Raw genomic sequence first — 112,850 nt, forward strand, 5'->3', positions numbered from 1 at the left:
ATACCGAGTTCGCCCGGCGCCCAGACCATGTGGCGCACAGCGTCTTTCGATCGGATGCGAATGGTTCCGGCGCACGCGCCCGAGGGTTCGACAGCGCTGCCGTCCCAGAATTCGAAGCGCACCGGCGAATGGGGCCCCAGCGCGGCCCGCGCCAGGGGTTCGAGCACGGTCGCAACCGTTGTCTTGTCGCCCATATGACCACTATGGCCCGCGCTACCCGCCGAGGGCGGGAACGACTGGCCTCGAGTCAGCGGTTCATCGCAGCATCTCCCGTGCGTACAGGGCGTACACGGCCGCGGCCTGGTGCATCGCCCGCGGTCTCGATGATCGTGGTCAGGTTCTTCAGCTCGACCTCGAGGTCCTCCTCGGGGTTGAACCGGCTGTCGATGGTGAACCAGGTCGTGCCGGGGACCACGTTGAAGTTCGAGCCGCCGCCGGACAGCCCGCCCACGACGACCATCGATCCGCGCGCGTCGTTGCCGTCCATCGCGAAGGCGGTGTGCCGGTCCAGCATGGTGCGGACGTACTTCTCCAGCGGCGCCGCGATCCGCACCATGTGCTGGAACGAGTTGATACCGAAGTCCGCCTGCCCGACATGGGCTTCCCGCCCGTGCACGGTGACCCGCAGGCTCACCGCACCGCGCGCGGCGTGCCAGATCTTGCCCGCGCTCGGCTCGGCGGTGAGCATCGCGACCGCGGCCGGATCGATCAGACTGTGCTGCCGCAGGAAACCGGACCCGGCGACGCTGCCGGTCTCCTCGTCGCAGACGAGGTGCGCAACGATCTTGCCGTCGCCGAGCAGGCCGAGCTCCGCGGCGGCCGCGGCGCCGTACAGCATGCTGACAATGCCGCCCTTCATGTCGGAGGTGCCGCGCCCGATGATCCGCCCGTCCGTTCGCACGGCGGTGAACTGCGCGCGGTCCTGGACCGGGACCACATCGAAATGCCCATGGAAATACAGGGTTTTGGCGCCGGTGCCGACCGTCGCCCGCACGATGCACGGGTTCTCCTGCGCCTGCACCGCTGGTACGTCGATGATCTCGCCGGCGAGCCCTAACCGAGCCATCGCGTCGGTCAGCGCACGGGCACAGCCGCGCAGGGCGCGACCCGGCGGGTTCTCCGTCTCGTGGGCGACGAGGGTGGTCAGCAGTTCGGCCATCTCGTCGGCGCGCGGCGCGAGCCAGGCCTGCACCTGCGCGGTGTAGTCGATCGTCACGAGTTCGAGTGTCGCCGACGACGGCTGATCGCCTCGCCCGAACAGCGCAGGTTCGCTTGGTGTTTCGGCCTGGGCCGAATCATGGTGACCGCGCCACCTGCTCGTTCCTAGGCTGCTGAACAGCGACAACGAGGAGTTCGAGATGGTGAAAGACGTAGCGGTGCCGGGTGCGGGTGGTGTCGCGCTGGCGGTGGCACGGATGACCGACAGCGTGCTGGCCGAGTGGCAACGCGGACGGCAGTGGTGGCAATCGAGATCGGCGCGCCGGGACGAGCCGGTAGCGAAGGAGTCGCTGCTCCCGCCGAACGCCGAGGAGCTTTTGGTGCGGCTGGATCCGCTCGTCGCGGTACGGTGGCGGGGTTCCTGGTGATCGGAGGTGCCGTGGTGCGGTATCGGGTGGACATGGTGCGCAGCGCGGGAGCGGGCGCGGCCTGCGACGGCTCGGCCGGATGGCGGCGAGGTAGCCGCGAATGAAACGGATCATCTGCACGCCGGACGATCTGATGCGGGTGCGCATCGGCGCCCCGCTCGGCGCCATCGCGGAGACAATGCTGGCCAGCCGAGTGGTGCAGCGCCGCAACGTCGCCGGATTCGCGGGCTGGCGCAGCCAGATACGCGGCGCGATCCCGGCCAACTTCGGTGTGCTCACCGATATTCTGCCCGCCGACGATTCGTTTCTCGATCTGATCACGCCCACCCGAGGGGCCCGCACGATGTCCGCGGGAATCGAAGCATTGCACCTGGCCTCGCGCGACGAACTCCGGATGGAAGTGGAGAGCGTGCTCCGCCGCCGCGCGGGGAAGGGGCAACGGCCGCTGCCCTCGTGGACGGCGGAGCTGGCCGACCGAGACGGCACCGCGCGCCGCACTGTCGCCGACGCCGTCGAGGCCTTTCACTCGGTTGCGTTCGCCGGCCGCTGGGCGCACATCCAGTCCTATCTGGAAGTGGCGGCGGAACGGATGGCGCGCACCCTCGCGACCGAGGGCGTCGAGCGGTTGTTCGCCGGACTGCACCCCTACGTGAGCTGGCGCGCGCCCGTGCTCGAAGTGCACAGGACCACCCCCTGCCACGACGAGCATCTCGACGGCCGCGGGCTGATCATCATCCCCTCCATGTTCGCCTGGCCGGAACCGCTCACGCTGTACTCGTTGGTGGACAAGGACGCACCGATGACGGTGATCGTCCCGGTGCTGCGCGACATCGGCGACTTCGCGGCCGTCTGGGGTCCGCGCGCGCCCAACGAGGCGCTGACCGCCCTGCTCGGCCGGACCAGAGCCGCCGCCCTGCAGGTGATCGCGGAAGGGTGCAGTACCACCGAACTCGCTCGCCGACTGGGTGTTTCACCGGCGACGGCCAGCGAACACGCGTCGATCCTGCGCGAAGCCGGGCTCGTCGAGAGCTGGCGGCACCGCAATGCCATGCGCCACGAGGTGACCACCCTCGGCGCCGCCCTGCTCGACGGCGACCTCGCCAGCGCCCGCATCGCGTGATGCGCGACGTCCGAAAACCGCGTGAGTTCGCGCGGCCAGTGATCTAGCGTTCGGTAAATGGAGCAAGTCGTTCGATCCAGCGATCGGAAAGCGGTACTCGCGGCCGCGGTCACCGTGGTGCTGTGGGCCTCGGCCTTCGTGTTCATTCGCGCTGCGGGAGAAGACTTTTCGCCGGGCGCACTGGCTTTGGGCCGGTTGGCGACCGGGGCCGTCGCGCTGGTGCTGATCCTTATCGCCACGGGGGAGGGGATGCCTGCGCGGGCCGCCTGGCGCGGCATTCTGGTGTCCGGGGTGCTCTGGTTCGGGGTGTACATGGTGGCGCTGAACTGGGGTGAGCAGTACGTCGACGCGGGTACCGCGGCGATGGTGATCAATATCGGGCCGGTCATGATCGCGGTGCTGAGCGGACTGGTGCTGCGGGAGGGGTTTCCGGCGCGGCTGATGGCCGGTATCGCGGTGGCTTTCGCGGGCGCGGTGGTGGTCGGGCTGTCGAACTCGGGTGGTGGTAGTGCGGCTGCGCTCGGCGTGGTGCTGTGTATCACCGCCGCGGCGGCGTGGGCGGTGGCGGTGGTCGCGCAGAAACCCGCGCTCGCCCATGCGTCGGCGTTGCAGGTGACCACCGGAGGGTGTGTCATCGGTACGGTCGCTTGCTTGCCGTTCTCGGGTCAGTTGGTCAGTGAGGTTGCCGCTGCGCCGCTTTCCGCGACGTTGAGTGTGGTGTATCTGGGCGTGTTTCCGACCGCTTTGGCGTTCACCACGTGGGCTTACGCGCTGTCGCGCACCACGGCGGGGAAGATGGGCGTGACCACCTATGCGGTGCCGGCCCTGGTGGTACTCATGGCATGGATCGCGCTCGACGAAGTCCCCGGGCCGCTGGCGGTTCTCGGCGGTTTGCTGTGTCTGTCCGGTGTGGCGATCACGCGGTCCCGCGCGGAGAAGCCGGTCGCCTCGGTCGTAGGGGGCGAGTCGGGTGTGCCGGTCGGGCCGGATATGCCGGTCGAGCAGATGGAGCCGGACGAGCCCGGAGACGCGGAAGGCGTTGCGGCACAACCGGTAGCGAACCCGAAGTAGCAGTCCGCCACCGCCTCGCGCGCAAGCCACGGTGCGCTGAATTCACGGTGGCACGCGGCCGTCTGCGGTGACCGACAGGCCGCCTCACCTACGATTGTCGCGGCCGGCAACCCAGTGCCGCAGGCGTTGTCGGCACGTGCACTGTCGGACCGACTGGAAGAGGTTGCCGTGGTAGACGACAGGAAGCCGCGGCCCGATGGCAAGCGCAGGCGGCGATGGGTTCGCAGGTTGCTGCGAGCGACCGTCGCCATGGCGGCGGGGCTGCTGCTGATCGTGGTCGGCGCGAATGTCCGGCTGTGGCTGGTCTCCTCCGGCCACCGGTTCGCCCCTGACGCGGCGCCTACGGCTCCGGTGGTGATCGTGCCGGGTGCGAAGGTCGGCCCGGACGGTGCGCCGATGGCCTACCTGCGCGGGCGGCTCGATGTCGCGATCGAGCTGCTGCAAGCGGGCAAGGTCCGCGAGATCCTGGTGTCCGGTGATGCCGCCGGGACCTCGGGCGACGAAATCGCTTCGATGACACAGTATCTCGTCGACCACGGTGTCGATCCGGCGCTCGTGCGCGCCGACGGCGAGGGCTTGTCGACCCGCGCCACCTGCGAGCGTGCCAAGCGGCTGTTCGGCATCGATCGCGCGATAATCGTCACCCAGTACCGGCATGTGCCACGAGCTGTCGCGCTGTGCCGTGCCGAAGGTATCGACGCCGACGGTGTCACCGCCTACTGCGACTGTCGGCGATTAACGCTGATACGCAACAATATCCGTGAATGGCTGGCCGCTCCCAAAGCGGTCGCCGCATTGATCGGACGCTGACCCGACCGTCGGCAATCGTCTAACAGAAAAGGCCTCTGCACCTTCGATCCTGAAGGTGCAGAGGCCTTTTCGTACTACTGGCCTACTTGTCCGGGTCCGGCGGGAACTGTCCCTGCGCCGTCACGGTGGTGCCGTTCAAGGTGTAGGTCACGACGGTGGGTCCGCCGGACGGGCAGCACAGCGCGTCTTCCGGCTTCACCCAGCGGTACTGCACCGAGACCGTGTTCTTGGTCTTGCCGAGCACCGTGGTGTAGCCGTAGTACTTGGACGTGGCGGTGCCCAGGTACGTGCCGTTGGTGAAGAACAAGACGTGGTAGCCGGGATGGCTACCGTTCCAGTTCACCAGCATCCAGGACAGGACACCGGCGCAGCCCGCCGCGATCGGGTCGTTGCTGGCCTCCAGGATGACCCACGGGTATCCGCCCGCGTTCGGCGCCAGCCGGCCCACCGCATTGCGGGCCAGCTGGGAATTCGAGTCGAAGCACAAGCCGTTGCCACTGCCGTTGGGTGGCTGGTTCGCCGGTGGCGGCGGCGGGGCAGGCGCGGGTTCTTGCCGATCGACCGGCACGCCGGCGGGCGGCGTTTCCTTGGTGGTCTGCGGATTCGGTTGCGCCTGCGGCGGATCGCCGGGCTTACCGGTGTCGCCCGGCTGCTCGGGGGCCGGTGCGTTGCTGGGCCCGGCGGGCGCCGACGGAACCGCCGACGGGATCGGCGTCCTGGTCGCCTGCGGTGCCGAGCTCGTGTCGCAGCCGCTGGCGCCGAGCACGACACTCGCGGCCAGTGCGGCAAAAGCCCATGACTTGACGTTCATTGAACCCCCGGAATCGGTGTGGTCGGGATGGAGTTGTGGCGTTGTCCCCGCAGTCGCTCCGGTTGCCCGAAGCGCGAACGCGGTCCTCCCTCCGCGCGCCTGCGACGACTAACTGGACATCGGGCTACTCCTTAGGCTTGTTACCGAGTTTCCGGCGACCTGGGATACCACAAAGTTGGTGCCCCCACTGTCGGGGGCACCGACGTGACGGCGCGAATTGCCGCCGCTGCCGAGTGTCGGGTTGCTCGGCTGTGCTCGGCTTGTCAAGATGGGCGAACGTCGAGCACCACCGTTGACCTGCGTTTTCCGTCTGACGACACTGCGAAACGAGGGCGTTCATGCGGAAGTCGAGGTTTCCGGTGGTGCTGTCCGGTCTGCTGGTGGCCGGCTCGCTGGTCGCCGCCGCCCTGATGCACGAGCCGCGTGGCGCAGCTCGCGCGAACCCGGTGCCCGAAGGACCGGCGCGCGCGGCGATCGGTCCGTCGCCCGATTTCGATCCCGCGTTCCAGGCGCGCATCGCGCAGGCCGAGGCGTACGCGAAGAGCCGTCCCGGGTTCACCGGCATCGTGGTGCGCGACCGGCGCACCGGCGCGGTGTGGCGCAATGCCGATGCGGCGACGCCGATGTGGGCGTGCTCCACCCCGAAGCTGGCGATGGCGGTGGATCTGCTGCTGCGCGACGACCTCGGCTCGGTCACGCTGACCGCCGAGGACCGCGAGCTGATGCACCGGATGCTGCATGCCAGCGACAACGACGCGGCGACCACGCTGTGGGACCGCTACGGCGGGGAGCAGGTGTTCGCGCCGAGATTCCGTTCATTCGGCATGGCGGGCATAAAGTTCGCGGATCAGCATCCGGACTCCTGGGGGTGGATCCTGGCCACCGCCAACGACCTCGAGCACCTCATCGACTTCGTCCTGGAGAAGCTGCCCGCCCGGCACCGCGACTACCTGGTCGGCGAGCTGCGCTCGGTCGACGGCGGGGATTCGTTGGACACCAACCAGCGGTGGGGCGTCTGGGGCGCGGGCGATAAGGCGTTGCCGGGCAACAAGAACGGCTGGGCCGACGACAACGACGACGGTTCGTGGCTGATGAACTCGGTGGGATTCGTCGGTCCGCGTGAGCGATTCACCGTGGCGATCATGAACAACACCCAGGTGGTCGACGACGGCTACCAGGTCGGCCGGGAAACCGTGACCAGGATCAGCGAGATCCTGTTCAAGGATTACTTCAGCTAGGTCACGGCCGGTACGGCGGCGCGACGCCCCAACCCCAGTGCGGCATAGGCGCTTCCAGCGGTGGCGCGGCGTCGGGCTGGGAATTGGCGTGCGCCAGCCGGGTGCCCCACTCGATGTAGGAGGCGAAGGCGGCGCGGAATTCCGGGTCGTCGGGCAACCCGACCTCGTCGGCGGCGTCCATCAGCAGGTTCACCCAGCGGCGGCGCTGCGGCTCGCTGATCGCCTTGCCGAGGTGTTGCCGGACCATGTGCGCGTAGCCGCCGCGTTCGGTGCTGTAGCTGTCCGGTCCGCCGAAGACCTCGGCCAGCCACATCGCGACGTACTTCGGGTGTCCGGGATCCATGCCGCGGAACAGCGGGCCGACCAGCTCGTCGCGCAGCACTTCCCGATAGAACACCTCGGTGAGTTTCTCGAAAGCCGCGGTGCCGCCGGCCCATTCGTACAGGCTCGGCACCGCGTCCACGGCCGCCGTTGCTTCGCTGGTTGTCTCCGACATCGACGACTCCGCTCGAGAACTCTGCTGCCCACGATCAGGCGAACGTCATCCTAACGGGCACAGTCGATTCGCGTCGGCTTGCCGAGTGCCGCTCAGTTCCACTGGGACTGCGTGTGCGCCCGGCCGGATGATCCGGTGTTCGCCATCGTCTCGAGGTCGTCGAGGAACCGCTCGACGGCGTCCGACTTGATCTGTGGCGACTGGACCTGATCGCGCACGCTGTCGCTGGTGTGCATCAGCACCTGCTGCGAGAAGTCGGCCTTGAGGTCGCGGATCAGCTGCCTGCGCATGAGCTCGATCTGGTCGCGGCCCTGCTTGCGCACCCGTTCCACCTCGGCGGCTGCCGTCTCGCGCATCTTGACGACGATGTCCTCGGCGTCGGCTTGCGCGTCCTCGAGCAGTTGCGCGAGTTCGGCTTTCGCCTCGGCCAGCCCCTCGTCGTAGACCTGCTTGGCCTTGACGAGCCGGTCGGCCGCCTGCTGGTTCTCCTCGATCTGCTTCTGGATCTCGCCCTGCGCCTTGGCCATCATCCGTTTCACCGGTGGCGCAACGTATTTCACGATGACCCAGACGATGACCGCGAAGCCGAACAGCTGGCTGACGAAAACCTGCCATTCGAAATGGATCTGGTAGATGCCCTCGGCAAGGATGTCGCTACTAGGAGTCATGACGACGCCCGTCCTGTCTGCTGGCCTCGGCTCGTGCCTGCCCGCCGATCATCGACGCCGACCACTCGGTTGGCCAGTGACCGCGCGAGTGGTTCGACTGTTTCGCGCAACTCCGCGGCGACCTGATCAGCCTGGGCCCGCAATTGCGCCTCGGCCTCCGCGACAATCGCGTTGGCTTCCTGTTGGGCCTGGCCGCGCATCTCCTCGAGAATTCCCCGGCCCTCGGCACGTGCCTTGCTCCGGATAGCGGCCGCTTCCGACCGCGCTTTCTCCAGTTCCGCTCGATGCTTGGCTTCGGCCTCGGCGAACAATTGCCGCGCCTCTTTGGTCGTCGCCATGGTCTCTGCGGTCCGCTCTTCGCGTTCCTCCAGCACCTTGCGGATCGGCGGAACCACGAAGAACCAGATGACCCCGAGCACGATCAGGAAGATCAGTAACTCGACGAAGAAGGTGCCGTTGGGGATAAGGAAGTTCCCCTCGGCCACCACATCGGTTCTGGGAGACATGCCCGGTTACTTGCCGGGAGTCGCGAATACGAAAAGGGCCATGAAGGCTAGATTGATGAAGTACGCCGCCTCGACCAGACCGACGGTCAGGAAGAAGATGCCGCGCAACCGACCCTCGGCCTCCGGCTGACGGGTGACGCCATTGATCAGCGCCGCGCCCGCGAGGCCGTCACCGATGCCTGCGCCGATGGCACCGCCTGCCATGATGATGCCGCCGCCGATAAGGGCGCCCTGGATGATGGACGCGGTGGTTGGGTCTGCCATTTTCTACTTCCTATTCTCGGATGTGGACTCGATCGGCACTCGCCGATCAGTGGTGTTCGTCTTCCAATGACATCGACTGGCTGAAGTACAGGACAGTCAGCAGCGCGAAGATGAATGCTTGAATGGCGCCGACGAACAAGTCGAACAGCTTCCATACGGCATTGGGGCCCCAGCTGATCCAGAAGGGGAACAGCGTGATCACAGAGAGCATCACGCCGCCGGCGAACATGTTTCCGAACAATCGCAGAGACAGCGACAGTGGCTTGGCGATCTCTTCGATGATGTTGATGAACACCATCGGGCCCCAGCCGGTGTGTCCCTTGAGTATCTGCTTCACGTGCCCGAACGGGCCGCGCCGCGCGATGCCCGCGGACTGGTAGGCGATGAATACGAACAGGGCGAGTGCGTAGACGAAATTGACGTCCGCGGCAGGCGGTGCGAGCAACTCACCGTCGCCGACCTGTACCGGCAGCACCGAAAGCCAATTCGACAGCAGGATATAGACGAACAGGGTGACCGCGAGCGGCAAGGCGAACGGCGCGACCTTCATGCCGATCGCGCTCTCCACCTGATTGCGCATCTGCACCGTGACGGCCTCGAAGAACAGCTGCACGCCGTTCGGCACCCCGGAGGTGATCTTGAGCCGCAGGTAGAAGGCGAGACCGAGGACGATGGCCGCGGCGACCGACGTCGACACGATGGTGTCGACGTTGAAGGCGATGCCGAAGACATGGGCGACCGCGTGATGGCCGACCCGGATCTTCGGCTCCTCGGCGGGCGCCTCTTGGGCGAGCAGCGTGATGCTCGAAGAGACCTGGGCAAACGAAATGGCTGGGATCGTCATGGCGTCTGGCGAAGCCCTTTCAATTCAGGCAGGACGGTGTTGAAGACCAGGGCGACTTGAAAGAGCGCCAAGCCGAAGAAGATACCGACGCCATTGGGTCGCGCGAGGAAAGCCACCAGGAGGGCGACGGCGGTAATGCCGAGCAGTCGTAGCGCCGAAGAACCTACCAAACGCTGCTTGCTCGGTGCCTCGGCACTGGCAATGCGGGTGATCGCCCACAGGGTGAGTTGGGCATTCAACCAACCGACCGCGAGCCCGGCACAGATGAAGGTGCCGAGCAACAGTCGATCGATCAGCCCGGTAATACCGAGGGCCAGCACACCCAGAGCGACTGCGGCAATGGCTGCGCGCCGTATCTGGAGCCTATTCACGTCCACACCGACACCGCCCTCGCCCATACCCCCACCTCATGATGGGGGAAGTGATGAATCGATAGCATACACATCCGAACCTCCCTGCGTGGCAAGGTTTTTGATCTTTATCGACATGATCTTGTCAATGGCCACAGACATCATCTGGTTACTCGCACGAGCCGTTCTTCGCGCACAACTAACACGAGTGCGACGCCATTCCTGAAGTTGCGCAGAGCCTTTTCGAAATGAGCTGACGTGGGAGAAGCCTGCCGTCCACGGACTCAGCTCGCACACGATCGAGGAAGCCGGGGTCTGCGCTCGAGGAGTATAGCCAGTAGATTGGTGAATCGATGGCAACACAGCGACACTCGGCAACGCACTTGCCGATGACGTGTCACGACAGTTTCGGGTTTGTCCGCACTTAAGAGTTTTGCCCGATTTGTCCATTTATTGGATGCTGATTACTTGCTGCCGGACCGCCCAGTTTGCCACCAAGATCGACAAACTCGGGAACTCACCCCATTTCGGGCACGCGCGCGCTGTGACTGTCCCAGACCTGGCCCGCGATGCGTAATCGGCTGCATACCTCGGCCTTCCGTGGGCATTCGCCGTTAAGGGAGAATTCGAGTTACAGAGAGTTGGGCGCGATGAGGCCTGAGTTCGCGGTGCTGGCAAAGGGTTCCGAAGGCGGCGGTGCCGCATTGGATCAGGTCATCGTGTTGACCGGATCGGCGATGCTGGTGGCGGCGGGCCTGTTCTGGGTGGCCTATCTCCATCGCACCCGCCGCATCACCTGGCTCGAGAACGCGGCCGACCGACTTGGCCAACTCGGCAACCGCCCCGGCTGGGTGGCGCTGCCGCTCGCGGTGTTCATCACCACCATCCTGACCGCGCTGCTCGGCTTCATCTGGGATGTGAGCCTGCACATCGGCAAGGGCCGCGACGAAGGGCCACTGGCCAATCCGGCGCACTACTTCATCATGATCGGCCTGTTCTTCCTGTTCATCGCCGGCATGCTGGCAGTGGTTCTGCCGCTCGACGAGAAGCCCGGTCCGGCCGCCATCCGGATCACCCGCACCTGGTACGCACCGGTCGGCGGAGTACTGATGGCCGCGGTCGGGCTCTACGCCCTCATCGGCTTCCCGCTCGACGACATCTGGCACCGGTTGTTCGGCCAGGACGTCACCCTCTGGGGCCCAACGCATCTCATGCTGATCGGTGGCGCCGGACTGTCGCTGGTCGCGGTGCTGCTGCTGGAGTTCGAAGGGCGCCTGGACCGTCCCGATCCGGACCGGTCGGACGGGCGGCTGCTGTGGGTGTTCCGGGTGTTCGCCTTCGGCGGGCTGTTGATCGGGATGTCGGTGTACCAGGTCGAATTCGACTTCGGCGTGGAACAGTTCCGCCTGGTGTTCCAGCCGATGCTGATCGTCGCGGCGAGCACGGTGGCCCTGGTCTCGGCGCGATACACGCTGGGGCGGGGTAGTGCGGTGGTCGCGGTGTTGTTCGCCTTCCTGGTGCGCGGGGTCGTCGCGGTGCTGGTCGGCCCGATCCTCGGTGCGCCGCACAATGTCTTCCCGCTCTACCTCGGGGTCGCGGTGGTGGTGGAGTTGATGGCGCTGCTGCCGTTGATTCGCAAGCCCGTCTGGTGGGGCGCAGTCACCGGGTTGGCCGCCGCGACCGTCGGGCTCTGGCTCGAATCACTGTGGGTGGGAGGGATGTTCGTCGATCCGTGGCCGACGAGCATGTGGCCGGAACTGCTCGCGATGGCCGTCCCGGTCGGGATCGCGGGTGGGGCCCTGGGCGCGTTGCTCGGCATGGTGCTGCGCGGTGAACCGCTGCCACGGCCTTCGGTGCGCCGTGGCCTCGTCGTCGCCGCGGTTTTGATCGCCGCCGCGGCCACCGCGAACGGCCTGCGGGTCCATGTCCCCGAAAAAGCTTCTGCGACAGTGCGATTGCAGGATGCCGCACCCGCGCCGGGTGGCCGGATGGTCACCGCGGACGTCACGCTGACGCCCACGGATCTGGTCGGCGACGATCCGGAGTGGGTGCAGATTCTCGGCTGGCAAGGTGGCACCGGCTCCGACAGCCCGGGCCGCGGCTTGGTGGTCGATCATCTGCAGCGGGTCGAGCCCGGACGCTACGTCAGCACGAAACCCGTTCCGGCCTATGGCAACTGGAAGACCGTGCTGCGCGTGCACGACGGGTCCTTGCTGACCGCGCTGCCGGTGTACATGCCGGAGGACCGCGGCATCGACGCCGCGGGCGTGCCCGCGTCGAACGAGTTCAACCGCCCGTTCGTCGCCGAGATCACGGTGCTACAGCGGGAACGGTCCTTCGACCACCCCTCGTGGCTGCTCGCCGGGGCCTCGCTGATCGTGCTGATCTGCTCGCTGCTGGTCATCTGGGCGCTGGCCTGGGGCGCCGCGCGGATCGTTCTCGCCTATCGCAACGATGTCCGGGCGCAGGGACTGGCCACGGCGGTCCGCCGGTGAGGTACGAAGACGGCGTCGACATCCTCGCCGGTCACTCTGCGCTGCTGGCGATCCCGGCATTCGTGCCCGCGCTGGCGGTGGTCGGGGTGGTCCTCGGGATAGCTGTGCGTGATCGGCGCGCCGAGCGTCGCGAGGCCGGGCAGTCGGCCGACGACGCTGCGGTGCCCGATCCGCCTGAGCGGGAGAAGAATTCATGATTTACCCACGCCGGATCGGCTTAGTCACCGCGTTCCTCGCTGTGTCGGCGATGGTGACCGCGTGTGGCACGGCAACGGTGGACACACCGGCGGCCCGCACGGCGGCGAGCCAGTCGGTCGACGTGCCGCAGGAGGTCACCATCGCGGTCCGTATCGCGGGCGGGTCGGTCACGCCGACGAACGCCAGAACCGAGGCCAGGCAGTACCAGCCGATCGTGCTGACGGTGGACAGCGACGCCGCCGACGAACTGCACGTCCACTCGGAGCCGAGCCAGAGCTTCGCGGTCGAACCGAGAACCGGGCAGGAGTTCCGCTTCATCGTCACCGTGCCGGGACGGGTCGACGTCGAACTCCATCACGCCGGTAAGACGGTGACCACGTTGCTGATCCGGCAGTGACCCGGTCGCTGGCGCACGGGCTCAACGGCGCGGCCGATCTGCCGATTCCGTTGACCTACGCGCTGATCGGCGCCGCGTGGGCGTTGACGTTCTCGTTCGCGATCCTGCTGGTGGCCTGGCGGCGGCCGCGGCTGGAGCCGGATACGCCGGGACTGTTGGTGCCGTCCGCCCTGCGTGCGGTGATCGATTCCCACGCGCTGCGCACCGTGCTCGCGGTGCTCGGTGTCGCCGCCGCAGTCGTGGTCGGGCTGGTGACGGTGTTCGGTTCCGCTTCGCCGCAACGCAATCCGGTGCCGGGCGTGTTCTACATCTACCTCTGGGTCGGCGTGATGCTCGCGTCGCTGGTGCTCGGTCCGGTGTGGAAAGTCGTCTCGCCGATGCGGGCGCTGCACCGGTTCGGGTGCTTCCTGCTGCGGCGTAGCCCGGAGGACGGTGTGCGCCGATACCCCACGTCGTGGGGGTACTGGCCCGCGGTGTTCGGGTTGTTCGCTTTCGTATGGCTCGAACTGGCCTCGCAGGATCCGGGTTCTGTTGCAGCCGTTGGCTGGTGGCTGTTCGGTTATGCGGTGCTCACCCTCACGGGACTGGTGGTGTTCGGGACCGCGTGGGCCGAGCGCGCCGACCCCTTCGAGGTGTACAGCAGCCTGCTGGCGCGGCTGAGTCCGTTCGGCCGCCGCGCTTCGGGCGAACTCGTGCTCCGGTCTCCACTGCAGAATCTCGCGGGCACCCCGGTGCTGCCCGGGGCGGTGGCGCTCGCGGCGACCCTGCTCGGCTCCACCGCCTTCGACAGCCTCTCGGCGATGCCCGGCTGGCGGAACCTGGTCGACTCGCTCGGCGGCGGTTCGGTTCTCGTCGCCACGCTGGTCCGCAGCGTCGGCCTGCTGACCGTCATCCTGATCGTCGGCATCGTCTTCACCGTGGCCGCCCGGGCGACGGGCGGTCTCACCCGTGCCGAGCGCGCGAAGCTGCCCGGCCTGCTGGCCCACAGCATCACGCCGATCATCGCCGGATACATCGTCGCGCACTACCTGACCTTCGTGGTGGAGAAGGGTCAGGCGACGGCGTTGCTGTTCGCCGACCCGTTCCAACGAGGCTGGGACATAGGAGGGTTGGCGCACCGCGAGGTCGAGTACGTGCTGTCCGGCCATCCGACGGTGCTGGCCACCACGAAGGTGCTCGCGGTGCTGACCGGCCACATCCTCGGCGTCGCCGCCGCGCACGACCGGTGCCTGCGGCTGCTGCCACCCGAGCATCGCGCCACCGGTCAGCTCGCGCTGATGCTGACCATGGTCGGCTACACCTTCACCGGTTTGTACCTGCTGTTCGGCGGATGATCAACCGGGGACGTACGGTTCGCCGTCGGCCTTCGGCGGCCGGACCTGTCCCACCGCGCCCGCCACGGCGATCACCGTGAGCAGGTACGGCGTCATCTGCAACACCTCGGTCGGAATGGGCGTCGCCAGCACCTGGAGCTGACCCTGCAGCGCTTTGGTGAAGCCGAAAAACAGTGCCGCACAGGTCGCGCCGATCGGATGCCAGCGGCCCATGATCACCGCGGCCAGCGCGATGAATCCGTTGCCCGCCGTCATCGCCTTGGAGAAGCCGCCGGTCGAGCCGATGGTGAAATACGCGCCGCCGAGCCCGACGATCGCACCGGCCACCAGCACGGCCTCGTAGCGGATGCGCAGCACGTTGATGCCGACGGTGGCGGCGGCGCGCGGATGCTCGCCGACCGACCGGACCCGCAGGCCCCATCGGGTCCGGTAGAGCACCAGGGTCACCACCGCGACCAAGACGACCATGGCGTAGACCAGCGCGGTTTGCTGGAACACCGTCGGGCCGAGGATCGGAATCGAGGACAGCACCGGAATCGCGATGGGCTGCAAGGTGCCCGGGCTGTTGAAGCGGGCCGACCCGTCCGACAGTCCGGTGAGTTGATCGAACAGGAAGCCGGTTATACCGGTCGCGAACACCACCAGCAGCACGCCGAGCACGATCTGGTTGACCAGGTACTTGATCGAGAACACCGCGAGCAGCCAAGCGAGGAACACCCCTGCGATCATCGCCGCGACAGCACCGACGAGGAAGCTGCCGCTGACCGTCGCCACGATGGCCGCCGCACAGGCACCGGCGAGCAGTTGCCCCTCGAGCGCGAGGTTGATGATGCCCGCGCGTTCGCACAGCACTCCGGCCAGCGCACCGAGGATCAGCGGCGTCGACAGCGCGAGGGTGCCTTGGATCTGATTGGTCAGCGGGAACAATTTGCCCGAGGCCGCCCAGCAGATGAACGTCACCACGAACGCGAAACCGAACAGCGCGAACGCCGCACCCGCCCACTTGCCCGTCAGCCCGCGCCACACGTGCGCGACCGCGATCGCCAGCGCGAGCAGCGAGAGCACCAGCGCCGCCGGTTTGGCGGGCACCCGCAGATCGCCGGGCCCGGAACCGTCCGGCGCCGACAGCCGGAAGTCGACATTGCCCGACTTGGTGAACACCGCCAAGGCGACCGCCCCGACGGCGAGCACCAGCAACAGGATGCCGAGCCGCAGCCGCCTGCGGCGATGTTCGGGTGCTTCCAGCACGGGCGCGGCGGGATCGGTGGTGGTGGTCATCAGTTCCACCCTTTCGCCAGCACGACATCCGCGCGTTCGGCGCGGATCCGGAACACCGCGCGCACCAGTGCGGGCGCGGCGACCAGCGCGACGATCACGGCTTGCAGCACGGTCACCAGGGTCAGCGGGGTGCCCGTCGCCGCCTGCATCTCGTTGCCGCCGGAATTCAGCGCGCCGAAAAGCAATGCAGCGAAGACGGTTCCGATCGGGCTGCCGCGCCCGAGCAGGGCGACGGTGATGCCGTCGAAGCCGAACGATCCCGCGATACCGTCGGTCAGCGGCAGGTCGGTGCCGAGTACCTGCTGCGCGCCCGCCAGCCCGGCCAGGCCACCGGCGAGCAGCATGGCCAGCACGTAGGCGCGGCCGATGTCCATGCCCGCGGTGCGCGCGGCGTCCGGGTTGGCGCCGACGGCGCGCAAGCGGAAGCCGAGCGTCGAGCGCGCCAGCAGCCACCAGACCAGGACCGCCGCCAGCAGCGCGATCAGCAAGCCGAGATGCAGCCGGGTGCCGCCGAATTGGGCGAGCTGCGCGTTGTGGTCGACGACGGGGCTGATCGGCTCGTTGCGGCCCGGACGTTGGAACGCCGAGGTGGTGAGCAGCCAGGTCAGCCCGTAGAGCGCCACGTAATTGAACATGATCGTGGTGATGACCTCGTGCGCGCCGGTGCGCGCCTTCAGCAGTCCGATGATCCCGCCCCACACCGCGCCGCCCGCGACGCCGGCGAGCAGCGCGACCAGTACGTGCACCACCGGCGGCAGATGGAGCGCGAAACCGACCCAGCCTGCGCAGAGCGCGCCGGCGATCAGCTGTCCCTGCCCGCCGATATTGAACAGGCCGGTCCGGAAGGCCAGCGTCACCGCGAGCCCGGTGCAGATCAACGGCGTTGCGGCGACGAGGGTTTCGGCGAGCTGCTGACGTCCGCCGAACGCGCCGAGGAACAGCGCCCGGTAGGTGTCGCCGACCGCGTTCGCCGCCTCCGACACGGCATCCATCGGGCGGGCGAAGAAGTACCCGAACGCCGACGTCACGTCGGGGTTGCTGACGATGATCAGCAGCGCGCCGACGACCAGCGCCAGCAGCACCGCGAGCGCGCTGACCACCAGTTCCCGCACCCAGGCCCGGTCCTTCATCGATCCCTCCCCGGTAGCGCACCGGCCATCATCAACCCCAGCTGATCGCGCGGGGTGTCGGGACCGACGATGTCGACGATGCGCCCCTGATACATGACGATGATCCGATCGCACAACGCGTAGATCTCGTCCAGCTCGGTGGAGACGATGAGCACCGCCGTGCCCTGATCCCGTTCCCGGACAATGCGTTTGTGCACGAACTCGATGGAGCCGACATCGAGCCCCCTGGTGGGCTGACCGGCGATCAGCACCTCGAGCGGCCGCGACATCTCCCGGGCGAGCACCACCTTCTGCTGGTTGCCGCCGGACAGCGCGCTCATCGGATCGGCCGCCGACCGGGTACGGATATCGAATTCCTCGATCCGCTTGGCGGCATTGCGTTTCACCGCGCTCAACGACAGCACGCCGTGCCGGGAGAACTCGGGCAGGTCGATCAGATCGAGGACCAGATTCTCCGCGACACTGAACGTGCCGATGAAGCCGTCGTGCGCGCGGTCCTCGGGCACATAGCCCATGCCCGCCTGCAAATGCTGCCGCGGTGTCCGCCCGACCACTTCCCAGCCGCCGACGGTGACCTCGCCGCGCACCGGTGTCCGCAGACCGAGCAGTGCGTTGACCAGTTCCGACTGCCCGTTGCCCACCACCCCGGCGATGCCGACGATTTCGCCACCGTCAACCCGGAACGAGACGTCGTCGACCACCACGGCTCCCGCCATGTCGACGACGGTCAGATCGGTGACGACGAGGGTGGCGCCCACCGGTTTCGCGGGCGTCTTGGCGACCACGAGTTCGACGGAGCGGCCGACCATCAACTCCGCGAGATCGCTCTCCGCGGTGGTCGGTGCGACGGTGTCGATCACCGCGCCGCGCCGGATCACGGTGATCCGGTCGGCGATCCGGGTGACCTCTTTGAGCTTGTGCGAGATGAAGATGATCGAGGTGCCGCTCGCCGCGATCCCGCGCAGCACCTCGATGAGCTCCTCGATCTCCTGCGGGGTGAGCACGGCGGTCGGCTCGTCCAGGATGAGCACTTCGACATCGTTGGCAAGCGCCTTGAGGATCTCCACGCGCTGCTGCTCGCCCACCGAGAGGTCCGCGACCAGCGCGTCGGGGTCGACCGGCAGCCCGTATCGCTGCGACAGCTCGCGCACCCGGCGCCGGGCGGCCTCGCGATCGAGCGCGGCGAAGCCCTTGACCGGCTCGCGGCCGAGGATGATGTTCTCCGCGACGGTGAACACCGGAACCAGCATGAAGTGCTGATGCACCATGCCGATGCCCGCGGCGATCGCGTCGCGCGGGGAGTGGCAGCGGATGGCGCTGCCGTTCAACAGGATCTCACCCTCGTCCGGCTGCAACAGGCCGTAGAGCATGTTCATCAAGGTGCTCTTGCCCGCGCCGTTCTCCCCGAGCAGGCAATGGATTTCCCCCGGCGCGACCGTCAGATCGATGTGGTCGTTCGCGAGGAATGTGCCGAATCGTTTGGTCAGACCGCGTAATTCGAGTCGCATGGCCGGCCGCGTCCTACTTGACCGCGGGCTGCGCCTTGGACGCGAGGGTGATCTTTCCGCTGGCGATATCGGTGGTCAGCGCCTCGATTTCGCTCTTCAGCTCGGCCGGGATGGTGGCGTCGAACTGGTGATACGGCGCCAGGCTGACACCCTTGTTCGACAGCGTGCCGACATAGGGCGTGTTGTCGAACTTGTTGCGATAGGCATCGGTCACCGCCGTCTGCACCGCGACGTCCATCGACTTCTGCACGCTGGTCAGCAGCGAGGAGCAGTACTCGGCGGCGCTGACACAGCCGTCGGTGTCCACCCAGACCGCGTTGACCTTGCCGCCGGAGGAGTGCACGGCCTCGAGCGCGCCGAGACCGGCCGGGCCGGCCACCGGGAGAATGATGTCGGCGCCCTGGCTGATCAGATCGTTGGCCTTGGTCTTGCCGACGTTCTTGTCCTCGAAGGTATTGGTGATCACGCCCTGCTGGGTCGCCGGATCCCAGCCGAGCAGTTGGACCTGCTTGCCCTTGCGCTGGTTGTAGTACGCGACGCCCTCGGCGAAGCCGTCCATGAAGATCGCGACGGTGGGGATGTTGATCCCGCCGAAGGTGCCGACCTTGTTGGTCTTGGTCATCCCCGCGGCCAGGTAGCCGGCCAGGAACGACGGCTGTGCGGCGTTGAAGATCAGGCCGCGCAGGTTGGGCAGCGGCGGATTCTTCTGGGTGTCGGTGTAGGCGTAGTCCACGATCGCGAAGTCGACGTCCGGGTTGTCCTTGGCCGCGGCGTAGGTCACGTCGCCGAGCTTGAAGCCGACGGTGACGATGACGCCGCACTTCTGCCGGACCATGGTGTTGACGTTGGTCGGATAGTCGTTGTCCGACCGGGACTCCAGCTGCGCCTTGCTGATGCCGAGCTCGGCGACGGCGTCGGTGATGCCCTTGTAGGAGGTCTGGTTGAACGACTTGTCGTCGAACCCACCGGAGTCCGACACCATGCACGCTTTGAAGTCCTCGGCCCCCGGCTCACCGGACTTGCCCTGCTCCGACGGCGGCGTACCGCATGCCCCGACGGTCAGCACCAGCACCCCGGCCGCGGTGAGCGTGCGTAGCCACCTGCCCATACTTGCCTCCTGAAACGCCATAGCCCGCAACTCAACTCGGCGGAAGTGCCGCGCGAGTGCAGTGGAGCAGGAGTTTAGGCCGCCGAACCGATCCTGGCTCGGTTTCCGGGCCATTCGCTGACCGGCGGCCGTTGCGCTATGTGCGCGCGGGCACCGAACGCAGCACCAGGACGGTGATCTCACTCGGCGCGAAAACCCGCAGCTGCGGACCCCAGAATCCGGTGCCCCGGCTGGTGTAGAGCTGGGTGTTCGCGCCGTGCCGACTCAGGCCCGCGACCACGGGCTGGTCGAGGCGGACCAGGTAGTGGAACGGCCAGATCTGGCCGCCGTGGGTGTGGCCGGAGATTTGCAGCGCGACGCCCGCGGCCGCGCTGGCGGTGATCTGCTTGGGCTGGTGGGCCAGCAGCACCACCGGCAGCCGCGGGTCCGCACCGGCGAGCGCGGTGGGCAGGTCGGGTCCGTGCCCGGGCAGCGTGACGCCGGTCGGGTCGTCGATGCCTGCGATGACCAGCTCGTCGCCGCCGCGGGTCACCGTCTGGTGCTGGTTGTGCAGCGGTTGCCAGCCGATCGAGGTCATGTGGTCGATCCAGCCCTGCGCGTCGCCGAAGTACTCGTGGTTGCCGGTGATGTAGAACCGGCCCAGCGGGGCGTCGACCTTGCCGAGCGGGTCGACCTGCGGGTGCCGCTTCGCGACCGAGCCGTCCGCGAGATCGCCCGCGTGACAGGCGATATCGGGGCGCTGCGCATTGACGACGTCGACCACCTTTTCCGACCAGCGCAGTCGGTTCAGTGCGGCGAAGTGGGTATCTGTGACGACCACGAGGCGAAGTCCGTCGAAACCCCGCCCGAGTCCGGGAATCCCCACGTCGACGGTGCGTACCCGGGGCACCCTTCGCGCCTCGATGATTCCCCACACGACCAGGGCGGTCGCCGCCGCGAGCACGCCCACCGCGACGATGCGCGAGCGGTCCGGATCGTGCACGCCCGCCAAGGGCAGCACCAATCCCGCGACGTTGCCGATCACCGACCAGCTGAACGCCACCCACGCCACACCGAGCAGCGTGTCGCCGACTATGGACGCGGCATCGGACTGTGCGGGCCCGTGCCCGAGGAACATCGCCGCGGGCAGGCACGCGAAGGCGAGCAGGAAAATCCCCGAGCCGACCCAGAACAGTGGGCCGGTGCCCTCAGTGGGGGCGCCGACCAGGGTCCACCACGGGACCACGAACAAGAGGGCGGGGATCGCCAAGAACAAGGCAACGCGGGGAACGTACTTCAAGAGACCATCCTCGTCGGCGCGGGTTGCTGCGCGCGGTCCCTCGCCCGGCGCGGACAGTATCGACGATAACAGCGCTGCCGTGACAACTCAGCGACGAACCACACCGCACGGTTTGTGCGATGTGGTTCGGGTCGAGTCAGGCCGTATCAGCAGGTTCCGCTGCCGCTGCCTCCGCTCCCGGGTGCGCCTGCGACCAGGCCCGCACCGCCGTTGCCGCCGTTGCCGCAATTACCGAGCGAGCCGGTGCCGGTCTGGGCACCGCCGTTGCCGCCACCGCCGCCTGCCCCGCCGGTCCCGAGAACGCCGCTGCCGCCGTTGCCGCCGCGGGCGCCCGCACCGCCGTTGTTGTTCGCGCCGGAGGCGTCACCGCCGTTGCCCGCTCTGCCGCCTTCGCCGCCGGTGTCGACCGCCACGGCATTACCGCCGAGGCCGCCCGCGCCGCCTGCCGCGCCCGCAGTGCCTGCGCCGCTGCTGTCACCCGAGCCGCCGTTGCCGCCCGCGCCACCTGCCCCGCCGGAGCCGCCGTCGGGTCCACCGAGGCCACCGACGCCGCCGAAGCCGCCGGTACCCAGGACGCCGAGTCCGCCGTTGCCGCCGATCCCGCCTGCGCCACCCGCGCCGCCGCCGAAGCCTGCGCCGCCGTTACCGCCGTTGCCACCTGGACAGTTCGGGGTACCGGCGCTGCCGTTGCCGCCGACGCCGCCGGCCGGCTGCGAGGCCGTGCCGGGAGCGCCGTTGGCGCCGTTCATGGCATTGCAGGCCGCGAAAGCCGGTGGGGCTACAGCGATCATTGCGCCCGTGGTCAGGATGATGCCACCGAAAAGGGCGGCGATACGTGTGCGTGTGTTGCGTGTGGTGGTCATGATAATGCTCCCGTATTACTAATTCGCTGCGGCCGATATCGTGAAATCAGCCATGGTGGCGCGCGTCCTCGATTTTCCGCATCGGTATGAAGCAAGACGAATGCGCAGCGCGTCGCGGCGCATTTCACCGGCTCGCCGTTTATCGGCAAGCCAATTACTTCGCCGGTTTCGTCAGCGGTGTGTGAGACTGGAACTCTGCGGTGGACGTAGTTTTCGCCGTGTTCGGGCTGTCATGTCTAATCCGTTGCTACGGAGGCTGTTACGGACGACCACATCGGGTGGTCACCATCTCGTGCGAACGCCTCTGTGCCGGTAATGAAGCACTGACATCGGCGGATATTCATCCACGCTTTGACTCATCTGCCAGCAGCGGCCATCGAATCCGATATCGGCCGGGCTGGAGCAGCAAATTCAGCCTACGCCTTTTTGGCGGCGATTACTACGGGGGCTGGCGCAGGCAAAGTGGATAATGGATTTTCACATTATGTTTTCGGAAATAAAGGTACGGTTCGGGTGCCGCCGCTGACTCTGTTCGGTTGCTGGATTGTTCAGGCGGGCTGGATAATCGGGTGTCCAGGGGGTGGATGTGGCGTGGCGAGCAAGGTATTTCTTTGTGACAAATAGCGCTCGGCCTGGGGCTCTATCAATGTTGACGTGTCCTGCATTTCGACTCTAGCGTGGCATTCCATGTTTTTTCGCTCGGACGAGGTGTCGATACGATGGAAGTTCGATCCGCTGCGCCGCGTCTGCCCGGATTCGTGCTGGGAGTAGCTATCTCCGTCATCTCGGTGTTGGCGGCACACGCGACGGCCGCCCACGCTGATCCCGATACGCAGGATTTGGACACCCTGTTCGGCGGTCTGGGCTCGCACCAGGTGGTCCAGACCGCCGCCACGGTGGCATGTCCCGGTCCCGGCGCGCTGAGCGGCGAGAACATGGTCGTGCCCCGCCGCTGTCAGGGCACTTTTCCGTTCGGATCCGGATCGCCGGTCGGCGTTCAGTATTACTACCCCGCCGATATCGATCAGGTGGGCAAGGCGCCCGCGATCGTCTTCTCGCCGGGCATTCTCACCGACCCCGGTTTCTACGACGCGATGCTGCGCCAGTGGGCCAGTTACGGTTTCGTCGTCGCGGTGTCCTTCGACTACCTCAATACGCTGTCGGAGATGCAGTTCGTCGGGCTCGCCGGACTGAAGGAACGCGACCTCGATCCGGCCTCACCGCTGGCGGGCCGGATCGACTTCGGTCGAATCGTGCTGGCCGGACAGTCGGCGGGCGGCGGCAGCGCATTGCTCGCCGCGAATATCGCGCCCTGGTTCCATGCCATCGATCCCACCTTCCGGGTGGTCGGATCGCTGGCCATGCAGCCGGGTCCGCTGGCGGCCACCAACTTCGTGCCCACCCCCACCTTGATCATCCAGAACGGCAGGGATTCGGTGGTGCCCGCGGGCTCGTGGGTGGATTGGTATCAGTATCCGGCTCTCGGCGCCGCGCCCGCCTTCGTGGCCACACGCAAAGCGGTGACCCACACCGATGTGGAGAACGCGCTGCTCGCGCTGAACGCCGAGCACAGCCTCGCGGTGGCGGATGTCAACGGCGGCAAGGCTTATGCCGTGGCGGGGCCGATCCTTGCGAAATGGGGAGAACTCGGCTGGGAGCACAGCACCCTCGGCTATCCGACCAGCAATGAATACCAGCTCAGCACCGGAGGTTTCGCTGTGCCGCTGATCGGATACTTCGGCGACACCCCCGGCCGCTGGAGCAAGTTCCAGCACGGCGTGATCTATTGGTCCGCAGGCACCGGCGCGCACCCGGTCTCCGGTGGCATCTATGACAGCTGGAGTCGCGCCGGATTCGAAAGCGGCGCTTACGGATATCCCGTCGGCGACGAGTACCCCACGCCCGACGGCGGCGTCGCGCAGCACTTCCAGCGCGGAACGCTCACGGCCGCAGGCTGATCGGTCAGGGCCGAGTCAGGCGCGCGCCCCACCTGGTCCGCACGGTGGCCCCGGGTGTCAGCCGGACCACGCCGTCGCCGCTGTGAAAAGCATTGGGCGGGCAGGTCATCGGCTCGGCGGCCAGGCCGGTGCGCCGGTGTGCCGGTGCGAGGGTGTCGGCGGTGAACAGTTGCAGCACCGGATAGGAGTCGTCCATCCACAGCTCGGCGACCGCCCCGTCGGTGCCGCGCAACCGGACCCACGCTCGTCCGTCGTCGTCGCGGGCCAGATCGGTGAACGGGTGATCGATGGTCAACGCGCCCAGTGGTTTCGGCGTGCTGAAGTCGAACGGTGTGCCGCGCACGGATTCGGTACCGATCGGCAGCTTGCGGCTGGGGTCGGTGACGATCCGGGTCGCGGCGTCGAAATGCAGGACGGCGGCGTCGATTCCGCCGTCGCCCGGCGAGAGATACGGATGGTGACCGCAGCCGTACGGTGCCGCGGTGGCGCCGAGATTGGTGGCCGTCGTGGTGACCGTCAGCCCGTCGTCGGACAGTGCGTAGCAGATGGCGAGGTCGAGATGGAACGGATAGCCCTTGCAGGGGTGCAACGTGGTGCGCATGGTGACCTCGTCCTCCTGCGCGTCGCAGGCCCGCCACGGCCGCCAGCGCAGCAGCCCGTGGATCGCGGTGTTCGTCGCCGGTTCGGACAGCGCGAGCTGATGGTCGACGCCATCGAAGCGATATCTGCCGTCCGCCAACCGGTTCGGCCACGGAATCAACGCGGCACCGCGACCACCGTCGGCCATCGCCAGCACGTCGTAGGGCTCGAGCACATCGCGCCCGGCCACCCGGAACTCCCGGATGCCGCCGCCGACCTCGACGATCACCGCCCGCTGGTCGCCCCGGCCGATGGCGAACTGCTGTCCCGACGGTGGCGGAGTCATAGGTGAGGACGGTACCGCCACCCGCCCGGCTGTCCTCTACCACCTCCGAGCTAACCCGGGCAGCCAATGAAAGTTGGTACTTTTCAAGGTTTTTGGAGGATGTTACCGTCGCTTCTTCCGAGGTGCAGTTCCTCGGTTACCCACAGGGGAGCTCATGGGCGATATCTTGCAGGCCGATCTCGACGCGCTGCGCGGGCTCGGCAAGGCCCTCACCGGACGTGCGTCGACCATTGCCGGCATCAAAATCGACGCGCAGACAACGATGCCGGATTCGCCGGTGCAGCAGGCGATGGCGGCCGTCGGCCCCGCCGCGCTCGCGGCCTACGGCGCACTGCGGAGCAATATCGAACAGATGGCATCGGTCACCAACTCCGGCGTGAAGGCCTACGGCGACGTCGAACGAGCCTTCGTCGAGCAGTTCCGCAGAATCATGCCGCCGAGCCCCAGTAAGGCGAAGGAATGACGACGACGATCAGCCATGTGCGCGCGTGTGTGCCGTCGACGATGGTCACCTACGGCACCCAATTGGCGTCGCGCACCGGTGATTTCGTGCGCGAGGTCGACGGCATGGGCCGCGACGTGGACGCGGTGGCGAAAGGCTGGAAAGGCGAGGGTGCGGCGGGGGCGTCGGTGCGCGCGCTCGGTGAGAAACTCTCGGCCAACTACATCGATGAGGTGGCGGGCCGGATCGCCCAGTACTTCGCGACCTACGGCCTGCAACTGGATCTCACCAAGACCTCGTTGCTGACGATCGTGGACAACGAGGCGGCCGCCGCGGGCATGAAGGTCGCCGACAACGGTACGGTCACCGCACCGAGATATCCGGGCAGCCCGCTGCTCGCACTCATGATGCAGGCGAAACTCGACAGCCAGGCCATCGGTTTCCAGGTCAGGATCCAGACCTTGCTGAAGAGTTTCGCCGAAGACGAGCAGCAGGCCGCTGGATCCATCAAGAAGGGCGTGGAGGGGTTGCAGGTGCTGACGAAGTCGCCCGGGGCTCCCATGCCCGAGCTGCCCCCGCTGGCCCTGATCCGCTCGTCCGATGGCCGCTACGAGATCGGTCCGCCGAAGATACCGGGCGTGCACCACGACGACACCTTCCTCTACAACACGAAGGAAGGCGGTTTCGGCGACTGGCTGGCCAAGCAGAAATGGCAGGCGAAGCTGGCGGGCGGCGAGGCCTTCAAAGACTTCGACGACGCCACCGCGTTGTACCGCCACTACTGGGACAACAACGGCAAGCCGATGAAGTTCGACTACGCCGAGGGCTACAAGGAGGACAGGTCGATCAAGCAGGCGGTGGACTACGAGATCAGCAGAGCCGCCGCCGCCGCCGACCAGTTCGTGCGCAGTGGAAACAAGAACTTTCAGATGAACGGCAAGCCGATCAGCGTCGGCAAAGACGCGGGGACGAACTACCCGGTGACCGAGAACTGGCAGAAGGCCATCGGCGGCTACCAGCAGTACAGCCATTCGAACGTGCGGGTCGAGGGCAATCGCGTGGTCATGGACGTCACGGTGTCGGCCCAGGACTACTACAACTTCGACAAGGGCAAGCACGACAAGGGCACCGGCGTCAGTGATGCCGAGAACGGGCGCTTCGCCGAGATCGGCTGGGCGAAGCCGTTCGAATCGAGCGGCAGCCTCACCCGGACCGTGTCGTGGGAGGTGGGACAACCGCCGTCGAGTGCGACCGTGGACGGCGGCTCCGACCCGCAACGCAACCCGGGGCGCGAGGATCGCAGCGACAGTCGCTACGACGGCGACGACGGACGGATGCCGGACAACGACCGCGAGACGGGCAGCGCCCGCCCGAAATGACTATGCCCAGAAGAATTTCGGCCGCTGCCGCCCTCGTGGCAGCGGTACTGGCCGTGCTCGGCTGCACCTCGCCGTTTTCCGACTCGGCCCCGCAGGAAAGGGCCGGCCAGGTGTCCGGCACCGTCCGCTCCGACCCCGAAACTCTGATGAAGTACTTTCCGCTCATCGGCCGGCCCGCGTCGGTCTCGTGGATCGACTGGGACAATTCCTCCGGCGCCCCGGGTCCCACGATCTATTGGGTGGACGCGGTAGTGGAACTGGAGCCGGCGACCGCGGCGGAGCTGCGGAGCCGGTATGCGCCCGCCGAGCCCGCCGCCGCTCCGACGCTCAAAGACGTTCTGCAACAAGCGGTTCCGGCTGGTACCTATCTCACCGGGGTCGAATTCGACGCCGCGCTCGGCGGGTCCACCGAATGGGACGGCTCGGCGCGCGGTTATCTGCACCCCGACCGGCCGCTACTGATATTCCAAGCCTCGGCCGGCGGCTGAGCGCACACAGTTTTCGATCGAGTGAGGTTTTTCCGTGCAACCTGCGCACGAAGAGCTGGGCATGAAAGTCCAGCGCGCCCAGTATGAATTGGCCCGGATCCGTGGCGTCGGCAAGGTCGATGGCGTGCGCGTGGAGGTCGATGCCGAGAACCGGCTGCTGTCGCTCAGCGTGCCGAACGCCGAGCGCATCCTCGCCGCCTACGAGGCCGCGGTGGCCGACAAGCAACCGCAGGTCGAGGCGGCGATGCGCGAGCTCACCGAGGATCCTCAGGTGAGTTCCGCCCGAATTTTCGCCGAGGCCAATTCCGCGCGGTTGGAGGCGGAGCGGCGCGGACAGCAGACGCATTCCGGCAACGGGCGATTCGAATCGGGGTGGTGAGTCTGCTGGCTCGGGCACCGCGTATGACATAGTGTCAACGTCGTAGGTCTACGCCCGTGACCTATTGAAGATAGGGAATGAGGCCTACCCGGATGACCGAGCCCCCCGTCAAACGCGGCAATTCTCGATCGGGCAGCCCGCGCAACGGAGGCGCGACCCCTGGTCGGGGCGAAAGCCCGGTCACCAGGGCAGCCGTGCTGGACGCCGCGCTGGCGATCATCGACAGCGATGGTGTGGACGGGCTGTCCATGCGTCGACTGGCCGATGCGGTCGGCCGGGATCCCATGGTGATCTACCGGCATGTACCCAACAAGGCGGCCGTTCTCGACGGTGTCGCGGAACTCCTGTTCGCCCAGCTGACGGTCGACGCCACCGATCCGGACTGGCAGCACCGGTTGCGGGCGGTCGCACGCGACTTCCGCGAACTCGCCCTCGCTCATCCGCGGGCGGTTCCGCTGCTGGTCACCCGGCCGTTGGCGACGCCGCTCGGGTTGCGTCCGCCCTCGGTGGTGCGGCCACTCGAGCACATGCTGGCCCTGTTGACCCGGGCCGGCTTCTCGGGAGCCGACGCGCTGCACATCTATCGCGCACTGTTCGGATTCCTGTACGGGCATGTGCTCAACGAGCTGCAGGAGCTCGTCGAACGGCCCGAGGAAACCGATGAGGTGCTACGACTCGGGCTGCATCGGTTGCCGATCAGCGAATTCCCACTGCTGCGGGAACTCGCGCCGGTGCTGGCCGGCTACGACGGCGCCGCCGAACTCGAACGCGGTCTGGACATCCTGCTCACCGGTCTCACCGCGACGCTGCCCGGCCCCAGCTGAGGACCTGTGCGGCTCAGTGGGCGCGACTACCGCCCTCGGCGTCCCAACGCTGCTGTGCGACAACGGATTCGGTGAGTCTGTCAGCAGTGTCACGAACGGCACCGCCCGGTGTCATGCTGGTGGCGAGGCCATTGATCAGAATATCCAGGCCGAGTTCGAGTTCTGCGACGCCGTCGTAGGCGGCAAGGTCAGAGGCGAGGCTGCGTAGTAGCGGAAATTCGCCGACGGGCAAACGATTGAGGCCCATGCGCAGCAGATCGGTGGTTTCCTCTGGTCGTTCGACGATTTCCTGTAGCTCGGTGAGGATGTGGCCATAGAGGAATCCGAACAGCGCCCGGTAGATGTGCAGCGCGTCGGTGCCGCTGAAATCGGCGTGGGTGAGCAGCGCGAGCAGACGTTCGAGCGGCCGCAGCGTGCCCGCGGGCCGCAAGCCGATCGGTGTCGCCAACGGGCGGGTCACCAGCAGTGGCACCACATTCGGATGGGCTACGGCCAACCTGCGGAAGTCGCGCGCGACGACGCGCAGCTGATGCTGCCAGTCGGGGTCGGTGGCGTCGATGGTCAGTTGTTCGAGCACGATCTCGGCGACGCCATCGAGCACCGCAGCCTTGTTCTCGGCATGTCGGTACAGCACCATCGGGTCGCGCCCGAGCGCCGCGCCGAGGCGTCGCATGGACAGGTGGTCGACGCTGTCGCTGTCGATGATCTCCAATGCGGCCGCGAGCATCGCGGCCCTGGTCAAGGGGTGGTTCCTGCGGTTCTTGCGTGCGGGCAGGCCTGCCTCGGCATCCGAGGGTTCGCCTGGCCCGGCCCTGATTCGAGTCATCGAATCCAGCGCCTTTCCGGCTGAAGGGTGCGTTGTCAACGATGTAAGCCTACGCTGTAGACATACGCTGTTCCGGAACCCGAGGAAATAAAGATGGCAATAACAGAGGTCGCTGCTTACGCGCACCTGAGCACGGCGGATATCGAGGCGCTCGGGCGCGAGCTCGACGCGATCCGCCGCGACATCCAGGAGCAGCGTGGCGCGCGTGACGCGACCTACATTCGTCGCACGATCGCAGTCCAGCGTGCGCTCGACGCCGCGTCCCGGCTGACGATCGGGCTCAGTCGCGGCCGCACCGGCTGGTTCGCGGGGACCGCGGGGCTGGCGCTGGCGAAGAGCATCGAGAACATGGAGATCGGCCACAACGTCTGCCACGGCCAGTGGGATTGGATGAACGACCCGGAGATCCACTCCAGCACCTGGGAGTGGGACATGGCGGGGGTGTCGGCGCAGTGGCGCTATTCGCACAACTATCGCCACCACGTCTATACGAACGTGCTCGGCATGGACGAGGACATCGGGTTCGGCGTGATGCGGGTGACCCGTGACGAACGGTGGAAGCCAGACCATCTGCTGCAGCCGCTGCGCAACCTGTTGCTGGCGGCCACCTTCGAATGGGGCATCGCGCTGCACGGCCTGTATTCCGAACGCGACCGTGCGGCGGAGCCGGAGCGCAAGGCCGCAGAGACCAAAGCGTTCCTCGGCAAGATCGTCAGACAGACCGGCAAGGACTATCTGCTGTTCCCCGCGCTCAGCGGGCGCCGGTGGCGGCGCACCCTGGCCGCGAACGCAAGCGCGAATGTGCTGCGGAACCTGTGGGCCTACGTGGTGATCTTCTGCGGGCACTTCCCGGACGGCGCGGAGAAGTTCGAGCCCACCGTGGTGGCCGACGAGACCAAGGGGGAGTGGTACCTGCGGCAGATGCTCGGCACCGCGAACTTCGACGCGGGCCCGGTGCTGGCCTTCCTCAGCGGCAACCTCTGCTATCAGATCGAACACCACCTGTTCCCCGATCTGCCGAGCAACCGGTACGCCGAGATCGCGCTGCGCGTACGGGAGCTCTGCGACAAGTATGACCTGCCCTACACCAGTGGGTCACTGCTGCGTCAGTACCTGCTCACCCTGCGCACCATCCACAAACTGGCACTGCCGGACAGCCTGCTGACCGCCACCTCCGACGACGCCCCGGAGACCGCCTCGGAACGAAAGTTCCATGGCGACAAAACCTTCGACGCACCCGACAACGTCCGTCCGGTCGGCCGGAGCGGACTGCGCACCGCGCTGCGGCGCGCTGAGAAGTCACGTTCAGTCATGCGGAGGTCACCGCGCCGTCCGCTCCGGATCAACCCGGCCGACGCCCGGCCGCGGCAGGAGGATCGACCATGAGCGAGCGAACCAGCACACAGTGCACGCCGCGCACGAGGGAGCCGAGCTTCACCGAGGCGGAGTCATGACGCGATCGACGACCCGCGCCGGTCAACCCACACTGCGCCTGCAGCTCAAGCCGAAAGCGCCGAAGACCGGATATGTCGACGGAGCCTGGTGGCCGCACAGCGAAGATTTGGCGGCGGAGCTCCCCGCGCTGCTCGTCGCCGTCGCCGATCGAATCGGGCCCATCCATCACGTGGCTTATCCGCTCGACGAATGGGCGCGAACGTCCGGTGAACTCGTCATCGACGGTCGAACGGTGCAAGTCGAGGGGTTTCGACAAGGGACACTGCACACGGTCGAGCTGCTGGGTGTGAAGAACCGCCGGGTAGTGCTGTTGGTTGTCCCGCCCGCCGCTGCCGCGCTCGACGCCTCGGCGACGATGGACTCCGCGTCCGCCGCCGACAACGAATCAGCGGTCGATGAGCTGCTGACGATCGGCACCCGCGAGCGCGGTGACCGCGCCGAAGGTGTCGCGGCGGTGCAACGCTGGGATTCCGAAGGCGGCGCCGAACCCGACGCTCGCTGATCAGCGGATGCGGGCCACCGCGCCGAGCATGGAGACCGCCTCCGGCCTCGGGTGCGGACGCCACTCGCCCGGCCGCCACGTCATCACCGAGCCGATGCCCGGCGGGACGAGCTCGAGGTCGGTGAAGAAACGGGTGAACTCCTCGGTGCTGCGTAAGCGGAACGGAACTCCGCTGCGCAGGTTGGCGGCGTCCGACTCGGCGAGCTCCTCGGCGGTGAGATGGTCGCTGGTGGCATGGGTCATCACCAGGTAGCTGCCCGAGGGCAGCGCGTCGCACAGCTTGCGCACCAGCTCGTAGGGTCCGTCGTCGTCGGTGATGAAGTGCATGATGGCCACCAGCATCAACGCCACCGGCTGGTCCAGGTCGAGGACCCGGGCCAGGTCGGGGTGGGCGAGGATGCGGTCCGGCTCGCGGATGTCCGCGTCGAGGTAGGCGGTCGCGCCCTCGGATGAGCTGTTGAGCAGCGCGCGGGCGTGCACCAGCACGATCGGGTCGTTGTCGACGTAGACGACGCGCGACTCGGGGGCGATATCCTGCGCGATCTCGTGCACATTGCCCGCCGTGGGCAAACCGGCCCCGATATCGAGGAACTGCCGGACACCCGCGTCGGCCAGGTAGGCCACCACGCGCCGCAGAAAGCTGCGATTCTCCAGGGCGGCCAGGCGGACGGTGGGGAAGGCCTCGGCCACCATATCGGCCGATTCCCGGTCGGCGGGGAAGTTGTCCTTGCCGCCGAGCCAGTAATCGTAGCGGCGCGCCGGATGCGGCTTGGATACGTCGATCCGCGAGGCTGGGGGTTCCGAGTTCACAACGCCCTCAATTCATCTCGACTATTGTCATCATGTCAGTTCGAGTTGCGAACCGGTAGCGATGGTGCCGTCGCGCCGTCCGGAAGGCTTCATCATGCCACTGCAGTACAGCCCATACGACTTCGACGTCCACCGCGACCCGTACCCGTACTACGCGAGGCTGCGGACCGAGGCGCCGGTCTACCGCAACGAGACCGACGACTTCTGGGCGCTCTCCCGGTATGCGGATGTCCTTGCCGCACTGCGCGATTCGGACCGATTCTCGAGCGCGAACGGTGCCATCCGGATGGAACCGGCGTTCTGGGGCCCGCAGGCCGAGCAGATGTTCTCCTTCGTCGCGATGGACCCGCCCCGGCACACCCGGCTGCGCGGGCTGGTCGCGAAGGCCTTCACCCAGCACCGGGTGCAGGGTCTGGAAGCCCGGTTACGCGAGATCGCCAGCGGGCTGCTGGCGCCCCTGCTCGAGCGCGGCAGCTTCGACATGATGGCCGATTTCGCGGGCCCCTTCCCGACCGAGGTGGTCGCCGAACTGGTCGGCGTGCCCGAGCAGGACCGCGAGATGCTCCGCAAACTCGGCATGGAAATCATGTACAACGACGAGGAGTCCACCGACCTGCGGCCCGAGGCCATCCAGGCGATCGGCGCCCTCATCGGCTACTACACCGAGCTGACCATCGCACGGAGCACGGACCGCCGCGACGACCTGCTGTCCGGGCTGCTCGACGCGGCCGACGGCGACGATCGGCTCACGCCCGAGGAGATCGTCAGCGTGCTCATCCTGCTCGTCGGCGCGGGCATCGAAACCACCATGCTCACCCTCGGCAACCTCTGGCACACCGCATGGCAGCATCCCGACCAGCGCCGCAAGGCCTTCGACGGGCGGATCGACGCCTGGATCGCCGAATCCATGCGCTTCGAACCGTCGACCCAGACCACGCTGCGCACCGCCACCGAACCGTTCGAGCTGCACGGGGTGTCGATTCCGGCCGGCGCGCGCATGCTGCTGCTCCTGGGCTCCGCCAATCGCGACCCCGCGGTCTTCACCGACCCCGACACCTTCGACCTGGACCGGGACACCGGTGCGTCGCTGGTGTTCGGCAGCGGCCGCCACCATTGCCTCGGCGCCAACCTGGCACAGCTGGAGCTGCGGGTCGCACTGCAGGAGATCGTCGCTAAGGTCGCCGACTACGACATCGACCCCGAGGGCGTGCGCCGCATCCACGCCTCGAACAACCGCGGCTTCGCCGCCCTGCCCACCACCATCACGGCCCGCTGAGCGGACCGGGCGGGCACGTTCTCCCACCCGCTCCCCGATATTCGAGCGGAGAGGAGGGCACCCATGACCCGTTACTGGCCCATGACTCGAGCAGCACTCACGATCGGCTCACCGTTCGGCCCACGCGAGGGCGGTTTCCATGCCGGGCAGGATTTCCCGGCGCCGGACGGGACGCCGATCTACGCGTGTGCCGGCGGCACCGTCCTGTTCCTCGGCGCCGCCGGTGGATACGGCGAGTGGATCGTCATCGACCACCCGAGCGCCGACGGTGGCGGGGTGAGCGAATACGGACACATGTGGGACGCGGGCGCGACCGGACTGTCGGTCGGTGACCGCGTCGAGGCGGGGCAGCTGATCGCCTACGTCGGTAGCAACGGCGGGTCCACCGGCCCGCACCTGCATCTGAGCGTCATGCCGCACGGGTACGACTCCGGCGCCAAGATCGATCCACTGGCGTGGCTGCGCGGCGCCGCCTACCCCGGGGATTTCCTGTGGGGGCTCGGCGAGGGCGAACAGCGTGAACTGCTCGACCGGACCCGCGAGGTGTGGACGCAACTGTGCGGTCCGGAGGGCCGGGGTTGGCAGCAGCTCGGACAGGATGCGAACGGCCGGAACCGCACTGTCGTCGATGCGCTCGCCGAGGTGCGGCACGCGGTGCAGGCGGGTTGACCGCGCTGTCCGCGGCGGGCAAGGTGAGCCGATGGGCAGTGAAGAGGTCCGCGCCGGAGTGACGCTGACCAATTTGGACAAGCCGTTGTTCGACGGTGCCGAGGCGACCAAGCGCGATCTGGTCGACTACCTCGAGGCCGTCGGTGATCGACTGGTGCGACCGCTGCGCGACCGTCCGCTGTCGGTGGTGCGGGTGCGGCCGGGGCAGCAGCCGTTCATGCAGAAGAACCTGCCCAAGTACACCCCGGACTGGCTGCATCGGGTGACGGTGTGGGCCGAGAGTTCGCACCGCGAGGTGACTTACGCGCTGTGCGACGACGTCCGCACGCTGCTGTGGTTCGGCAATCAGCGCGCGGTCGAGTACCACACCACGCTGCTGCTCGCCGAGCACAGCAAGGGCCCGACCCATCTCGTGCTCGACCTCGACCCGTCGCCGGAGCAGCCGTTCCGGCAGGCGGTGCTGGCCGCGAAGCTGATCCGCGCGGCGCTCGCCGACGACGGGCTGGCCGGTGCGGTGAAAACCAGTGGTGCCAAGGGTGTACACGTCTTCGTGCCGCTGGTGCCCGGTCTGTCGATCGAGGACGTCGCGGCGGCCACCCGCGCGGTCGCGGCCCGCGCCGAGCGGCTCGATCCGGACCTCGCCACCACCGCCTTCATCCGCGAGGACCGGGGCGGGCGGGTGTTCCTCGACTCCACCCGCGCGGGCGGCGGGACCGTCGTCGCCGCGTACAGCCCGCGGATCCGGCCGGGCACCACGGTGTCGTTCCCGGTCGGCTGGGCCGATCTCGACAACGTCACGCCGCAGGATTTCACCGTCCGCACCGCACTGAACCAGCTCGGCGAGCGCGACCCGTGGGCCGACGACATGCCCGAACCGCAAACGCTGCCCGCCGATCTCATCGAGGAGGGCCACACCATTCCCATCGCCCGCGTGCAAGCGATGCACGAGGGGAAGCGCCGGGCTCGCGCGCGTCGGGAAAATCCGCAACCGGAGCAGTAATTCGCGGCCGCGCGCAACCCATGCCGCTCGGCCTCGGGAATGTTCTGCCCACTCTCGATGGTTCCACCAATCCCGGCGCTCCGGCGCGGGATGTCGAGCTAGCAGAGAAGAGGGCAGCAATGCCGGTTAATGATCTACCTCGGGTCGAGCACAGGTTCGTCGAGGTCGGCGGTGTTCGGGTGTTCTACCGGCAGGCCGGGCCCGACGACGCGCCGGTACTGCTGCTCCTGCACGGATTTCCGTCGGCGTCGCACCAGTTCCGCCGGCTGATCGACGCCCTCGGCGGCAGCTATCGGCTCATCGCGCCCGACTATCCGGGCTTCGGGCACACCGAAGCGCCCGACTCCTTCACCTACTCCTTCGACCGGCTGGCCGACATCGTCGAAGGGTTCCTGGAGCGCCTGGAACTCACGCGATTCTTCCTGTACGCCTTCGATTTCGGCGCACCGGTCGGCTTCCGCATCGCGACCAGGCACCCCGAATGGGTCGCCGGACTCGTCATCCAGAACGGAAACGCTTACGAGGAGGGCCTTTCCGACGGTGCCCGCGACTTCGTGGCCCTGCGCCCCGACCAGCCCGACGCCGAACCGGCCATCCGGGACCTGCTCACCCTCCCCGGCACCCGCGGCCAGTACGAGCACGGCGTCGGCGACCCCGAACTCCTCGCCCCCGACGGCTGGACTCTCGACCAGCACCTCCTCGACCTGCCCGGCCGCAAAGCAGCCCAGGTGGCGTTGGCCTTCGACTACCACAGCAACGTCGAGCAGTACCCGCAGTGGCAGGAATGGCTGCGCACGCACACCCCGCCGGCCCTGATCGTCTGGGGCCGCAACGACCCCTTCTTCCCCGAGCCGGGTGCGCACGCCTACCTGCACGACCTCCCCGACGCCGAACTGCACATCTTCGACACCGGCCACTTCGCCCTCGAGGACAAGCTGCCCGACATCGCCCCGCTCATCGCCGACTTCCTGGACCGGCACTGGCCGAAGGACTGACGGCCTTGCTGCCCAACAGTTCTCAGTCGGGCAGCACGAGACCCGCGGCGGGTGGCGTGGCGTCGATCAGGTAGCGGACGATGGCGTCCCTGGTGCGACCGGGAGCCATGAAGGACGTGTGCCCGTCGCCGTCGCGGGTCAGCAGGACGGAACCGCGGATCTGGGTCAGCATCAGCTGGGCCCAGCCGTAGGAGGTCGACGGGTCGTGGGTGGCGTTGACGATCAGCGCCGCAATGGTGGGTTCGGCGACGGTTTCTCGCGCGGAATTGGCTCGGGCAGGCCAGCCCTGGCACCGCGCGAGGTACCGGTAGGACTGGCTGACGCCACGGGTGTGCGGTGCGATGGTGGCGAGCAGGGTCTGCTGGGCTTTCAGCGCGGCGTAGCTGTCGAAGTCGGGGCGGAAGTCCGCGCAGCCGACGCCCAGATCGGCGTGGTTGCTCTCGGCCGTGAACGCGGCCGAGGCGAAGCCGCTCGCGTCACCGTTGCGCGCCTGGTCGAGCCGGGCGGCCAGGCCGGGCCAGCCTTCGTCGCCGATATTCGGGATGGGATCTCTGGACAGCAGCCTGCCCTGGAGGTTGGTCAGCAGGTCGTCGGTGGTGACCTCGCTGCGGCACTTGCCCGTGCTCTGACAGGTCGGCGCGGGCAGCGGCTGCTGCTCCGCCTTGGTGACCAGATCGTCCAGGATCTGCGACGGATCCGGTTCGCGCACTGCGCATTCGGCTGCGGATCGGCACCACGCCGCGAAGCGATTCCAGCTGTCCTCGATCGCGACGGATTCGTAGAAGCTCATGGTGCTCGTCGGCTGGGAGTGCACGAGCGCGCCGTCCAGCGCCAGGGCGCGGCTCTTGTCGGGGAACAGGCGGGCGTACTCCGCGCCGATCTCGGTGCCGTAGGACAGGCCGAGGTAGGTCAGCGGCGCGCCGCCGAGGCGTTGGCGCAGCACCTCGAGATCGCGGGCCACGCTCACCGTGTCCAGATGGTCGAGCAGATCACCGGTCCGGCGACGGCAGGTGTCGCCGAACGCGCGGTTCGCCGCGACCATCTCGTCGAATTCCTGCTGCCCGCGCGGGAATTGGCGGGGCAGCCGGTTGGCCAGGTCGGCATCGCACTGGACGGCCGGCCGGCTGGAGCCGACACCGCGCGGATCGAAGCCGATCAGATCGAAACGTTGCCGGAGCGCGCCGGGGAACAGACCGGGCTCGGCGCCTTCGAGGGCGACGATCTGCGTGCCCGCGCCGCCGGGACCGCCAGGGTTGACGACCAGGTCCCCGATCTTCTGCGCCGGATCGGTCGCGGGCAGTCGATTGACCCCGACCTGAATCTTCGCTCCGCCCGGGTTGTTCCAGTCCAGCGGCACATCGATGCTCGCGCACTGGACGGCTGAGCTGGAACCCGGCGGGCAGGCACCCCACTCGATCGGCTGCCGATTCTCGGTTGCGGACTTGTCCGACGCGTCGTCGGTCCCGCAGCCGACGCAGACTGCGACGACGGCTGTTACGCAGAGGGCCAGGCGTGCTGCGGTCGACATACCCCTTCGCGGGTACACCCCGCCTACCCGGCGCTGCCGACGGCGGTGCGCACGAACCCGTCGGCGCCCGCGAGCAGCCTGCGGGCCGCGGCCACGTCGACGCCGGCCAGTTGCATGACGATCGCGGTTTTCGGGTGTCCGTCGGCGGCGTCCAGCAGGGCGGCGGCGGTGACCGGGTCGACGCCGGTGGCGTCCTCGATGATCCGGCGGGCCCGGTCGACGAGCTTGGCATTGGTCGGCTTCACGTCGACCATGCGGTTGCCGTAGACCTTGCCCGACTGCACCATGGTGGCGGTCGTGAGCATGTTGCACACCATCTTCTGCGCCGTACCGGCCTTCAAGCGGGTCGATCCGGTCAATACCTCTGGGCCCGTCTCGATTTCGATACCGACGTCGGCGTGCTCGCTCAACTCGGCATGGCGATTGCAGGAGACGCCGACGGTGGCGGCGCCGATCGATCGGCCGTGCTGCAGGGCGCCGATCGCGTACGGGGTCCGGCCGCTCGCCGCCAGCGCCACGATCACGTCGTCGGCGGTCAGGTCGATCTCGGCGAGATCCGCGACGGCGAGCGCGGGGTCGTCCTCGGCACCCTCCACCGCGTGCGCGAACGCCGCGGCGCCGCCGGCGATGATGCCGATGACCTCGTCGGGGGCGGTGCCGAAGGTCGGCGGGCACTCGACGGCGTCCAGCACCCCGAGCCTGCCGCTGGTTCCAGCGCCGACATAGATCAGCCTGCCGCCGGTCCTGCGGGCCGCGACGATCAGCTCGACCGCCCGGGCGATCTCCGGGATCGCCTGGGCCACCGCGGAAGCCACGACGGCATCCTCGGAATTCATGGTGCGCAACAACTCGTCCACGGTCATGGAGTCGAGCGCGGCGGTCCGCGGATTCGCTTCCTCGGTGCTCAGTGTGCTGATGTCGCTCATGACCGCGCCTCGCCGGCGCTCGGCTCCGTCATGCGCGACTGCGCACTGGGTCTTTGGTTCGCGCTCACTTCGCCTCCTATGTCCATGCGGGAACTACGGTCGAACAAGTGGTGTGGTCCCGACCGTGTCGTGACTACCTGTGAAGCTGCCTCGTCGATCTGCGTGCTGCGGCTCCCTCACGGCGCCTTCCGCACCGTGCGGGAGATCCGGCGATCCGCTACCGCGTCATAGGTCCGGCGCAGCGCCACCGCGGCCGACGGCGTGCGCTGCAGGACGCCGATATAGAGCGCGTCGACGATGAGGAGCTGGCTCATCCGGCTCGCCATCGCGGCGGACCGGAAACCGTCCTCGCGCCCGGCGACGAGCACCGTGTGCGCGGCCGCCCGAGCCAGCCTGGACTGTGCGCCCGCCGTGACGGCGACGGTCGTCGTTCGCCTGCCACCGGCGCGATCCACGGCGTCGATGATGGCGGCGGTCTCGCCCGAGTGGGAGAAGGCGATGATCACGTCGTCGGCTTCGAGCAGGCTGGCCTGCACGAGGGCGTCGTCTTCGGAGGTGCAGGCGACACACCACATCCCGATGCGGGTCAGCTTCTGCGCCATGTCCATCGCGACCAGCCCGGAGGCGCCGATGCCGATGAGTTCCACCCGCCGCGCGCGCACCAGGGCATCCACGACCGCCGCCATGGTCGACGGATCGGCGAGGTCGGCGGTGGCCACCATGCCCTCGGTCTCGAAGGCGGTGAGCTTGTGCAGCACCTTCGCCAGTGGGTCGTCGGCGTCGATGTCGGTGGCGAACACCGGTGAGCCATCGTCCTTGCTGGTCGCGGCCAGCGCCAGGCGCAGCTGCGGATAGCCTTCGTAGCCAAGGGCTTTGGACAACCGGACGACCGCGGACGTGCTGGTGGAGGCGCGCTCGGCCAGTTCACTCACGGTCAATTGCGCTGCGGCGGCGGGATCGTCGCGAATCACCTGGGCGACCCGCAGCCCGGTCGGGGTCAGCCGGGGGATCGCCCCGAGCAGGCGTGTGCGGACGTCGTCACCCTCGTTCATGGTTCTCCAACCTGAGCTGTCGCGGTGCCGCGCCGGGAGTTTCGGGCAGGGTCAGCGGGGTGGCACCTGGCGTGATCGAACCGAGCACCCTTGCCTGCGTCGCGTCGGTGCAGACTGCGTCGGTGCCGGCGAGTCCGTGCATGGTGAGGAACCCGAGCACGGCGAAGGCGGCGGCTTCCTTGGCGGCGGACGGCAGACCGAGCTCGTCAGAGGTGCACAGGGTGGAGTTACCCAGCCGTTCGCCGAGCATGCTCAGCAGGGCCGGATTTCGGGTACCGCCGCCCGAGGCGATGACTTCGTCGGGTGCGAAAGGTGCCAGTGCGTCGGCGATGGTCTGTGCGGTCAGCGCGGTCACGGAGGCGACGATATCGTCGGCAGGCAGGGGGTGGTCCCGCAACACCCGCTCGAGATAGGTCCGGTTGAACAGCTCCTTACCGGTCGTCTTGGGCGGCGTTGCCTGGTAGTAGCTGTCGGCCAGCAGGGTTTTCAGCAGTCGCTCGTCGATGCGGCCGCGGGCCGCGCGGTGGCCGTCTCGATCGATGTGTTCGGTGCCGTCGGTGGCCAGTTCGACGGCCGCGTCGATCAGCGCGTTGCCCGGGCCGGTGTCGAAGGCGACGGGGGAGTCGCCCGTGACGGTCGCGTTGGCGATGCCGCCGATATTGAGCGCGGCCGAACGCCCGGGCCGGCCCGCGAGCCACAACAGGTCGAAGAGCGCGACCAGCGGCGCACCCTGGCCACCCGCGGCGATGTCACGCGAGCGGAAATCGCTGACGACGGGCAGCCCGGTCTGTTCGGCGATCCAGGCGGGTTGGCCGAGTTGCAGTGTGCCGCAGGTCCTTCCGTCGGCCACCCAGTGGTACACCGTCTGCCCGTGCGACGCGACCAGATCCGCTGTGCCATCGCATAATTCGCGCACTGCCGCAGCCGCGGTGGCAGCGAACTCCTGCCCGATCGCGGTATCGAGCCGGCACACCGTGGCCAGGTCGACCGTGCCCGGCGGCAGCGCGGCGATGAGTTCGGCGCGCAGACCATCGGGGTAGGGGCGGCTCAGCAGCCCCAGCACGTCGACGTGAACAGTGCTGTCCCGCAGGTGAATATCGGCGGCGACCGCATCGATGGCATCGTGCGAGGTACCCGACATCAAGCCGATGACGCGCACTAGGCCACCACCTCGACCGGTTCCGGCGGCTTGGGCGCCTGCGCCGGATGGAAGCGGCTCGCGATGCCGCCGACCACCAGCGTGACCAGCACGCCGATCGGCACCAGCCACTGCGCCGCGATGCCCTTCTCGACCACCTTGCCCGCCACCGTGACGTCGATCTTGACCACCCGCACGATGAAGGTCATCACGAGCACCGTGACCACGAACGCGAGCACCGCGTCGAATTGGTTGGCGCGCTTGACCAGTCGGCCCAACAGGAAGGCGCCGAGCAGTGCGCCGTAGGTGTATCCGGCAATGGTCAGCGCGGTGAGGTACACGTTGCCGGTGGTCGCGCTGAAGCCCATGGCGCACAACGCCATCAGCACCGCCCAGACGAGCGTCATGTAGCGCGCGAGCTTGAGCAGCGACTGATCGGAGATCTCGCGCGAGGAGAAGCTGCGGATGATGTCGGCCACGGTCGAGTTCGCCATCGAGTTCAGCGCCGCGGACAGCGAGCCCATGGCGGCGCCCAGGATGCCGGCGACCAGCAGGCCGGAGATCACCACCGGCAGCCCGTGCAGGATGAAGTTGGGGTACAGGTTGTCGGCGGTGGCGAGGCCGAGTTCCTTGGGCGACTTGCCGTCGTTGTACGACCACAGCAGGGCGCCGACCAGCGAGAACGCCGCGAACTGGATGGCGACGAAGATGCCCGAGCCGATCATCGCCTTCTGGCTGTCGCGCAGCGAGCGGGTGGCCAGGATGCGCTGCACGATCAGCTGATCGGAGCCGTGCGAGGCCATCGCGAAGATGGCGCCGCCGATGATCGCGGTCGGCATGGCGAAGGTGTTGGTCAGAATGTGCGCCAGGCCGAAGTCGGTGTCGAAGATGCGGAACTTGCCGTTGTCCAGCGCGTCCGACCACCCCGACGCGCCGACGTGGCCGGTGAGCACGCAGATCGCGATGATCGCGCCGGACAGGTACAGACCCATCTGCAGCGCGTCGGTCCAGATGACCGCCTTGATGCCGCCGAGGTAGGTGTACACGACCGTGACCAGGGTCAGCACGATGATGATGACGTCGTACCCGAGGTCGAGGCCGAACTCGCTGAGCAGCAGCTTGATCGGGATGGCGGAGGCGAACAGGCGCACGCCCTCGGCGAGCAGCCGGGTGAACACGAAGGTCACCGACGCGACGCCCTGCAGGTAGCGGCCGAAGCGCAGCTCCAGATACTGGTAGGCGCTGACGAATCCGCCGCGCTTGTACAGCGGGATCAGGGCGGTCGCGACGATCGTGCGGCCGATGATGTAGCCGATAGCCAGCTCGACGTTGCCGAACGCCTGGTCGGTGTAGGCGCCGCCGGGAATCGAGATGACGGTGAGCACGCTGGTCTCGGTCGCCACCACGGAGAAGCAGACCGTCCACCACGGCATCTTGCCTTCGCCGACGAAGTAGTCGCTGCTGGACTTCTGCTTACCGGACAGGCGCAGGCCGATCCAGGCGATGACGATGAGGTAGACGACGATGACGGCGACGTTGAGTGCGTTCATCGCAGCTCCTCGGTAACGCGGCGAGCGGAATGCAAGTAAGTGTCAGGGCATGTGCATGTTCTGTCAATGAGTGTCACGTGATTCGCACCACCAATGCTTCCAGGGCCGTTGTCGTGTCGACGGCGAGCAGCGCCGCACCGTCGATCGGGCCGCCGCGGGCGGGTCGGCGATCGATCACCTGCGCTATCGCCGCGTCGAGCGGGACGAGCAGTGCCGCGCCGAGGTTGGCCAGTCCGCCGGTGATCGCGTAGGGCACCGGCGGACGCATGCCGGACCGCTCGATGGTGGCGAGCACGGTGCGTGCGAGAGCGTGTCCGGCCGCGGCCATGATGGCGGCCGCGGTGTCGTCCGTGGCGGCGGCCGCGGCGACGACGGGCGCGAAGCGCGCCGCCAGCAGCGCCGGATTTTCGTGCTGTCCAAGGTGTTTCGGCAGTTCGGTGAGGGTAACACCGTAGTGCTCGGCGGCCTTCGCGGCGAGTTCGGTGGGTGCCGCGCGTCCGTCGTGTGCGCGCAGTGCCGCCCGCAAGCCCTCGGTGCCGATCCACGCGCCGCTACCTTCGTCGCCGAGCAGCGGGCCCCAGCCGTCGGTCCTGGTGAATCGTCCTGCGGCGTCGACCGCAGTGGCCACGGCGCCCGTCCCGGCGGTCAGGACGACGCCCGGCGCGCCACCGAGTGCCCCGGCGTGCGCGGTCACGGCGTCCGAGGTGATGGCGACCGCTTGCGCGCCGGGCAGATCGGCCAGTTGACGCGCGAGCAGTGCGGCGGCGTCCGGAGCCGCGGCGGCACCGGCGGCGCCGATGGACAGGGTGAAGGTGTTCCCGCTGAGCGCTATGCGATCGATGACGGCGCGGATCGCCTGCTCCGCCGCCGCGACTCCGCCCGCGTTGGCCAGTCCGGGGGAGCCGGGCCCCTCGGCGGTGCGCGTCTCGCGTCCGTCGAGCCGCAGGGATCCCCGGCAGCCCGTTTTGCCGAGGTCGATGGCGAGCACGTGGTCGGTCATGCCGACCATCCTCGCGCGATCACGCGCTTTTGTGGCGCCCAGTTGCGGTCGGGCCGCGTGCGGTCGGGCCACTCAGCGTGGCTCGGGCCACGGCGAGCCGCACCGGGACCGGAGCCGGTGTCTCGACCGGCGGACGCGCACGACCGTGCGGCGTACGCGTCCGCCGAAGTCAGCGAATTACGGTGTGGAATAACCGATCAGGGCGCCGATGCCCGCGCCGATGGGGATCGTCACCAGGGCGCCGACGCCGCCGAGGAAGAAGCCGATCACCGCGCCGATGCCCGCGCCGATGAGGGCACCGATGCCCGCGTTGTACTGCTTGCGGGCGATGGTGTCGTCTTGCTGATCGACCAGTTGTGCCAGGTGGGCACTGGTTTCCGGGGCGCCGACCGGTGTCATCGTCAAGGTGCGTCCGGTGTCACTGATCTGTGGCCGCACGGCGAAGGTGCGACCGTCGGCGGTGAAGGACGTCGGTAACGTGACGACGACATTGCCCGCGTTGTCGGTCAGGGTGACCGCGGCGGCATCCCTGGTCAACGCGAAGGCGCCGGCATTGACAGTAGTGATCACCCCCGTGCCGTCGGTGGCCGTGGTGTACCCAATGCCACGATCGACACTGGACACGCTGACCTGGGCAGATGGTTGCGCTAATGGTTGGGCGTTGACAATTCCCGCAGTGATTCCGGTCGCCCCTACTGCGAGAAGGGCGGTGGCAAATCCTTTGACTTTCATCGTGTTTCCCCACATGTTCTTCTCGGCCACGACAGCCGATACGTCCCGTGAAGCCGGATCAGGCCACCTCTATTCTCGCTTCGCGACCTGCGTGAAGTGATCGATTCCGCGAATTCCGCGCAACGAAATCCGGCGAATTTGCTGGCCGCCGAATCGATTAGGGCGTGCCCGAATCGCCGGGAGATGTCGATCTCCTGACAGCGCTCGCCGGAATCGCTACTGTCCGAGGACATTCACGGCAGCTCATGTCGGCACGCGCTGGTGACCTCACGCGTGTCGCGGGTGCTGCCCCTGCTCGACCTGGGGAGAACGTAGTGAGATTCACCAGAGCCGGTGCGCTGACGGCGGCATTGTTACTGGCCACGAGCCTGGGACTGGCCGGCTGTTCGTCGGACGACAGTACCGACGCAGGCATCGTCACGACCAATATCACCGAGCCGCAGAACCCGCTGTTGCCTGCCAGCAACAACGACAACAGCGGCAGCCGGATCGTCGACCGGATCTTCGCCGGGCTGAAGTACTACGACGCCAACGGTGTCGCGCACAACGATATGGCGCAGTCCATCGAGACGACGGACCGCAAGAACTACAAGATCACCATCAAACCGGACTGGACGTTCACCGACGGCACACCGGTCACGGCGAAATCCTTTGTCGACGCGTGGAACTACGGCGCGCTCAGCACCAACGCACAGCTGCAGGGCTACGTCTTCTCCAGCGTCGTCGGCTACGACGAGGTCGCTGCGGAAAAGCCTGCGGCACAGACGATGTCGGGCCTGAAGGTGGTCGACGACCGCACCTTCACCGTCGCGCTGAAGAGCCCGTCGATCGACTTCGAGCTCGCGCTCGCCTTCACCCCGTTCTATCCGCTACCCGAGGCGGCGTTCAAGGACATGAAGGCGTTCGGCGAGAACCCGATCGGCAACGGGCCGTACAAGCTCGCGCGCACGGGTGCGTGGGAGCACAACGTCAAGGTCGACCTGGTGCCGAACCCGGACTACAAGGGTGCGCGCCCGGCCAAGAACAAGGGCCTGCGAATGGTGATGTACCAGTCGTTCGACACGGCCTACGCCGACCTGATCGCGGGCAACCTCGACACCCTCGACACCATCCCGGACAGCGCACTCGCGTCCTACAAGCAGGACCTCGGCGATCGGGCGATCACCAAGCCGACCGCGCAGAACCAGCACATCAGCAGCCAGACCAATATCCCGCACTTCGCGGGCGCTGAAGGGGTGCTGCGGCGCAAGGCGCTCTCGCTGGCGATCAACCGCGAGCAGATCTGCGAGAACATCTTCCACGGCACCAGGATTCCGTCGCGCGACTTCACCGCGATCACGCTGCCCGGCTTCGACGGCAAACTGCCGGGCTCGGAGGTGCTGAAGTACAACCCGGACGAGGCGAAGAAGCTGTGGGCGCAGGCCGACGCGATCTCGCCGTGGTCGGGTCGCTACGAGATCGCCTACAACTCCGACGGTGGCCATCAGGCCTGGATCGAAGCGGTGGCCAACAGCATCAAGAACACCCTCGGCATCGAGGCGATCGGCGCGCCGTATCCGACCTTCAAGGACGTCCGATCGGCGATCACCGCCCGGACGATCGGTAAGGCGTTCCGGTACGGCTGGCAGGGCGACTACCCGACGATGCTGCAGTTCCTCACCGCGCAGTACTACACCGGTGCGGGCACCAACAATGTCGACTACAGCAGCCCCGAGTTCGACAAGCTCATCGACGCCGCGCTCGCCGCGCCGACGCTGGAGGAGTCCTACAAGTTCGTGGCGCAGGCACAGACCTTGCTGTTCCAGGACATGCCCGATATCCCGGTGCTCGATTACATCGCCACCGCGGGTCTCGGCGAGAAGGTGAAGAAGGCCGAACTGGCCTGGAACGGCCAGTTCGATTTCGAGAACATCGAGAAGTAAACGCGTGGTCCGCCGCGTCGCCGGGGACGGCGGCGCGGCACACGGGTGTGCCCCGCTGCCGGTGTGCTCCGGTCCGGGTAGGCTGACCCGTCGATCGGACACGCGCGCGTAAACGAGGTGGTGGCGGAATGAGTGAACGGGTATCCGAATCCGTGACGGGGACAACAACGGTCGCCGTCACGGTGCCCGCATCGCCGGAACAGCTGACGATGCTGCGCGCCCTCGCCGAGACCGTGCTGCTGATCGCCGATTTCGGGCTCGACGAGGTCACCGATATCCGTCTGGCGCTCGACGAGATCGCGACCGTGCTGATGCAGGACGCGGCACCGGGGTCGACCATCGATTGCGCGTTCAGCTATCGCGAAGGCGTGCTCAACGCCACCATCCACGCGGTCGGCACGTCCGACGCCGAGGTCGGGTCCGGCAGTTTCGGCTGGCACATCGTACAGACGCTCACCGACTCGGTCACGGCGACCAGGGCGCCGTTCGACGCCGCCGTCTCCGGGTACCCGACTGTCGTCGACTTCGTCTGGGCCCGGGGCGACCTCGATGAGCAATGACGCGACAGCGTCGGGCGTGGATCATGAGCCGCGCCGGCGTGGTGGGGACAGTTACGACAATATCGAGCCCCTGTTCGTCGAGCTGAGCGAGCTCGACGCCGACGATCCGCGCCGTGCCGTCGTGCGCGAGGAGCTGATCAGCCGCTGCCTGCCGCTGGCCGAGCACATCGCCCGCAAGTTCACCGGCCGCGGCGAGAACTTCGACGACCTGCTGCAGATCGCCCGCGTCGGCATGGTGGCCGCGGTGGACCGTTTCGACGCCTCGCACGGCTCGCCGTTCCTGGCTTTCGCGGTGCCGACCATCATGGGCGAGGTGCGCCGCCACTTCCGGGACTACACCTGGTCGGTGCGAGTTCCGCGGCGGCTCAAGGAGATTCAGCAGACCATTGCGCCCGCCATCGAGACGCTCGCGCAGCGGCTCGGCCGGATGCCCAAGGCCCGCGAGATCGCCGACGAACTCGGCGCCGACCTGGTCGAGGTCACCCAGGCGTTGATCGCCCGCAACGCGTATCAGACCTCCTCGATCGATGTGGGTCTGGACAGCGACGACGACAACGCGCCGCGGTCGCCGCTGGACACCCTGGGTGCCGAAGAGCCGGAATACCAGACCGTCGAGGACTACCTCGCGGTGAAACCGCTCATCGCGGCGCTGCCGGAACGTGAGCGTCAGGTGCTGATCATGCGGTTCTTCGAATCCAAGACCCAGGATCAGATCGCCGCGCAGTTGGGCGTCTCGCAGATGCAGGTCTCGCGCATTCTGTCGAAAACGCTGAGTACGCTGCGCGAACAGGCAATGCGTGATTGATACGGCCCGTTTCGGACTCGCGTAGGCGAGCCGGGGAGGCCACAGTTCCGGCGCTGTAGTTCACCACTGTAGGTCTACAGTGTTGACACTCGGGTCCGAGGGGCGTGTACTGGGTAGACACCCACAGATCTGAGGATCAATATGCTCGTCATCATCGGGCTCGTCATCCTGCTCGCCGCCGTCATCGTCGGGGTCACCGGCGTCTTCGCCAACGGCGGCAGCACACACACGCTCACCGACAACTTCGCCGTTTTCGGCTACCACGTCACCGGCTCGACCGGAGTGCTGTTTCTCTACGGGATTGTCGTCGGTGCTATCGGGCTGGCGGGGCTGAGCTTGCTGCTGACCGGTGCCCGACGTACTGCCCGCCGCGGTGCCAGCGCGCGCCGGGAGCTGAAGGCAACCCGCCGGACTCCGGTGTTCGGCAGTCGGCGCATGCCCGATCAATACCCACCGAACCAGCCCGCTCGTTCCGATCTGCCCGGCACCGAAGCCGGAGCCGGAGCGTCCAGCAATGTCGCCGGGCCGGGAACCGTCGGTCAAACCCTGCCTGGCGACCAGGGCCGGCCGCCTGCCGGTTCGCCGGTGGCGGGCACTCAGGACGCTCCGCAGACCGCATCCGGTGGCCTGCGCCGTCTGTTCAAGCCGAAGTGGGGCGAGCCGCAACCAGCCGATCACACGCGCCGGTAAATGCGGCTCTGCGCCAATCCTCAGGTACCGAACGTCATTCGAAATCAGGTAGTCGCTCATGATCGTGCTCGGAGTCGTTCTCCTCATCGCCGGATTCTTCCTCGGCATTCCTTTGCTCACGGTCGCCGGATTCCTCGTCCTGATCCTGGGCGCGGTCCTGCTGGTCGCGGGCAGCACCGGCCACCCGATGGGTGGTAGGCGGCACTACTACTGAGGGTTCACCCCTGAAGCCATGTTCTGTGGTGTCGGTCGGTCGGCGCGGCGGTGGCGGGCTACCGTTATCCGGTGGCCGACCGACGAAGGGGAATGCCTTGAGCAGCGAGAACGCGACCCGGCTTGCGGTGCTGATCGACGCCGACAACGCCCAGCCCGGCATCGCCGACGGGTTGCTGGCCGAGGTGGCCAAGTACGGGACGGCGCACGTGAAGCGGGCCTACGGCGACTGGACCAGTACCAACCTCAAGGGGTGGAAGGATCAGCTGCTCGCACAGTCGATCCAGCCGATCCAGCAGTTCGGCTACACCACGGGCAAGAACGCCACCGACTCGGCCATGATCATCGACGCGATGGATCTGCTGTACACCGGCAACCTCGACGGCTTCGTGATCGTCTCCAGCGACAGCGATTTCACCCGCCTGGCCAGCCGCATCCGTGAATCCGGGCGCACCGTCTACGGATTCGGCCAGCACAAGACCCCCAAACCGTTCGTCGCCGCCTGCGACAAGTTCATCTACACCGAAAACCTCACCGGCACAACAGAAGAGTCGCCGACCCCGGCCCGCCGCACCGCTGCCAATCAACTCAAAGGCGACGCCAAACTGATGAACCTGCTCCGCAACGCCGTCGACGCCGCTTCCGACGACTCCGGCTGGGCCACCCTCTCCAGCGTCGGCTCGATCATCAACAAACAGCGCCCCGACTTCGACCCCCGCACCTACGGCTACAGCAAACTAGGCGAACTCTTCACCGCAACAACCCTTTTCGACCTGGACACCCGCAGCCCCGGCGAAGGCAAACAAGCCGTCACCTACGTCCGCGACCTCCGCAACCGCCCACCCGCGAAGTAGCGATCACTCCCGGCGCAGCCGCCGAGCGGTTCAGCGTTCGAGGGGGATGGGGCGGTTGTCGGCTCGGCGGCGGCGGGGTGGGGTGTGGTCGTCGATGGCCTCGCCGACCATGGCGCGGACGGCGTCGCGGAGGCCGTAGAGGGGGTGGTTGGGGGTGGGGCCTGCGCCGGGGTCTTCGCGGAGTTCTTTCATGAGGGACCAGCAGAGAGCGAGCATGACGAGGACGAAGGGGAGGGCGACGAGGATGGTGGCGGTTTGCAGGGAGTCGAGGCCGCCTGCGACCAGGAGGACGGCGGCTACCGAGGCCATCAGGATGCCCCAGGTGATGACCAGCCAGGAGGGGGGATTGAGGGCGCCTCGGCTGGTGAGTGAGCCCATGACGAGGGAGGCGGAGTCGGCGCTGGTGACGAAGTAGGTCATCACCAGGATCATCGACACCCAGGAGGTGATGGTGCCGCCGGGCAGGGCGTCGAGCATGTCGAACAGCGAGGCCTCGGCGTCGGCGGCGTTCGCGGTGAGGTCGGCGACGCCGGTGGTGGTCAGACGAATCGCGCTGCCGCCCATGATGCAGAACCACACGACGGTCACCCCGCTGGGCACCAGCAGCACCCCGATGAGGAATTCGCGGATGGTGCGGCCGCGCGAGATGCGCGCGATGAAGGTGCCCACGAACGGCGCCCAGGACAACCACCAGGCCCAGTAGAAGATCGTCCAGGAACCGAGCCAGGCCGGGTCGGCGTAGGCACCGGTCCGGGTGGCCATCGGCAGCAGGTTGGTCAGGTAGTTGCCGATGCTGGACGGAATGCTGCCGAGCACATACACCGTCGGCCCGAGCACGAAGACGAACAGCATGAGCAGCCCGGCCAGCAGAATATTGACGGTGGACAGCCATTTGACACCCTTGTGCAGCCCCGAGAACGCGGACAGCACGAAGGCGGCGCTGAGCGCGCCGATGATGATGAGCTGCACCGTCACCGTGTCCGGCGCACCCGCGGTGAGCTGTAAACCCTTCGCGACCTGCAACGCGCCGAGTCCGAGACTGGTTGCCGTGCCGAAGACGGTCGCGAACACCGCGAGCAGATCGATGGCCTGCCCCGCCCACCCCTGCGCACGGCGCTCGCCGAGCAACGGCACGAAGGCGGCGGACAACCGATTGCCGCGTCCTTTCCGAAAACCCGCGTAGGCCAAGGCAAGTCCGACGATGCCGTAGATCGCCCACGGCGTGAGGGTCCAGTGGAACAGCGAATACTGCAGTGCCGCACTGGCTGCCGCGGTGGTCTGCGGCTCGATCCCGGTCGACGGCGGCGGCTCGACGAAATGCTGCAGCGGTTCGCCGACGCCATAGAACATCAACCCGATGCCCATGCCCGCGCTGAACATCATGGCGATCCAGGCGAGGTTGCTGAATTCCGGTTTCGAGTCGTCCTTTCCGAGCCTGATCCGCCCGAAGCGACTGACCGCGATCACGACGCAGAGCACGAGAAAGACGTCGGCGGAGACCACGAACAGCCAGTCGAAGTTGCCGAGCACCCAGTCCAGCGCGGTCTTCGACGCGGAGCCGAAACTGTCCTTGCCCAGCGCCGCCCAGCCGACACCGGCGATCACCGTGGCGATGCCGATGCCGATGAGGCGAAGGTCGGGTCCGGTCGGGGTCGTGTCTGTGTCGGTAGCCATCGCCCTCAACTATTACGGGTAACGGCCGATTAGCCGAATGGACGCGCCGCTCCCGGGCGCGGGTGCGTGCGGCGGCTCGGGCGGTGCGGACGGTATTTTCCACAGGGAATCGCGCCGGTCCGGGCGCGGAGCGAGCGCGTGACCGGAGGGTTCGACATGTTCACCACCAGACCGACTTTGCGGGGCACGTTCGGGATGGTGTCGTCCACCCACTGGCTGGCGTCGCAGTCCGCGATGGCCGTGCTCGAGCGCGGCGGCAACGCCTACGACGCGGCGGTGGCCGCCGGATTCGTGCTGCACGTGGTGGAACCGCACCTCAACGGCCCTGCGGGTGAGGCGCCGATGATCCTTGCCCCGGTGGGTGAACCGGTCCGCGTGCTGTGTGGGCAGGGACCGGCTCCCGCCGGCGCGAGCGCCGCGCACTATCGCGGGCTCGGACTCGAATTCGTTCCGGGCACCGGGCCGTTGGCGGCCGCGGTACCCGGCGCGTTCGACGCCTGGATGGTGTTGCTGCGTGATTACGGCACACGGCCGCTCGCCGAGCTGCTCAGCTTCGCCATCGGTTACGCGGAGGACGGGCACCCGCCCGTCCCGCGGGTGCGGCAGCAGGTGGAGGAGGTCCGCGAACTCTTCACCACCGAATGGACTTCCTCGGCGGAGGTCTACCTGCGCGACGGTATCGCGCCGAAACCCGGTGAGCTGTTCCGCAATCCGGCGCTGGGCCGGACGTGGCGCCGGCTGATCGACGAAGCCGTCGCCGAGGGCGGTAGCGACCGGGTGGCGGAAATCGAAGCGGCCCGGCGGATTTGGCGCAGCGGATTCGTCGCCGAGGCGATGCTGCGGCAGTCGGCGCGGCCCACCCTCGACACCAGCGGCGAGCGGCACGTCGGCACCCTGACGGCGGCGGACCTGGCCGACTGGTCGGCGACCTACGAGGCGCCCGCGACCTACGACTGGCACGGCTGGACGTTGTGCAAGATGGGGCCGTGGAGTCAGGGTCCGGTCTTCCTGCAGCAACTCGCCCTGCTGCCCGAGGATCTGCCGGCCTATGGTTCCGCCGAGTACGTCCATCTGCTGATCGAGGGCTGCAAGCTGGCCATGGCCGACCGCGAGGCCTGGTACGGCGATGTGCCCGATGTGCCGGTGCCCGTGCTGCTTTCGGCGAAGTACAACGCGCAGCGGCGGGCGCTGATCGACGCCAAGGCCTCCTACGAGCTGCGTCCCGGCAGCCCGGCAGGGCGTACGCCACTGCTCAGTTCGCACATCGGCGGCTCGGGCCCGGTAGCCGACGAGCCGGGCGCGGGCGAGCCGTCACTGGCCAGTACGGGCGAAACACGAGGCGACACTTGCCATTTCGATATCGTCGACCAGTGGGGCAATATGATCTCGGCAACGCCGAGTGGCGGTTGGCTGCACTCCAATCCCGTCATCCCGGAGCTGGGTTTCCCGCTCGGCACCCGCCTGCAGATGGCCTGGCTGGACGAGGGACTGCCGAATACCCTTGTGCCCGGCCATCGTCCGCGCACCACCCTGACCCCGACCTTGGCTTTGCGCGACGGCGTACCGGTGCTCGCCTTCGGTACACCAGGCGGTGACCAGCAGGACCAGTGGCAGTTGCACTTCTTCTTGTCCGTCGCCTACGGCGGCCTGGATCTGCAAGCCGCGATCGACGCACCGAATTGGCATGGCACGTCGTTTCCCAGCTCGTTCTATCCGCGGGACATGGAACCCGGCGGTGTCCTGGTGGAGTCCAGGATCGGCGAGTCGATCATCGATGACCTGCGCCGACGTGGCCACGATGTCACCGTCGGCGATCCCTGGTCGGAAGGTCGGCTGTGCGCCGTGGCCCGGGACCCGGAGTCGGGTGTGCTGTCGGCCGCCGCGAACCCGCGCGGCATGCAAGGCTACGCAGTCGGGCGCTGAATACCGTGCCTGCACGTCGGCTATTTCGGGGCGCTGACCTCTAGTTCGCGGAGCCCGGGATGGACGGCAGGATCCGCGGCCGTGACACTCAGTCGAATGTAGCGGGCGGAGATAGGGTTCGCGGATGCGCCGGTTGCCGGGTCGACGGTGACCGTCGTCCAGTTCTGGTTGTCGGCGGACACCGAGATCGTGGACGTCGCCGGCGCGGGATCCGTCCAGCGTGGAAGTATCCGGCCGACAACAGTTTCGGCGCCCAGATCGACAGTGAGGGTGCCTTGTTCGGCGTCGGGCGCCCAGCCGGTGGCGGTACTGCCGTCGACAGCGGCGTCGGCGTATCGACCGGGTTCGGCCGAGCTCACCGCGACGGACTTGCAGCGGGCGACGTTGTCGGTGGGCGTCAGGTCCGGTCGGCGGGTCTTGACGCTCAATGGCTGGTCACGGCTGACCACTTGGGTGCCGGTCGCGGTCCGGACCCGCATCTCGGCACCGTCTTTCAGCGTGACTTTCGTGTCATCGGGCCCGATCTCGGCGTCGAAAGTCCTTCCCTGCCAACGCATGCCACGGATGTGCAACCCCGAACTCAGCTCCGGCGGCAGCATCGGATCGATGCGAACCTCGTCGGCCCGCAGTCGCAGCCCGAGCAGACCGTTCGTGAACGTTTGCAGGAAACCGCCCGCCGCGGTGACGAAGGTGAACGCAGGCGCGCCCGCCAGGGGATCCTTGGCACCTGCCTTGCTGCCGCGGGCCTCCGCGAACTGCCCGAACGGCGCGCGCACGAACGGCCGCACCGCGCGCTCGAGGTAGGTATCGGTCGCACAACCCGGCGTGCCGATGGCCGCGGCGTCGATGGCATGCACCGAGTCGGTCATCGCGGGCCCGTCGGGATCGGTGCGCTCGGCGTAATATTCGAGCGTGTTGGTCGAAACCTCCTGCGACATAGGCCATTCCAGCGGATAGATCAGCAGCACGCTGTCCGCCTGCTTGAGCGAGGTCCCGGGATAGCCGTCGTACTGGGCGAATATCTGCCGGGCCGGGTCGAAGGGCATCCGCAGGTGGTCGGCGATCGCGGTCCACTCGGGCGGGGCGGGCTCGCCGAGGATCTCGGCGGCCCGGGCCGCATTGCGCAGCGCCAGTGCGGCAACCGCGTTGGTGTAGACCCCGTCCTTGACACCGTTGCTGTATTCATCAGGGCCCGCGACATTGTCGATCGAGTAGCTGCCGTCGGGATTCGGCGTCACCCGCGAGGCCCAGAACTCGGCCAGGTTCCGCATGATCGGCCAACTGCGACCGCGCAGGTAGCCGGTGTCGCCGGTGGCGAGGTAGTACTGCCAGGCCGCGAGGGAGATGTCGCCTTGCAGATGGATCTGGGTCAGGCAGTGCGGCGGATCCCAGCTGTGGCACTCCGCGAGGGCGCCCCGGCTCGCGCTGGTCCACGGGTAGAAGGCGCCGCGGTAGCCGAGCTGCTGTGCGTTCGCCTGCGCAGCGGGCAAGGTTTTGTATCGGTACTCCACCACCGACTTCGCGAGATCGGGCGCCAACTGGAGCAGGCCGGGGAACATCCAGATTTCGGCGTCCCAGAACACGGCGCCCGCGTAGTTGTCGCTGCTGAGTCCGACGGGCGAAATGCTGTTGTCCTGTTGGGCATTCGTGCTCGAGTACAGCGAATAGAGCGCACCACGGGTCCACGACTGTAGGTCGGGGTTGCCGGGTATCTCGAGATCGCCCTGCCACAACGCGCGCCACGCTGCCGCCGTGTCCGCAAGCAGGTCCGGCCAGCCCTTGCGTGCCGCCCGCAGCGCGGCGTCGTGCGCCGCCGCAGCGGGATCGGCGGTGGTGAGCGCGGTGTCGATGCCGACGAATTTTGTTACCTCGTAAGACTTTCCGGCTTGCACGGTGAGTCGCGTCTGCTGGCTGGCGGTGAGATCCCGCGCCGTCGACTGCTGCGCAGCCCCCGTACTCAGCACCGACGCCACCGCGCCGTCGACGCCGGTGCCGTCGGTGCGGAAGCCGACCCGGATACCGTCCGCGCCCGCGTCACCATAGGTCTGGGTCATCCGGCGGGCGCCAGCGCCGTCGAGCAGATCGGTCACGGTGAGCTCCCCGGACCAGTGCGGGACGAGGGTGAGATGGACCGCGCCCACATGCTGGTCGACCCGATCCGTGATGACGTCGTACACCAGATCGGTGGCCTTACCGTCCCGGTTGGTCCAGGTGAGCGCGGTGCGCACCAGTCCGCAGCGCAGGTATCGGGTCTGGGTGAAGTTCGTGATCCGCTCGGCCGGGGTGTCGGCCGCGTAGGTGTCGGCGCCGACACCGACTGTGAGTGCGGACCAGTTCGGGATGGCCGCGGCGACCTCCCGATCGTCGGCCAGCGCAGGCGTGTGCCCGTACAGGCCTGCGACGAATGCACCGTCGTAGCGCGGTGTGTACAGCGGCCAGCCGCTGGGCTCGCCTGTCGACACATACCCGGCGCCACGGGGTGGCACACGCAACCCGAGATAGCCGTTGCCGACGAAGGGATGCCGCTCGAACCCGGCGTCCACCTCGGCATTCGACGCCATCCAGCCCGGCGCGGACGCGGCATCGTCATTCGGGCAGACGGACGCGGACTGCTCCTGCGGGTTGTGCCGGACGGCGAACACCACCCCGACCGCCACCAGCACGGCGACCAGCGCGATACCGATCAGGAGTGTGGTGCGAGAACGCATTCCGTACCTCCATGTGACGCATGGACGATGGTGTCGTGCTCGGCTACGCGGGTCCGGGTCCAGTGAGATATGACGGGGACAGCCGACCAGTAGTCATCCTATGATCGCCCGTCGGCGGCGATTCGGCCACGGTGATCCGCCGCCGATGTCGCTGTCTCGTCGTCGCGCCCTTACGGCGTCGCGGTGCGAGCGTTCGGGTCGAAGCCACCGGGAATCTCGTAGATCAGGCCGGTGAAGATGGCGCCGAAGAGGCGGCCCGCCGAGAAACCGGTGCTACCGCGACCGTAGGTGAGCACGCTCGTCATCGGGTTACCGCTGCCGAGGACGCAGTACTGGTTCGGGGCGTCGATCCGGATGACCTGGCCTGCCGTGTTGAGGGGGACCACCGGTCGGTCCAGCGAATCCAGCGTCAGGCCGTCCGGTGCGGCGAGCGCGTCGCCGCCGCCGAGATCGAGCAGCGACTGCGGCGCACCCGGGTTGCCGGTGGGGATCCGGCTCACGCCAGGGTTGGCGAATGTCCTGCTGACATAGAGGTATTCGTCATCGGTGCCGAGGACCGCGCCGTTCGCGCTCGGGAACGACGCCCAATCGGCCTGCACCGCCCTGTTCGAGTAGACCCGGCCGACCAGATTGCCGAAGTCGTTGGTGGCGTAGACAGTTCCGTCCTGCGTGACGTCCATGCCGTTCGCGGCGCTGAGCCCAGCAGCGTAGGGCGCGACCGCACCGGTATCCGGATCGAGGGTGACGATCCCGGCGTGGCGCAGCGTGTCACCGGCGAACGAGCGCGCATCCGCGCCGTAGCCGACCAGCAATTTATCGTCCGGCGTCCAAGCGAGGGCACCGCCACCGCCGCTCGGCACGGTGGCAATGGGCACCGGCACCGCGCCGGGTGCGTCGATGCGATACACCCGTCCGGTCGCCAGGTCCGTGGTGAAGGCGCGCCCGCGAGCGTCGACGGTCAGTCCTTCCAACGCCCCGGGCAGTGCCGCGGCAGGCAGCGTCGGTTGTCCCGCGCCACCGCACACCGGGGCGGCGTGCGCTGCGGGCGCGACCACCGCCGACAACCCGGCGAACGTCAATGCGGCCACGGTGATCGCGGCTTTGTCCATGGTGCTCATGCATACCTCGGCTGTCTCTGCTGGGTGCGACTCGCCGCCACGGAGCCCGAAGCGCCGGAGGAAGCCTGGGACATCCAGTGCAGTATGCGCTCCTGGCGGCGGGAGATCACGTACGCCGGGTGCCCCGGCGTGGCACCGGCAAACCCGCGAGACGGTCAGCGCCGCACCGCGTTTGCGATCGGGCGAGCTACGCTTCGGGGAGATCGGCCGAGGTGGCAGAGACGAGGTGCTGGTCGCCTCCGGTGTGAAGGAGTGGTGCGCGGTGAGTGAAGAGGTGGAGACTCCGCCGTTCGCGGAGATCGTCAACGGGGCACTGGAATTCACCATTCCGATCGCGCACCGGATGGGGGTGACCGCGGTCGACGTGCGGCGCGGGTTCGCGGCCACGACGGTGCCGATCGAGGGCAACGGCAACCACTACGGGGTGATGTACGCCGGGGTGCTGTTCACGGTGGCCGAGATCCTCGGCGGCGCGATCGCGATCGCCACCTTCGACAACTCCGAGTTCTACCCGCTGGTCAAGGACCTGCACGTGTTCTTCCGCAAGCCGGCGAAGACGGATGTGCGCGCCGAGGCGAGGTTGTCCGAGGACGAGATCGCGCGGATCGCCGAAGAAGCCGCTGCCACGGGGAAGTCCAACTTCACGTTGACCGCCGTGGTCACCGATGCCGACGGCGTGGTGGTCGCGGAGACCGAGGGGCTTTATCAACTGCGGGCGCACGGCAAGTAAGGGTTCGGCACCGAACCGTTCATCGCGGAGATTTACTCGCATTTCGAGGCGTGCACAGCGAAGTTTTCCCAGTTGTCCCGCTGAGTGGGACACCGCTGTGCCGTCGTGCGACCGGCGCCACAATTTCGTGGTGATCTCGGGCACATAACGTAACAATCTCAGCGCTCGGCGGCGATTCTTCTTGCCTGCTCGAGATGCATAAACGGCATAACCCTCCAGTTGGGGTTCAGGAAGTTCCGGCGTGATCGGTACGTGATTAGTAGCGATTTCTTCGCTACCGTCGCCGGAGCCCGATCGATGACGGGCTCGAACTCGAACCGTTGAATGCCGGTGACCCTGTCCCACGGTTCGAGGATCCCCGACCTCCCTGGGGACAGGGGCACGGCGAGCAGATGCCGGGCCGGTAGGCGCAGGCAGGAACTCATATGTCGCATAATCGCAAGTTCAATACCCGCGTCCTCGGCTTCACCGCCGCACTGGGCGCCCTCGTGGCCGTCCCCTTCGGCCTGTCCACCGCCACCGCGTCGGCCAACGACTGGGACGCCGTCGCACAGTGCGAGAGCGGCGGCAACTGGGGGATCGAGACCGGTAACGGCTTCTCCGGTGGCCTGCAGTTCACCCAGAGCACCTGGACCGCCAACGGCGGCGTCGGCAGCCCGAGCAACGCCAGCCGGGCCGAGCAGATCCGCGTCGCGGAGAACGTGCTCGCCACCCAGGGCCCCGGCGCCTGGCCCGTGTGCGGCGCCTACCTCTGATGCGTCTCCGGTGCCTGCCGCGCAATGCGGTAGGCACCGGGCTATTTCAGAGCGATTAGCGGGCGGACATTACTGCCCGAGTTCGAGAGTATTTCTCGCAGGTCGAATGTGTTTCCGCATTATCGAATTCGTGGATGTCCGAGCGAGCGCTCAGATATTTCATCCCAGGATTTCGAACTAGAACACGTTTCGGTCTCGTGGGTCGAAATGCCTGCGGCCGGTGACGGCTATCACTAGCCTGTTGCCACCCGGCTCCTTCGTGCTGGCTCGCCGTAGAACTGGACGAGATGCCGTGGCTAGAAAGGCATCTCGACCATGAGTTCGACCACCACCGCAGCCCCGCCGACCATTCTCACCGGGCTGTGGCAGCGCAAGCTACCGCACTATCCCGATACCCCCGCCCGTTCCTGGTATCTGACCGTCGTCGTCATCACCTCGATCGCGCTCTACTACCAGTTGTTCGTCACCGGCGCGGTGGGCAACGAGCTGATCGCCTATTTCGACCTCTCGTTCGCCTACTTCGTCTGGATCTTCATCATCGGCGCCGCGTTCGGCGCGGCCGCCTCGGTGCTCGCGGGAGTGCTCGACCGGTGGGGACGGGCCAATATCGTCGCCTACGGCGTGGTGATCTGCTCGCTGTTGACGCTGTTCGCGGTGCCCGCGACCACCACCAAGGAGCAATACCTCGTCGTCTACTGCCTGGTGAGCATCGTCGAAGGCGCGGTCCTCGTGGCCACGCCCGCGCTCATCCGTGACTTCTCGCCGCAACTCGGCCGCGCCTCCGCCATGGGCTTCTGGACTCTCGGGCCGGTGATCGGCGCCCTGGTCACCACTCAGATCTCCACCCGGACGCTGGACGCGCATCCCGACTGGCAGTACCACTACCGGCTGTGCGGGGTGATCTGCCTGGTCATCGCGGTGATCGCGGTGGTCGGTCTGCGTGAGCTCAGCCCGCAACTGCGCGATCAGATCATGGTGTCGCTGCGCGACCGGGCATTGATCGAAGCGCGGGCCCGCGGACTGGATGTGCGTGCGCTGGAACGGGGGCAGTGGCGCCAGATGCTGCATCTCGACATCGTCGGGTCGGCGTTGGCCATCAGCCTCTTCCTGGCGTTCTTCTACACGATCGTGTCCTTCCTGCCCGTCTACATGGCCACGAATTTCGGCTTCAGCCCGGCCAAGGCCAACGCACTCGGCAACTGGTACTGGACCGCGAACGCGCTGGCCCTGGTGCTGGCGGGCATCGCCTCGGACTACCTCAAGGTGCGCAAGCCGTTCATGATCGTCGGCGCGCTGATCAGCCTCGTCGGCATGTATCTGTTCATCGGGTACACCGACGAGCCCGGCACCGACTACTACACCTTCGCCTGGGTCTTCGTGATCATCGCCGTCGGCACCGGGATCGCCTACTCGACCTGGATGGCCAGCTTCACCGAGACCGTGGAGCAGCGCAATCCGGCGGCGACCGCGGTGGGCCTCGCGGTGTGGGGTGGCACGCTGCGCAGTGTCGTCACCGTGGTGCTTTTCGGCCTGCTCGTGGTGGTGAACGCGGCGGGTCCGCTGGTCAACCACGGTCCGCGGCTGCACGAGATCCAGTCGAAGTACGGTCCGCAGTTGGCGACGATCCAACAGGTCGGGCCGGAAACCCTTGCGGCACTCGGGAAGAACCCGAACGACCAGGTGGCCATGGTGACGGCGTTGCACAAGCTGACCGGTGCGTCGCCCGCCGAGATCCAGCAGGCGTTCGTGCTGAGCGGCCGATACACCGACGAACTCGCGACGCTGCAGGCCATCGAACCGGCCACCCAGGCGGCACTCGCGGCGAACCCGCAGGACGGGACCGCCGGGCTCGCGGCGGTGGGACAGGTCGCGAAGAAGTTCGGTATCCCGCCGGATCAGGCGATCATCCGGCTCACCGCGGTCCAGCAGATTCCGCCCGCCGACCTCGCTGTTCTGGGCAATGTGGGTGCGAAGCTCGAGCAGGCGGGGCAGCAACTCCAGGCGGTCGGCAGCATTCCCGCCGACGATCAGGCTTATCTGGCCGCGCATGCGAAAGAGGTCCAGCAGGCTCAGGCCGATTCGCCGAACCAGTGGGAGCGGTGGTGGTGGATCTGCCTGATCGCGCAGATCGCGTTCCTGCCGTTCGTCTTCCTGATGGCTGGGCACTGGAACCCGAAGAAGGCGGCGGCCGAGGCCGACGCGCACGATCGGCTGGTGCAGCAGGAATTGGCGGCGCTGACGCCGCTGCCGAGCGGGCGGTAAGCACCCGCCGCCGGGGTGACCTCGATAAGCACCCGGACGCCGTCCGCGAGTTCGACGGCGTCCTGGGTGGCTACCGGGGGATGGCGGAGGGGATCGGGTGGTCCGGCTCGAGCGCGGGGAGGCCGTCGATGCTGGTCGCGTTGTCACCGACGATGCGGCGGGCGAATTCGTCGTCGCTGCGGCCGCCGTGCAATTTGTCCAGCACCGGCCGTTCGTCGATGAGCTCGAGGTAGGGGACCGAGTAGCCGCAGGAGTCGGCGATGCGATCGACGGTGACGATGATGGCGCCGCGGAGGCCGGGGTGCTGGAGACCGAAATGCGGTCGGAGGGTGTCGAATTCGGCGGAGTCCGGACGCACCAGCCGGCCGGTGCCGAAGAGCCGCAGGATCCGCGAGGTGCGGGAGAACGAGCAGAACATCACCGTGATGCGCCCGTTGTCGCGCAGGTGCGCGATGGTTTCCGCGCCGCTGCCGTAGAGATCGAGGTAGGCGAAGGTGTGGTCGTCGAGCACGGCGAAGGTGTCGCGGTAGCCCTTGGGAGACAGGTTGACTCGGCCGCCTTCGGAGGGTGCGGTCGCGACGAAGAACATCGACTGCTCACCGATGAACTTGCGTAGCGCGTTGTCGAGATGCGAGAAGACCTTCGCCATCCGGGCCCTTTCCCTTGCCGTCCTATCACAGGACTTCGGGTTCGAGCGTAACTCCGGCGATGAGCGTCGATGGGCCGCTGAGGCTCAGATCACGTGCTTGCCGGTGGTCAGGATGCCGCGGACCGTCCGCCGAGCGTTTCGAGGCCGGCGTCGAGCAGTAGCGGCACGGCCGCGCCGATCGTGGCGAAGCCCTCACCCACCGTCTTGCCCGCGAGGAAGCGCTGGTGAATGCCCTCCGCGATGACCGCCAACTTGAGGTAGCCGAGGGCCTGATAGAACGGCAGGTGCGCCAGCGAGTAACCCGTTGCGGCGGCGTAGCGTTCGGCGATCTCCTCGGTGGACAGGAAGCCCGGGTTGGCGCTCGGCGCGTGCCGGACGCCGAGCACCGGTTCGCAGCGATCGTCCCAATAGACCTGGAGCAGGCCGAGATCGGCGAGCGGGTCGCCGAGCGTGGCCATCTCCCAGTCGACCACAGCGGCGATCGTGCCGAAGTCGTCGCGGGCCACGATCGTATTGTCCAGGCGGTAGTCGCCGTGCACGATGGTCTCGGCCGCCTGCTCCGGCAGTGCGGTGCGCAGCGCGTCGGTGAGGCGGTCGAGGGCGTCGAGTTCGCGGGTGGCGACGCGGTCCCACTGGCCGCGCCAGCGTTTCACTTGGCGGCCGAGATAGCCGGCGGGGCGGCCGAATTCAGCGAGGCCGACGGCGGTGTAGTCGACCGCGTGCAGCGCGGCGAGGGTGTCGACCAGTGCTGCCGAGCAGGCGCGGGCCTGCTCGGTGGTGAGTGCGGCGGTTTGGTCGCCGTCTTGCAGGACGTGGCCGTCCACGAACGAGACGACCGCGAACGGGACACCGATCACCTCGGTGTCCTCGCACAATGTGACCGCCTGTGCGACAGGCACATTCGTGTCCTGCAGGGCGGCGACGATGCGATATTCGCGAGCCATGTCGTGCGCGGTGGGGGTGAGCGGGCCGAGCGGTGGGCGGCGCAGCACCCAGTCGTTGGTCCCGTCGTTCAGGCGGTAGGTGAGGTTGGATTTGCCGCCTTTCAGCAGCGATGCGGTCAGCGGCCCTGCGGTTTGCGGCACGTTGGCCTCGAAATACCGTTGCAGCGCTGGGAGATCGAGGCCAGCGAGTGCCGCGGTCATTGGATCACCTGCTCGACGGGTCGGTGCTCGGTGCGCGTCATCCGAGGCGCTCGATGATGGTGGCGTTGGCCAAACCGCCTGCCTCGCACATGGTTTGCAGGCCGTAGCGGCCGCCGGTCTGTTCGAGATGATTGACCATGGTGGCCAGGATACGGGTGCCGGAGGCGCCGAGGGGGTGGCCGAGGGCGATCGCGCCGCCGCGCGGGTTCAGCTTGGCCGGATCCGCGCCCAGCTCGTGCTGCCACACCAGCGGAACCGGGGCGAACGCCTCGTTCACCTCATAGGCGTCGATGTCGTCGATACTCAGGCCTGCCCGCTCCAGCACCTTGCGGGTGGCCGGGATGACGGCGGTCAGCATGAGCAGTGGGTCGTCGCCGACCACCGAGAAGGAGTGGAACCGTGCCCTGGGGCGTAAGCCCAGCTTGTTCGCCGCTTCCTCGCTCATGATCAACGCGGCCGACGCGCCATCGGTCAGCGGGGAGGAGTTGCCCGGCGTGATCGACCACTCGATCTCCGGGAACCGCTGAGCGAACTGGTCGTCCACGAACGCGGGCTTCAGCCCCGCCAAGCCCTCGGCGGTGGTCGTGGGGCGGATCGTCTCGTCCGCGGTCAAGGTGCCCGCGGCGACCAGTTCGTTCCCGAATCCGCCTGCGGCGGCCGTTTCCGCGGCCAGCCGGTGCGAGCGCGCCGCGAACTCGTCGAGCGCGACCCGGTCGAACTTCCACCGCGCACTGATCACCTCGGCCGCGATGCCTTGCTGCACAAGACCTTCCGGATACCGATGCGCCAGCGGCTCCTTGTTCGCGTCTTTGCCCTGGGCGTTGGAGAACATCGGCGCCCGGCTCATCGACTCCACCCCGCAGGCGATCGCGATGTCATACGCCCCCGCGATCACGCCCTGCGCCGCGAAATGCGCCGCCTGCTGGCTCGACCCGCACTGCCGATCCACCGTCGTCGCGGGCACCGACTCCGGGAACCCCGCAGCCAGCGCCGCCGTCCTGCTGATATTGAACGCCTGCTCACCGCTCTGCGTCACGCACCCGCCGACCACATCATCGACCAGCGCCGGATCCAGACCGTTGCGCGCCACCAACTCGGCCAGCACCCCGGCGAGCAAGGTAGCCGGATGCACCCCCGACAACCCACCCCCAACCTTCCCCTTGCCCGACGGGGTACGAACGACATCGACGATGACGGCGGACCTCATAGCCCTCTCCGATCAGCTAAGTTAGTTGCGATTCTCGTCTAAGTTAACACGGATTCGCGTTGTGAGGGATCGAGAAGGCAGAGGTCTGCTGGAGACCTGTCGATCAGTTGCCGAAGACCACATCGAGAGAATCGGCGACAGCCGCCTTGTCCATCCACGCTTCCAGCTGGTCGGTATAGGCAGGGCTGGCCATGAGTTCCTCCAGGCAGTCGACGGATTCGCTAGTTGCCGAAGATCGCATCCAGCGAGTCGGCTGCTATCGCCTTGTCGCCCCATTCCTCCAACTGGACGGTATCCAGACACGATTCGACGCGTATCCGGAGGTCGTCAGGGACTGCGAACCCGCGTGCGGCAAGGACTCGCAACAGCATTTTCGCCTCGCCACGCGCTTCGCCTTCAGCGCGTCCTTGGTCGAGCAGACCGTCGACCCAGTCGTCACGGTAAGTAGGGCTGGCCATGAGTTCCTCCAGGGCTTTTCTGGCCGCGTCCGAGGCGGCGTGCCGGACAAGTCGAGTGTATGTCGTGCGGGTCTCGCGATCGAGGGTGGAGAGGTTATCCAGGACCAGGCGGCGGTTGGCGTCTTCGGTGAGGTCGAGGGCGTGGGTGAGGGCGGCTAGGACGGTGAGCTCGGGGGCGACGCGCGCGAAGGCCGGGTTGGTGGGGTCGGGGGTGTTGTGTGGGCCGATGACGATGGGGGCGAGGCTGAATCCGGGGTGGCCGGTGTGGATGGTGCGGCTGCAGGCGTGTGCGGTGGCTTGGCTCGCTGCGATGACGACCAGGACGGCGTCGCAGTCGTGCTGGGATTGGGCCACCGCGACGTAGGCCGGCCAGGCCCGGCGTTTGCCGCGTTTGGGTGGGGCCGATTGGGATTCGGTGATGACGGCGAGCTTGTCGCCGCCGATGCCGCGGAGCAGCGTGACGGCGTCGGCACGGAACTCGGGCGGGTTGCAGGTGCTGAGGTTGCTGTCGCTGATCGTGGCGATGGCTCCAGCGGGTAGTTGGATGCCGGTATCCGCCAGTAGCGCGGCAGCCAATTCCGGGTTGTGGCGCAACAATTCGAGGGGCGCTTCGTGGCGGATGCTCGGCATGGCGGGAACAGTGCCACCGCGCACCGACAGACTTTTCCGGCTCCGGCCGTGTCCAGCGCAACACGCCGCTGAGCACTGCACCCCGTTTGATCAGCGGTTTTCCGGCAGCCGCTGGTCGCGCCGTCGAGGGCGTGGAAATTATGCTGAATAGGTATGAGTTTCAGTGGCTTTCAGCGCGGCCCAGAGTTTCAGGCCGGGGCGCAGGCGTAGGTCGGCGACGGTGGCGGGGGTCACGTCGGCGAGGACGGGCGGGGTGCCGTCCAGGCGCAGGCGGATGGTGTGGGCGTGCTGTTCGATGCCGGAGATGGTGACCGGCCAGGCGTTACGCGGGCTGCCGGTGGGGTGGTCGGGGTGCAGGCTGACGGCGCTGGGGGCGAAGGCGACGTGCACCGGGCCGGTGCCGGGCTCGGCGACGATGAGGGTGCCGCCGGTGTCGAGCTCGACGGTGGTGCCGTGGGCCGTGCCGCGATAAAGGTTGAGGCCCACCAGGTTCGCGACGTAGTCGGAGCGGGGGCGGCGCGCCACCTCGCTCGGGGAACCTTCCTGGACGACCACGCCGTTTTCGAGGATGACGAGCCGGTCGGCCAGCACCATCGCGTCGAGCGGGTCGTGTGTGACGAGCACGGTGTGGCCGGGATAGTCGGCGAGATGGTGGGCGAGGTCGGAGCGCACGCGCAGACGGGTGCTGGCGTCGAGCGCGGCCAGCGGCTCGTCCAGCAGGAGCAGTGCGGGCTCGGTGGCGAGCGCGCGGGCCAGGGCGACGCGTTGGGCTTGGCCGCCGGACAGGGCACGCGGTTTGGCGTGCACCTGGTCGGCGAGGCCGACGCGGTCCAGCCACTGCATGGCGCGGGTTCGCGCGGCGGCGCGGCGGTGGCCGCGGGCGCGCAGGCCGAACGCGACATTGTCCAGTGCGCTCAGATGCCCGAACAGCAGATAGTCCTGGAAGACCACGCCGACTTCGCGATGTTCGGCGGGCACGAACACCTTCGGTGGTGCGTCCCAAGTCTTTTCACCGATCCGCAGCACCCCGTCGGTGAGTGGTGTCAACCCGGCCAGCGTCCGCAACGCGGTGGTCTTACCCGCACCGTTGGGGCCGAGCAGGGCGACGACTTCACCAGGCGCCACGGACAATTCGATATCGAGGTCGAAATCGCCGCGCGTGACCCGTAATTCGGCGTGCAACGTCATACGGCGCCTCGAATCCACCGCTCGCGCAATGCGACAAGCACGGCGACCGACACCGTGAGCAGCACCAGGCTGAGCACGATCGCATCCGCCGGATCGGTTTCCAGGGCCAGGTAGACCGCCAGCGGCATGGTGGTGGTTTTCCCGGGAAAGTTGCCCGCGAACGTGATCGTCGCACCGAATTCGCCGAGCGCGCGCGCCCAGCACAGCACCGCACCCGCCACGACACCCGGTAGCACGGACGGCAGCGTCACCCGCCGGAAGGTCAACCAGCGCGACGCGCCCAGTGTCGCCGCCGCCTCCTCGAAGCGCGGATCCGCCGCCCGCAGTGCGCCTTCCACCGAGATCACCAGAAAGGGCATCGCCACGAACGCTTCCGCGAGCACCACGCCCGCCGTCGTGAAAGGCAGTGAGACACCGAACCATTCGTACAGATACTGACCGACCAGCCCGCGTCTACCCAGCACCAGCAGCAGCGCGACACCGCCGACCACGGGCGGCAGCACCAGCGGCACGGTCACCAGCGCCCGCAACACTGCGCGACCGCGCACCTCACCGCGCGCGAGCAGCCAGGCCAGCGGCACGCCGAGGATCAGGCAGATCACCGTCGCGAGGCTCGCGGTCACGAGCGAAAGCTGAAGGGCCTGACCGACTTCGGCATCGAGCAGGCGATCGGGCATGCTGCGCCACGGCGCTCGCACCAGCAGCCCGACCAGGGGAACCAGCAGAAACGCCAGGGCGAACAGTGCGGGCAAGACGAGCACCAGCGGGCGTCGTCCCCGCACCGCCCGGCGTCGCGTCACGGTGCGTCGAATCCCGCCTCGGCGAACACCGCCCGCGCCTGCTCGGACAGCACGAAGTCGACGAACGCCACGGCGGCAGCCGAATTGGGCGCGTGCGCGAGCGGCGCGATCGGGTAGTCGTTGATCGCCTCGGCCGCCTCGGTGAAGTCGATGCCCTCGACCTGCGCCCCCGCGGCCAGCACATCGGTCCGGTACACCAGCGCGGCATCCACCTCGCCCAGCTTGACCTTGGTCAGCACCGCTTTCACGTCGGCCTCGCGGGTATCGGGCTGCGGCGTGACGCCCGCCGCCGCGAACACCGTCTTCGCGGCGGCCCCGCACGGCACCTGTTCGGCGCACAGCGCGAGCTTCGGCTCGGTCTTACCGAAGTCGGCCAGGCCGGTGATGCGGCCGGGGTTTCCCTTGGGGACCGCGATCTCCAACCGGTTGCGCACGAAGGTGCTCGGCGCGCCGGTCACCTCGCCCTTGTCCCGCACCTGCTGCATGTTCTTGGGTGCCGCCGCGGCGAAGACGTCGGCGGGTGCACCCTGGTTGATCTGCTCGGCCAGCGCCGAACTCGCACTGAAGCTGTAGACCACGCGAACGCCGGGGTGTGCGGCCTCGAACTGCTTGCCCAGCTCGGTGAACGTCTCGGTCAGCGAGGCCGCGGCGAACACCGTGACGGTGCCGCCGAGCTGGCCGCCGCCCGCAGGCGCCGCTCGGTCGTCCGAGCAGCCCACCACGGTCAGTGCGGTCACCGCGGCAACGGCAGCGGCGCTCAGCCCACGAATCATCCTCGACCTCATCAACTTTCCGGAATCTCGACCACGACGTGGGTCGACTTGACCGACGCCACCGCGACGCTGCCGACCTCGAGCCCGAGCTCGTCGACCGATTCCCGGCTGAGCAGCGACACCAGCCGGAACGGTCCGGCCTGCATCTCCACCTGCGCCATCACCGTGTCCTTGAGCACCCGCGTCACGATGCCGCGCATCCGATTGCGCGCGGACGCGGCCACGGTGACACCCGGCTCCGGGGTCTCCGCATTGGCCTGCAGGAATTCGGCCAGCTCGCGCCCGCGCACCCCCTTGCGCCCGTTGCCGAGCTGGATCGCGGTCAGCTTGCCCTGCTCGATCCATCGCCGCACGGTGTCGTCACTGACACCCGCCAGCACCGCCACCTCACTGATCCGCAAATCCGACACGATTCGTAGTTTATTGCCGCATCTGCGGAAAGCAAGAGGCAGTTGCCCGGAGTGCGGGTTGCAGGCGGGCACCCTGTCCCAGGCCGCGAGCTCGCTCCGAGCCATCTGGCGGAGGCTCTCCCTCGTGACTGCACGAAGCCGATGTGCTGGGCAGTACCGTCCTGCAAAGCGCAGTCCATTACACCTACATGACCGCTTTTCCCGATATGTGCAGAATGTGATCGGTGTGGCGCAATTGTCGGTGAACTGTCTCACAACATACGTCGACCGAACTATTGCCCGACTCGCCTGAAACCCCTGTCCGCCACGTGATTTCGCACCGTATTCGCGCATTCCGGCGGACTGGCCACCAGTGATCAACCGGCGCGAGCTCACCCGGCGATCATTACATTGGAGAGGATTTCGCAGTCCCATCTGATGGAGGAATTTCGGTGCCGCTTATCGATCTGGGTTCGTCCGCTTTGAATCTCGCGAACGTCGTGACGTCCATTGCCGCCAACATCACCTACCTCTTGCAGGCCTGGCACGTCATCTAGTCGATCTTGTGACCCGGCGGCGCCTCGGCCGCCGGGCACAGGCTTAAGGTCCAGGCCGGTTGGTTCGAACCGGCGACTGGTTCGCTTATTGCCCTAATACGTTGTCTCCGAGCCTAATCCGGCTACCGCGAGCCCCTGGTTGTTGTTATGGTGACGCCAAGCCCAGGGAGGCGATGCTTGGTGTTTGTGGGGCGCACCGATCTTCTCGAATTGATCGACACATTGATCGAGGTTCCGGCGACCGACGCGGTACGGCCGCCGAAGCCGGTCCTGGTCGTGGAAGGGTGCGGCGGCTCCGGCCGGACCGCCCTGCTGAACAAGGTCCTCGACAAGTGGAAGGGGCATACGCCCTCGGTGCTGGTCCGGCCGCTGGAACGCCCCTTCGACATGCACAATCCGCTGCGGACGGTGCTGGCCGCGGCCATGCTCGGGCTCAGCGCCGACATCCCCGGTTACGCCGTCGCGTTCCATCGGGTGGTCATCGCGCAGATCGTGATCGCGGAGGATTTCCACGGCGTCCCACCGGAGGAGCAGCTCGCCCAGCTGCACCTGCTGCTCAACCGATACAAGCGCCGCTCCGCCCTCATCGGATTCGTTCGCAACCTGATCAATCTGGCCGGGTCGCTGGCCGCCAACATCCAGGTGCCGGGCGCCCAGGTGATCGCACCCGGGGTGGCCAACGCGATCTCCGACGCGGTGGTCGACCGGCTGATGGGCGGCCGGCTGATGAGCAGGTTCACCTGGGGTCCGAACGCCGCGTGGTTCGCCCACCAGGACCTGGGCCTGCGCCTGGATGCCGAGCACACGCTGATCGAACTCAGCAACAACGCCAGGAGTACCGATCCGATCATCCGACGTGGGGTCGACGATGTGCTGGTCGGCGCGTTCCTCGCGGACCTGCGGCACAGCGTCGCCAAGGTCAACTGGCGCACCTCGAATATTCTGGTGCTGATCGACGACGGTGACGCGTCGGCGGCCACCTCCTTCACCGGTTCCTTGCTGCGGGTCCGGCAGTCGATCGCGGCGACCAACGCCCGGCTGTCCGATCCACTCGCGCTGGTCACCGTCAGCTCCGGTGCGCTGGTCGACGGGCTGGTCGGGCAGGTGCCCGCGCCGACGGTGTTGCCCGAACCGCTCGCGCCGCCGCGGATCGCGGCCGCCGGGTCGCCGTGGGCGCGGGTGCGGTTGCCGGAACTCGGACTGAGCGATGTCCAGTTGATGGCCAAGGATGTCGACCCGTACCAGTCGGAGAACATCGGCGCATCGATCTACCGGCTCACCAGGGGTCATCCCGCGGGAACGGACTACCTGCTTCGCCGGATCAAACACGACCGCGACCTGCTCGGCGACCTCGACGGCCTGCTGCGGAGTCCGGGACCCGAATCCGGCACCACCGTCGAGCAACATCTGTTGCGCGTCTTCGTGCGCGGCCTGAGCGTGCACAAGCTCTTCCGCCGGGAGCTGGCGACCGCGCTCGTCACGGTCGCGGCGGCCAGGCACAAAACCGAGGCGCAAGGTCTGGTCGCGCTGCTGCCCGCCGGGGTCGAGCACGATTCGCCGCTGTTCCAATTGCGGTCGATGTGGTCCGCAGCTCCCGGTGGCGAGGATCGGCTGCCGGCGCTGGCGCGGCTGCTCGGCCTGCGCGCGCTGGGCACCCGCACCGAAGGGCAGGACTGGGCAAGGGTTTTCGGTCATCTCCGCGACAACGTCGCCACCGATGATCGGGCGAGCAGGCTGCACCACGCTCGCCTGCTGAGCGGTCGCGACGCGGTGGTCGGCGAGCTCGCGGAGCGGTTGCCCGAGTTGCCGTCCGCGCAGTGGTTGCGCTTGTTCGACGAGGTCGTCGAGACACCGGACCCGTCCGCGCGGGATCGCGATCTGATCGACGGCGACGATCGCGCCCACACCTTGCACGAGTATCTCGCGGTCCTGGTCGCGCTGGTGCCCGCGTTCGAGTCGGATATCCGGATCACCGCGCCGGAGCAGAAGTCGCTGCTGTGTTCGCGGATCGAGCACAGCTACGAGAAGCTGGCCGACCATGCCCCGCACAAGCTGCCGTTCCTGGTGCGCGCCAACAGATATCACGGCCTCGCTGACCAATTCCAGTGACCCGCTGCGGCGGAAGGAGACCCGATCGTGGCATCGCGATACCGGCTAGGCATCTTCCCGAAGCGTGACCGCCCTTTTCCGCGCCCGTGGACCGACTGGGTGCGGTTGGGGCTGGTGCTGACCCTGCTGCTGTTGGCGGGCGCCGGGTTCGGCTTCCGTGAGCCACTACACCATGCGGTCACCTGCAACGAGAGCTGGCTGCCCGACTCCGACGCCTGGCAGGCCGGCGCGCGCTGTGTCGGATTGTCCGAGGGGTCTTACGCTTTCGAGGTCGATGCGTTCGCCCCGGTGATGGGCGTGATCGCCGAACAGAACCGCGCGGCCGCCGACGAATGCCCAGGGACCCCCGCCACCGTCGGCGTGCTGCTGACCATGACCGACGAGCTGGCGGGCAGCAGGGCGGTGCACGAATTGGAGGGCATGGCGGCCGGTCAGCGCCGGGCCAACGGCACCGGCTGCCTGCATCCGATGAAGCTGGTCGTCGGTCAGATCGGTAACTACAACGGCAACGGCGACCCACTCGGGGTCGCCAGGAAGCTGGCCGACCGGGCCGATGTGGTCGCCGTCGCAGGCATCGGCCTCAGCGATCAGATCACCGCGGAGGTCGCGGAAGCGCTTGCCGCGGCGAAGATCCCGATGGTCGCCGACGTGGTCACCGCGGAAGGATTCGACCAGGACGGCTCGCGCGGCGACAACCCGGAATTCGACGGGTGCGACAAAGACATCTCCTATCCACGCGGCATCGGCAGGGACTACTACTACCGAGTCGCGTTCCGGGTAGCGGTGCAGGTGCGGGCCATCGGCGCGGTGGTCACCGCGCGGCCGGACTTCATCATGGTGCCGATCGGCGGCTCGGACCCCTACACCTGCACCACGCTGCCGTTCCTGCAGCGCCAGTACGGCGGCAACCTGCTCGAGGTCAAGTTCGACACGACGGAGCCGAGTACCGTGCCGCAGACCGCGAAACGCGTGTGCGCCACCGTGAAAGACGTGACGATCGCCTACATCGCCCGCGGTCGCGACCTCGGCAGACTGCTGTACGCGCTCGACGAGGCGTATTCGAACGGCCAGTGCGCCGCGACCTCGGTCACGGTGGTCAGCACGTCGGACGGCAACCGGCTGCGCACCGTCGAGTCGGATCCGGCACTGGAAGATCTGCGGACCAAGGCGCTCGGCTCGCGCACCTTCGCCGACGGCCGGGTGCGGATGCTGTTCACGCTGGTGGCCGGCGCGGACGGACCGCAGGCGGGCAACCCGAACTGGACCGAATTCGAGCGGAGTTTCGATGAGGCGGGCTTCGACCTCGCCCATGTCGGCGACGGCTGGGCGGTCAACGCCTACGACGCCGTGACCACCATCGCCACCGCCCTGCGCAGCCTGCCCGCCACCTCGCCGGTGCAGCGCAGTCAGGTGAACGCCACGATCAGCGGCTTCTCCGCGCCGGACGCGGCGGTGCCGGGGGCGGGCGGGCCGATCATCTTCGACAACAGTGGCAACCGCACCGGTCCCGGCCCGCAGGTCGTGCGGCTGTGCCCGGTCACCACCTCGGTGGATCGGCCGCCGTACGTGCCGACAGTCGAGGCCAGGCCCGGTGAATCCGTCCCGCAGTGCGCGCGCTGAACTTTTGTGTGTCCGATCACGAATGCTCGTCTTTTGCTCTAGCGTGGGCACGGTTGGTGCCGAGAGGGGCTGTGGATGCGTTTCGGGATGTTGAGTCTGGCGCGGTTGCGCGAGCTGGTTGCGGTCGGGGAGATCGACACGGTGCTGGTCGCGATGACCGACATGCAGGGCAGATTGCAGGGAAAGCGTTGCGCGGCACAGTATTTCCTGGACGAGGTGGTACAGCACGCGACCGAGGCGTGTAACTATCTGCTCGCCGTCGACGTGGACATGACGACGGTCGACGGCTACGCGATGTCGTCCTGGGACACCGGGTACGGGGACTTCGTGCTGCGTCCGGACCTGAACACGCTGCGGCTGGTGCCGTGGTGGCCGGGCACCGCGCTGGTGCTGTGCGACGTGGAGAAGGTGGAGCCGGCGGAGGAGCCCGTCGGGGTGTCGCCGCGGCAGGTGCTGCGCGCCCAATTGGACCGGCTCGCCGGGCACGGGCTGCGCGCCTACGTCGGGACCGAACTCGAATTCCTGGTGTTCGACGACACTTACGAGGCGGCATGGTCGGCCGGCTACCGCGACCTGCGCCCGGCCAACCAGTACAACGTCGACTACTCGCTGCTCGGTACCGCGCGCATCGAGCCGCTGCTGCGCCGCATCCGCACCGAAATGACAGGCGCGGGAATGTATGTCGAGTCGGCGAAGGGGGAGTGCAACCCCGGCCAGCACGAGATCACCTTCCGCTTCGACGAGGCGCTGGCGACCTGCGACAACCACAGCATCTACAAGACCGGCGCGAAGGAGATCGCCGCCCAGGAGGGGCGCAGCCTCTCCTTCATGGCGAAATACAATGAGCGCGAGGGTAACTCGTGCCATATCCATATCAGCCTGCGCGGTGAGTCCGGCGAGGCCGTGCTCGCGGGCGACGAGGCGCACGGATTCTCCGCACTCATGCGGCATTTCGTCGCGGGTCAGCTGGACTGCTTGCGTGAGTTCACCTACCTGCTCGCGCCGAACATCAACTCCTACAAGCGTTTCGTGCCGGGCAGCTTCGCGCCGACGGCGGTCGCCTGGGGCCGCGACAACCGGACCTGTGCGCTACGCGTGGTCGGGCACGGGCCGTCGCTGCGGGTGGAGAATCGGGTGCCCGGCGGCGATGTGAACCCCTATCTCGCGGTGGCCGCCGCCATCGCGGCCGGGCTGCACGGTATCGAACATCGGCTGCCATTGGAGCCGGAGTTCACCGGCAATGCCTATCGTTCGCAGCGGCCGCGGGTGCCGCGCACGCTGCGCGAGGCCGCGCAGCTCTTCGGGGACAGCAAGGTGGCGCGAGCCGCGTTCGGTGATGATGTAGTGGAGCACTACCGCAATGCGGCGCAGGTCGAGCTGGACGCCTTCGACGCCGCCGTCACCGACTGGGAGCGAATTCGTGGATTCGAACGACTCTGAGGGTCTGCGCACCGGAGTTGTGAAAGACGGCGGGCCGCGGCCCGTGATCGGCCTGCCGACCTATGCGGAGCCCGCGCGGTTCGGCTCGTGGCATGTCGACAGTGTCGTGCTGCCTGCCAGTTACGTCCAGATGGTCGTAGCGGCGGGTGGTATTCCGGTGCTGCTGCCGCCGGCCGGAGTGGCCCGCCCCGAACTGGTGGCGCGCCTCGACGGACTGGTGCTGACCGGCGGGGCCGACGTGGCGCCCGCCCGCTACGGTGCGCGCGAGCACGCCCTCACCTACACCCGGCCGGACCGTGACGAGTCCGAATTCGAGCTGGTCGCGCTGGCGCGGGCGGCACGGTTACCGGTGCTGGCGGTGTGCCGGGGCATGCAGGTCGTGAACGTGGCGTTGGGCGGCACGCTGGTCCAGCATCTGCCGGATGTGGTCGGGCATGCCGAGCACTCGGGCACCGTCGGCGGCTTCACCGTCACCGAGGTGGTGACCGTGGCCGGGAGCAAGGTCGCGGCGATCGCGGGGCCACAGGTGAAGGCCAACTGCCATCATCACCAGGCGATCGACGTGCTCGCCACGGAATTGGTGGCCACCGCGCACGCGACGGACGGCACGATCGAGGCGGCGGAGACGGCGGACGGACCGTTTTTGGTCGGTGTGCAATGGCATCCGGAGGTGGATGCGGTCGACCGCCGGTTGATCGGGGCGCTGGTCGCGGCGGCCGAAGACTATCGAAGGGAGCGGATTTCGTGACGACAGCGCAGGTGGTGAACCCGGCGACCGAGCAGGTCGTGGCGACGGTCGAGCTGGTCGGCGTGGCCGAGACCGACGCGGCGATCGAGCGGGCCCAGCGGGCCGCGCTCACCTGGCGTGCGGTGGCGCCGGGCGATCGGGCCCGGCTGCTGCGCCGGTTCGCCGAGGCCGTCGACGCGGATCTGGAACGGCTGGCCCAACTGGAGGTCAGCAACTCCGGGCACACCATCGGCAATGCGCGCTGGGAGGCGGGCAACGTCCGCGACGTGCTGCATTACGCGGCGGGCATGCCGGAACGGTTGCTGGGCAACCAGATTCCGGTCGCGGGCGGGGTGGACATCACCTTCCACGAACCGCTCGGCGTGGTCGGGGTGATCGTGCCGTGGAACTTCCCGATGCCGATCGCGGCGTGGGGTTTCGCGCCAGCACTGGCAGCGGGGAACACGGTGGTGCTCAAGCCCGCCGAGCTGACGCCGCTGACCGCGATCCGGCTGGGCGAGCTCGCGCTCGAGGCGGGCCTGCCGGAGCACGTCTTCCAGGTGCTGCCGGGCAAGGGGTCCGTGGTCGGACAGCGGTTCGTGACCCATCCCGCGGTGCGCAAGGTGGTGTTCACCGGCTCGACCGAGGTGGGCACCCAGATCATGGCGGGCTGCGCGCAGCAGGTGAAGCGGGTGACGCTGGAGCTCGGCGGCAAGAGCGCGAATATCGTGTTCGCCGACGCCGATCTGGCCCGGGCGGCGGCCACCGCGCCGTACGGGGTGTTCGACAATGCCGGTCAGGATTGCTGTGCGCGGTCGCGAATCCTCGTGCAACGCAATGTTTTCGACAAGTTCTTGGAGTTGCTCGAGCCTGCGGTGCGCGGGGTGCGGGTGGGCGATCCGACACAGGAGTCCACCGAGATGGGGCCGCTGATCTCCGCTGCACATCGCGACCGTGTGGCCGCCTATATCGAGCCGTCGACGAAGGTCGTGTTCACCGGTGCGCGCCCCGACGGGCCCGGATTCTGGTATCCGCCAACGGTTGTGCTGCCGGACGCGCCCACCGACCGAGTGCTCACCGAGGAGGTGTTCGGCCCGGTGGTCGCGGTGCTCCCGTTCGAGGACGAGGCCGACGCCATCCGGATCGCCAACGACACCGAGTACGGGTTGTCCGGCTCCATCTGGACCAACGACGTCGGCCGGGCGCTGCGGGTGTCGCGCGCCGTCGAGGCCGGGAACCTGTCGGTGAATTCGCACTCCTCCGTGCGGTATTGGACCCCGTTCGGCGGATTCAAGCAATCCGGCCTCGGGCGCGAACTCGGTCCTGATGCCGCACTCGCGTTCACCGAGACCAAGAACGTCTTCATCGCCACCCAGTGAACCTTTTTCCTACCCCGACAGGAGATGCCTTGCAGCGCTTACAGGATCGAGTCGCCGTTGTCACCGGCGGCGGGAGCGGCATCGGCCTCGCCACGGTCCGTCGCTTCGCGGCCGAGGGCGCGAAGGTCGTCGTCGCCGACATCGACGCAGGCACCGGTGCGGCGGCGGCCGCCGAGGTCGCCGGCTTGTACGTGAAGGTCGACGTGACCGACGAGGCACAGGTCGAAGCCATGTTCCAGACCGCCGTCGACACCTACGGCGGACTCGACATCGCCTTCAATAACGCGGGAATCTCACCGCCGGAAGACGATTCGATCCTGACCACCGGTCTCGACGCCTGGCGCCGGGTGCAGGAGGTCAATCTCACCTCGGTCTACCTGTGCAGCAAATACGCCATCGGGCACATGCTGGAACGGGGCAAGGGGTCGGTCATCAACACCGCCTCGTTCGTCGCGGTGATGGGGGCGGCGACCTCGCAGATCTCCTACACCGCCTCCAAAGGTGGCGTGCTCGCGATGAGCCGCGAACTCGGAGTTCAGTTCGCTCGCAACGGGATCCGGGTCAACGCGCTGTGCCCCGGGCCGGTCAATACGCCGTTGCTGCAAGAGTTGTTCGCCAAGGATCCGGAGCGGGCCGCTCGTCGCCTGGTGCACATCCCGACGGGGCGCTTCGCCGAACCTGAGGAAATCGCCGCCGCCGTAGCGTTTCTCGCCAGCGACGATGCTTCGTTCATCACGGCATCCCAGTTCCTGGTGGACGGTGGGATCTCCGGTGCCTATGTGACACCGCTGTAGTAGCGGGTGGCATGGTCGTCGCCGAGCACCGGGCTCGGCGACGACCGACCATCGGGTACTACTGAGCCGCGGGAGGCGCAGGAGGCGCGGCCGGCGGCGGCGGTGGCTGCAGCAGATAGTCGAGCAGGCCCAAGCTATGTGTCAGCCTGTCCACTTTCTCCGCTAGGCCGACGTTAGGGGTCTGTGCGCCGGCGCCCGGGTCGGCTGCGTTGCCATCGGTGCCTGCAGCGGCCGGAGGTGTTTCGTTCGGGGCTTCCGCCGCGTTCGGTGCTGACTGGCCGCCTTGGTTGCCCGTGCCCGGCGCGGGAGCGGAAGGTGCGCCCGGTTCGGGTGCTGCTGGTGCGGCTGGCGCGGCAGGTGCTGGAGCGACAGGTGCGGCGGGCGCTGCTGGTGCGGCGGGTGCGGGCGCCCCGGGTGCTGGCGCTGCTGGTGCGGCTGGCGCTGCAGGTCCGGGCGCGGCGGGCGCTGCGGGTGCTGGTGCGGCTGGCGCTGCGGGCGCAGGTGCTGCGGGCGCGGCCGGTGCAGGCGGCTGGGAGGCATTGGCTCCGGCAATGCCGGCGAACAACAGTGTCGTGGTCAGGCCTGCGATGGCCGCGGTTCCGATCGTGCGTTTCATGTAGAGCCCCTTCTTATCTCGAAGTGGTCCAGGTAGTTCGAATATTCGACGCGCTGGGCGCGCATGACCGCGAGCAAGCCCTTCGACACCGTAGTTATCGGGATCGGCCCCTGCTGGGGCTCACGTATTCCGCCGTCGGACTTTGTGCCTGGTGGTCGTCGTCGCCGAGTACGAGGCTCGGCGACGACGACGAACAGTTCGGGTTTCGCTTCGGCATCGGACAACCATTCCACCGCCGGGGTGGCACGGAATGTCGAGAAATGCGTCGGCGGACCGATCGGCTGTTCGACTCGAAATTGCACCAGGCCTAGCGAGGGCTAGCGGAAGCTCGGAAGCCCGGGCAGCTGCGGAACGCCTGGGATCTGCGGAACGCTTGGGAGCTGAGGCAGCTGCGGCACGTTCGGGACCTGAGGTATCTGCGGTGTGTTAGGGACCTGAGGTATCTGCGGTGTGCCGGGTGCGGGTGCGGCCGGGTCGGCCGGTACCGCTGGGTTGGCGGGTACCGCTGGGTTGGCGGGTACGGCTGGGTTGGCAGGAACCGCTGGGTTAGCCGGTACCGCTGGGTTAGCCGGTACCGCCGGGTTAGCCGGTACCGCCGGGTTAGCCGGTACCGCCGGGTTAGCCGGTACCGCCGGGTTAGCCGGGGCGGGCTGGAATGCACTGGCACCAGCGACCCCGGTGAAGAGCAGTGTTGCGGTCGCTCCTGCGGCGGCCGCGGCTGCGATGATCCGATTCATGTGTGTAGCCCCTTCTCGTGTTGAAGTGGTACATGCGTACATGCTGATCAAACGTTCAACACACTAGTGGCTCAGATCACAATCAGCAAAACTGGTCGGTATGAAATGAGATCGAAGTCGGGAATCGGGTCGGTTTCGGCGCGGCCTGGCGCCCCTCGTCTTGCGGGAGAAATGTCGAATTGTCGGGCGGTTACGGCTCGGAATGCCGATCGGCTCGACGCGTCGGATAGCGGAGCCGAAGCCCGTGCGCGTCGCCGCCGCGCCGAAGCGCGGCGGCGACGCCGAACAGTGCGGTTTGCTGTGACATCCAACCCCTAGTGCGGAAAGGTGGTTACGCGAATTGGGATGGACGCCGCGGGCGAGCCGATCGACTGCTCAGTCGCAAGACTGCACCGCAGTGAGTCTCCGCGAATAATGCGAAATTGACAGGTTCAGGGCTGTTCTCAGCCCACTGTGCCGGTGCCTGCGCCTGGAGTCGTGCCGGTGCCTGCGCCGGTACCCGTGCCGGTCCCTTCGTCCGTGCCCGTGCCCGTGCCCGTGCCCGTGCCCGTGCCGGTGCCGGTGCCGGTGCCTTCGCCCGCGCCGGGGGCACCGCCTGCGCCTGGACTGGTGCCGGTACCTGCGCCCGGGCTGGTACCGGTACCTGCGCCTGGGCTGGTGCCGCCGTTGCCTGCGTCTTGATCAGTGCCGGTGCTCGGGCACTTCTCTGCCGGCTCGGTCGACTCTGCCGGCGCTTCGTCGTCTTTGGCGGGCAGGCCGGCGCTGCCGGAGCTGGGCAAGCCGGCCGGCGCGCCACCCGGCTGGGTACCGCTCTCGTCGCTGGTGCCGTTGTCGCTGCCGGCCCCGTTGCCGGCCCCGCTGTCACTCTCTGCACCGCTCGGGTCGGTCTCGCTGGTGCTGGGTTCGCCCGGCTTCTTTTTCTTCTTGGCCGGGTCTTCGGTACTGTTCTCTGGGCACTTCTCGGGTGCGGTCTGGCTCACCCAGGTGAATCCGCCGACCGAATCATCGGTCTGGAATGTATTCGCCCCGGCGGCACCGGCTAGCAATAGTGTCGCGGTCAGCCCTGCGGCCGCGGCTCCGATCTTGCAAATCATATGTGTAGCCCCTTCTCGTTTCGAAGTGGTACATGCTGATCAAACGTTCAACACGTTAGTGGTGATCCTTCGAAATGAGCAGGACGTCGGTACCGTAGGCAAGTCACTTTCGCTTGCGCGCACCAGCCCACATAACGGTAATTCCAATTGGTGCGATGCTTGCCATAACAGCGGATGCGCTTGTTCCCCAATCGCGGATAATTAAACCCCGCAACCGAAATCATTGACAGTGAACGGGACATGACCGAACGGCTGCCCGGTCATGTCCCGTTACGCGTCGAACTACGGAGCTATGGCTGCCTTCGCGGGGACCAGCGAGCCGAGGGTGATGTCGTCGCCCGCGTCGGGAACCTCGGTGCCGCGCAGGGAGGTGCCTGCGGTCTCCCGCAGGAAGCACCAGGCGACCAGGCCGACGAGGCTCGCGCCGACCATGTAGACGGCCGGGAACAGCGACCAGCCGGTCCCCTCGATGACGGCCTCGTTGACCAGCGGGGCGGTGCCACCGAAGGCGGCGGTGGAGAGGTTGTAGGCCAGCGCGAAACCGGCGTAGCGGACGTGGGTCGGGAAGATCGCCGGGAAGGTGGAGCTGATGGTCGCCAGCTGCGGTACGTACAGCAGGCCGAGCACCACGAACCCGGTGATGGCCCACACGGTGCCCTGACCCATCAGCCAATACATCGGGACGGCCAGTGCGGCCAGGCCGACCAGCGAGAACAGCCACATCGGCCGGCGGCCGACCCGGTCGGACAGCCGGCCGAAGAACGGCAGCACCAGCATCATCACCGTCTGGCCGATCAGCATCATCGCGGTGGTGTCGGACTCGCCCATGCCGATGGTTTTCTGCAGGTAGGTCGGCTGATAGGTGAGCAGCGTGTAGTTCACGACGTTGAGCGCGACGACCAGACCGGCCAGCGTGAGCAGCTCGCGCCGGTAGGTGGTGACCAACTCGCGCAGGCCGCGCAGGCCGCCGGGCGGCTGGTTCTCCTCCGCGGCGACTTCGGTGAACACCGGGCTCTCGTCGAGTTTCGACCGCAGATACCAGCCGACCAGGCCGAGTGGCACGGCGAGCAGGAACGGGATGCGCCACCCCCAGTCGTGCATCGCGGCCGAGCCGAACGCGAGCTGGCAGGTGAGCACCGTCGCCGACCCGCCGACGAAGCCTGCGAGCGTGCCGAATTCGAGGAAACTGCCGAGGAAGCCGCGCTTCTTGTCACTGGCGCATTCGGCCAGATACGTTGCGGCACCGCCGTATTCACCGCCGGTGGAGAAACCCTGCACGACGCGCAGCGCGATCAGCAGGATCGGCGCGAGAACGCCGACTTGAGAATGTGTCGGTAGCAGCCCGATGGCGCCGGTGGCGGCGGCCATCAACAGAATCGTGGTGGCCAGCACCGCTTTTCGGCCGATCCGGTCGCCGAGCGGACCCCACACCATGCCGCCGAGCGGGCGCAGCAGGAACGAGATGGCGAAGCCGAGCATGGTGCCGAGCGTGCCCAGGTCGCCCGGGAAGAAAGCGTCGGTCAGGTAGGTGGCCGTCGCGGCATACACGCCGTAGTCGAACCATTCGGTGGCATTGCCCATTGCGGAAGCGGCGACCGATCGCCGTAGTGGAAAACTCCCCGGGTCCCCATCACTCACGTGCGCGTCCTCTCCAGTCCGTTGAACGGACCTCGTTTCGGCCCGCCTCCGGGTCCTGACACCAGAGACTGGGCACGAAATAGACCGATACCCACGTTTGATCCGACGCAAACAGGGCATCCCGGTGTGCCCACCTCTTACGAGTGCTGCGACCTGCGGAGGAGGGGGTAGTTGTGAGGATGGTCACGAATTGATAACGGACCGAAAATCGCCGGCGTTGGCTCGGTGAACACCTCGCGCACGTTCCAGTCGTCGATCGCCCTCTTCGCGCTGCCGACGGCCGAGTTCGGTCTCTCGCGGCCGGTGGGTCACCCGGTCGCCGCGGCGGCCCCCGGCTTGACCAGTCCCGCTTCGTAGGCGAACACCACCGCCTGCACCCGATCACGCAGACCGAGTTTCGACAGCACGGAGCTGACGTGGGTTTTCACCGTGTGCTCGCTGACCGTCAGCGCCGCGGCGACCTCGGCATTCGAGAGGCCACGGGCGAGCTGGCGCAACGTATCTCGCTCCCGCTCGGTCAGTTCGCCCAGACGGCAAGCCAATTCGGGCCGTGGGCGCCCGCGCTCGGTGAGTTCGGCGATCAAGCGCCTGGTCACGGTCGGCGCCAGCAGAGCCTCACCCGCGGCGACGACGCGCACCGCGGCGGCCAGCTCGTCGCGGCGAACATCTTTGAGCAGGAACCCGCTGGCCCCGGCCCGCAGCGCATCGTAGACATACTCGTCGACATCGAACATGGTGAGCACCAACACTTTCGCTGAGGTCTCGGCACAGATCCGGTGGGTAGCGGCCACGCCGTCCAGGCGCGGCATTCTGACGTCCATGACCACCACGTCGGGGGTCAGGGCGTGGGTTTTCTCGATGGCCTCCAGTCCGTCGGCGGCCTCGCCGACCACGGTGAGGTCCGGTTGCGCGTCGAGGATCAGGCCGAAGCCGGCCCGGAACAGGTCCTGGTCGTCGACCACCAGCACGCGCACGCTCAACTGCGCTGTCCCAGCGGGAGTTCTGCGCAGACGTGGAACCCGTTGTCGGAGTGGCCGTGCCAGAGAGTTCCGCCGTTACCGGTGACGCGCTCGCGCATGCCGAGCAGGCCGTAGCCGGTCGATTTCGGACGAATCCGGGCGATGCCGTCATCGGAGACCCGCACTGTCAGCAGCTGATCCGACCAGCGCAACGAGACCCGCACGCAGCTCGCGCGCGCATGCTTCATGGTGTTGGTCAATGCTTCCTGCACCACGCGGTATGCGGTGACCGCGACGTCATCGGACACTGCCCTCCGTGCCCCGTCCTCGTCCAGCGCCGCGATCAGTCCGCCGCGCCGTGACTGCTCGACCAGGTCGGGAATCGCCTCGATGCCGGGCTGCTGTGGTGGATAGGCGGTTTCGCCGCGCAGGGTGCCGAGGGTGCGCCGAAGTTGTTGCACCGCACCGCGGCCGGTCTCCGCGATACTCGCGAACGTGGCGTCCGCCCGTTCGCGGTCGTTGGCGGTGAACAGAGGGCCGGTCTCGGCCTGCACGATCATCGAACCCACCGAGTGCGTGACGATGTCGTGCATGTCCCTGGCGATCCGCAGGCGCTCTCGAGCCAGCGCCGCGAGTCGTTCTTCCTCGAGCCGGCGGGCGCGTTCCTCGAGCATGGCGATCTGGGCGCGCCTGGCGCGAACTCCGGTGCCGAGTGTCCAAGCGGTGAGGAACGACATCGCGGCGTGGCCGTAGGAGTCCGGGCTCGCGTGCGGGATGGCGAGGGAGAACAGGATGCCGAACGCGCCGGCCACGAAGGCCCCGCGCCGCCGCGTCGGCGGGCTGTACGCGGCAATGGTGTACGCGCAGACGACGGTGCCGTAGGGCAGGGCGGGCATGGCGTGCAGACAGGCGAGCACGGTGATCGCCGGCCCGACCACCAGAAATACCGCAACCGGTGCCCGCCGCCGCCACCACACCGGCACGGACGCGACCGCCGACAGCACGATCACCCACCATGGCTGCCGCGCGAGCACCGCCGGTCCGACGCTGGCCACGGTGATCACCACGGTCAGCACGGCATCGACCGCGCGGGGCGGGAATCGCTCGAACCGTTCGATGACGCCCCGGGTCGCGTCGTCGACGGCACCCGCGGTCCGGTTCGCCGCACTGGTAAGCCTCACAAGCGCTCAGTCTGGTCTGCCCGCGAGCTTCGTCGCCTCACTCTCCAGGCTGATACCGTTCTCATCCCTACGGGTGAGGTTGGGCCGCAGCGGCTTCGGTGATGGTCAGCCCACCTGTTCGGCCAGAAACTGTTCCCACGTCCGTTGACCGAGCTGGGTGCCGTCGAAGGTCAGATTCGCCCCGGCGCGGTACAGCTTGCCGGTCTTTCCCGGCCACCGCACCGGCAGCAGCAGCCGTCGTTTGCCGCTCGCCCGCAGATAGTCGCGCAGCACCTCGGCCAGCTCGTACACCGTGGGCCCGGCCAGATCCGGCACCAGCCCGGCAGGTTCGGCCAATGCCAACTCCACCAGCCGCGCTGCGACATCGCGCGCATCGACGGGCTGCGATCGCACCCCGCGGGGGACCGGCACCACCGGGAGTTTGGCCAGCATGCGCACCGCGGTCAAGGCCAGGTCGTGAAACTGCGCGGCGCGCAGGGTCGTCCACGGCACCCCGGACGTGGCGACGATCTGCTCCGCAGCCGTCTTGGTCTTGTAATAGCCGAGCGGGATCTTGTGCGCCGCGATCACCGAGATGAACACGAGGTGCCGGACCCCCGCCCGCGCCGCCGCTTCCGTCAGGTGCCCGGTCGCCACGTCGTCACCCTTCGGCCCGCCCGCGAGATGCAGCACCACCTCGGCCCCCGCGACCGCCGCCGCCACCCCATCCCCCTGCAACAGATCACCCACCACATACTCGACGCCAGCCGCCGACTCGTGCGCCTTACGGCTCAACAGCCGCACCTTCGCTCCCGCCCCCACCAGCAGCGGAACCACCTGCCGCCCCAACGTGCCGGTACCTCCGGTAACCAGAATCGTCCCAACCATGATCGTTCCCCTCTCGTCCGGACCCAGAGCCGCCCTCCCAGTGCCGCAACAGCTTGTGTACTGATAGGACGGATCGGGTCGACCGAATGTGACGCACGGTGTCGCGGGTCACGGCTTCCAGTTGGTGGTGTGCAGCCAGGATTCGAGGGTCTGCAGGGCCGGGTGGTCCTTGCGGAGGGCGGCGGTGTCGATGGGTTCGTCGGGGCCGTCGTTGAAGTAGGCGAACATCTTTGCCACCTGCTCGTCGAAGGCGCGGACCTGCTCGATCGGCACCTGGTTGCTGCGGGCAGGCAGGCCTGCGACGCGGCCGAAGGTCTCGGCGATCTGGGGTGGGGTGAGGCGGTCGCCCGCGAGGGGGACGGCGCGGCCGCGGTAGTCGGCGGGGCGGTCGAACGCGAGGGCGGCGAAGGCACCGATGTCGTGTACCGAGATGAGCGAGAGCGGGATATCGGCGCGGACCGCGAGATTCAGGACCAGTGCACCGTTTTCGTCGACAATGGGTCGATTGAAAGCGTTGAAATTGTCCATGAAGAAGACCGGGCGCAACACGGTGGCGGGCAGGTCGAGCGAGGCGATGTGCGCCTCGATGGCCGTCTTGGCCGCGTAATATTCGACGCCCGAGTTCTCGTCCGCGCCTTTGAGCGAGCTGTACACCAGATGCTCGATACCGGACGCTTTCGCGAGGTCGGCCACCGCTTTGCCGCGGCGTTGCTCCGCTTCGATGCCCGCGCTGGTGATGTGCACGCCGGTCATCATCGTCAACATCATGAAGACGCCGTATGCGCCGTCCATGGCCGCTCGCACGGAATCCACATCGTCCAGGTCGCCTTCGATCAGATTGGCGCCGGAGGCACGCAGTGCGCGGGCCGCGGGTGCGTCGAGATCGCGAACGAAAGCGTGCACTTCCCAGCCACGTTCGAGCAGTTGCGCGGTGGTCGCCCGACCCTGCTGTCCGGTGGCGCCGATAACCAGGACCGGTCCTTTGTTGCTGTTCATGTCAAACTCCTTCGGGGTGTTCTCCTGTTGAGTAAGACGTTAGAGACGGGCGGCGGTCTGGTCCTGTTACCAATACTGCTACCCACAAAGGGAATTCGATGACCGAAAACCACCGCGCCGAACTCGCGGCATTCCTGCGCGCACGGCGCTCCCGGGTGCAGCCCGCCGACGTCGGACTGCCACCCGATATGGAGCCGGGCAGGCGGCGCACCCCCGGTCTGCGCCGCGAGGAAGTCGCCGAACTCGCCGGCGTCAGCCTCACCTGGTACACCTGGCTCGAACAGGGCCGCAAGATCGCGGCCAGCCCGCAGGTGGTCGACGCGCTCGCCCGTGCCCTGCGCCTCGATACCGGTCAGCACCGGCACCTGCGCAGGCTGGCCGGGCTTGCCGATCCGGTCGCGGCACCGCAGCCGGGCGAGGAGCGGGCCCGCCTGCAACGACTGGTCGACTCGATGATGCCGAGCCCGGCCGGAATCCATGATGGCCGTTTCGATTTCGTGGTCTGGAACGACGCCTACGCGCGCATCCGGATCGACCCGGCCGAGCTCGCGCCCGAACGCCGCAACATGGTGTGGATGATGTTCACCGACGAGGTCAACCGAAAAGCCATGCGCCGCTGGGAGCCCGCCGCCCGCGCGGTGCTGAGCCAGTTCCGCGCCGTGGTCGGCCGTCGCCCCGACGACGAGCGGCTGGCCGCGCTGGTCGCGGTACTGAACGAGGTGAGCGTCGAATTCCGCACCTGGTGGTCGGAGTACCCGGTCCAGGAATTCCGCGCCGCCACCATCGGCATCGACCACCCTACGGCGGGTGCCCTCGACCTCGAGCTCTTCCAGCTCAGGCTGGTCGAGAACCCGGACCTGCTCCTGGTCGTCCAGTTGCCGTCGACCGAGGACGACCGCAGGCGCATCACCGCCGCGCTGGCCTGATCAGCCGCTCTCAGGCCAGTTTTCCTCGATGATCAGGCGGCCGGCGCGCACTGCCGCAGCGTGGTGTTCGGCGACCACGTCGGGCGGGTAGGTCGGCCAGAGGGTGATGGCGCCGCTGGCCTTGTCGATGGTGCTCACCGTGCCGCCGATCGGCAGCGGGCTTGGCGGAGTGCGGTTTTCGGTGGGCGGCGGGGCCGTGAAGATGGCGACGACGACGAAGCAGCTGTCGAATTCGGTGATCCGGTTGGTGATCCCGCGACCGGCGTCGTCGTCGAAGGACAGGTAGCGCTCGGCGAGGCGTTCGGCCTCGGCGAGGGTCACCGGGGTGGTGCACTCGGTCGGGTAAGCATGGATGTCCATGGTGTCGACGGCGGCCACCGGCGGTGGCGCCAACTCCTTTCCGCAATCCTGGTGCCCCACTGTGCCGTACACGCGCGGCGGCTGCTCGCGTTGTCCGGGATTTGCTATCGGACGGCAGAGTTTGCCGGTTGGTCGAAGTGCACGGTGGCGAGCATACGGCGCGCCAGCAGTTCGGGGTCGGCCTCGTCGGCGAGGCTCGAATTATCCAGCGCCCCTTCGCGCCACAGTGCGGCGAAACCGTGCACCAGTGACCAGGCGGCCAGCTGGGTGGCCTGCTGCTGCTCGACGTTGCCGGGGTGGATGGCGGACACGCCGGAGCGCAGCGCCGCAGCGGACTTCGTGCGCGCCTCGGCCAGCCGCGGATCGTCGGCACGCAGCAGGCTGTGCCGGAACATCACGTCGAAATGTCCGGGGTGCTCGCGCGCGAAACGGATGTAGGCGACGGCGACCTCGCGGAAGTCGGCACCGGCCTGCGTCAGCTCGGCGGCGAGCAGTTCGAATCCCTCGATGGCCAGCGCGGTCAGCACCCCCGCGCGATCGCCGAAATGGTGTGCGGGCGCCGCGTGCGAGACGCCGGCCCGGCGGGCCAGTTCGCGCAGGGACACCGCGTCGACCCCGTCGCTCGCGATCTGGTCGGCGGCCGCGGCCAGGATGGTGGCCCGCAGATCGCCGTGGTGATAGCCGCTTTTCGCCATGCCTCGATGGTGCCCGAGAATCTAGTCATTGACAAGTTCGCGGGCCGGACCTTATCTTTCCAGTGTCAAGATTGATCGCTAGCACGTAGGAGACCCTGATGGCACCGCTGGTTGTACTCGCCGTCGTCACCGCATTGGCCCGCCTCATCGGCTGGCTGGCCGGACCGGACTGGCTCGACTCGTGGCCGCACGCCGTCGCACTCGGTCTCGCCGCCATGTTCGCGCTGACCGCCAGCGCCCACTTCCTCTCGCCGCGCCGCGAGGCACTGGTGGCAATGGTGCCGCCGAGCCTGCCCAACCCAGCCGCCCTGGTCACCCTCACCGGCGTTTTCGAATTGGCCGGCGCGGCCGGACTACTCATCCCCGCCACGTCAAAACTCGCCGCCGCAGCCCTGATCCTCCTGCTGATCTCCCTGTTCCCAGCCAACATTCGCGCGGCAAAAGCAGACCTCGGCATCAAGACCATGCCCCTACCCCTGCGCGCCCTGGTCCAGGTTCTCTTCATCGCCGCACTGGGTGTGGTCCTCTTCGCCTGAGCATCAGACAAGCCCGCCTGCGCAACGAAAGACGTTGCGCAGGCGGGCTTTACTTGGTGTAGCCGCCCGACGTCAGCGGCTCTAGCCGGTTATGTCCGTCGGGGTAAGGCTCGCCTACCTAGGGCGTGTCCCGCCCTGGCCGAAGACAACCCGTGGCGACAGCGCTGAACGGCATGATCGATACCGTTGGGGATTTCGCAGCGACGGTGCGGTGCGTTGAACGCGAAAGATGCTGTCCGGCAACCGGTATGGTTGCAGCGGGGTTACAGCACGGCTTGGGTTTGGGTCACCTTTGCGACGAGCTTGTTCGCGTCGTCGCGAATTTCGGTCTCCACCACGATGAATGAACGGCCCGCGTGTAAGGGGGTGGACGAGGCGGTGGCGTAGCCAGAGCGAACTGCTCTGACGAAGTTGGTTTTCGATTCGACGGTGGTGGTGCCTGCCTTGCCTTCCGGCAGATTCAGGTAGGCGCACACTGCGCCGGTTGCGTCCGCCAGTGACATCAGGACGCCGCCGTGCAGGACACCGCCCAGGGTGCACAGGGATTCGTTCCAGGCGATGCGGCTGCGGACCAGGTCGGGGCCGTGCTGGAGCACCTCGATATCGAGCCGCTCGGTGAACGGCATGGTCTGGTGGAACAGTTCGGTGCCCGTCTCATCGATCATGCTCGCGATACTCCCCGATGCGGTGCGTCCGGTCGATTACCCGTGAGGTAATGCTTCTCGGTCCGATCGGCTGCGGCGCATGGCGTGGGTGGTCACCGCGACGATCACCAGGGTCGCTGTGAGCCCGCCGTACAGCATGACGCTGGTGGGCGAACCGCGGTCCACGACGAAGCCGCCGGCCAGCGCGCCGAGCGAGATTGTCGCCTGGAAAGAGGCCGTGAACAGGACTGAGGCCGCCTCTGGTGTGTCCGGCGCCGCCTTGGCGAACCAGGTTTGCGACGACACCGGCACCGCGCCGTACCCGATACCCCAGACAATCAGGAGCACCAGCGCACCAGCCGGCCACTGGCCGAGCAATGGCAGCAGCAGGGTGGCACCCGCTAACAGTGCGGCGGCACCGCCGAAGGTGGCATGGGGATGCTGCTTGATCGCCGCACCGCCCAGGAAATTGCCGAGAATGCCTGCGGCACCATAGATCAGGAGCAGCAGGGTGACCATGCCCGGTCCGAGATGAGTCACCTGTTCGAGAAACGGAGTGACGTAGGTGTAGGCGCCGAAATGCGCGAGCACTACGAGAAATGTTGTCAGCAAGGCGAATCGGACGTCTACGCCGCGAAGTAGTCCACGTAATACGGCAACTCGGGTCGCCTGCTGAGCGGGCAGTGACGGCAGGAACATCACCAGCATGCCCAGCACTCCGGTCGCGAGCATCCCGATCACCACGAATGCCGTTCGCCAGCCCGCGATCTCGCCGAGCAACGTGCCGGCAGGCACCCCGAGCACGGATCCGAGCGGAACTGCGGCAAAGATCACCGCGTTGGCCCGGCTCACCGCCGCCTCGGGCACCAGCCGGTGGGCCAGCCCGGCCGCAATGGACCAGAACCCGCCGATGGAGATGCCGACCAGCACCCTGGACACCAGCACGACCCAGTACGCCGGTGCGACAGCCACCAGCACGTTACTCAGCACTAGCAGAAACATGAACAGGCACAACATGATTCGCCGATCGATCCGCCCGGCGGCGACGATGGCGACCGGCGCGGCGACGGCGGCGACCAGTCCGGGCATGGTCATCATCAGCCCGGCCATACCGTCGGAGATGGTGAAGTCGGCACCGATCGAGGTGAGCAGGCCGATCGGCAGGATCTCGGCGGTGACGATCGAGAAGATCGCGAGCATTACCGAGACGACGGCGAGCCAGCCGGTCAGCGTGCTGCGAGGGGATGGCGGGGAAGGTGTGAGAACGGTGGACACGGCGCTCAGTTCATCAGCGGGTCGGCCGTTGATCCGGCGGGTTTACGCCACCACCATATCCAGGGCGAAAACTCGCTCAGCCGCGCCCGGCACGCATCGGGGCGAGGAATTCGGCGTTCGTCTCGGACTTGCGCAGTCCCTCCAGCAGCAGGTCGAGGGCCTGCGGGGCGTCCAGGGTGGCGAGGGTCTTGCGCAGGGTGTGGGTCGCGGCGAGCTCGTCGGGTGCGAGCAGCAGTTCGTCCTTGCGGGTGCTGGACTGACCGATGTCCACGGCGGGGAAGACTCGGCGGTTCGCGGCGGCGCGGTCGAGCTTGAGCTCGGCATTGCCGGTGCCCTTGTACTCCTCGAAGATCACCGTGTCGGCCAGCGAGCCGGTCTCCACCAGGGCGGTGGCGATGATGGTGAGCGAGCCGCCGTTCTCGATATTGCGCGCGGCGCCGAGGAACCGCTTGGGCGGGGCGAGGGCGGAGGCTTCCACGCCGCCGGACAGCACCCGGCCGGAGCCGGGGCTCGCCAGGTTGTAGGCGCGGGCGAGGCGGGTCAGCGAATCGAGCAGTACCACGACGTCGCGGCCCATCTCGACCAGCCGTTTGGCGTGTTCGATGGCGAGTTCGGCGACCGCGATGTGTTCGCGGGCGGGTTGGTCGAAGGTGGCCGCGGCCACGTCGGCGGGGACGGCCCTGGTGAGGTCGGTGACCTCCTCGGGGCGCTCGCCGACCAGGACGAGCATGAGCTCACACTCCGGGTGGTTCTTCGCGATGCCGTGCGATATAGCTTGCAGCACAGAGGTTTTGCCTGCTTTCGGCGGCGCGACGATCAGTGCGCGCTGTCCCTTGCCGATCGGCATGACCAGGTCGGTGACGCGGGTGGTCATGGCGTGCCGTTCGGTTTCCAGGCGGAGGCGTTGGTTGGGGTATATCGGTACCAGATCGTTGAAGGCGGGCCGGTGGGCGATCTTGTCCGGGTGCTGCCCGTTGACCGTGCCGACGGTGCGCAGCGGTGCGGGTTTGTCGTTGGCACCGGCGGATTGCGTTGTGCCGGTGAGGAAGTCACCCCGGCGCAGGCGGTGTTCGCGGATCAGTCGTTGCGGCACGGGGATGTCGCTCGGTCCGGGCAGGTAGCCGTCGAGACGCAGGGTGCCGCGGTTGTCGGTGAGGTCGAGGATGCCGGTGACGGTGCGGGCCGGATCTTGTTCGGCCGCTCCGCCTTCGGCGGTGTTGTCGTTGATTGTGTTGTGGTTCATGGGTTTTCCTTACAGCGGAGTGAGTACGGCGAAACGGCCGGGAAGGCGACGACGAACGTCGCGGAGCGAGATCCTCGGGGTATTCCGGAACGGCTCTGTCGACCGGGTCGGAAAGGGGGATCTCAGAATTCTTGCGGGAGAACTAGCTACATCCACAAGTAGAAGACGTGGCCGAGAGTACAGGTTCGATCTTCGGCGCGCAATGGTCGGTCACCAGGCTCAGGTCTGCCACACACCATCGTCTGCTACCGGATCAACGACCCCCGGCGGATGGATATTCCCGTGACCCGGGCGAATGCGCTGCCCGGATACGACAAAGCCCGGCAGGTGACGTGGGGACACGTCGCCTGCCGGGCCTCGGCGGTAAGTGCTGCTTATCCGTACACGGCGTTGTAGAACTGGATCGCGCTGGCGATGCCGACCGGAACGCCGAGCACGATCATGCCCGCCGCGGCACCGAGCGCGATGCCGACGCCCGCGCCCGCGATGCACAGGCCGATCGGGCCGGCGAAGAAGGTCGGTACGACCAGCGGAGCGCCGATGATCGCACCCGCGACGCAGCCGAGCGCGCCGCCGACGATGGTGCCGACCAGGGTGCCGATGGCGGTGGCCAGGCCGAACTGGGTGGCGGCGGTGCTCAGCGCGGTGTTGAAGTCGGCGCCCGCGACATCCTTCGCGGCAACCGGCTGCAGCATCGACGCGGGGTGCGCGTCCGCCGCATCGGTGCTCGGGGTGAAAGTAGCGGTATTACCGTCGATTTGAGCCGCAATGGGCCATTCCATACCGTCTTTGAGATACGTCAGCGGCATGCCAGCAACCAGGCGACCCTGATTGTCCAGCACCTGGAATTGGGTGCCCTGGGTCGTCAGTGACCCGGCGTCGGTCTTCAGCACAACCGATTTGTCGACCACATTCGCGGTGTAGTGGATGCCGGGCAGAATGTCGGTTTGCACGGTCGACCCCGGAGCGGGGGCCGGTGCGGCAGGTTCCGCGTACGCGGTGCCGCTCGTGATCCCGATAGCCGCGATGACCAGGGTGGACGCGGCAGCAAACTTCTTGACCCTCATACTTTTCAGACACTTTCCTCAGCAGGAGCACCTTCGGCCCGCAGGGGGCTCGAGCCGGCGCGGCCCATCAATACGAACCTTTGAACAGGCTCGTCGGCCTTTGTTTCAGACAAGTAACAGGAGGCGCTAGGGAAGCGTCAAATAGAAGTGATCTGTGTTAAAGAAACATAAATTCAGACATTTAGCTAACTCTCAGCATCCGTTAATGTGGCGCGCGACACGTTAATTCACAAAGGGATGCAGTGGCTCAGCTGATGCGGCCGACGACGGAACCGGGCAGCAGCGGCAGCACCAGACCCAGCAGTCGCCATGGCCACGCGGGCACGAACGCCCGCCGCTGTTCCTTCTCGATCGCACCGACCATCGCGGCGACGCCCTTGTCCAGCGGCGCGACCAGGCGCGCATCGCCCGCTTTGGCGGCCATGTCGGTAGCGATGAACCCGGGGAGCAGCGTGGTGACCGCGATCGGCGACTTGGCCAGCTCGGTCGACAGCGCCTGTCCGAGCGCGTCCAGGCCCGCCTTGCTCGCCGAGTAGGCGGCCTTCTTGCCCGGCAGACCGCGCACCGCACTCATCGACGACACCAGCACCAGGTGTCCGGCGTTCTGTGCGCGGAATATCTCCAGCGCCGCCTCTGCCTGCGCGAGCGCGCTGACGAAATTCGTTGTCGCGGTGGCGATATTGGCGTCGGCCCGGCCGCTGCCGATGACCGCGCCCTTGCCGAGGCCCGCATTGACGATGACCCGGTCCAGCCCGCCGAGCTCGTCGCGCAGCTCGCCGAATACCCGCGGCACCGCCGCGTGCTCGTTCACGTCGAGCGCCCGGACCGCCACGGTGATCCCCGGATGGGCCGCGACGAGTTCGTCGCGCAGCGCCTCGAGCGCGGTCAGCCGTCGGGCGCACAGGGCGAGGTCGCGGCCCTTGCTCGCGAAGTCGCGCGCCATGGCGGCGCCGAGGCCCGCGCTGGCGCCGGTGATCAGAATCTTGGTCCTCGTCATGGGCTGACCCTAGGCGTTGTGTCGAGGTCACATCCAGCCCCCGAAGGCATCCGGCCGGACTTCGACACGGGGCGTAGAAAGGCGGCCGGGTCAGCCGCCTGCGGATCCGGTGCTCGGCTGCGGGGGCAGCAGCCGCCACGGGCCGCAATTCACGGTCTTGAAGGCCACGTCGGTCGCCTTGATCTCGGCGCGGATCGGGCCGAGCCGGGTGAAGTTGTTGCCGATGATGTTCTGCATATTGGTGTTGTCGCCCTCGACCTTCCAGAGCCTGCGCCAATCGCAGGCGTAGGCCGGGTCGGGCGTGCCCGGCGCCTCCCAGATGCCGGGGAAGATGTCGATGCCGACCAGATAGAGGCCGTCCTCGGGCATCGTGTTCGCCGGTTCGGCGGCCGCCGTGGCGGCGCCGAGCAGGGTCATCGCGGACGTCATGGCGCCGGCGATCAGGAATGCATGTGCACGCATGGCGACGTTCTCCTCGAATCATGCTGCAGCCGCCACGCAGCGGCTGACCTGGGGATCCCCGAATCTCCGGGGCCAAGATCTACCAGACACCTCGGGTGAGTGTGGGCGTATTCACTTTTCTTGTGTCGGTGCATAGCCAAATCGCGCACGATGTTGTCATCGACCTGGGCCGCCGCGATACCCGAGGTATGACATGCGCTCAGCTCGGGTCCGTCCGCAATATTCGACGGCCGAGGTCCTGCGGCGCGCCGTGTGCTGGTTTGTGCACCGACTCGGGACTGGCGGCGTTGCTGGCGACGGACCGGGGACTGCTGCACTGGCGGGCAATGCGTGCGCTGAACGACAGCGGGTTGGCCGAGCAAGCGGTGCAGGAGTCACTGCTCCGGGCGTGGCGTTCGTGCGCGTTCTTCGACGAGACCAAGGGCAGCGTCCGATCCTGGCTGCTGACGATTCTGCGCAACGTCCTCATCGACATGATCCGCGCGCGGGCCGCGCGGCCGGGCGACACCGGCTGGGACGAAGTGGGCGAGCTCAGCGACATCCGCTACGCCCACCCCGATTTCACGGATGGCCTGGTCGACGGGCTGCTGGTCGCGGACCTGCTGGCCAGGCTGCCCGCCCCGCAGCGCGAGGCCGTGGTCGAGGTGATCCTGCGCGATCGCGCCTACCAAGAGGTCGCCGACGACTTCGGAGTACCAGTCGGCACGGTGAAGACGCGGGTGCATTACGCCCTGCGGTCGCTACGCAGCCTCCCGCGCGGCGCCTGAATTCGAGGGGCACCAGAGGCAGTCGAAGCCGACGGCTGAATGTATTTGGTTCGGGGACGAGCTGTATGCGCATCTCTTCAAGGTCACGAGTCGCGGACTCACAAGCCGGTAGCCGCTATGCTCTCCTGTAACAACAGCACCAGCAGTAACACCGAGAGCGATTCCGCTTAGCTCGACGGGCTGGAACGGCTCACGGGACCATCACGGGACTAGGGAGCTGCTTTGTCTATCTACCAGGCGTTCTGTGCGAAATCAGGCATCGTCCGTGCCGGACTCGGTTCCGCCGTCACGGCCGCGGTCACGGTGACGCTGTCCGGTGTGGTTCCGGGCACCGCTGCGGCCACTCCGGCGCAGTCGGAGGCGGCGACCAAACTTGCGGGCAAGACCGTGTTCGTCGATCCAGGTCACCAGGGATCCGGGCATGGCGAGAACGTCGCCAAGCAGGTCAGCGACGGACGCGGCGGCATGAAGGACTGCCAGACGACCGGCATGACCACGGTGCACGGCGTGCCCGAGCACACCATCAACTGGAATGTCGCGCAGCTGGTGAAGACCTCACTGGAGCAGCTCGGCGCGCAGGTGGTGCTGAGCCGCCAGGACGATGTGGGCTGGGGCGGCTGCATCGACGACCGCGCCAGGGCCGCCAATGAGTCCGGTGCCGCCGTCGCGGTGAGCATTCACGCCGACAGCGCGCCCGCCGACCAGCGCGGCTTCCATCTGATCGTGCCCGAGCTGCCGATTCCCGACCCGACGATCAACCACATCCAGTCCAGTGCCGGGCTGGCCGCATCGACCGCGATGCGCGACGCCTACCTGCAAGCCGGATTCGCGCCTGCGACGTACGCGAGCCCGCATGGTTTGCAGTCGCGCAGGGATATCGCCGGTCCGGCGCTCACCGCGGTGCCCGATGTGTTCATCGAGATGGGCAACGGGGCCAACGCCGAGGACGCCGCGCTGCTGGAGAGCCAGGAAGGGCAGCTGAGGCACGCTGTCGCCATCACCACCGGGCTGGTGAGTTATCTGCTCGGCCCGCAAGCGGTGACGCCGAATGTGGTGGGCGAGCAGCCTGCCGCGGCACCCGTGCCGCAGCCGGCGTCGACCGAGCCTGCGGTCGGGATACCAGCACCGCAGCCTGCCTCGGCTGAAGCCGAACCGCAGACTGCGCCGGACCTCCAGATCCAAGCTGCACCGCAGGCCGTGCCGGACTCGCAGGTCCAAGCTGTACCGCAGACTGCGCCGGACCTGCAGGCCCAGGCCGTACCGCAGGTCGCGCTGGATCCGCAGGCCCAGGCCGTACCGCAGGCCGTGCCGGATCCGCAGGTCCAAGCTGTACCGCAGGTCGTGCTGGATCCGCAGGCTCAAGCTGTACCGCAGGCCGTGTCGGACCCGCAGGCCCAGGCTGTACCACCGATGCAGACGGCGCCTCAGGAACTGGCGCTCCCACCGGCGGACTCGCCGTTGGAGCCGTCTCCGGCATCGATCGAACCGCAGTTGGCATCGAATCCGCCGCAGCTCCAGCCGCATCCGGCGTCGACCGAGCCGCCCGCGCAATCGGCACCCGCACTGCAGGCGCAGACCGCTCCGCAACCGAACTCGCCGCAGCTCCAGCCGCATCCGGCGTCGATCGACCCGCCCGCGCAGTCCGCACCGGCACCGCAGGCGCAGTCCGCACCGCAAGGCCAGTCCTCGCCGTTCACCCCGGGCCCGGGCACCCAGCAGTCACCGACCGCACCGGGCATCCAGCAGTCCCCAACCGCACCGGGCACCCAACAGAACCCGACCAAACCACCGGTGGACGAGTCGACCGACATGTCCGCCGTCCGCGCGATCATGGACATGGTGCTGACCATGCTGATGCCGCTGGCGAAGGCGCTCGGCGTGGACAACAACATGGTCACCGCCGAGCTGATCAACCTCGCCTACGCCTTGGCGGCGAAGTTCATCGCTCCCGCCAAGTAATACGGAGCAACGACCGGACGTCACCCTCACCGAGAGGGTGACGTTCGGCTTTCCCGGAGGTATCGCGCCGCGCAGTATGGTGGTCGGCGTGGCTGACCGGATTCCTGTTGTCATCGTCGCGGGGTTTCTCGGTTCCGGGAAAACAACGCTGCTCAACCACCTGCTGCGCAACAGCCGCGGTACCCGAATCGGCGTGGTCGTGAACGACTTCGGCGCGATCAATATCGACTCGATGCTGGTCGCCGGCCAGGTCGACGCCATGGTCTCGCTGGGCAATGGCTGTGTCTGCTGCGCGGTCGATGTCGGCGAGTTGGACGACCTGTTCACCAGGCTCGCGCAGCCGCGCGCCAAGATCGACGTGATCGTGGTGGAGGCCAGCGGCCTGGCCGAGCCACGCAATCTCATCCGGATGGTGGTGGGCAGCGAGAATCCGCGCATCCGGTACGGCGGGCTGGTCGAGGTGGTCGATGCCGAGCAGTTCCCGGCGAGCAGTGCGCGCCACCCCGAGCTGACCACGCATCTGCGGCTGGCCGACCTGGTTGTAGTCAACAAGGCCGACCGGGTCCCCGCGGCGCAGGTGCACACCTTGCGGCAGGACATCGAGGAGGTGATCGGGCAGGTCCCGGTGTATGCGACCACGCACGGCCGCCTCGAGCCCGGCCTGCTGTTCGACGAGCCGATGCGCGAAACCGCACGAGTCGCCGAGCAATTGAGCTTCGACGAACTGCTCGACGACCACGATCACGACCACACCGAGCATCACCATCTGCACGACGACTACGTCACCGTCTCCTTCACCAGCGAGCGCCCGCTGGACCCGCGCGGCCTGATCGGTTTCCTGGAGGACCCGCCGCCCGGCCTGTTCCGCGCCAAGGGCTTCGTCGCCTTCCCCATCGCGGAGGAGCGCCGGAAGTTCGTGGTCCACCTGGTCGGCAGGCACCTGGTGTTCGAGCCGGAGAACTGGGCGCGCGGCGAATCCCGCACGACCCAGCTGGTGCTGATCGGGGCCGGCCTGGACACCGACCTGGCGCTGAAGCGGTTGCAGGACACCGTGCACCTCGACGATGACCCGCTCGATCCACAGACCCTGCTCGGTGTGTGGCGCTATACGCCGCACTGACCGACCAGGTTGGCGCGTTCGGCCCGAAACTGGCGCGTTCGGTGCTGGCGGCGGCGCCGGGTGGACACGAGACTGTCCTGGTGCCCGCCGCGTCGGCACGTGCGCAATGGTGCGAACTTGCCGCGCGTGGTGCCGGGTCGGCGCGCCGAATCATGATCGAGACGTTTCGTTCTGCGACCGATGGGAGTTTTCCGTGTCCGATTCGTTGGAGAGCGCCACCGCGTACGTGATCGAAGTGCTGGAGGCCAAAGGCACTGCCACGCGCGACGACTTCGACGTTCCCGGGATCGTGGCCGAGTCACATGCCATCGCCAACAGCTGGAATTTCCGCGCGATCGAGAACGCCACGTTCTGGGGGATCGTGGCGCGCTTCCTGAAGTCGTGAGAGGGCAGAGCCCTGTGTCGAATCCGGGGCTGGATCGGGCCACCTAGTCGAAGGTGGCGGACTGCCGCACGCGCGGCGTCAGGGACCATCGTCGCGCCGCGCGCCGCATCGAGCCCGCGTCGGAGTAGCCGAGCAACTCGGCTTGGCGTGATCGGCTGAGCGGTCCGCCGGACGTAGCTTCGCTGAGCCGGGCCGTCCGCGCCCGATCCAGTTCCCGCCGCCACGTCGTGCCCGCCTCCATCAGTCTGCGTTGCAGCGTGCGCGGACTGGTGGCCAGCCTGCGCGCCACCTGATCGAGCGAGACGTCACCGGTTTCCAGCGCGTCGGCCAGCGCCGCCGCGACCCGCTCCGGCCAGGCGGTGGCCAGCGGTGGCGGGGGCGGCAGGGCCTCGGCCAGCGGCTGCAGAATCGCGGCGAGCACCGGATCGCTGGTGGTCAGCGGCAGCTCCATGTCCGCTGCGCGGAAGACGATCGCGTCCACCGGTGCGTCGAAATCGATAGCGGTGGTGCCGAACACCTCCACGAACGTGTCCACCCGGGCGGGTGCCGACTGGCGCAGCGAAACCCGCAGCGGGACAACCGGCTCGCGGACCACCCGCCGGGCCCGGCTGAGCACGGCGGCCAAGCCCCACAGCTGGGTGAGGTCGCGGCCGCGGCCCTCACCTCGGATCATGTCGAGATAAAGGGTCACTTCGCCGTCGTTCTCGGCGATCAGGTCGAAGCGGTGGTTGGTGGTGACCGCGGTGACGTACGGCCCGCAGGTCGCCAGGCCCGCGCCGAGGGTTGGGGCGGTGGAGAACAGGTAGTCGTACAGGCCCAGGGTCGGCAGTTGATAGCGCCGGGCCACGTTCAGCGCGACGTCCGGATCGCCGAGGCCGTGCTCGCCGAGTTCCCACAGCCGGGAAAAGGTGTGGCTCGGCAGATGCACGTCGGCCCCGGCCATCGTCCACTCGGGCAGCCCGGTCTCGCGGATCAGCCGATCTCGATCGAGACCGGCCGCGCTGAGCTGAGAGATGACGAACCGGTGCAGCAAAACCTGATCGGTGCCCATCGCGTCCTCCCGCGCCGCCGCCGAACTGTGTGTGCGGCAACGCTATCGCCGACGTGTTGAATCGTCATGGGGTTCATGTCACGGCTTGGTTAACCGCACGCGTTGACCCATTCGGATAGCCCGTCGGCGAACAACTGCCTTTTCCAGATCGGCACATCGTGCTTGATCCGGTCCACCAGCTCGGCGCAGGCGGTGAAGGCCTCGGCGCGGTGTGCGGCGGCGACCGCGACGACGATCGCCGCGTCACCGATGGTCAACGCGCCGACCCGGTGCACGGCGGCCACCGGGACGCCCGAGGACTCGGCCAGCTCGGCGCAGATCTTGTGCAGGAAGCGCTCGGCGTCGGGATGCGCGGAGTACTCCAAGGCGGAGACGGCTTGTCCGCCATCGTGATCCCGGACCTTGCCGGTGAACACCACGACAGCGCCGTAGTGCGGACCGGTCACCGCCGCCTCGACCGCGGCCGGGTCCAGCGGCTGGTCGCTGATCCGGGCCAGCCGGACGGTGTGCTCAGTTGTTGTCATGGTTTCCGCCTCCGGCGACTTGCGCGAGCAGATGATCGAGCAGCGGTTCGAGCACCGCGATACCGTCTTTGACGCCGCCGGGGGAGCCCGGCAGATTGACGACCACAGATCGACCGGCCAGTCCGGCCACGCCGCGGCTGAGCGCGGCCAGCGGGAACTTCGCGGTGCCGCGCTGGCGGATCGCCTCGGCCACGCCGGGCAGTTCGCGGGTCAGCACGGCGAGGGTGGCCTCGGGGGTGGCATCGGTGGGGGAGGCGCCGGTGCCGCCGGTGCTGATCACCAGCGCCGGTTCGAGGCGCAGTGCGTCGGCCAAGCCGACGGCAATGTCGGCGTCCGCGTAGACCAGTGGTCCGCGCACCGAGAAGCCCAGTCCGGCAAGCCATTCCGCGAGTACGGGGCCGGTGGTGTCGATGCGGGTGCCCGCTGCGGCACCGGTCGAGGCGACGAGGACGACGGCGGAGGGCGCGTTGGCTTCGGTAAAGCTTTGCGAGGGTTGGTGTTTCGCATCGCTTGCTGCGGAACTCGACTCGTGGGCCTTGCCGGAATGTCCGGTGGAGTCGGCATGATCGGCATCAGACCCCGGCCGCACCCAATGCCCGTGCTTGCCACCCTCTTTGGTGAGCAGCCGCACCCCGTTCAGCGTCGCCGCCGGATCGACCGCCTTCACCATGTCGTGCAGCGTCAGCCCGGCCACCGCAACGGCGGTCAACGCCTCCATCTCGACGCCGGTGGGCCCCTTGGTCTTCGCGGTCGCCTCGATGGTGATCGAGGTGTCGGTGAAACCGAACTCGACCTTCACCGAGGACAGCGCCAGCTGATGACACAGCGGGATCAGTTCCGAGGTCTTCTTCGCACCGGCGATGCCCGCGATCCGTGCGGTGGACAGCACATCGGCCTTGGGCATGTCGTCGGCGCGCACCAGCGCGACCACCTCGGCGGTGGTCAGCAGCTCCCCGGCGGCCACCGCGATCCGGGTGGTGTCGGACTTGGCACTCACATCGACCATGCGGGCCCGGCCTTCGCCGTCCACATGGGACAACTCACTCATCGAATACTCCTGGGACGCGGCGGATCACAGCGACCACACTCGCACAGCGGTGCCCGCGGGCAGCGCGGTGACCTCGGCCGGAACGTCGATCAGCACGTCCGCCCAGGCCATCCCCGCGACGAGATGCGACCCGGGCCCGGACACCAACTCCACCGCCTCCGGCGTGCAGAGGTGGTCGGACTGCGCACGAATCAGCTTGCCGCGCAGGAACTGTCGCTTGCCCTCCGGCGAGCGGGCCACCTCGTTGCGCAGCGGCAGCTCGTAGCTGTCCACCGGCGCCAGCCCCGCGAGGCGACGCAGGATCGGCCGGGCGAACACCTCGAACGACACCATGGTGCTGACCGGATTACCGGGAAAGCTCAGCACTGGAACACCATCGACGACGGTCAGCCCCTGCGGCCCGCCCGGCTGCATGGCCACCGAGCCGAACAGTCCGCCGAGCGGCGCGAGCACATCCTTGACCACCTCGAAGTCGCCCTTGGACACGCCGCCGGAGGTGAACACCACATCGGCGGAGTCGGTGGCGGCGCCCAGCAGCTTGCGGAACTGGTCGGGATCATCGGTGCTGTGCTCGACCGAGACGACGTCGACCCCGTTCGCGGTGAGCGCGGCGGCCAGCGCGATGCCGTTGGAGTTGTAGATCTGCCCGGGGCGCAGCGTACTTCCCGCCGGAACCAGTTCGTCGCCGGTGGTGATGACCGCCGCCCGCACCGCGCTGAACACCGACACGGTGGGCAGTCCGACCGCCGCGAGCGCCGCGATGTGCCGCGGCTCCAGCATGGTGCCCGCGTCGATCAGCAGGTCACCGGCTCGCACATCGGTGCCTGCCTCGCGCACGAATTCGCCAGTGCTGCGCCCACGTTCGATGGTGACGGTGCCGTCGTCGGCGTGGGTGTCCTCCACCGGGACCACACAGTCCGCGCCGGGCGGGATCGGCGCGCCCGTCATCACCTTGATCGCGGCGCCGGGCGGCAGCGGTGTCTGTCCGGCGTTGCCCGCCGCGACGATCCCGGCCAGCCGCAGCGTGACCGGCGCGGCCGCCACGGACTCGGCACGCACCGCGTAGCCGTCCATCGCCGAATTACGGAACACCGGCAGGTCGACCGGCGAACGGACATCGTCGGCGAGCTGCCTGCCCAGTGCCGCCGGCACCGAGGCGGCTTCGACCGAGCGCGCGGCCAGTGGCCGCAGCAGCTGTTCGATGCTGTCCCGGTACTCGTCGACGGGCCGGGCCGAGACGCTGGCAGGCCGAGGGTTCATGTCGGCAAGCGTAACGTCCGTGCAACGGCGTCAATAGGCTGTCCGGCTTGTGCGAACCTCACAATCGCAAGGTGCGTGCAGTGCGCGATTCCGTATCTTCCGCGACTGACCAACGGCGAGCAAAGGTCATAATGGACAGGTGACTCTGGTCGAGATGGGGATACCTGCCGTGCGTTCCGGGCGTCCCTCGCTCGATGGGCGCCCCGACACGCCCTTCCTGCTGGACCGATTCGGCCGGGTGGCCCGCGATCTGCGTGTGTCCATCACCGAGAAGTGTTCGCTGCGCTGTACGTACTGCATGCCCGAGGAAGGGCTGCCCGCGATACCGAAGGACGAGCTGCTGACCGTCGCGGAGATCGTGCGCCTGGTGACCCTGGCGGTCCGCGAGCTCGGGGTGCAGGAGGTCCGGTTCACCGGCGGCGAGCCGTTGATGCGGCGCGATCTCGAACAGATCATCGCGGGCTGTCACGAACAGGTGCCGGACACGCCGCTGGCGATGACCACCAACGGCGTCGGGCTCGAGCATCGCGCCCGTGCGCTCGCCGCCGCCGGGCTGCACCGGGTGAACGTCTCGCTGGACACGGTCGACCGGGCCGGGTTCGCCAAGCTGACCCGCCGCGACCGGCTCGGCTCCGCGCTGGCCGGCATTCGGGCCGCCCGCGACGCCGGGCTGGCCCCGGTCAAGGTGAACGCCGTGCTCATGCGCGAAACGCTGTCCGGCGCAGCGGATCTGCTGCAATGGTGCCTGGACGAGCAGTGCGCGCTGCGGTTCATCGAGGAGATGCCGCTCGACGCCGACCACGAATGGGCGCGCGCCAACATGGTCACCGCCGCCGAGTTGCTCGACGTGCTCGGCACCCGCTTCGAGCTGACCGCGGCAGGCCGCGCCGACCCGTCGGCCCCGGCCGAGACGTGGCTGGTCGGCGGCGGCCCCGGAACCGTCGGGATCATCGCCTCGGTCACCCGCAAGTTCTGCGACACCTGCGACCGCACCCGACTCACCGCCGACGGCATGCTGCGCTCCTGCCTGTTCAGCGACCAGGAATACGACCTGCGCCAGGCTCTGCGCGCCGGCGCCGACGACGCGGAACTCGCCACGCTGTGGCGCGGCGCGATGTGGAACAAGTGGGCGGGTCACGGCATCGACGCCGAGGGCTTCGTTCCGCCGGAACGCACGATGGGAGCTATCGGTGGTTGAGATCCGCTATTTCGCCGCCATCGCCGACGCCGTCGGCAAGGACCGCGAGACGCTCGAGTTCCCGGTCGGCGCCACCGTCGCCGACCTGCGCTCGATGCTGTCCGCCTCGTACGGGCCCGACCTGGACAAGATGCTGTCCGTGTGCGCCTATCTGGTCGGCGACGAGCTGACTCGCGATCCGAAGATGGCGTTGACGCCGCAGGTGGACGTGCTGCCGCCGTTCGCAGGCGGCTGACCGAGCACCCGCATGTAGAGAAACCACTGTCGCGTTCGTCGTCCAGGTAGCGAGGGGTATCGGACTCCTCGGATTCCGGGAAGGATGACGATCATGCACTACCTGGCGACATTGGTAGGACGCGGCGACGAGCCGGAGGTGGAGCCCGGCTCGCCGGAGTTCGTGGCCGAGGTCGAGAAGTACGAGGTGTTCGAGGCGAACGCGGGTGCGGCGATCGCCGGCGGCGCTCCGCTGTATCCGGTGGAGACCGCGGTCAACATCCGGCACGTCGGCGGCCGCACGCTCATCACCGACGGTCCGTTCACCGAGCAGGCCGAGGTGGTCGGCGGCTTCATCGTGTTCGACTGCAAAGATCTCGATGACGCCATCCAGCTCGCGCGCCAGGCGCCCGCGGCCGAACAGGGTGCGGTCGAACTGCGGCCGATGATCCAGTGGCAGTCGCAAGGCCTGCCGGGCGCGGACTGGTGGCTCGCGCTGCTCTGGGAGCGACCGGAGAACGTCATCGCGCCGGGCACACCCGAATGGGATCCGGCAGTGGCCCTGCATCAGGAGTTCGGTACGGCCGCCGCGGCGGCGTTGCGCGGCAATGGCGCGGTGCAGCCGCCGACGACCGCCACCACGGTGCGGGTCAGGGACGGCCGATTGCTGCTCACCGACGGACCCTTCGCCGAGTCCGAGGTGATCGACGGACTGTATATGTTCGTGGCGAAAGACCAGGCCGAGGCGACCGAGATCGCCGCGCGGATTCCGTGTGGCGCGACCGGGCGGGTGGAGCTGCGTCAGCTCGTCGACCTCGAACAGTGACTGTGCTGAACTCGCTCGACGGTTCCGGTGGTGCGGTTCGGCAGGTCGACCCGCCGACCGCGCGGCTCGGTATCTCGACCCGCCGGTCGCGCGGCTCGATCGGTCTACCTGCGCGGCGTGGGACAGGTAGAGAAACGCACGCGCCGTTCGTCGTCTGGGTAGGGAAGGGTATCGGACCCCTCCATTCGAGGAAGGTTGGGCGACCATGCACTACTTTGCGACGATCGTGAGCGGTGAGGCGGACCGCGGCAACAAGCCGGGAACACCCGAGTTCGCCGCAGGGGTCGAGAAGTACGCGGTATTCCAGGAGCAGGCCGCGGCGGCGATCGCGGGCGGCGCGGCGCTGTTCCCGGTGGACACGGCGATCAATGTCCGGCGCGACGGGGACCAACTCTTGGTCACCGACGGACCGTTCACCGAGCAGTCGGAGGTGGTCGGCGGCTTCTATGTCTTCGACTGCCCGGATCTGGATACGGCCGTCGAACTCGCCGGCCGGATTCCGACGGCCGCGCGGGGTTCGATCGAGGTGCGTCCGATGGTGATGTGGACGCCGCACGAGCAGCCGGGCGCCGACTGGTGGACCGCGCTGCTGTGGGAGAGCGACGTTATCGAGCCGGACACCCCCGAATGGGCCGCGGCGGTCGTCGAACACGAGCGGTTCGGCGAACAGGTCGGTGACGTGATCCGCGGCGGCGGCGCATTGCGGCCGCCGGCGACCGCGGTCACCGTGCGGCTGCGCGACGGGCAACTGTTGCGAACCGACGGGCCGTACACCGAGGGTGCGGAAGTGGTCGACGGCGTCTACGTCTTCACCGCGGCCGGGCCCGCGCAGGCCGCGGAGATCGCGACCAAGATTCCGCGCGGGGCGAAGGGGCGCACCGAAGTTCGCCGCATCGTCGACGTCGGCTTCTGACCGTGCCGGGCCCGGCCGCATCGATCGACGGCATCTACCGCGCCGAATTCGGCCGGGCCCTGGCCACGGTCGCCCGGCTGGTCGGCGATATCGGGCTGGCCGAGGACGCGGTGCACGAGGCGTTCGCCGACGCACTGCGCAGCTGGCCGAGTCAGGGCGTGCCGGCCAATCCGGGCGCTTGGATCACCACCGCGGCGCGCAATCGCGCGCTGGACCGGCTGCGCCGTGAATCGCTCCGGGGTGGCAAGGAGCAGGACGCCGTGCTGCTGACCGCGCCGAGTCCGCTCGGCGCGCCGAACGAGGAGGTGGACGTGTCGCCGGTGGCCGACGATCAGCTGCGCATGATCTTCACCTGCTGTCACCCGGCGCTGTCGCCGGAGTCGCAGGTCGCGCTGACGCTGCGGCTGGTGTGCGGGCTGCGGACGGCGGAGATCGCCAGAGCCTTCCTGCAGCCGGAACATACTGTGGCCCAACGCCTCACCCGCGCGAAGGCGAAGATCAGGTCGGCCGCTATTCCGCTGCGGGTGCCGCCCGCGCACCTGCTGGCGGAGCGCACGCCCGTGGTGCTGGCGTGCATTTATCTGGTCTTCACCGAAGGCTACTTCGCCACCTCGGGACCGACTGCTGTCCGAGATGAACTGTGCGACGAGGCGATTCGGCTCGGCAAACTGTTGTGCGGGCTGCTGCCCGAAGACTCGGAGGCGCGGGCACTGCTGGCGCTGATGCTGCTCAATGACAGCCGCAGAGGCCAACGCCGCAGTGCCGGAGGCGAATTGGTGCCGATCGAGGACCAGGACCGGTCCGCGTGGAATCGGGCCCAGATCGCCGCGGGGTTGCGCTGTCTGGTCTCCGCCGCCGCGGACGGCACGGGCCCCTACCTTGCTCAAGCACGCATCGCCGGTGCACACGCCACTGCGCCGACGTGGGAGCAAACCGATTGGGCCGCAATAGTATCCGGCTACGACGAGCTGCTCGGATACTCGGACTCGCCCATGGTCGCGGTGAATCGGGCCATCGCCGTCGGCTTCCTGCGCGGGTTCGACAGCGGTCTCGCCGCACTCGACGAGATCGCGGACCATCCGCGCCTGGCGGCCTCGCATCTCGTCGCCGCGACCCGCGCCGACTTGCTTCGCCGCGCCGGGCGCCATGCGGAGTCCGTGACGCACTATCGCGTCGCACTGGAGCGCACGGCCAACGAGCAAGTCCGCCGCTTCCTGTCTCGGCGCCTCGCCCAAGTAGAAACAGCTGCGGGACAAGATCTTACAAAGCCATAGACACATGCGCATTCATCTATATATCCTGGTGGCGGCACAAGGAGGGAGAGTGCGGTGGCAGTAGGCGCACTGATTTTGTATGTGGTCTTCGCCGCGGCGGCGTTCGGCTGGCGGAGCTGGTGGCAGTGGCGCCGCACGGGATCGACCGGGTTCCGTGGCATCGGCGGCCGCCCGGGTTCGCTGGAATGGCTGGCCGGCGTGGGGGTGGTTGTGGCCTTCGCCGTGGGATTGGCTGCGCCGATACTTCAGCTGACGGACGTGCTGAACCCGATTCCGTTGCTGGACAACGAGTTGGTGTCCTGGATCGGGGTCGTCGTCGCGGTGACCGGAATCCTGGGCACGCTGTACGCGCAGCGAGACATGGGGGAGTCCTGGCGAATCGGCGTCGACGCCACCGAGCGCACGACCCTGGTGCGATCCGGCGTCTTCGGCCTGGTGCGCAACCCGATCTTCACCGGAATGTTCACGTTCGCAGTGGGCGTCACGCTGATGGTGCCCAATCCCGTTGCGGTGCTGGGCTTCCTACTACTCGTCGGCGCGATCGAACTACAGGTACGAGTGGTGGAGGAGCCGTACCTGCACAAGGTCCACGGCGACCACTACCGGTCCTACGTGGCTGAGGTCGGCCGCTTCGTACCCGCCGTCGGCAGGCGATAGGACCAGCCGCACACCTTTCGATTTCCCGCACCGAAAATCGCATGCGATTCCCGGTGCGGGAAAACAGAAGTGGTGCGGGCGCCGGCTAGTCGCGCCACCAGGTGTCGAGCGGAGTGACCGGGACGGTCCGCTTGTGCCGGGTGTTGAGGTAGATGGACTCGATCCGCTCGGCGACCCCGGCGGTGACGTCCTTGCCCTCCAGGTAGTCGTCGATCTCACGGTAGGTGAGGCCGAGGGCCTCCTCGTCGGGCAGCGAGGGGCGGTCGTCCTCCAGGTCGGCGGTGGGCACCTTCGACCAGATGCTCTCCGGAGCGCCCAGCTCCTGCAGCAGCGCAGCGCCCTGGTGCTTGGTGAGGCCGGTCAGCGGGGTGAGGTCGACGCCGCCGTCGCCGTACTTGGTGAAGAAACCGGTGACCGCCTCCGCGGCATGATCGGTGCCGACCACGAGCAGATTCTCCTGCCCGGCGATCGCGTACTGGATCACCATCCGCTCACGCGCCTTGATGTTGCCGCGCACGAAATCCCGGAGCTTGTCGATCTTGAGGGCGGAGGCCACCTCGCCCGCGGTCGCGTTCGCACTCGGCCGCACGTTCACCGACACCGTCTTGTCCGGCTGGATGAAGCGCAGCGCGGCGCGCGCGTCGGCCTCATCGGACTGCACGCCATAAGGTAGGCGCACGGCGATGAACGTCGCGTCCGCACCGTCGGCGCGCAGCTCCGCCACCGCGAGCTGGCACAACCGGCCCGCCAGCGAGCTGTCCTGCCCGCCGCTGATGCCGAGCACGAAACCCTTTGCGGGAGTAGCGTTCAGGTAGTCCTTGAGGAAATCGACCCGGCGCCGTACCTCGTCCTTCGGCTCGATGCTCGGTTGAACGCCCAACTCGGTGATGATCTGTTCGCGCAGGTTCCGCATGGCAGCCCACTTTACTGTCGATTCACCGCGAGACAACGCGACGAACGATTGCTTCCCAGTTGTCGCCGATCTGATCACGGCTATACCCCTGCGCGCGCATCTGATGCATGACTAGCGCGGCGCTGAGCGTGCTGAGCAAGCTGTCGGCGACCAGCGCGGGCTCGCCGGGCACTTGCGCCTCGCGCAGCAGCATCGAGACGTGCGCCTTGAGCAACATGTAGGGGGCGCCGGAGTAGCGGTCGCCCGCCTCGCCGACCTCCGCGGCGCGATACAGCTCGCCTTCCACATCGATGTCGAGCAGGCGCGCGCGGCCGAACGCAACGAGCCGATCCACCGGCGCCGCACCTGGCCCCAGCGGCGGCGGTCCGAACATGAACGCCTGCTGGGCTTTGCGCTCGGAGTGATCCAGCAGCGCCATCAGCAGTCCGGACCGGCTACCGAACCGGCGGAAGACGGTGCCCTTGCCGACCCCAGCCCGCTTGGCCAGCGCGTCCATCGTGAGACCGTCGACCCCTTGCTCGCGCACCAGTTGTTGTGCGGCGTCGAGCAGCAGCTGCCGGTTGCGTGCCGCGTCGGCGCGTTCGGTGGGTTCGGACGTGCCGGGAAGGGGCGCGCCGATGCCGAGCAGCGGACGCTCCCCTGGGGCGGGGAGATCCGAGGTGGGGTAGCTCACAGCGCTCACGCAATCTCCGCGGGAAGTAATCGGACCGTGGTCCGGTTATCTGTCAGTGAAAGTTCGGACATCTACCCAGTACACCAGGAGTCGTCATGAGTGAGCGAAGCGATCGAATCATTGATACAGCGCCTCTGGCTTATGCCGGAGCCGAGCGCCAGCGAGGTGCAGGCATGAGCCAGACCCGCATCCTCGCTCTCGTCGGAAGCCTTCGTGCGGCTTCGATCAATCGCCAGCTCGCTGAGACCGCTGTGCAGACCTCGCCGGAGGGTGTCGAGATCACCCTCTTCGAAGGTCTCGCCGATATTCCTTTCTACAACGAGGACATCGATGCCGAGGGTTCCGTGCCCGCGGCGGCCCAGACGCTGCGTGACGCGGTTGCCGCAGCCGACGGTCTGCTCATCGTGACTCCTGAGTACAACGGCAGCCTGCCCGGCGCGCTGAAGAACGCCATCGACTGGGTCTCCCGTCCGTACGGCGTCGGCGCGATCAAGGACAAGCCTGCCGCCGTGGTGAGTGCGTCGATCAGCCCCAACGCCGCGCAGTGGGCGCACGGCGACACGGTCAAGGTGCTCGGCGTCGCGGGTGCCCGCGTGGTGGAGTCCGCACACCTGCACTTCGCCACGATCGGCGAGCGATTCGGCGCGACACACCCGCGCGAGGATGCCGAAGCACTCACCGAATTGGCCGCCACCGTGCACGAGCTGGTCCAGGCCACTCGCGGTGAATTGGCCGCCGTGTAAGCTTCCGCTCCGGTCTTCTCGAGGGTCATCTCCACGCGGTGGAGGTGGCCCTCTTCGTCTGCGCAGGGAGTTTGCTGGAAATCAGCTACGGTACGAAATTGTGATCTGCACCACGGTCGTGTCGGGTTGCGAATCGAGCATCCAGGTACTTACCGCGTTCGAATTCCACCAATGTGACTCGCAACATGTCGTGTCGGATGAATCTGTCGGCCACTAGGTGTAGTGTCTTCGGTACTGGAAGACGGCATGACACCCCGCTCTGCGAGCCTCGGCCCGAAGGGGCTGAGCAGGGGATTCGCGGCCAGATCCAGGAGTTTGCGCAGCAAGGTCGGATCGTGCACATACGGATCACAGGCTGTGGATCAGGCACAAGGAGAAGAGGGAGACCAATGACCGTCACCGTGTACACCAAGCCCGCTTGCGTCCAGTGCAATGCCACCTACAAGGCGCTCGACAAGGCCGGGGTGGACTACGAGGTGATCGACATCTCCGAGAACGACGAGGCGCGTGACTACGTCATGGCCCTCGGCTACCTGCAGGCCCCGGTCGTCGTGGCCGGCGAGGATCACTGGTCCGGTTTCCGGCCCGATCGCATCAAGTCGCTCGCCACCGTGGCGGCCTGACCGCTCGCGCACTCCGTCCTCCGAGAGGAGAGGTGACCGTGTCCGACGACAATGCTTACGGTCCCACCACTCCGGCGCTGGTCTACTTCTCCAGCGCCTCGGAGAACACACACCGCTTCGTCGAGAAGCTGGGTCTCCCGGCAACTCGCATTCCACTGCACACCGCCGATTCGCTGCGCGTCGACGAACCCTTCGTGCTGATCGTCCCCACCTACGGGGGCGGTCGGCACGTTCTGGGTGGGAACAGATCCGACAAGGATTTCGTGCCGCGGCAGGTCGCCAAGTTCCTCAACGACCCGCACAACCGCGCCCTGCTGCGCGGCGTGGTCGCGGCGGGAAACACGAACTTCGGCGATACCTACTGCTACGCGGGAGACGTGATCTCCCGCAAATGCGGCGTGCCGTACCTGTATCGCTTCGAACTCATGGGAACCGCCGAGGACGTCGAGCGCGTCCGAGAAGGATTGGGATTGTTTTGGCAACAACAACGACAGCACCGGCCGGAAAAACGGCTCGCTTAGAGCAGTCTGCCGCCCGCAGTGCGGACACCGCCGAGGTCATGGACTACCACGCCCTCAACGCCATGCTGAACCTGTACGGCCCGAACGGCGAGATCCAGTTCGACAAGGACCGCGAGGCCGCGCATCAGTACTTCCTGCAGCACGTCAACCAGAACACCGTCTTCTTCCACAACCTGGAGGAGAAGCTGGACTACCTGCTGAAGGAGAACTACTACGAGCCGGAGGTACTGGACCAGTACAGCCGTCCGTTCATCAAGCAGCTGTTCAAGCAGGCGTACGCCAAGAAGTTCCGGTTCCCCACCTTCCTCGGCGCGTTCAAGTACTACACCTCGTACACGCTGAAGACCTTCGACGGCAAGCGCTACCTGGAGCGGTTCGAGGACCGCGTCTGCATGGTCGCGCTCACCCTCGCCGCCGGTGACGAGGTGCTCGCGGGCAAGCTGGTCGACGAGATCATCGACGGCCGCTTCCAGCCCGCCACCCCGACCTTCCTCAACTCGGGCAAGAAGCAGCGCGGCGAGCCCGTGTCCTGCTTCCTGCTGCGCATCGAGGACAACATGGAGTCCATCGGGCGCTCCATCAACTCCGCGCTGCAGCTGTCCAAGCGCGGCGGCGGTGTCGCGCTGCTGCTCAGCAACATTCGCGAGCACGGCGCGCCGATCAAGAAGATCGAGAACCAGAGCTCGGGTGTCATCCCGATCATGAAGCTGCTGGAGGACTCGTTCTCCTACGCCAACCAGCTCGGCGCGCGCCAAGGCGCCGGCGCGGTGTACCTGCACGCGCACCACCCCGACATCTACCGATTCCTGGACACCAAGCGGGAGAACGCGGACGAGAAGATCCGCATCAAGACCCTCTCGCTCGGCGTGGTGATCCCCGACATCACCTTCGAACTGGCGAAGAAGAACGAGGACATGTACCTGTTCTCGCCGTACGACGTGGAACGCATCTACGGCAAGCCGTTCGCCGACATCGACGTCACCGAGAAGTACTACGAGATGGTCGACGACAAGCGGATCCGCAAGTCGAAGATCAAGGCGCGCGAGTTCTTCCAGACCATCGCCGAGCTGCAGTTCGAATCCGGCTACCCGTACATCATGTTCGAGGACACGGTGAACCGGGCCAACCCGATCGCGGGCAAGATCACCCACTCGAACCTGTGCTCGGAGATCCTGCAGGTGTCGACGCCGTCGGTGTTCAACGACGACCTGTCCTACGCCAAGGTGGGCAAGGACATCTCGTGCAACCTCGGGTCGCTCAACATCGCCAAGACGATGGACTCACCCGACTTCGCGCAGACCATCGAGACCTCGATCCGGGCACTCACCGCGGTGTCGGACCAGACGCACATCTACTCGGTGCCCTCGATCGAGCAGGGCAACAACGAGTCGCACGCCATCGGCCTCGGCCAGATGAACCTGCACGGGTACCTGGCTCGCGAGCGGGTGCACTACGGGTCCGAAGAAGGCATCGACTTCACCAACATCTACTTCTACACCGTGGTCTACCACGCGATTCGGGCGTCGAACCTGATCGCGAAGGAGCGCGGCACCTACTTCGGTGGCTTCCCCGAGTCCAAGTACGCCAGCGGTGAGTACTTCGACAAGTACACCGAGCAGGTGTGGGAGCCGAAGACCGAACGGGTGGCCCAGCTCTTCGCCGACGCCGGGGTGCAGATCCCGACGCAGGCCGACTGGCACGAGCTCAAGGCCTCGGTCATGGAGCACGGCATCTACAACCAGAACCTGCAGGCCGTCCCGCCGACCGGGTCGATCTCCTACATCAACCACTCCACCAGCTCCATCCACCCGGTGGCGTCGAAGATCGAGATCCGCAAGGAAGGCAAGATCGGCCGCGTCTACTACCCGGCGCCCTACCTCGACAACGACAACCTCGAGTACTACGACGACGCCTACGAAATCGGCTACGAGAAGATCATCGACACCTACGCCGCGGCCACCCAGCACGTGGACCAGGGCCTGTCGCTGACCCTCTTCTTCAAGGACACCGCCACCACCCGCGACCTCAACCGCGCGCAGATCTACGCGTGGCGCAAGGGAATCAAGACCCTCTACTACATCCGCCTGCGCCAAATGGCTTTGGAGGGAACCGAAGTCGAGGGTTGCGTGTCCTGCATGCTGTAGGAGACACCTGCTCCGTTACTCGCGAAAGCCTCAGTGCCATTGCCGCGCTGAGGCTTTCGCGTTCGAGCGGTCTATACGGTGCACGTCCAGACGCGGTATGCGGCATCCGCTGCGTCGCCCCAGGCCTGGCCGGTCAGTCGCTGCATCATCTCGAAGACGTAATCCTCGTCGAGCGGCGCAGGCGCCGCGACCTCCTCGGGGAGGCTGTCGCCGAACTCGTCGACCGGCACGCCTTCGGCATGCATGATCCGGCGCACGGGTTTCCCGTCGACGTACCACGCGAAGCCGTGCAAGGTCGCGACACTGTTCGTCACCCAGGCCAACGCGCGGCCGGTAGGCGTAAGTGCCTGTGCTGCTTCATCATCGAAGGCCGCGCGAAGGGCAGGATCGGCGATGAAGGTCCAGCCGTCGAGCTCGGTGATGCCGTAGTCGCAGGGTCGCCGATGCACGGTATCCAGATCGACGCTTTCGCCGGTGTCCCGTGGTCGTCCGGGTAGCCGAGCCGGATCCACCGATCCCTCGACGATCAAGCCGTTCACTTTCCAGCCCACGTTCAACCTTCCCTCATGCCCGCCGCGGTACCGACCGAGTCGTGGCCATCCTGCCAGTCGATTTCGGCACGGGCGCTAGGTAGAGCTGGGCGGTAGGGCGCCTGAGGTCAAGGCGGCGCTGGCGGATTGTGCGACCGCGTTGGCGAGAACTGGTGTGCGGGTGGGGTCTTCGACCAGCATGATCTGCCAGGCGAAGAGGGGGCCCAGGAGTAGGGCGTGCACGAGGGCAGGGTCGGGGCGGTGCGGTAGTTCACCGCGCGCTACCGCACGGTCCAACAGTGTGGTGATGACCGAACGTTCTACGGCAAGATAGGAATTGCTGAAGCGCACTCCCAGTGCCGAATCGGCGTGGATGTCGGCGAGCAGCCCGGCCATCACACCGGCGGCGGACTGGGCGAGCTGGTCGCTGATTCGAGTGACCAGTTCGGTGATGTCGCCGCGGAGCGAGCCGGTATCGGTCGGCGGGACCTCGTCCAGATCGTGCAGCAGGACGGCGAAGATCATCTCCTGTTTGGTCGCATACCTGCGGTAGATCGCCGCCTTGCTGATCTCGGCGCGCGCGGCCACCGCATCGACGGTGAGCGTCGCGTAACTCTGCTCGGCCAGCAGCGATCGGACCGCGGCGGCGATGGCGTGATCTACCCGACTATCCCGAGGGCGCCCTCCCGCTTGTTTCGGTTTCGACATGCTGGCATCATACGAGACTGTCAGTATCGATACTGACAGTCTCGTATCTGGCCACGGCTTTTGCCTGGTCAGGCAGATGGAGGACACATGGAACTCACCGAACAGCGCACCTCTGCCGGCTGGCGAGGCATGCGATCGACCAAGGTCGCAGGCTGGATCGCCACCGCCTTCGGCACCGTGCACATCGTTCTCTCCCCGGTGGGCGTCCGCGACACGTGGTCGCAGGCCGTATCCGACGGCTGGTGGAACACCTTCACCCTCGACGAGTCGACCACCCTCGCCCAATACGAGCGCTCCGAAGCACTCTGGATCTCCCTCGCCAGCTTCGGCGTCCCCGTCTTCGTCCTCGGCTGCTACATCCTCTGGTCAACCCACCAAAACCACCGCGTACCAGGATGGATCGGCTGGCTCATCCTCACCTGGGCACTACTCCTGACCACCGCAGTCCCCGTCTCCCCAGCCTGGGCCCTCCTGCTCTGCGGCGCCTTCCTCATCCTCGGTGACAGCAAGAAAACCACCCCCACCCTTTCCGCCTCGGCAATGCCGCAGCACGTCGCACACTGAAGCTCGCGCGTCCGCACAGCCGACGGACCCGGATGCTGGCCCCGGGTCCGCCTGCCAATTAGTCACCCGATTCGCCCCCGATGTCGAGCGTGCGCCGTACCCACCATCGGAAATGGGTTGTCGGGCAACGCCCACCGTCAGGAACTCAGGCAGGAGGGGGCGGGCAGGGCTGCCCGTTGAGGTCGGACGGGGGCGGCAGCGGGCGGCCGTCGGGACCGAGGGGCGGGGGCAGTGGCTTGCCGTCGGCGCCCAGTGGCGGGGGCACGCATCCGTTGTTCGACGGGTCGGCCTGCTGGTCCAGTTGCACGTGCAGACCTGGTGCGGCGGGGGTGGCGGCAGCCGATCCGGCGGCGATCAGGCCGGAGCCCATGATCGCGGCGGACGCGACGACGATGGCCGTGCGGAGTCTCATAGGAATTCCTGTCTCGAATGCTGTTGTCTTTCATGGCTTTAGACGTGCAGCACTCGAGACGGTTCCACGGCAACAGGGAATGTGTCCGGCGTCACATTCCTGACGGTTTGCTCTGAGCTCGTCACGCGAACGCGCCAGGCGGTCACCTCCGGGGCGACCGCCTAACGCACACACTCAACGCAGAGCGGGCGCGACCTCGCGCTCGAACAGCTCGATACCCGAGGTGTCGTAGGCCGACTCGGGG

Annotated in this window: 115 protein-coding genes (2 of these 115 only partly in view); 55 read left to right on the plus strand and 60 right to left on the minus strand. The window is 67.5% G+C overall.

Annotated elements, in window-relative coordinates; all coding sequences use genetic code 11:
- A protein-coding gene (locus IBX18_RS16120) for a cyclopropane-fatty-acyl-phospholipid synthase family protein (RefSeq protein ID WP_194834474.1) crosses the window boundary here: on the minus strand, nt 1-194 show its 5' portion. It extends 1,111 nt beyond the left edge of the window; the window shows 194 of its 1,305 coding nt (coding positions 1-194); it begins with the start codon at nt 192-194; its stop codon lies beyond the left edge, outside the window.
- A 53-nt stretch (nt 195-247) separates the two neighbouring features.
- Entirely contained in the window at nt 248-1,216 is a 969-nt protein-coding gene (locus tag IBX18_RS16125) for a M20/M25/M40 family metallo-hydrolase (protein WP_194834475.1), read from the minus strand.
- A gap of 142 nt (nt 1,217-1,358) precedes the next feature.
- Between IBX18_RS16125 and IBX18_RS16130 the strand changes: the two genes are divergently transcribed.
- The 4 genes from IBX18_RS16130 (at nt 1,359) to IBX18_RS16145 (ending at nt 4,587) form a co-directional block, all read left to right on the plus strand.
- Nucleotides 1,359-1,586: a hypothetical protein gene (locus IBX18_RS16130; RefSeq protein WP_194834476.1), complete on the plus strand. Its 228-nt coding sequence runs from the start codon at nt 1,359-1,361 to the stop codon at nt 1,584-1,586.
- A gap of 100 nt (nt 1,587-1,686) precedes the next feature.
- Nucleotides 1,687-2,706: a helix-turn-helix transcriptional regulator gene (locus IBX18_RS16135; protein ID WP_194834477.1), complete on the plus strand. Its 1,020-nt coding sequence runs from the start codon at nt 1,687-1,689 to the stop codon at nt 2,704-2,706.
- Nucleotides 2,707-2,763: 57 nt separating this feature from the next.
- Complete coding sequence (locus IBX18_RS16140; protein WP_194834478.1) at nt 2,764-3,777, plus strand: DMT family transporter; 1,014 nt, start codon at nt 2,764-2,766, stop codon at nt 3,775-3,777.
- 168 nt (nt 3,778-3,945) lie between these two features.
- A complete protein-coding gene (locus IBX18_RS16145; RefSeq protein WP_373889193.1) occupies nt 3,946-4,587 on the plus strand; it encodes a vancomycin high temperature exclusion protein in 642 nt (213 codons plus the stop codon).
- An 82-nt stretch (nt 4,588-4,669) separates the two neighbouring features.
- Here the strand turns inward: IBX18_RS16145 and IBX18_RS42080 are convergent, their stop codons facing one another.
- Nucleotides 4,670-5,398 carry an LppP/LprE family lipoprotein gene (locus tag IBX18_RS42080; RefSeq protein ID WP_228541254.1) on the minus strand — a complete coding sequence of 243 codons (729 nt, stop codon included), beginning with the start codon at nt 5,396-5,398 and terminating at the stop codon, nt 4,670-4,672.
- Nucleotides 5,399-5,736: 338 nt separating this feature from the next.
- On the opposite strand from IBX18_RS42080, the gene IBX18_RS16155 reads away from it, so the two are divergent.
- Complete coding sequence (locus IBX18_RS16155) at nt 5,737-6,636, plus strand: serine hydrolase (protein WP_194834479.1); 900 nt, start codon at nt 5,737-5,739, stop codon at nt 6,634-6,636.
- Between the two features lies 1 nt (nt 6,637).
- Here the strand turns inward: IBX18_RS16155 and IBX18_RS16160 are convergent, their stop codons facing one another.
- From IBX18_RS16160 to IBX18_RS16185, 6 genes are all read right to left on the minus strand, one after another.
- Nucleotides 6,638-7,132 (minus strand): group II truncated hemoglobin, encoded by a 495-nt coding sequence (locus IBX18_RS16160; RefSeq protein ID WP_194834480.1) that lies wholly within the window; start codon nt 7,130-7,132, stop codon nt 6,638-6,640.
- 92 nt (nt 7,133-7,224) lie between these two features.
- Nucleotides 7,225-7,800 carry a hypothetical protein gene (locus tag IBX18_RS16165; RefSeq protein WP_194834481.1) on the minus strand — a complete coding sequence of 192 codons (576 nt, stop codon included), beginning with the start codon at nt 7,798-7,800 and terminating at the stop codon, nt 7,225-7,227.
- Entirely contained in the window at nt 7,797-8,306 is a 510-nt protein-coding gene (locus IBX18_RS16170; protein WP_194834482.1) for a F0F1 ATP synthase subunit B, read from the minus strand. The genes IBX18_RS16165 and IBX18_RS16170 overlap by 4 nt, the downstream gene beginning before the upstream one ends.
- A gap of 6 nt (nt 8,307-8,312) precedes the next feature.
- On the minus strand, nt 8,313-8,570 hold the full coding sequence (locus tag IBX18_RS16175) for a F0F1 ATP synthase subunit C (RefSeq protein ID WP_040742384.1): 258 nt from the start codon (nt 8,568-8,570) through the stop codon (nt 8,313-8,315).
- Between the two features lie 46 nt (nt 8,571-8,616).
- Nucleotides 8,617-9,414: a F0F1 ATP synthase subunit A gene (atpB, locus tag IBX18_RS16180; protein ID WP_228541255.1), complete on the minus strand. Its 798-nt coding sequence runs from the start codon at nt 9,412-9,414 to the stop codon at nt 8,617-8,619.
- On the minus strand, nt 9,411-9,812 hold the full coding sequence (locus IBX18_RS16185; RefSeq protein WP_194834483.1) for a hypothetical protein: 402 nt from the start codon (nt 9,810-9,812) through the stop codon (nt 9,411-9,413). Before IBX18_RS16185 ends, atpB begins: the two co-directional genes overlap by 4 nt.
- Before the next feature lie 602 nt (nt 9,813-10,414).
- On the opposite strand from IBX18_RS16185, the gene IBX18_RS16190 reads away from it, so the two are divergent.
- From IBX18_RS16190 to IBX18_RS16205, 4 genes are read left to right on the plus strand one after another with little or no spacing between them, the layout of a single operon-like run.
- Complete coding sequence (locus IBX18_RS16190) at nt 10,415-12,259, plus strand: hypothetical protein (protein ID WP_194834484.1); 1,845 nt, start codon at nt 10,415-10,417, stop codon at nt 12,257-12,259.
- Nucleotides 12,256-12,456: a hypothetical protein gene (locus IBX18_RS16195; RefSeq protein ID WP_194834485.1), complete on the plus strand. Its 201-nt coding sequence runs from the start codon at nt 12,256-12,258 to the stop codon at nt 12,454-12,456. Before IBX18_RS16190 ends, IBX18_RS16195 begins: the two co-directional genes overlap by 4 nt.
- Complete coding sequence (locus tag IBX18_RS16200; RefSeq protein WP_194834486.1) at nt 12,453-12,854, plus strand: hypothetical protein; 402 nt, start codon at nt 12,453-12,455, stop codon at nt 12,852-12,854. The genes IBX18_RS16195 and IBX18_RS16200 overlap by 4 nt, the downstream gene beginning before the upstream one ends.
- Complete coding sequence (locus tag IBX18_RS16205) at nt 12,851-14,188, plus strand: hypothetical protein (RefSeq protein ID WP_194834487.1); 1,338 nt, start codon at nt 12,851-12,853, stop codon at nt 14,186-14,188. Before IBX18_RS16200 ends, IBX18_RS16205 begins: the two co-directional genes overlap by 4 nt.
- On the opposite strand, the gene IBX18_RS16210 is transcribed toward IBX18_RS16205, so the two are convergent.
- The 6 genes from IBX18_RS16210 to IBX18_RS16235 form a co-directional block, all read right to left on the minus strand.
- Nucleotides 14,189-15,466 (minus strand): ABC transporter permease, encoded by a 1,278-nt coding sequence (locus IBX18_RS16210; RefSeq protein ID WP_194834488.1) that lies wholly within the window; start codon nt 15,464-15,466, stop codon nt 14,189-14,191.
- Nucleotides 15,466-16,596 carry an ABC transporter permease gene (locus IBX18_RS16215; RefSeq protein WP_107658658.1) on the minus strand — a complete coding sequence of 377 codons (1,131 nt, stop codon included), beginning with the start codon at nt 16,594-16,596 and terminating at the stop codon, nt 15,466-15,468. Before IBX18_RS16215 ends, IBX18_RS16210 begins: the two co-directional genes overlap by 1 nt.
- Nucleotides 16,593-18,104 carry an ABC transporter ATP-binding protein gene (locus IBX18_RS16220; RefSeq protein ID WP_194834489.1) on the minus strand — a complete coding sequence of 504 codons (1,512 nt, stop codon included), beginning with the start codon at nt 18,102-18,104 and terminating at the stop codon, nt 16,593-16,595. Before IBX18_RS16220 ends, IBX18_RS16215 begins: the two co-directional genes overlap by 4 nt.
- Nucleotides 18,105-18,117: 13 nt before the next feature.
- Nucleotides 18,118-19,212 carry a BMP family protein gene (locus IBX18_RS16225; protein WP_194834490.1) on the minus strand — a complete coding sequence of 365 codons (1,095 nt, stop codon included), beginning with the start codon at nt 19,210-19,212 and terminating at the stop codon, nt 18,118-18,120.
- Nucleotides 19,213-19,348: 136 nt separating this feature from the next.
- The gene (locus tag IBX18_RS16230; RefSeq protein WP_194834491.1) at nt 19,349-20,491 is read right to left on the minus strand and encodes a metallophosphoesterase; all 1,143 of its coding nucleotides are present in this window, start codon (nt 20,489-20,491) and stop codon (nt 19,349-19,351) included.
- Nucleotides 20,492-20,637: 146 nt separating this feature from the next.
- Nucleotides 20,638-21,354 carry a hypothetical protein gene (locus IBX18_RS16235; RefSeq protein ID WP_194834492.1) on the minus strand — a complete coding sequence of 239 codons (717 nt, stop codon included), beginning with the start codon at nt 21,352-21,354 and terminating at the stop codon, nt 20,638-20,640.
- A 719-nt stretch (nt 21,355-22,073) separates the two neighbouring features.
- On the opposite strand from IBX18_RS16235, the gene IBX18_RS16240 reads away from it, so the two are divergent.
- Complete coding sequence (locus IBX18_RS16240) at nt 22,074-23,312, plus strand: hypothetical protein (protein WP_194834493.1); 1,239 nt, start codon at nt 22,074-22,076, stop codon at nt 23,310-23,312.
- A 4-nt stretch (nt 23,313-23,316) separates the two neighbouring features.
- Here the strand turns inward: IBX18_RS16240 and IBX18_RS16245 are convergent, their stop codons facing one another.
- Entirely contained in the window at nt 23,317-24,237 is a 921-nt protein-coding gene (locus IBX18_RS16245; protein WP_228541256.1) for an aldose 1-epimerase family protein, read from the minus strand.
- Nucleotides 24,238-24,391: 154 nt separating this feature from the next.
- Here IBX18_RS16245 and IBX18_RS16250 point away from each other — a divergent pair, with 154 nt between their 5' ends.
- The 5 genes from IBX18_RS16250 (at nt 24,392) to IBX18_RS16270 (ending at nt 27,749) form a co-directional block, all read left to right on the plus strand.
- A complete protein-coding gene (locus tag IBX18_RS16250) occupies nt 24,392-24,700 on the plus strand; it encodes a hypothetical protein (RefSeq protein ID WP_194834494.1) in 309 nt (102 codons plus the stop codon).
- Nucleotides 24,697-26,058, plus strand: a complete 1,362-nt coding sequence (locus IBX18_RS16255; protein WP_194834495.1) for a hypothetical protein — start codon at nt 24,697-24,699, stop codon at nt 26,056-26,058. The genes IBX18_RS16250 and IBX18_RS16255 overlap by 4 nt, the downstream gene beginning before the upstream one ends.
- A 2-nt stretch (nt 26,059-26,060) precedes the next feature.
- Nucleotides 26,061-26,546, plus strand: coding sequence for a hypothetical protein (locus IBX18_RS16260; RefSeq protein ID WP_194834496.1), 486 nt, complete (start codon nt 26,061-26,063; stop codon nt 26,544-26,546).
- Nucleotides 26,547-26,580: 34 nt separating this feature from the next.
- On the plus strand, nt 26,581-26,925 hold the full coding sequence (locus IBX18_RS16265) for a hypothetical protein (protein WP_194834497.1): 345 nt from the start codon (nt 26,581-26,583) through the stop codon (nt 26,923-26,925).
- A 92-nt stretch (nt 26,926-27,017) separates the two neighbouring features.
- Entirely contained in the window at nt 27,018-27,749 is a 732-nt protein-coding gene (locus tag IBX18_RS16270; protein ID WP_194834498.1) for a TetR/AcrR family transcriptional regulator C-terminal domain-containing protein, read from the plus strand.
- 13 nt (nt 27,750-27,762) lie between these two features.
- On the opposite strand, the gene IBX18_RS16275 is transcribed toward IBX18_RS16270, so the two are convergent.
- Entirely contained in the window at nt 27,763-28,575 is an 813-nt protein-coding gene (locus tag IBX18_RS16275) for a TetR/AcrR family transcriptional regulator C-terminal domain-containing protein (protein ID WP_194834499.1), read from the minus strand.
- A 93-nt stretch (nt 28,576-28,668) separates the two neighbouring features.
- Between IBX18_RS16275 and IBX18_RS16280 the strand changes: the two genes are divergently transcribed.
- The gene (locus IBX18_RS16280) at nt 28,669-29,961 is read left to right on the plus strand and encodes an acyl-CoA desaturase (protein ID WP_194834500.1); all 1,293 of its coding nucleotides are present in this window, start codon (nt 28,669-28,671) and stop codon (nt 29,959-29,961) included.
- A gap of 64 nt (nt 29,962-30,025) precedes the next feature.
- Nucleotides 30,026-30,532 (plus strand): DUF5994 family protein, encoded by a 507-nt coding sequence (locus IBX18_RS16285; protein ID WP_194834501.1) that lies wholly within the window; start codon nt 30,026-30,028, stop codon nt 30,530-30,532.
- Here the strand turns inward: IBX18_RS16285 and IBX18_RS16290 are convergent, their stop codons facing one another.
- Nucleotides 30,533-31,342: an SAM-dependent methyltransferase gene (locus IBX18_RS16290; RefSeq protein WP_194834502.1), complete on the minus strand. Its 810-nt coding sequence runs from the start codon at nt 31,340-31,342 to the stop codon at nt 30,533-30,535.
- 94 nt (nt 31,343-31,436) lie between these two features.
- Here IBX18_RS16290 and IBX18_RS16295 point away from each other — a divergent pair, with 94 nt between their 5' ends.
- From IBX18_RS16295 to IBX18_RS16310, 4 genes are all read left to right on the plus strand, one after another.
- Nucleotides 31,437-32,618, plus strand: coding sequence for a cytochrome P450 (locus IBX18_RS16295; RefSeq protein WP_194834503.1), 1,182 nt, complete (start codon nt 31,437-31,439; stop codon nt 32,616-32,618).
- 63 nt (nt 32,619-32,681) lie between these two features.
- Entirely contained in the window at nt 32,682-33,287 is a 606-nt protein-coding gene (locus IBX18_RS16300) for a M23 family metallopeptidase (RefSeq protein ID WP_228541257.1), read from the plus strand.
- A gap of 31 nt (nt 33,288-33,318) precedes the next feature.
- Nucleotides 33,319-34,287: a non-homologous end-joining DNA ligase gene (gene ligD, locus IBX18_RS16305; RefSeq protein WP_194834504.1), complete on the plus strand. Its 969-nt coding sequence runs from the start codon at nt 33,319-33,321 to the stop codon at nt 34,285-34,287.
- A 119-nt stretch (nt 34,288-34,406) separates the two neighbouring features.
- Nucleotides 34,407-35,282: an alpha/beta fold hydrolase gene (locus IBX18_RS16310; RefSeq protein WP_194834505.1), complete on the plus strand. Its 876-nt coding sequence runs from the start codon at nt 34,407-34,409 to the stop codon at nt 35,280-35,282.
- Between the two features lie 22 nt (nt 35,283-35,304).
- Here the strand turns inward: IBX18_RS16310 and IBX18_RS16315 are convergent, their stop codons facing one another.
- From IBX18_RS16315 to IBX18_RS16345, 7 genes are all read right to left on the minus strand, one after another.
- Complete coding sequence (locus IBX18_RS16315) at nt 35,305-36,810, minus strand: alpha/beta fold hydrolase (RefSeq protein ID WP_194834506.1); 1,506 nt, start codon at nt 36,808-36,810, stop codon at nt 35,305-35,307.
- Between the two features lie 23 nt (nt 36,811-36,833).
- Nucleotides 36,834-37,736, minus strand: a complete 903-nt coding sequence (gene murQ, locus IBX18_RS16320) for an N-acetylmuramic acid 6-phosphate etherase (protein ID WP_194834507.1) — start codon at nt 37,734-37,736, stop codon at nt 36,834-36,836.
- Between the two features lie 176 nt (nt 37,737-37,912).
- Nucleotides 37,913-38,788 (minus strand): MurR/RpiR family transcriptional regulator, encoded by an 876-nt coding sequence (locus tag IBX18_RS16325; RefSeq protein ID WP_147140083.1) that lies wholly within the window; start codon nt 38,786-38,788, stop codon nt 37,913-37,915.
- Nucleotides 38,775-39,947 carry an anhydro-N-acetylmuramic acid kinase gene (locus tag IBX18_RS16330; RefSeq protein WP_194834508.1) on the minus strand — a complete coding sequence of 391 codons (1,173 nt, stop codon included), beginning with the start codon at nt 39,945-39,947 and terminating at the stop codon, nt 38,775-38,777. Before IBX18_RS16330 ends, IBX18_RS16325 begins: the two co-directional genes overlap by 14 nt.
- Nucleotides 39,947-41,476 carry a sodium:solute symporter gene (locus tag IBX18_RS16335; RefSeq protein WP_194834509.1) on the minus strand — a complete coding sequence of 510 codons (1,530 nt, stop codon included), beginning with the start codon at nt 41,474-41,476 and terminating at the stop codon, nt 39,947-39,949. The genes IBX18_RS16330 and IBX18_RS16335 overlap by 1 nt, the downstream gene beginning before the upstream one ends.
- 73 nt (nt 41,477-41,549) lie before the next feature.
- Nucleotides 41,550-42,476 (minus strand): BadF/BadG/BcrA/BcrD ATPase family protein, encoded by a 927-nt coding sequence (locus tag IBX18_RS16340; RefSeq protein ID WP_194834510.1) that lies wholly within the window; start codon nt 42,474-42,476, stop codon nt 41,550-41,552.
- A 177-nt stretch (nt 42,477-42,653) separates the two neighbouring features.
- Nucleotides 42,654-43,100: a hypothetical protein gene (locus IBX18_RS16345; RefSeq protein WP_306796283.1), complete on the minus strand. Its 447-nt coding sequence runs from the start codon at nt 43,098-43,100 to the stop codon at nt 42,654-42,656.
- Between the two features lie 422 nt (nt 43,101-43,522).
- Here IBX18_RS16345 and IBX18_RS16350 point away from each other — a divergent pair, with 422 nt between their 5' ends.
- The 6 genes from IBX18_RS16350 (at nt 43,523) to IBX18_RS16375 (ending at nt 48,252) form a co-directional block, all read left to right on the plus strand.
- Nucleotides 43,523-45,130 (plus strand): ABC transporter substrate-binding protein, encoded by a 1,608-nt coding sequence (locus tag IBX18_RS16350; RefSeq protein ID WP_306796284.1) that lies wholly within the window; start codon nt 43,523-43,525, stop codon nt 45,128-45,130.
- A gap of 128 nt (nt 45,131-45,258) precedes the next feature.
- A complete protein-coding gene (locus IBX18_RS16355; RefSeq protein WP_135232694.1) occupies nt 45,259-45,690 on the plus strand; it encodes an anti-sigma factor in 432 nt (143 codons plus the stop codon).
- The gene (locus IBX18_RS16360; protein ID WP_194834512.1) at nt 45,680-46,495 is read left to right on the plus strand and encodes an RNA polymerase sigma factor SigF; all 816 of its coding nucleotides are present in this window, start codon (nt 45,680-45,682) and stop codon (nt 46,493-46,495) included. Before IBX18_RS16355 ends, IBX18_RS16360 begins: the two co-directional genes overlap by 11 nt.
- Before the next feature lie 141 nt (nt 46,496-46,636).
- Nucleotides 46,637-47,185 (plus strand): hypothetical protein, encoded by a 549-nt coding sequence (locus IBX18_RS43415; RefSeq protein ID WP_228541259.1) that lies wholly within the window; start codon nt 46,637-46,639, stop codon nt 47,183-47,185.
- A gap of 58 nt (nt 47,186-47,243) precedes the next feature.
- Entirely contained in the window at nt 47,244-47,399 is a 156-nt protein-coding gene (locus tag IBX18_RS16370) for a DUF6131 family protein (RefSeq protein WP_194834513.1), read from the plus strand.
- A gap of 97 nt (nt 47,400-47,496) precedes the next feature.
- Nucleotides 47,497-48,252, plus strand: a complete 756-nt coding sequence (locus tag IBX18_RS16375) for an NYN domain-containing protein (protein ID WP_107660815.1) — start codon at nt 47,497-47,499, stop codon at nt 48,250-48,252.
- A 30-nt stretch (nt 48,253-48,282) separates the two neighbouring features.
- On the opposite strand, the gene IBX18_RS16380 is transcribed toward IBX18_RS16375, so the two are convergent.
- The gene (locus IBX18_RS16380) at nt 48,283-49,926 is read right to left on the minus strand and encodes a BCCT family transporter (protein WP_194834514.1); all 1,644 of its coding nucleotides are present in this window, start codon (nt 49,924-49,926) and stop codon (nt 48,283-48,285) included.
- Nucleotides 49,927-50,082: 156 nt separating this feature from the next.
- Between IBX18_RS16380 and IBX18_RS16385 the strand changes: the two genes are divergently transcribed.
- Complete coding sequence (locus tag IBX18_RS16385) at nt 50,083-51,849, plus strand: gamma-glutamyltransferase family protein (protein ID WP_194834912.1); 1,767 nt, start codon at nt 50,083-50,085, stop codon at nt 51,847-51,849.
- Nucleotides 51,850-51,869: 20 nt separating this feature from the next.
- Here the strand turns inward: IBX18_RS16385 and IBX18_RS16390 are convergent, their stop codons facing one another.
- Both IBX18_RS16390 and IBX18_RS16395 read right to left on the minus strand, forming a co-directional pair.
- Nucleotides 51,870-54,557 (minus strand): discoidin domain-containing protein, encoded by a 2,688-nt coding sequence (locus IBX18_RS16390; protein ID WP_194834515.1) that lies wholly within the window; start codon nt 54,555-54,557, stop codon nt 51,870-51,872.
- Nucleotides 54,558-54,727: 170 nt separating this feature from the next.
- The gene (locus IBX18_RS16395) at nt 54,728-55,675 is read right to left on the minus strand and encodes an SMP-30/gluconolactonase/LRE family protein (RefSeq protein ID WP_228541260.1); all 948 of its coding nucleotides are present in this window, start codon (nt 55,673-55,675) and stop codon (nt 54,728-54,730) included.
- Between the two features lie 262 nt (nt 55,676-55,937).
- Here IBX18_RS16395 and IBX18_RS16400 point away from each other — a divergent pair, with 262 nt between their 5' ends.
- The 3 genes from IBX18_RS16400 (at nt 55,938) to IBX18_RS16410 (ending at nt 59,422) form a co-directional block, all read left to right on the plus strand.
- Nucleotides 55,938-56,405 (plus strand): PaaI family thioesterase, encoded by a 468-nt coding sequence (locus tag IBX18_RS16400; RefSeq protein WP_194834516.1) that lies wholly within the window; start codon nt 55,938-55,940, stop codon nt 56,403-56,405.
- Between the two features lie 425 nt (nt 56,406-56,830).
- Nucleotides 56,831-57,160 (plus strand): transglycosylase family protein, encoded by a 330-nt coding sequence (locus tag IBX18_RS16405; protein ID WP_194834517.1) that lies wholly within the window; start codon nt 56,831-56,833, stop codon nt 57,158-57,160.
- Between the two features lie 315 nt (nt 57,161-57,475).
- Entirely contained in the window at nt 57,476-59,422 is a 1,947-nt protein-coding gene (locus IBX18_RS16410; RefSeq protein ID WP_194834518.1) for an MFS transporter, read from the plus strand.
- A 70-nt stretch (nt 59,423-59,492) separates the two neighbouring features.
- Here IBX18_RS16410 and IBX18_RS16415 read toward each other — a convergent pair whose 3' ends face one another.
- The 8 genes from IBX18_RS16415 to IBX18_RS16450 form a co-directional block, all read right to left on the minus strand.
- Nucleotides 59,493-60,071, minus strand: coding sequence for a pyridoxamine 5'-phosphate oxidase family protein (locus IBX18_RS16415; protein ID WP_194834519.1), 579 nt, complete (start codon nt 60,069-60,071; stop codon nt 59,493-59,495).
- 107 nt (nt 60,072-60,178) lie between these two features.
- Nucleotides 60,179-61,216, minus strand: a complete 1,038-nt coding sequence (locus IBX18_RS16420) for a phosphotransferase family protein (RefSeq protein WP_194834520.1) — start codon at nt 61,214-61,216, stop codon at nt 60,179-60,181.
- Nucleotides 61,217-61,253: 37 nt separating this feature from the next.
- A complete protein-coding gene (locus tag IBX18_RS16425) occupies nt 61,254-62,423 on the minus strand; it encodes a thiolase family protein (RefSeq protein WP_194834521.1) in 1,170 nt (389 codons plus the stop codon).
- Nucleotides 62,424-62,644: 221 nt separating this feature from the next.
- Nucleotides 62,645-63,511: a hypothetical protein gene (locus IBX18_RS16430; protein WP_194834522.1), complete on the minus strand. Its 867-nt coding sequence runs from the start codon at nt 63,509-63,511 to the stop codon at nt 62,645-62,647.
- Nucleotides 63,512-63,649: 138 nt separating this feature from the next.
- The gene (locus tag IBX18_RS16435) at nt 63,650-64,699 is read right to left on the minus strand and encodes an ABC transporter ATP-binding protein (RefSeq protein WP_194834523.1); all 1,050 of its coding nucleotides are present in this window, start codon (nt 64,697-64,699) and stop codon (nt 63,650-63,652) included.
- Nucleotides 64,696-65,499, minus strand: coding sequence for a molybdate ABC transporter permease subunit (modB, locus tag IBX18_RS16440; RefSeq protein ID WP_306796285.1), 804 nt, complete (start codon nt 65,497-65,499; stop codon nt 64,696-64,698). Before modB ends, IBX18_RS16435 begins: the two co-directional genes overlap by 4 nt.
- On the minus strand, nt 65,496-66,272 hold the full coding sequence (modA, locus tag IBX18_RS16445; protein ID WP_194834524.1) for a molybdate ABC transporter substrate-binding protein: 777 nt from the start codon (nt 66,270-66,272) through the stop codon (nt 65,496-65,498). The genes modB and modA overlap by 4 nt, the downstream gene beginning before the upstream one ends.
- An 11-nt stretch (nt 66,273-66,283) precedes the next feature.
- Entirely contained in the window at nt 66,284-66,682 is a 399-nt protein-coding gene (locus tag IBX18_RS16450; RefSeq protein ID WP_135232677.1) for a molybdopterin-binding protein, read from the minus strand.
- A gap of 713 nt (nt 66,683-67,395) precedes the next feature.
- Between IBX18_RS16450 and IBX18_RS16455 the strand changes: the two genes are divergently transcribed.
- The 7 genes from IBX18_RS16455 (at nt 67,396) to IBX18_RS43115 (ending at nt 76,214) form a co-directional block, all read left to right on the plus strand.
- Nucleotides 67,396-69,327, plus strand: coding sequence for a hypothetical protein (locus IBX18_RS16455; protein WP_194834525.1), 1,932 nt, complete (start codon nt 67,396-67,398; stop codon nt 69,325-69,327).
- 27 nt (nt 69,328-69,354) lie between these two features.
- Complete coding sequence (locus tag IBX18_RS16460) at nt 69,355-70,947, plus strand: ABC transporter substrate-binding protein (RefSeq protein ID WP_306796286.1); 1,593 nt, start codon at nt 69,355-69,357, stop codon at nt 70,945-70,947.
- 75 nt (nt 70,948-71,022) lie between these two features.
- Entirely contained in the window at nt 71,023-72,387 is a 1,365-nt protein-coding gene (locus tag IBX18_RS16465; protein WP_194834526.1) for a glutamine synthetase family protein, read from the plus strand.
- Nucleotides 72,368-73,135 (plus strand): gamma-glutamyl-gamma-aminobutyrate hydrolase family protein, encoded by a 768-nt coding sequence (locus IBX18_RS16470; protein ID WP_306796287.1) that lies wholly within the window; start codon nt 72,368-72,370, stop codon nt 73,133-73,135. Before IBX18_RS16465 ends, IBX18_RS16470 begins: the two co-directional genes overlap by 20 nt.
- On the plus strand, nt 73,132-74,493 hold the full coding sequence (locus tag IBX18_RS16475) for an aldehyde dehydrogenase (protein ID WP_194834528.1): 1,362 nt from the start codon (nt 73,132-73,134) through the stop codon (nt 74,491-74,493). The genes IBX18_RS16470 and IBX18_RS16475 overlap by 4 nt, the downstream gene beginning before the upstream one ends.
- Entirely contained in the window at nt 74,490-75,287 is a 798-nt protein-coding gene (locus tag IBX18_RS16480) for a 3-oxoacyl-ACP reductase (RefSeq protein ID WP_373889194.1), read from the plus strand. The genes IBX18_RS16475 and IBX18_RS16480 overlap by 4 nt, the downstream gene beginning before the upstream one ends.
- A 330-nt stretch (nt 75,288-75,617) precedes the next feature.
- On the plus strand, nt 75,618-76,214 hold the full coding sequence (locus tag IBX18_RS43115; protein WP_194834530.1) for a hypothetical protein: 597 nt from the start codon (nt 75,618-75,620) through the stop codon (nt 76,212-76,214).
- 869 nt (nt 76,215-77,083) lie between these two features.
- On the opposite strand, the gene IBX18_RS16495 is transcribed toward IBX18_RS43115, so the two are convergent.
- The 6 genes from IBX18_RS16495 to IBX18_RS16520 form a co-directional block, all read right to left on the minus strand.
- The gene (locus IBX18_RS16495; RefSeq protein ID WP_194834531.1) at nt 77,084-77,734 is read right to left on the minus strand and encodes a hypothetical protein; all 651 of its coding nucleotides are present in this window, start codon (nt 77,732-77,734) and stop codon (nt 77,084-77,086) included.
- A gap of 282 nt (nt 77,735-78,016) precedes the next feature.
- Nucleotides 78,017-79,315 carry an MFS transporter gene (locus tag IBX18_RS16500; protein ID WP_194834917.1) on the minus strand — a complete coding sequence of 433 codons (1,299 nt, stop codon included), beginning with the start codon at nt 79,313-79,315 and terminating at the stop codon, nt 78,017-78,019.
- 365 nt (nt 79,316-79,680) lie between these two features.
- Nucleotides 79,681-80,352: a response regulator transcription factor gene (locus IBX18_RS16505; protein WP_194834532.1), complete on the minus strand. Its 672-nt coding sequence runs from the start codon at nt 80,350-80,352 to the stop codon at nt 79,681-79,683.
- The gene (locus tag IBX18_RS43120) at nt 80,349-81,512 is read right to left on the minus strand and encodes a sensor histidine kinase (RefSeq protein ID WP_194834533.1); all 1,164 of its coding nucleotides are present in this window, start codon (nt 81,510-81,512) and stop codon (nt 80,349-80,351) included. Before IBX18_RS43120 ends, IBX18_RS16505 begins: the two co-directional genes overlap by 4 nt.
- 105 nt (nt 81,513-81,617) lie before the next feature.
- On the minus strand, nt 81,618-82,379 hold the full coding sequence (locus tag IBX18_RS16515) for an SDR family oxidoreductase (protein WP_194834534.1): 762 nt from the start codon (nt 82,377-82,379) through the stop codon (nt 81,618-81,620).
- Nucleotides 82,380-82,487: 108 nt separating this feature from the next.
- Entirely contained in the window at nt 82,488-83,375 is an 888-nt protein-coding gene (locus IBX18_RS16520) for an NmrA/HSCARG family protein (RefSeq protein WP_194834535.1), read from the minus strand.
- A gap of 98 nt (nt 83,376-83,473) precedes the next feature.
- Here IBX18_RS16520 and IBX18_RS16525 point away from each other — a divergent pair, with 98 nt between their 5' ends.
- Complete coding sequence (locus IBX18_RS16525; RefSeq protein ID WP_194834536.1) at nt 83,474-84,301, plus strand: helix-turn-helix transcriptional regulator; 828 nt, start codon at nt 83,474-83,476, stop codon at nt 84,299-84,301.
- Here the strand turns inward: IBX18_RS16525 and IBX18_RS16530 are convergent, their stop codons facing one another.
- Both IBX18_RS16530 and IBX18_RS16535 read right to left on the minus strand, forming a co-directional pair.
- On the minus strand, nt 84,302-84,733 hold the full coding sequence (locus IBX18_RS16530) for a hypothetical protein (RefSeq protein WP_194834537.1): 432 nt from the start codon (nt 84,731-84,733) through the stop codon (nt 84,302-84,304). It lies immediately after the preceding gene.
- Between the two features lie 32 nt (nt 84,734-84,765).
- Entirely contained in the window at nt 84,766-85,356 is a 591-nt protein-coding gene (locus IBX18_RS16535) for a TetR/AcrR family transcriptional regulator (protein WP_194834538.1), read from the minus strand.
- A 98-nt stretch (nt 85,357-85,454) separates the two neighbouring features.
- Between IBX18_RS16535 and IBX18_RS16540 the strand changes: the two genes are divergently transcribed.
- A complete protein-coding gene (locus IBX18_RS16540) occupies nt 85,455-85,892 on the plus strand; it encodes a DoxX family protein (RefSeq protein ID WP_194834539.1) in 438 nt (145 codons plus the stop codon).
- A gap of 263 nt (nt 85,893-86,155) precedes the next feature.
- On the opposite strand, the gene IBX18_RS16545 is transcribed toward IBX18_RS16540, so the two are convergent.
- From IBX18_RS16545 to IBX18_RS16570, 6 genes are all read right to left on the minus strand, one after another.
- Nucleotides 86,156-86,557, minus strand: coding sequence for a PaaI family thioesterase (locus IBX18_RS16545; protein WP_194834540.1), 402 nt, complete (start codon nt 86,555-86,557; stop codon nt 86,156-86,158).
- 36 nt (nt 86,558-86,593) lie between these two features.
- Nucleotides 86,594-87,811 carry an MFS transporter gene (locus tag IBX18_RS16550; RefSeq protein ID WP_306796288.1) on the minus strand — a complete coding sequence of 406 codons (1,218 nt, stop codon included), beginning with the start codon at nt 87,809-87,811 and terminating at the stop codon, nt 86,594-86,596.
- 76 nt (nt 87,812-87,887) lie between these two features.
- A complete protein-coding gene (locus IBX18_RS16555; protein ID WP_194834541.1) occupies nt 87,888-89,054 on the minus strand; it encodes a transcription termination factor Rho, short form in 1,167 nt (388 codons plus the stop codon).
- A gap of 374 nt (nt 89,055-89,428) precedes the next feature.
- The gene (locus IBX18_RS16560) at nt 89,429-90,121 is read right to left on the minus strand and encodes a hypothetical protein (RefSeq protein ID WP_194834542.1); all 693 of its coding nucleotides are present in this window, start codon (nt 90,119-90,121) and stop codon (nt 89,429-89,431) included.
- A 247-nt stretch (nt 90,122-90,368) separates the two neighbouring features.
- Complete coding sequence (locus IBX18_RS16565; protein ID WP_194834543.1) at nt 90,369-91,118, minus strand: SDR family oxidoreductase; 750 nt, start codon at nt 91,116-91,118, stop codon at nt 90,369-90,371.
- A 90-nt stretch (nt 91,119-91,208) separates the two neighbouring features.
- Nucleotides 91,209-91,580: a hypothetical protein gene (locus IBX18_RS16570; protein ID WP_228541261.1), complete on the minus strand. Its 372-nt coding sequence runs from the start codon at nt 91,578-91,580 to the stop codon at nt 91,209-91,211.
- Nucleotides 91,581-91,768: 188 nt separating this feature from the next.
- Here IBX18_RS16570 and IBX18_RS16575 point away from each other — a divergent pair, with 188 nt between their 5' ends.
- From IBX18_RS16575 to IBX18_RS16590, 4 genes are all read left to right on the plus strand, one after another.
- Nucleotides 91,769-92,347, plus strand: coding sequence for a sigma-70 family RNA polymerase sigma factor (locus IBX18_RS16575; protein WP_194834544.1), 579 nt, complete (start codon nt 91,769-91,771; stop codon nt 92,345-92,347).
- A 222-nt stretch (nt 92,348-92,569) separates the two neighbouring features.
- The gene (locus IBX18_RS43420; RefSeq protein WP_373889196.1) at nt 92,570-94,306 is read left to right on the plus strand and encodes an N-acetylmuramoyl-L-alanine amidase; all 1,737 of its coding nucleotides are present in this window, start codon (nt 92,570-92,572) and stop codon (nt 94,304-94,306) included.
- Nucleotides 94,307-94,382: 76 nt separating this feature from the next.
- Nucleotides 94,383-95,426 (plus strand): GTP-binding protein, encoded by a 1,044-nt coding sequence (locus IBX18_RS16585; RefSeq protein WP_194834920.1) that lies wholly within the window; start codon nt 94,383-94,385, stop codon nt 95,424-95,426.
- 193 nt (nt 95,427-95,619) lie between these two features.
- The gene (locus tag IBX18_RS16590; protein ID WP_107658601.1) at nt 95,620-95,811 is read left to right on the plus strand and encodes a hypothetical protein; all 192 of its coding nucleotides are present in this window, start codon (nt 95,620-95,622) and stop codon (nt 95,809-95,811) included.
- Between the two features lie 43 nt (nt 95,812-95,854).
- Here the strand turns inward: IBX18_RS16590 and IBX18_RS16595 are convergent, their stop codons facing one another.
- The 4 genes from IBX18_RS16595 to glp all read right to left on the minus strand — a co-directional run bounded on the left by IBX18_RS16595 (nt 95,855) and on the right by glp (nt 99,694).
- Nucleotides 95,855-96,862 (minus strand): AraC family transcriptional regulator, encoded by a 1,008-nt coding sequence (locus tag IBX18_RS16595; RefSeq protein ID WP_194834545.1) that lies wholly within the window; start codon nt 96,860-96,862, stop codon nt 95,855-95,857.
- A gap of 89 nt (nt 96,863-96,951) precedes the next feature.
- Nucleotides 96,952-97,386, minus strand: coding sequence for a molybdenum cofactor biosynthesis protein MoaE (locus tag IBX18_RS16600; RefSeq protein WP_194834546.1), 435 nt, complete (start codon nt 97,384-97,386; stop codon nt 96,952-96,954).
- Complete coding sequence (gene moaCB / locus IBX18_RS16605) at nt 97,373-98,434, minus strand: bifunctional molybdenum cofactor biosynthesis protein MoaC/MoaB (protein ID WP_194834547.1); 1,062 nt, start codon at nt 98,432-98,434, stop codon at nt 97,373-97,375. The genes IBX18_RS16600 and moaCB overlap by 14 nt, the downstream gene beginning before the upstream one ends.
- Nucleotides 98,435-98,458: 24 nt before the next feature.
- Nucleotides 98,459-99,694, minus strand: a complete 1,236-nt coding sequence (glp, locus tag IBX18_RS16610; RefSeq protein WP_194834548.1) for a gephyrin-like molybdotransferase Glp — start codon at nt 99,692-99,694, stop codon at nt 98,459-98,461.
- A gap of 139 nt (nt 99,695-99,833) precedes the next feature.
- Between glp and moaA the strand changes: the two genes are divergently transcribed.
- The 6 genes from moaA to IBX18_RS16640 all read left to right on the plus strand — a co-directional run bounded on the left by moaA (nt 99,834) and on the right by IBX18_RS16640 (nt 104,775).
- Nucleotides 99,834-100,892 (plus strand): GTP 3',8-cyclase MoaA, encoded by a 1,059-nt coding sequence (gene moaA, locus IBX18_RS16615; RefSeq protein WP_194834549.1) that lies wholly within the window; start codon nt 99,834-99,836, stop codon nt 100,890-100,892.
- Complete coding sequence (locus IBX18_RS16620; protein WP_194834550.1) at nt 100,885-101,127, plus strand: MoaD/ThiS family protein; 243 nt, start codon at nt 100,885-100,887, stop codon at nt 101,125-101,127. Before moaA ends, IBX18_RS16620 begins: the two co-directional genes overlap by 8 nt.
- A gap of 93 nt (nt 101,128-101,220) precedes the next feature.
- Nucleotides 101,221-101,931, plus strand: coding sequence for a YciI family protein (locus IBX18_RS16625; RefSeq protein WP_194834551.1), 711 nt, complete (start codon nt 101,221-101,223; stop codon nt 101,929-101,931).
- 205 nt (nt 101,932-102,136) lie between these two features.
- Nucleotides 102,137-102,844, plus strand: coding sequence for a YciI family protein (locus tag IBX18_RS16630; protein WP_194834552.1), 708 nt, complete (start codon nt 102,137-102,139; stop codon nt 102,842-102,844).
- Nucleotides 102,845-102,846: 2 nt separating this feature from the next.
- The gene (locus tag IBX18_RS16635; protein WP_194834553.1) at nt 102,847-104,118 is read left to right on the plus strand and encodes an RNA polymerase sigma factor; all 1,272 of its coding nucleotides are present in this window, start codon (nt 102,847-102,849) and stop codon (nt 104,116-104,118) included.
- Between the two features lie 54 nt (nt 104,119-104,172).
- Nucleotides 104,173-104,775, plus strand: a complete 603-nt coding sequence (locus IBX18_RS16640) for an isoprenylcysteine carboxylmethyltransferase family protein (RefSeq protein WP_194834554.1) — start codon at nt 104,173-104,175, stop codon at nt 104,773-104,775.
- A gap of 85 nt (nt 104,776-104,860) precedes the next feature.
- On the opposite strand, the gene nadE is transcribed toward IBX18_RS16640, so the two are convergent.
- Both nadE and IBX18_RS16650 read right to left on the minus strand, forming a co-directional pair.
- The gene (nadE, locus tag IBX18_RS16645; protein WP_194834555.1) at nt 104,861-105,688 is read right to left on the minus strand and encodes an ammonia-dependent NAD(+) synthetase; all 828 of its coding nucleotides are present in this window, start codon (nt 105,686-105,688) and stop codon (nt 104,861-104,863) included.
- 22 nt (nt 105,689-105,710) lie between these two features.
- Nucleotides 105,711-106,316, minus strand: a complete 606-nt coding sequence (locus IBX18_RS16650) for a TetR/AcrR family transcriptional regulator (protein ID WP_228541332.1) — start codon at nt 106,314-106,316, stop codon at nt 105,711-105,713.
- Nucleotides 106,317-106,534: 218 nt separating this feature from the next.
- Here IBX18_RS16650 and IBX18_RS16655 point away from each other — a divergent pair, with 218 nt between their 5' ends.
- The 4 genes from IBX18_RS16655 to nrdE all read left to right on the plus strand — a co-directional run bounded on the left by IBX18_RS16655 (nt 106,535) and on the right by nrdE (nt 110,392).
- The gene (locus tag IBX18_RS16655; protein ID WP_194834556.1) at nt 106,535-107,104 is read left to right on the plus strand and encodes an NAD(P)H-dependent oxidoreductase; all 570 of its coding nucleotides are present in this window, start codon (nt 106,535-106,537) and stop codon (nt 107,102-107,104) included.
- A gap of 389 nt (nt 107,105-107,493) precedes the next feature.
- A complete protein-coding gene (locus IBX18_RS16660) occupies nt 107,494-107,727 on the plus strand; it encodes a redoxin NrdH (RefSeq protein WP_069163300.1) in 234 nt (77 codons plus the stop codon).
- Between the two features lie 38 nt (nt 107,728-107,765).
- The gene (nrdI, locus tag IBX18_RS16665; protein ID WP_194834557.1) at nt 107,766-108,248 is read left to right on the plus strand and encodes a class Ib ribonucleoside-diphosphate reductase assembly flavoprotein NrdI; all 483 of its coding nucleotides are present in this window, start codon (nt 107,766-107,768) and stop codon (nt 108,246-108,248) included.
- Between the two features lie 38 nt (nt 108,249-108,286).
- The gene (gene nrdE / locus IBX18_RS16670; protein ID WP_228541262.1) at nt 108,287-110,392 is read left to right on the plus strand and encodes a class 1b ribonucleoside-diphosphate reductase subunit alpha; all 2,106 of its coding nucleotides are present in this window, start codon (nt 108,287-108,289) and stop codon (nt 110,390-110,392) included.
- 71 nt (nt 110,393-110,463) lie between these two features.
- Here nrdE and IBX18_RS16675 read toward each other — a convergent pair whose 3' ends face one another.
- Both IBX18_RS16675 and IBX18_RS16680 read right to left on the minus strand, forming a co-directional pair.
- On the minus strand, nt 110,464-110,943 hold the full coding sequence (locus IBX18_RS16675) for a hypothetical protein (RefSeq protein WP_194834558.1): 480 nt from the start codon (nt 110,941-110,943) through the stop codon (nt 110,464-110,466).
- Nucleotides 110,944-111,018: 75 nt separating this feature from the next.
- Nucleotides 111,019-111,630 (minus strand): TetR-like C-terminal domain-containing protein, encoded by a 612-nt coding sequence (locus tag IBX18_RS16680; RefSeq protein ID WP_194834559.1) that lies wholly within the window; start codon nt 111,628-111,630, stop codon nt 111,019-111,021.
- An 87-nt stretch (nt 111,631-111,717) separates the two neighbouring features.
- Here IBX18_RS16680 and IBX18_RS16685 point away from each other — a divergent pair, with 87 nt between their 5' ends.
- The gene (locus IBX18_RS16685; protein ID WP_194834560.1) at nt 111,718-112,194 is read left to right on the plus strand and encodes a DUF6463 family protein; all 477 of its coding nucleotides are present in this window, start codon (nt 111,718-111,720) and stop codon (nt 112,192-112,194) included.
- A gap of 145 nt (nt 112,195-112,339) precedes the next feature.
- Here IBX18_RS16685 and IBX18_RS16690 read toward each other — a convergent pair whose 3' ends face one another.
- The gene (locus IBX18_RS16690) at nt 112,340-112,606 is read right to left on the minus strand and encodes a hypothetical protein (protein WP_194834561.1); all 267 of its coding nucleotides are present in this window, start codon (nt 112,604-112,606) and stop codon (nt 112,340-112,342) included.
- A 174-nt stretch (nt 112,607-112,780) separates the two neighbouring features.
- On the minus strand, nt 112,781-112,850 hold the 3' portion of the coding sequence (locus IBX18_RS16695) for an LLM class F420-dependent oxidoreductase (RefSeq protein ID WP_194834562.1). 923 nt of this gene lie beyond the right edge of the window; 70 of the gene's 993 nt are visible here — the last part of the coding sequence; its start codon lies off the right edge, out of view; its stop codon occupies nt 112,781-112,783.

It is taken from the genome of Nocardia sp. XZ_19_369, from assembly GCF_015355715.1.
In the GTDB taxonomy this organism is placed as follows: domain Bacteria; phylum Actinomycetota; class Actinomycetes; order Mycobacteriales; family Mycobacteriaceae; genus Nocardia.

Bases quoted from the DNA above. Each gene is read 5' to 3' on its own strand.
- IBX18_RS16335 (WP_194834509.1), bottom strand. From the start codon at position 41,476: ATGAACGCACTCAACGTCGCCGTCATCGTCGTCTACCTCATCGTCATC.
- moaCB (WP_194834547.1), bottom strand. From the start codon at position 98,434: ATGAGTGAGTTGTCCCATGTGGACGGCGAAGGCCGGGCCCGCATGGTC.
- IBX18_RS16585 (WP_194834920.1), top strand. From the start codon at position 94,383: ATGGTGGTCGGCGTGGCTGACCGGATTCCTGTTGTCATCGTCGCGGGG.
- IBX18_RS16235 (WP_194834492.1), bottom strand. From the start codon at position 21,354: ATGACCACCACACGCAACACACGCACACGTATCGCCGCCCTTTTCGGT.
- murQ (WP_194834507.1), bottom strand. From the start codon at position 37,736: ATGAGCGACATCAGCACACTGAGCACCGAGGAAGCGAATCCGCGGACC.
- nadE (WP_194834555.1), bottom strand. From the start codon at position 105,688: ATGCGGAACCTGCGCGAACAGATCATCACCGAGTTGGGCGTTCAACCG.
- IBX18_RS16600 (WP_194834546.1), bottom strand. From the start codon at position 97,386: ATGACAACAACTGAGCACACCGTCCGGCTGGCCCGGATCAGCGACCAG.
- IBX18_RS16260 (WP_194834496.1), top strand. From the start codon at position 26,061: ATGCCCAGAAGAATTTCGGCCGCTGCCGCCCTCGTGGCAGCGGTACTG.
- IBX18_RS16595 (WP_194834545.1), bottom strand. From the start codon at position 96,862: ATGGGCACCGATCAGGTTTTGCTGCACCGGTTCGTCATCTCTCAGCTC.
- IBX18_RS16215 (WP_107658658.1), bottom strand. From the start codon at position 16,596: ATGAAGGACCGGGCCTGGGTGCGGGAACTGGTGGTCAGCGCGCTCGCG.
- IBX18_RS16200 (WP_194834486.1), top strand. From the start codon at position 12,453: ATGATTTACCCACGCCGGATCGGCTTAGTCACCGCGTTCCTCGCTGTG.
- IBX18_RS43415 (WP_228541259.1), top strand. From the start codon at position 46,637: ATGCTCGTCATCATCGGGCTCGTCATCCTGCTCGCCGCCGTCATCGTC.
- IBX18_RS16655 (WP_194834556.1), top strand. From the start codon at position 106,535: ATGAGCCAGACCCGCATCCTCGCTCTCGTCGGAAGCCTTCGTGCGGCT.
- IBX18_RS16275 (WP_194834499.1), bottom strand. From the start codon at position 28,575: ATGACTCGAATCAGGGCCGGGCCAGGCGAACCCTCGGATGCCGAGGCA.
- IBX18_RS16555 (WP_194834541.1), bottom strand. From the start codon at position 89,054: ATGAACCACAACACAATCAACGACAACACCGCCGAAGGCGGAGCGGCC.
- IBX18_RS16500 (WP_194834917.1), bottom strand. From the start codon at position 79,315: ATGGGCAATGCCACCGAATGGTTCGACTACGGCGTGTATGCCGCGACG.
- IBX18_RS16360 (WP_194834512.1), top strand. From the start codon at position 45,680: ATGAGCAATGACGCGACAGCGTCGGGCGTGGATCATGAGCCGCGCCGG.
- IBX18_RS16415 (WP_194834519.1), bottom strand. From the start codon at position 60,071: ATGGCGAAGGTCTTCTCGCATCTCGACAACGCGCTACGCAAGTTCATC.
- IBX18_RS16385 (WP_194834912.1), top strand. From the start codon at position 50,083: ATGTTCACCACCAGACCGACTTTGCGGGGCACGTTCGGGATGGTGTCG.
- IBX18_RS16390 (WP_194834515.1), bottom strand. From the start codon at position 54,557: ATGCGTTCTCGCACCACACTCCTGATCGGTATCGCGCTGGTCGCCGTG.
- IBX18_RS16315 (WP_194834506.1), bottom strand. From the start codon at position 36,810: ATGTCGACCGCAGCACGCCTGGCCCTCTGCGTAACAGCCGTCGTCGCA.
- IBX18_RS16660 (WP_069163300.1), top strand. From the start codon at position 107,494: ATGACCGTCACCGTGTACACCAAGCCCGCTTGCGTCCAGTGCAATGCC.
- IBX18_RS16130 (WP_194834476.1), top strand. From the start codon at position 1,359: ATGGTGAAAGACGTAGCGGTGCCGGGTGCGGGTGGTGTCGCGCTGGCG.
- IBX18_RS16285 (WP_194834501.1), top strand. From the start codon at position 30,026: ATGACGCGATCGACGACCCGCGCCGGTCAACCCACACTGCGCCTGCAG.
- IBX18_RS16575 (WP_194834544.1), top strand. From the start codon at position 91,769: ATGACATGCGCTCAGCTCGGGTCCGTCCGCAATATTCGACGGCCGAGG.
- IBX18_RS16225 (WP_194834490.1), bottom strand. From the start codon at position 19,212: ATGGGCAGGTGGCTACGCACGCTCACCGCGGCCGGGGTGCTGGTGCTG.
- IBX18_RS16525 (WP_194834536.1), top strand. From the start codon at position 83,474: ATGACCGAAAACCACCGCGCCGAACTCGCGGCATTCCTGCGCGCACGG.
- IBX18_RS16310 (WP_194834505.1), top strand. From the start codon at position 34,407: ATGCCGGTTAATGATCTACCTCGGGTCGAGCACAGGTTCGTCGAGGTC.
- IBX18_RS16535 (WP_194834538.1), bottom strand. From the start codon at position 85,356: ATGGCGAAAAGCGGCTATCACCACGGCGATCTGCGGGCCACCATCCTG.
- IBX18_RS16165 (WP_194834481.1), bottom strand. From the start codon at position 7,800: ATGACTCCTAGTAGCGACATCCTTGCCGAGGGCATCTACCAGATCCAT.
- IBX18_RS16405 (WP_194834517.1), top strand. From the start codon at position 56,831: ATGTCGCATAATCGCAAGTTCAATACCCGCGTCCTCGGCTTCACCGCC.
- IBX18_RS16170 (WP_194834482.1), bottom strand. From the start codon at position 8,306: ATGTCTCCCAGAACCGATGTGGTGGCCGAGGGGAACTTCCTTATCCCC.
- IBX18_RS16190 (WP_194834484.1), top strand. From the start codon at position 10,415: ATGAGGCCTGAGTTCGCGGTGCTGGCAAAGGGTTCCGAAGGCGGCGGT.
- IBX18_RS16160 (WP_194834480.1), bottom strand. From the start codon at position 7,132: ATGTCGGAGACAACCAGCGAAGCAACGGCGGCCGTGGACGCGGTGCCG.
- IBX18_RS16255 (WP_194834495.1), top strand. From the start codon at position 24,697: ATGACGACGACGATCAGCCATGTGCGCGCGTGTGTGCCGTCGACGATG.
- IBX18_RS16340 (WP_194834510.1), bottom strand. From the start codon at position 42,476: ATGACCGACCACGTGCTCGCCATCGACCTCGGCAAAACGGGCTGCCGG.
- IBX18_RS16245 (WP_228541256.1), bottom strand. From the start codon at position 24,237: ATGACTCCGCCACCGTCGGGACAGCAGTTCGCCATCGGCCGGGGCGAC.
- IBX18_RS16270 (WP_194834498.1), top strand. From the start codon at position 27,018: ATGACCGAGCCCCCCGTCAAACGCGGCAATTCTCGATCGGGCAGCCCG.
- IBX18_RS16570 (WP_228541261.1), bottom strand. From the start codon at position 91,580: ATGCGTGCACATGCATTCCTGATCGCCGGCGCCATGACGTCCGCGATG.
- IBX18_RS16395 (WP_228541260.1), bottom strand. From the start codon at position 55,675: ATGAGCACCATGGACAAAGCCGCGATCACCGTGGCCGCATTGACGTTC.
- IBX18_RS16515 (WP_194834534.1), bottom strand. From the start codon at position 82,379: ATGGTTGGGACGATTCTGGTTACCGGAGGTACCGGCACGTTGGGGCGG.
- IBX18_RS16630 (WP_194834552.1), top strand. From the start codon at position 102,137: ATGCACTACTTTGCGACGATCGTGAGCGGTGAGGCGGACCGCGGCAAC.
- IBX18_RS16690 (WP_194834561.1), bottom strand. From the start codon at position 112,606: ATGAGACTCCGCACGGCCATCGTCGTCGCGTCCGCCGCGATCATGGGC.
- IBX18_RS16185 (WP_194834483.1), bottom strand. From the start codon at position 9,812: ATGGGCGAGGGCGGTGTCGGTGTGGACGTGAATAGGCTCCAGATACGG.
- atpB (WP_228541255.1), bottom strand. From the start codon at position 9,414: ATGACGATCCCAGCCATTTCGTTTGCCCAGGTCTCTTCGAGCATCACG.
- IBX18_RS16380 (WP_194834514.1), bottom strand. From the start codon at position 49,926: ATGGCTACCGACACAGACACGACCCCGACCGGACCCGACCTTCGCCTC.
- IBX18_RS16295 (WP_194834503.1), top strand. From the start codon at position 31,437: ATGCCACTGCAGTACAGCCCATACGACTTCGACGTCCACCGCGACCCG.
- IBX18_RS16220 (WP_194834489.1), bottom strand. From the start codon at position 18,104: ATGCGACTCGAATTACGCGGTCTGACCAAACGATTCGGCACATTCCTC.
- IBX18_RS16175 (WP_040742384.1), bottom strand. From the start codon at position 8,570: ATGGCAGACCCAACCACCGCGTCCATCATCCAGGGCGCCCTTATCGGC.
- nrdE (WP_228541262.1), top strand. From the start codon at position 108,287: ATGGACTACCACGCCCTCAACGCCATGCTGAACCTGTACGGCCCGAAC.
- IBX18_RS16240 (WP_194834493.1), top strand. From the start codon at position 22,074: ATGGAAGTTCGATCCGCTGCGCCGCGTCTGCCCGGATTCGTGCTGGGA.
- IBX18_RS16430 (WP_194834522.1), bottom strand. From the start codon at position 63,511: ATGCCGAGCATCCGCCACGAAGCGCCCCTCGAATTGTTGCGCCACAAC.
- IBX18_RS16370 (WP_194834513.1), top strand. From the start codon at position 47,244: ATGATCGTGCTCGGAGTCGTTCTCCTCATCGCCGGATTCTTCCTCGGC.
- IBX18_RS42080 (WP_228541254.1), bottom strand. From the start codon at position 5,398: ATGAACGTCAAGTCATGGGCTTTTGCCGCACTGGCCGCGAGTGTCGTG.
- IBX18_RS16355 (WP_135232694.1), top strand. From the start codon at position 45,259: ATGAGTGAACGGGTATCCGAATCCGTGACGGGGACAACAACGGTCGCC.
- IBX18_RS16495 (WP_194834531.1), bottom strand. From the start codon at position 77,734: ATGATTTGCAAGATCGGAGCCGCGGCCGCAGGGCTGACCGCGACACTA.
- IBX18_RS16435 (WP_194834523.1), bottom strand. From the start codon at position 64,699: ATGACGTTGCACGCCGAATTACGGGTCACGCGCGGCGATTTCGACCTC.
- IBX18_RS16625 (WP_194834551.1), top strand. From the start codon at position 101,221: ATGCACTACCTGGCGACATTGGTAGGACGCGGCGACGAGCCGGAGGTG.
- IBX18_RS16680 (WP_194834559.1), bottom strand. From the start codon at position 111,630: ATGTCGAAACCGAAACAAGCGGGAGGGCGCCCTCGGGATAGTCGGGTA.
- IBX18_RS16155 (WP_194834479.1), top strand. From the start codon at position 5,737: ATGCGGAAGTCGAGGTTTCCGGTGGTGCTGTCCGGTCTGCTGGTGGCC.
- IBX18_RS16565 (WP_194834543.1), bottom strand. From the start codon at position 91,118: ATGACGAGGACCAAGATTCTGATCACCGGCGCCAGCGCGGGCCTCGGC.
- IBX18_RS16685 (WP_194834560.1), top strand. From the start codon at position 111,718: ATGGAACTCACCGAACAGCGCACCTCTGCCGGCTGGCGAGGCATGCGA.
- IBX18_RS16410 (WP_194834518.1), top strand. From the start codon at position 57,476: ATGAGTTCGACCACCACCGCAGCCCCGCCGACCATTCTCACCGGGCTG.
- IBX18_RS16560 (WP_194834542.1), bottom strand. From the start codon at position 90,121: ATGAGGGTCAAGAAGTTTGCTGCCGCGTCCACCCTGGTCATCGCGGCT.
- IBX18_RS16300 (WP_228541257.1), top strand. From the start codon at position 32,682: ATGACCCGTTACTGGCCCATGACTCGAGCAGCACTCACGATCGGCTCA.
- IBX18_RS16425 (WP_194834521.1), bottom strand. From the start codon at position 62,423: ATGAGGTCCGCCGTCATCGTCGATGTCGTTCGTACCCCGTCGGGCAAG.
- modA (WP_194834524.1), bottom strand. From the start codon at position 66,272: ATGATTCGTGGGCTGAGCGCCGCTGCCGTTGCCGCGGTGACCGCACTG.
- IBX18_RS16250 (WP_194834494.1), top strand. From the start codon at position 24,392: ATGGGCGATATCTTGCAGGCCGATCTCGACGCGCTGCGCGGGCTCGGC.
- glp (WP_194834548.1), bottom strand. From the start codon at position 99,694: ATGAACCCTCGGCCTGCCAGCGTCTCGGCCCGGCCCGTCGACGAGTAC.
- IBX18_RS16545 (WP_194834540.1), bottom strand. From the start codon at position 86,557: ATGATCGATGAGACGGGCACCGAACTGTTCCACCAGACCATGCCGTTC.
- IBX18_RS16520 (WP_194834535.1), bottom strand. From the start codon at position 83,375: ATGAACAGCAACAAAGGACCGGTCCTGGTTATCGGCGCCACCGGACAG.
- IBX18_RS16325 (WP_147140083.1), bottom strand. From the start codon at position 38,788: ATGAACGAGGGTGACGACGTCCGCACACGCCTGCTCGGGGCGATCCCC.
- IBX18_RS16420 (WP_194834520.1), bottom strand. From the start codon at position 61,216: ATGACCGCGGCACTCGCTGGCCTCGATCTCCCAGCGCTGCAACGGTAT.
- IBX18_RS16280 (WP_194834500.1), top strand. From the start codon at position 28,669: ATGGCAATAACAGAGGTCGCTGCTTACGCGCACCTGAGCACGGCGGAT.
- IBX18_RS16140 (WP_194834478.1), top strand. From the start codon at position 2,764: ATGGAGCAAGTCGTTCGATCCAGCGATCGGAAAGCGGTACTCGCGGCC.
- IBX18_RS16540 (WP_194834539.1), top strand. From the start codon at position 85,455: ATGGCACCGCTGGTTGTACTCGCCGTCGTCACCGCATTGGCCCGCCTC.
- IBX18_RS16465 (WP_194834526.1), top strand. From the start codon at position 71,023: ATGCGTTTCGGGATGTTGAGTCTGGCGCGGTTGCGCGAGCTGGTTGCG.
- IBX18_RS16135 (WP_194834477.1), top strand. From the start codon at position 1,687: ATGAAACGGATCATCTGCACGCCGGACGATCTGATGCGGGTGCGCATC.
- ligD (WP_194834504.1), top strand. From the start codon at position 33,319: ATGGGCAGTGAAGAGGTCCGCGCCGGAGTGACGCTGACCAATTTGGAC.
- IBX18_RS16210 (WP_194834488.1), bottom strand. From the start codon at position 15,466: ATGACCACCACCACCGATCCCGCCGCGCCCGTGCTGGAAGCACCCGAA.